This is a genomic window from Saccharomonospora glauca K62 (assembly GCF_000243395.2).
In the GTDB taxonomy this organism is placed as follows: Bacteria; Actinomycetota; Actinomycetes; order Mycobacteriales; family Pseudonocardiaceae; genus Saccharomonospora; species Saccharomonospora glauca.
The window spans coordinates 4,343,065-4,453,008 of sequence record NZ_CM001484.1; the positions used below are offsets into that span (position 1 = coordinate 4,343,065).

At 68.9% G+C, this 109,944-nt stretch carries 112 protein-coding genes, 1 tRNA gene and 1 pseudogene (2 of these 114 cut by a window edge); 53 read left to right on the forward strand and 61 right to left on the reverse strand.

Annotation, left to right across the window (positions count from 1 at the left end):
* The 5 genes from purF to SACGLDRAFT_RS20355 form a co-directional block, all read right to left on the reverse strand.
* Positions 1 to 427: the beginning of an amidophosphoribosyltransferase gene (purF, locus tag SACGLDRAFT_RS20335; RefSeq protein WP_005466891.1), read on the reverse strand. The gene continues 1,124 nt to the left of window position 1, outside the view; 427 of the gene's 1,551 nt are visible here — the first part of the coding sequence; it begins with the start codon at positions 425 to 427; the stop codon falls past the left edge of the window.
* Between the two features lie 83 nt (positions 428 to 510).
* A complete protein-coding gene (locus SACGLDRAFT_RS20340; protein WP_040919372.1) occupies positions 511 to 927 on the reverse strand; it encodes a hypothetical protein in 417 nt (138 codons plus the stop codon).
* Entirely contained in the window at positions 911 to 1,159 is a 249-nt protein-coding gene (locus SACGLDRAFT_RS20345; protein WP_005466893.1) for a DUF397 domain-containing protein, read from the reverse strand. Before SACGLDRAFT_RS20345 ends, SACGLDRAFT_RS20340 begins: the two co-directional genes overlap by 17 nt.
* A 217-nt stretch (positions 1,160 to 1,376) precedes the next feature.
* Complete coding sequence (locus SACGLDRAFT_RS20350; protein WP_005466894.1) at positions 1,377 to 2,252, reverse strand: helix-turn-helix domain-containing protein; 876 nt, start codon at positions 2,250 to 2,252, stop codon at positions 1,377 to 1,379.
* Positions 2,253 to 2,397: 145 nt separating this feature from the next.
* Positions 2,398 to 2,778 (reverse strand): sterol carrier family protein, encoded by a 381-nt coding sequence (locus SACGLDRAFT_RS20355; protein ID WP_005466895.1) that lies wholly within the window; start codon positions 2,776 to 2,778, stop codon positions 2,398 to 2,400.
* Positions 2,779 to 2,833: 55 nt separating this feature from the next.
* Between SACGLDRAFT_RS20355 and SACGLDRAFT_RS20360 the strand changes: the two genes are divergently transcribed.
* From SACGLDRAFT_RS20360 to SACGLDRAFT_RS20375, 4 genes are all read left to right on the forward strand, one after another.
* Positions 2,834 to 3,442: a type VII secretion system-associated protein gene (locus tag SACGLDRAFT_RS20360; protein WP_005466896.1), complete on the forward strand. Its 609-nt coding sequence runs from the start codon at positions 2,834 to 2,836 to the stop codon at positions 3,440 to 3,442.
* Positions 3,443 to 3,725: 283 nt separating this feature from the next.
* Complete coding sequence (locus SACGLDRAFT_RS20365; RefSeq protein WP_005466897.1) at positions 3,726 to 4,589, forward strand: lysozyme; 864 nt, start codon at positions 3,726 to 3,728, stop codon at positions 4,587 to 4,589.
* 345 nt (positions 4,590 to 4,934) lie between these two features.
* The gene (locus tag SACGLDRAFT_RS20370; protein WP_040919374.1) at positions 4,935 to 5,885 is read left to right on the forward strand and encodes a hypothetical protein; all 951 of its coding nucleotides are present in this window, start codon (positions 4,935 to 4,937) and stop codon (positions 5,883 to 5,885) included.
* 76 nt (positions 5,886 to 5,961) lie between these two features.
* A complete protein-coding gene (locus tag SACGLDRAFT_RS20375; RefSeq protein WP_083852971.1) occupies positions 5,962 to 6,945 on the forward strand; it encodes a hypothetical protein in 984 nt (327 codons plus the stop codon).
* Positions 6,946 to 7,001: 56 nt separating this feature from the next.
* On the opposite strand, the gene purL is transcribed toward SACGLDRAFT_RS20375, so the two are convergent.
* The 4 genes from purL to SACGLDRAFT_RS20395 all read right to left on the reverse strand — a co-directional run bounded on the left by purL (position 7,002) and on the right by SACGLDRAFT_RS20395 (position 11,846).
* Positions 7,002 to 9,287, reverse strand: coding sequence for a phosphoribosylformylglycinamidine synthase subunit PurL (gene purL, locus SACGLDRAFT_RS20380; protein ID WP_005466900.1), 2,286 nt, complete (start codon positions 9,285 to 9,287; stop codon positions 7,002 to 7,004).
* Positions 9,288 to 9,328: 41 nt separating this feature from the next.
* Positions 9,329 to 10,018 carry a phosphoribosylformylglycinamidine synthase subunit PurQ gene (purQ, locus tag SACGLDRAFT_RS20385; RefSeq protein ID WP_005466902.1) on the reverse strand — a complete coding sequence of 230 codons (690 nt, stop codon included), beginning with the start codon at positions 10,016 to 10,018 and terminating at the stop codon, positions 9,329 to 9,331.
* Positions 10,015 to 10,254: a phosphoribosylformylglycinamidine synthase subunit PurS gene (purS, locus tag SACGLDRAFT_RS20390; protein WP_005466903.1), complete on the reverse strand. Its 240-nt coding sequence runs from the start codon at positions 10,252 to 10,254 to the stop codon at positions 10,015 to 10,017. The genes purQ and purS overlap by 4 nt, the downstream gene beginning before the upstream one ends.
* 263 nt (positions 10,255 to 10,517) lie before the next feature.
* A complete protein-coding gene (locus SACGLDRAFT_RS20395) occupies positions 10,518 to 11,846 on the reverse strand; it encodes an MFS transporter (protein WP_005466904.1) in 1,329 nt (442 codons plus the stop codon).
* Between the two features lie 162 nt (positions 11,847 to 12,008).
* Here SACGLDRAFT_RS20395 and SACGLDRAFT_RS20400 point away from each other — a divergent pair, with 162 nt between their 5' ends.
* The 3 genes from SACGLDRAFT_RS20400 to SACGLDRAFT_RS20410 are packed head-to-tail and all read left to right on the forward strand — an operon-like array spanning position 12,009 to position 15,501.
* On the forward strand, positions 12,009 to 12,971 hold the full coding sequence (locus SACGLDRAFT_RS20400; RefSeq protein ID WP_040919377.1) for a U32 family peptidase: 963 nt from the start codon (positions 12,009 to 12,011) through the stop codon (positions 12,969 to 12,971).
* Positions 12,968 to 14,131 (forward strand): mandelate racemase/muconate lactonizing enzyme family protein, encoded by a 1,164-nt coding sequence (locus SACGLDRAFT_RS20405; RefSeq protein ID WP_005466906.1) that lies wholly within the window; start codon positions 12,968 to 12,970, stop codon positions 14,129 to 14,131. The genes SACGLDRAFT_RS20400 and SACGLDRAFT_RS20405 overlap by 4 nt, the downstream gene beginning before the upstream one ends.
* On the forward strand, positions 14,128 to 15,501 hold the full coding sequence (locus tag SACGLDRAFT_RS20410) for an aldehyde dehydrogenase (NADP(+)) (protein ID WP_005466907.1): 1,374 nt from the start codon (positions 14,128 to 14,130) through the stop codon (positions 15,499 to 15,501). Before SACGLDRAFT_RS20405 ends, SACGLDRAFT_RS20410 begins: the two co-directional genes overlap by 4 nt.
* Before the next feature lie 60 nt (positions 15,502 to 15,561).
* Here SACGLDRAFT_RS20410 and SACGLDRAFT_RS20415 read toward each other — a convergent pair whose 3' ends face one another.
* Together SACGLDRAFT_RS20415 and SACGLDRAFT_RS20420 are read right to left on the reverse strand one after the other, a co-directional pair.
* Positions 15,562 to 16,335: an IclR family transcriptional regulator gene (locus tag SACGLDRAFT_RS20415; protein ID WP_005466908.1), complete on the reverse strand. Its 774-nt coding sequence runs from the start codon at positions 16,333 to 16,335 to the stop codon at positions 15,562 to 15,564.
* A gap of 51 nt (positions 16,336 to 16,386) precedes the next feature.
* Entirely contained in the window at positions 16,387 to 17,859 is a 1,473-nt protein-coding gene (locus SACGLDRAFT_RS20420) for an aldehyde dehydrogenase family protein (protein ID WP_005466909.1), read from the reverse strand.
* A gap of 56 nt (positions 17,860 to 17,915) precedes the next feature.
* On the opposite strand from SACGLDRAFT_RS20420, the gene SACGLDRAFT_RS20425 reads away from it, so the two are divergent.
* Positions 17,916 to 18,551, forward strand: coding sequence for an MBL fold metallo-hydrolase (locus tag SACGLDRAFT_RS20425; protein ID WP_005466910.1), 636 nt, complete (start codon positions 17,916 to 17,918; stop codon positions 18,549 to 18,551).
* Between the two features lie 103 nt (positions 18,552 to 18,654).
* On the opposite strand, the gene purB is transcribed toward SACGLDRAFT_RS20425, so the two are convergent.
* From purB to SACGLDRAFT_RS20445, 4 genes are all read right to left on the reverse strand, one after another.
* Complete coding sequence (gene purB, locus SACGLDRAFT_RS20430) at positions 18,655 to 20,085, reverse strand: adenylosuccinate lyase (RefSeq protein WP_040919379.1); 1,431 nt, start codon at positions 20,083 to 20,085, stop codon at positions 18,655 to 18,657.
* 88 nt (positions 20,086 to 20,173) lie between these two features.
* Positions 20,174 to 20,770, reverse strand: a complete 597-nt coding sequence (locus SACGLDRAFT_RS20435) for a TetR/AcrR family transcriptional regulator (protein WP_040920231.1) — start codon at positions 20,768 to 20,770, stop codon at positions 20,174 to 20,176.
* Positions 20,771 to 20,864: 94 nt separating this feature from the next.
* Positions 20,865 to 21,608: a hypothetical protein gene (locus tag SACGLDRAFT_RS20440; RefSeq protein WP_005466913.1), complete on the reverse strand. Its 744-nt coding sequence runs from the start codon at positions 21,606 to 21,608 to the stop codon at positions 20,865 to 20,867.
* A complete protein-coding gene (locus tag SACGLDRAFT_RS20445) occupies positions 21,589 to 22,113 on the reverse strand; it encodes a SigE family RNA polymerase sigma factor (RefSeq protein WP_005466914.1) in 525 nt (174 codons plus the stop codon). The genes SACGLDRAFT_RS20440 and SACGLDRAFT_RS20445 overlap by 20 nt, the downstream gene beginning before the upstream one ends.
* Positions 22,114 to 22,249: 136 nt before the next feature.
* Here SACGLDRAFT_RS20445 and SACGLDRAFT_RS20450 point away from each other — a divergent pair, with 136 nt between their 5' ends.
* Positions 22,250 to 23,293, forward strand: coding sequence for a threonine aldolase family protein (locus SACGLDRAFT_RS20450; RefSeq protein ID WP_005466915.1), 1,044 nt, complete (start codon positions 22,250 to 22,252; stop codon positions 23,291 to 23,293).
* Positions 23,290 to 23,871 (forward strand): HAD family hydrolase, encoded by a 582-nt coding sequence (locus SACGLDRAFT_RS20455; RefSeq protein ID WP_005466916.1) that lies wholly within the window; start codon positions 23,290 to 23,292, stop codon positions 23,869 to 23,871. Before SACGLDRAFT_RS20450 ends, SACGLDRAFT_RS20455 begins: the two co-directional genes overlap by 4 nt.
* A 9-nt stretch (positions 23,872 to 23,880) precedes the next feature.
* Here SACGLDRAFT_RS20455 and SACGLDRAFT_RS20460 read toward each other — a convergent pair whose 3' ends face one another.
* From SACGLDRAFT_RS20460 to purD, 8 genes are all read right to left on the reverse strand, one after another.
* On the reverse strand, positions 23,881 to 24,063 hold the full coding sequence (locus SACGLDRAFT_RS20460) for a hypothetical protein (RefSeq protein WP_005466917.1): 183 nt from the start codon (positions 24,061 to 24,063) through the stop codon (positions 23,881 to 23,883).
* 108 nt (positions 24,064 to 24,171) lie between these two features.
* Positions 24,172 to 25,350: a pyridoxal phosphate-dependent aminotransferase gene (locus tag SACGLDRAFT_RS20465; RefSeq protein ID WP_005466919.1), complete on the reverse strand. Its 1,179-nt coding sequence runs from the start codon at positions 25,348 to 25,350 to the stop codon at positions 24,172 to 24,174.
* A gap of 67 nt (positions 25,351 to 25,417) precedes the next feature.
* On the reverse strand, positions 25,418 to 26,554 hold the full coding sequence (locus tag SACGLDRAFT_RS20470) for a transglycosylase SLT domain-containing protein (RefSeq protein ID WP_005466920.1): 1,137 nt from the start codon (positions 26,552 to 26,554) through the stop codon (positions 25,418 to 25,420).
* Positions 26,554 to 26,841: a hypothetical protein gene (locus tag SACGLDRAFT_RS20475; RefSeq protein WP_232284007.1), complete on the reverse strand. Its 288-nt coding sequence runs from the start codon at positions 26,839 to 26,841 to the stop codon at positions 26,554 to 26,556. The genes SACGLDRAFT_RS20470 and SACGLDRAFT_RS20475 overlap by 1 nt, the downstream gene beginning before the upstream one ends.
* A 113-nt stretch (positions 26,842 to 26,954) precedes the next feature.
* A complete protein-coding gene (locus SACGLDRAFT_RS20480) occupies positions 26,955 to 27,731 on the reverse strand; it encodes an ESX secretion-associated protein EspG (RefSeq protein WP_040919383.1) in 777 nt (258 codons plus the stop codon).
* Complete coding sequence (locus SACGLDRAFT_RS20485) at positions 27,728 to 29,335, reverse strand: PPE domain-containing protein (protein WP_005466924.1); 1,608 nt, start codon at positions 29,333 to 29,335, stop codon at positions 27,728 to 27,730. Before SACGLDRAFT_RS20485 ends, SACGLDRAFT_RS20480 begins: the two co-directional genes overlap by 4 nt.
* Positions 29,336 to 29,440: 105 nt before the next feature.
* Positions 29,441 to 29,860, reverse strand: coding sequence for a PE domain-containing protein (locus tag SACGLDRAFT_RS20490; RefSeq protein WP_005466925.1), 420 nt, complete (start codon positions 29,858 to 29,860; stop codon positions 29,441 to 29,443).
* A gap of 148 nt (positions 29,861 to 30,008) precedes the next feature.
* Complete coding sequence (gene purD / locus SACGLDRAFT_RS20495; protein ID WP_005466926.1) at positions 30,009 to 31,271, reverse strand: phosphoribosylamine--glycine ligase; 1,263 nt, start codon at positions 31,269 to 31,271, stop codon at positions 30,009 to 30,011.
* 133 nt (positions 31,272 to 31,404) lie between these two features.
* Here purD and SACGLDRAFT_RS20500 point away from each other — a divergent pair, with 133 nt between their 5' ends.
* Positions 31,405 to 32,514 (forward strand): glycerophosphodiester phosphodiesterase, encoded by a 1,110-nt coding sequence (locus SACGLDRAFT_RS20500; RefSeq protein WP_005466927.1) that lies wholly within the window; start codon positions 31,405 to 31,407, stop codon positions 32,512 to 32,514.
* Positions 32,515 to 32,623: 109 nt separating this feature from the next.
* Here the strand turns inward: SACGLDRAFT_RS20500 and SACGLDRAFT_RS20505 are convergent, their stop codons facing one another.
* The gene (locus tag SACGLDRAFT_RS20505; protein ID WP_005466928.1) at positions 32,624 to 33,910 is read right to left on the reverse strand and encodes an adenylosuccinate synthase; all 1,287 of its coding nucleotides are present in this window, start codon (positions 33,908 to 33,910) and stop codon (positions 32,624 to 32,626) included.
* A 92-nt stretch (positions 33,911 to 34,002) separates the two neighbouring features.
* Between SACGLDRAFT_RS20505 and SACGLDRAFT_RS20510 the strand changes: the two genes are divergently transcribed.
* From SACGLDRAFT_RS20510 to SACGLDRAFT_RS20520, 3 genes are all read left to right on the forward strand, one after another.
* Positions 34,003 to 34,653, forward strand: a complete 651-nt coding sequence (locus SACGLDRAFT_RS20510) for a hypothetical protein (RefSeq protein WP_005466930.1) — start codon at positions 34,003 to 34,005, stop codon at positions 34,651 to 34,653.
* 140 nt (positions 34,654 to 34,793) lie between these two features.
* Positions 34,794 to 36,044 (forward strand): lipase family protein, encoded by a 1,251-nt coding sequence (locus SACGLDRAFT_RS20515; RefSeq protein ID WP_005466931.1) that lies wholly within the window; start codon positions 34,794 to 34,796, stop codon positions 36,042 to 36,044.
* A 108-nt stretch (positions 36,045 to 36,152) separates the two neighbouring features.
* A complete protein-coding gene (locus SACGLDRAFT_RS20520) occupies positions 36,153 to 36,836 on the forward strand; it encodes an HNH endonuclease family protein (RefSeq protein WP_005466932.1) in 684 nt (227 codons plus the stop codon).
* Positions 36,837 to 36,912: 76 nt separating this feature from the next.
* On the opposite strand, the gene SACGLDRAFT_RS20525 is transcribed toward SACGLDRAFT_RS20520, so the two are convergent.
* From SACGLDRAFT_RS20525 to SACGLDRAFT_RS20535, 3 genes are all read right to left on the reverse strand, one after another.
* A complete protein-coding gene (locus tag SACGLDRAFT_RS20525; RefSeq protein ID WP_040920236.1) occupies positions 36,913 to 37,329 on the reverse strand; it encodes a DUF3151 domain-containing protein in 417 nt (138 codons plus the stop codon).
* A gap of 50 nt (positions 37,330 to 37,379) precedes the next feature.
* Positions 37,380 to 38,408, reverse strand: a complete 1,029-nt coding sequence (gene fbaA / locus SACGLDRAFT_RS20530; RefSeq protein WP_005466934.1) for a class II fructose-bisphosphate aldolase — start codon at positions 38,406 to 38,408, stop codon at positions 37,380 to 37,382.
* Between the two features lie 120 nt (positions 38,409 to 38,528).
* Positions 38,529 to 39,380 carry an LLM class F420-dependent oxidoreductase gene (locus SACGLDRAFT_RS20535; protein WP_005466935.1) on the reverse strand — a complete coding sequence of 284 codons (852 nt, stop codon included), beginning with the start codon at positions 39,378 to 39,380 and terminating at the stop codon, positions 38,529 to 38,531.
* A 118-nt stretch (positions 39,381 to 39,498) separates the two neighbouring features.
* On the opposite strand from SACGLDRAFT_RS20535, the gene SACGLDRAFT_RS20540 reads away from it, so the two are divergent.
* Together SACGLDRAFT_RS20540 and SACGLDRAFT_RS20545 are read left to right on the forward strand one after the other, a co-directional pair.
* The gene (locus tag SACGLDRAFT_RS20540; RefSeq protein ID WP_005466936.1) at positions 39,499 to 40,416 is read left to right on the forward strand and encodes an SDR family oxidoreductase; all 918 of its coding nucleotides are present in this window, start codon (positions 39,499 to 39,501) and stop codon (positions 40,414 to 40,416) included.
* 7 nt (positions 40,417 to 40,423) lie between these two features.
* Complete coding sequence (locus SACGLDRAFT_RS20545; protein WP_005466937.1) at positions 40,424 to 40,927, forward strand: pyridoxamine 5'-phosphate oxidase family protein; 504 nt, start codon at positions 40,424 to 40,426, stop codon at positions 40,925 to 40,927.
* Here the strand turns inward: SACGLDRAFT_RS20545 and SACGLDRAFT_RS20550 are convergent.
* Positions 40,921 to 41,202, reverse strand: coding sequence for a YciI family protein (locus SACGLDRAFT_RS20550; RefSeq protein ID WP_005466938.1), 282 nt, complete (start codon positions 41,200 to 41,202; stop codon positions 40,921 to 40,923). The two genes, SACGLDRAFT_RS20545 and SACGLDRAFT_RS20550, sit on opposite strands and share 7 nt — an antisense overlap.
* Positions 41,203 to 41,337: 135 nt before the next feature.
* On the opposite strand from SACGLDRAFT_RS20550, the gene SACGLDRAFT_RS20555 reads away from it, so the two are divergent.
* From SACGLDRAFT_RS20555 to SACGLDRAFT_RS20565, 3 genes are all read left to right on the forward strand, one after another.
* Positions 41,338 to 41,973: an RNA polymerase sigma factor gene (locus tag SACGLDRAFT_RS20555; RefSeq protein WP_040919386.1), complete on the forward strand. Its 636-nt coding sequence runs from the start codon at positions 41,338 to 41,340 to the stop codon at positions 41,971 to 41,973.
* 65 nt (positions 41,974 to 42,038) lie between these two features.
* Positions 42,039 to 43,208, forward strand: coding sequence for an N-acetylglucosamine-6-phosphate deacetylase (gene nagA, locus SACGLDRAFT_RS20560; RefSeq protein ID WP_005466941.1), 1,170 nt, complete (start codon positions 42,039 to 42,041; stop codon positions 43,206 to 43,208).
* A gap of 106 nt (positions 43,209 to 43,314) precedes the next feature.
* The gene (locus SACGLDRAFT_RS20565) at positions 43,315 to 43,671 is read left to right on the forward strand and encodes a hypothetical protein (RefSeq protein WP_005466943.1); all 357 of its coding nucleotides are present in this window, start codon (positions 43,315 to 43,317) and stop codon (positions 43,669 to 43,671) included.
* Positions 43,672 to 43,674: 3 nt separating this feature from the next.
* On the opposite strand, the gene SACGLDRAFT_RS20570 is transcribed toward SACGLDRAFT_RS20565, so the two are convergent.
* Positions 43,675 to 45,060, reverse strand: a complete 1,386-nt coding sequence (locus SACGLDRAFT_RS20570; protein WP_005466944.1) for an FAD-binding oxidoreductase — start codon at positions 45,058 to 45,060, stop codon at positions 43,675 to 43,677.
* 151 nt (positions 45,061 to 45,211) lie between these two features.
* Between SACGLDRAFT_RS20570 and SACGLDRAFT_RS20575 the strand changes: the two genes are divergently transcribed.
* Positions 45,212 to 45,883, forward strand: coding sequence for a DedA family protein (locus tag SACGLDRAFT_RS20575; RefSeq protein ID WP_005466945.1), 672 nt, complete (start codon positions 45,212 to 45,214; stop codon positions 45,881 to 45,883).
* A 25-nt stretch (positions 45,884 to 45,908) separates the two neighbouring features.
* Here SACGLDRAFT_RS20575 and SACGLDRAFT_RS20580 read toward each other — a convergent pair whose 3' ends face one another.
* Both SACGLDRAFT_RS20580 and SACGLDRAFT_RS20585 read right to left on the reverse strand, forming a co-directional pair.
* Positions 45,909 to 46,544, reverse strand: a complete 636-nt coding sequence (locus SACGLDRAFT_RS20580) for a nucleoside/nucleotide kinase family protein (protein WP_005466946.1) — start codon at positions 46,542 to 46,544, stop codon at positions 45,909 to 45,911.
* A complete protein-coding gene (locus SACGLDRAFT_RS20585) occupies positions 46,541 to 47,416 on the reverse strand; it encodes a PfkB family carbohydrate kinase (RefSeq protein ID WP_005466947.1) in 876 nt (291 codons plus the stop codon). The genes SACGLDRAFT_RS20580 and SACGLDRAFT_RS20585 overlap by 4 nt, the downstream gene beginning before the upstream one ends.
* 117 nt (positions 47,417 to 47,533) lie before the next feature.
* On the opposite strand from SACGLDRAFT_RS20585, the gene SACGLDRAFT_RS20590 reads away from it, so the two are divergent.
* Positions 47,534 to 48,556 (forward strand): LacI family DNA-binding transcriptional regulator, encoded by a 1,023-nt coding sequence (locus tag SACGLDRAFT_RS20590; protein WP_005466948.1) that lies wholly within the window; start codon positions 47,534 to 47,536, stop codon positions 48,554 to 48,556.
* A 235-nt stretch (positions 48,557 to 48,791) separates the two neighbouring features.
* Here the strand turns inward: SACGLDRAFT_RS20590 and SACGLDRAFT_RS20595 are convergent, their stop codons facing one another.
* The 4 genes from SACGLDRAFT_RS20595 to SACGLDRAFT_RS20610 all read right to left on the reverse strand — a co-directional run bounded on the left by SACGLDRAFT_RS20595 (position 48,792) and on the right by SACGLDRAFT_RS20610 (position 51,365).
* Positions 48,792 to 49,487 (reverse strand): TrmH family RNA methyltransferase, encoded by a 696-nt coding sequence (locus tag SACGLDRAFT_RS20595; RefSeq protein ID WP_005466949.1) that lies wholly within the window; start codon positions 49,485 to 49,487, stop codon positions 48,792 to 48,794.
* Positions 49,484 to 49,873 (reverse strand): DUF2784 domain-containing protein, encoded by a 390-nt coding sequence (locus SACGLDRAFT_RS20600; RefSeq protein ID WP_005466950.1) that lies wholly within the window; start codon positions 49,871 to 49,873, stop codon positions 49,484 to 49,486. Before SACGLDRAFT_RS20600 ends, SACGLDRAFT_RS20595 begins: the two co-directional genes overlap by 4 nt.
* 110 nt (positions 49,874 to 49,983) lie before the next feature.
* Positions 49,984 to 50,571, reverse strand: a complete 588-nt coding sequence (gene pyrE / locus SACGLDRAFT_RS20605; RefSeq protein WP_005466952.1) for an orotate phosphoribosyltransferase — start codon at positions 50,569 to 50,571, stop codon at positions 49,984 to 49,986.
* A gap of 26 nt (positions 50,572 to 50,597) precedes the next feature.
* Positions 50,598 to 51,365 (reverse strand): SDR family NAD(P)-dependent oxidoreductase, encoded by a 768-nt coding sequence (locus SACGLDRAFT_RS20610; protein WP_005466953.1) that lies wholly within the window; start codon positions 51,363 to 51,365, stop codon positions 50,598 to 50,600.
* A 99-nt stretch (positions 51,366 to 51,464) separates the two neighbouring features.
* Between SACGLDRAFT_RS20610 and SACGLDRAFT_RS20615 the strand changes: the two genes are divergently transcribed.
* Complete coding sequence (locus SACGLDRAFT_RS20615) at positions 51,465 to 51,872, forward strand: hypothetical protein (protein WP_005466954.1); 408 nt, start codon at positions 51,465 to 51,467, stop codon at positions 51,870 to 51,872.
* Between the two features lie 26 nt (positions 51,873 to 51,898).
* On the opposite strand, the gene SACGLDRAFT_RS20620 is transcribed toward SACGLDRAFT_RS20615, so the two are convergent.
* A complete protein-coding gene (locus tag SACGLDRAFT_RS20620; RefSeq protein WP_005466955.1) occupies positions 51,899 to 52,618 on the reverse strand; it encodes a type III secretion system chaperone family protein in 720 nt (239 codons plus the stop codon).
* An 80-nt stretch (positions 52,619 to 52,698) separates the two neighbouring features.
* Positions 52,699 to 55,305: an ATP-dependent chaperone ClpB gene (gene clpB / locus SACGLDRAFT_RS20625; RefSeq protein WP_005466956.1), complete on the reverse strand. Its 2,607-nt coding sequence runs from the start codon at positions 55,303 to 55,305 to the stop codon at positions 52,699 to 52,701.
* Positions 55,306 to 55,472: 167 nt separating this feature from the next.
* Between clpB and SACGLDRAFT_RS20630 the strand changes: the two genes are divergently transcribed.
* On the forward strand, positions 55,473 to 57,089 hold the full coding sequence (locus SACGLDRAFT_RS20630; RefSeq protein ID WP_005466957.1) for an alanine/glycine:cation symporter family protein: 1,617 nt from the start codon (positions 55,473 to 55,475) through the stop codon (positions 57,087 to 57,089).
* Between the two features lie 228 nt (positions 57,090 to 57,317).
* Entirely contained in the window at positions 57,318 to 58,499 is a 1,182-nt protein-coding gene (locus SACGLDRAFT_RS20635) for an FAD-binding oxidoreductase (RefSeq protein ID WP_005466958.1), read from the forward strand.
* A 10-nt stretch (positions 58,500 to 58,509) separates the two neighbouring features.
* Here the strand turns inward: SACGLDRAFT_RS20635 and SACGLDRAFT_RS20640 are convergent, their stop codons facing one another.
* Genes SACGLDRAFT_RS20640 through dnaK form a run of 4 tightly spaced genes read right to left on the reverse strand, consistent with a single transcriptional unit; the run spans position 58,510 to position 62,790 of the window.
* On the reverse strand, positions 58,510 to 58,953 hold the full coding sequence (locus SACGLDRAFT_RS20640; protein WP_005466959.1) for a heat shock protein transcriptional repressor HspR: 444 nt from the start codon (positions 58,951 to 58,953) through the stop codon (positions 58,510 to 58,512).
* A gap of 7 nt (positions 58,954 to 58,960) precedes the next feature.
* Positions 58,961 to 60,127 (reverse strand): molecular chaperone DnaJ, encoded by a 1,167-nt coding sequence (dnaJ, locus tag SACGLDRAFT_RS20645; protein ID WP_005466960.1) that lies wholly within the window; start codon positions 60,125 to 60,127, stop codon positions 58,961 to 58,963.
* 27 nt (positions 60,128 to 60,154) lie between these two features.
* On the reverse strand, positions 60,155 to 60,928 hold the full coding sequence (grpE, locus tag SACGLDRAFT_RS20650; protein WP_005466961.1) for a nucleotide exchange factor GrpE: 774 nt from the start codon (positions 60,926 to 60,928) through the stop codon (positions 60,155 to 60,157).
* Positions 60,925 to 62,790, reverse strand: coding sequence for a molecular chaperone DnaK (gene dnaK, locus SACGLDRAFT_RS20655; RefSeq protein ID WP_005466962.1), 1,866 nt, complete (start codon positions 62,788 to 62,790; stop codon positions 60,925 to 60,927). Before dnaK ends, grpE begins: the two co-directional genes overlap by 4 nt.
* A 381-nt stretch (positions 62,791 to 63,171) precedes the next feature.
* Between dnaK and SACGLDRAFT_RS20660 the strand changes: the two genes are divergently transcribed.
* The 3 genes from SACGLDRAFT_RS20660 (at position 63,172) to SACGLDRAFT_RS20670 (ending at position 65,327) form a co-directional block, all read left to right on the forward strand.
* Complete coding sequence (locus tag SACGLDRAFT_RS20660; protein ID WP_005466964.1) at positions 63,172 to 63,720, forward strand: YbhB/YbcL family Raf kinase inhibitor-like protein; 549 nt, start codon at positions 63,172 to 63,174, stop codon at positions 63,718 to 63,720.
* 104 nt (positions 63,721 to 63,824) lie between these two features.
* Complete coding sequence (locus SACGLDRAFT_RS20665; protein ID WP_005466965.1) at positions 63,825 to 64,379, forward strand: hypothetical protein; 555 nt, start codon at positions 63,825 to 63,827, stop codon at positions 64,377 to 64,379.
* Positions 64,380 to 64,520: 141 nt separating this feature from the next.
* Positions 64,521 to 65,327 (forward strand): IclR family transcriptional regulator, encoded by an 807-nt coding sequence (locus SACGLDRAFT_RS20670; RefSeq protein ID WP_005466967.1) that lies wholly within the window; start codon positions 64,521 to 64,523, stop codon positions 65,325 to 65,327.
* On the opposite strand, the gene SACGLDRAFT_RS20675 is transcribed toward SACGLDRAFT_RS20670, so the two are convergent.
* Together SACGLDRAFT_RS20675 and SACGLDRAFT_RS20680 are read right to left on the reverse strand one after the other, a co-directional pair.
* Positions 65,314 to 65,874, reverse strand: coding sequence for a TetR/AcrR family transcriptional regulator (locus SACGLDRAFT_RS20675; RefSeq protein WP_005466968.1), 561 nt, complete (start codon positions 65,872 to 65,874; stop codon positions 65,314 to 65,316). The two genes, SACGLDRAFT_RS20670 and SACGLDRAFT_RS20675, sit on opposite strands and share 14 nt — an antisense overlap.
* Positions 65,871 to 66,197: a DMT family transporter gene (locus SACGLDRAFT_RS20680; RefSeq protein ID WP_005466969.1), complete on the reverse strand. Its 327-nt coding sequence runs from the start codon at positions 66,195 to 66,197 to the stop codon at positions 65,871 to 65,873. Before SACGLDRAFT_RS20680 ends, SACGLDRAFT_RS20675 begins: the two co-directional genes overlap by 4 nt.
* 146 nt (positions 66,198 to 66,343) lie before the next feature.
* On the opposite strand from SACGLDRAFT_RS20680, the gene SACGLDRAFT_RS20685 reads away from it, so the two are divergent.
* From SACGLDRAFT_RS20685 to SACGLDRAFT_RS20700, 4 genes are all read left to right on the forward strand, one after another.
* Entirely contained in the window at positions 66,344 to 68,629 is a 2,286-nt protein-coding gene (locus tag SACGLDRAFT_RS20685; RefSeq protein WP_005466970.1) for a (Fe-S)-binding protein, read from the forward strand.
* Between the two features lie 118 nt (positions 68,630 to 68,747).
* The gene (locus SACGLDRAFT_RS20690; protein ID WP_005466971.1) at positions 68,748 to 69,296 is read left to right on the forward strand and encodes a DUF742 domain-containing protein; all 549 of its coding nucleotides are present in this window, start codon (positions 68,748 to 68,750) and stop codon (positions 69,294 to 69,296) included.
* Between the two features lie 147 nt (positions 69,297 to 69,443).
* Complete coding sequence (locus tag SACGLDRAFT_RS20695; protein WP_005466972.1) at positions 69,444 to 70,049, forward strand: TetR/AcrR family transcriptional regulator; 606 nt, start codon at positions 69,444 to 69,446, stop codon at positions 70,047 to 70,049.
* Positions 70,033 to 71,664, forward strand: coding sequence for an acyl-CoA dehydrogenase family protein (locus SACGLDRAFT_RS20700; protein ID WP_005466974.1), 1,632 nt, complete (start codon positions 70,033 to 70,035; stop codon positions 71,662 to 71,664). Before SACGLDRAFT_RS20695 ends, SACGLDRAFT_RS20700 begins: the two co-directional genes overlap by 17 nt.
* On the opposite strand, the gene SACGLDRAFT_RS20705 is transcribed toward SACGLDRAFT_RS20700, so the two are convergent.
* From SACGLDRAFT_RS20705 to SACGLDRAFT_RS20715, 3 genes are all read right to left on the reverse strand, one after another.
* Entirely contained in the window at positions 71,658 to 72,425 is a 768-nt protein-coding gene (locus SACGLDRAFT_RS20705) for a CAP domain-containing protein (protein WP_051036229.1), read from the reverse strand. The genes SACGLDRAFT_RS20700 and SACGLDRAFT_RS20705 overlap by 7 nt on opposite strands.
* A gap of 83 nt (positions 72,426 to 72,508) precedes the next feature.
* Complete coding sequence (gene dcd, locus SACGLDRAFT_RS20710; RefSeq protein WP_005466976.1) at positions 72,509 to 73,090, reverse strand: dCTP deaminase; 582 nt, start codon at positions 73,088 to 73,090, stop codon at positions 72,509 to 72,511.
* Between the two features lie 34 nt (positions 73,091 to 73,124).
* Positions 73,125 to 74,360 (reverse strand): oxygenase MpaB family protein, encoded by a 1,236-nt coding sequence (locus tag SACGLDRAFT_RS20715; protein WP_005466977.1) that lies wholly within the window; start codon positions 74,358 to 74,360, stop codon positions 73,125 to 73,127.
* Between the two features lie 457 nt (positions 74,361 to 74,817).
* Here SACGLDRAFT_RS20715 and SACGLDRAFT_RS20720 point away from each other — a divergent pair, with 457 nt between their 5' ends.
* The 4 genes from SACGLDRAFT_RS20720 to SACGLDRAFT_RS20735 all read left to right on the forward strand — a co-directional run bounded on the left by SACGLDRAFT_RS20720 (position 74,818) and on the right by SACGLDRAFT_RS20735 (position 77,051).
* Positions 74,818 to 75,309: a helix-turn-helix domain-containing protein gene (locus SACGLDRAFT_RS20720; protein ID WP_005466978.1), complete on the forward strand. Its 492-nt coding sequence runs from the start codon at positions 74,818 to 74,820 to the stop codon at positions 75,307 to 75,309.
* A gap of 87 nt (positions 75,310 to 75,396) precedes the next feature.
* Positions 75,397 to 76,011, forward strand: a complete 615-nt coding sequence (locus SACGLDRAFT_RS20725) for a PIN domain-containing protein (protein ID WP_005466982.1) — start codon at positions 75,397 to 75,399, stop codon at positions 76,009 to 76,011.
* Positions 76,012 to 76,278: 267 nt separating this feature from the next.
* Positions 76,279 to 76,349 (forward strand) — tRNA-Gly (locus tag SACGLDRAFT_RS20730).
* A 117-nt stretch (positions 76,350 to 76,466) separates the two neighbouring features.
* Positions 76,467 to 77,051 carry a TIGR03086 family metal-binding protein gene (locus SACGLDRAFT_RS20735; RefSeq protein WP_005466983.1) on the forward strand — a complete coding sequence of 195 codons (585 nt, stop codon included), beginning with the start codon at positions 76,467 to 76,469 and terminating at the stop codon, positions 77,049 to 77,051.
* A gap of 10 nt (positions 77,052 to 77,061) precedes the next feature.
* Here SACGLDRAFT_RS20735 and SACGLDRAFT_RS20740 read toward each other — a convergent pair whose 3' ends face one another.
* Positions 77,062 to 77,499: a GNAT family N-acetyltransferase gene (locus tag SACGLDRAFT_RS20740; protein WP_005466986.1), complete on the reverse strand. Its 438-nt coding sequence runs from the start codon at positions 77,497 to 77,499 to the stop codon at positions 77,062 to 77,064.
* A 226-nt stretch (positions 77,500 to 77,725) separates the two neighbouring features.
* Here SACGLDRAFT_RS20740 and SACGLDRAFT_RS20745 point away from each other — a divergent pair, with 226 nt between their 5' ends.
* Positions 77,726 to 78,469, forward strand: coding sequence for a VanZ family protein (locus SACGLDRAFT_RS20745; RefSeq protein ID WP_005466988.1), 744 nt, complete (start codon positions 77,726 to 77,728; stop codon positions 78,467 to 78,469).
* Positions 78,470 to 78,601: 132 nt separating this feature from the next.
* Here the strand turns inward: SACGLDRAFT_RS20745 and SACGLDRAFT_RS20750 are convergent, their stop codons facing one another.
* A complete protein-coding gene (locus tag SACGLDRAFT_RS20750; RefSeq protein ID WP_005466990.1) occupies positions 78,602 to 78,943 on the reverse strand; it encodes a VOC family protein in 342 nt (113 codons plus the stop codon).
* Positions 78,944 to 79,115: 172 nt separating this feature from the next.
* Here SACGLDRAFT_RS20750 and SACGLDRAFT_RS20755 point away from each other — a divergent pair, with 172 nt between their 5' ends.
* The 3 genes from SACGLDRAFT_RS20755 (at position 79,116) to SACGLDRAFT_RS20765 (ending at position 82,326) form a co-directional block, all read left to right on the forward strand.
* Positions 79,116 to 79,862, forward strand: coding sequence for a response regulator transcription factor (locus tag SACGLDRAFT_RS20755; protein ID WP_005466992.1), 747 nt, complete (start codon positions 79,116 to 79,118; stop codon positions 79,860 to 79,862).
* A gap of 203 nt (positions 79,863 to 80,065) precedes the next feature.
* Positions 80,066 to 81,910: an acyl-CoA dehydrogenase gene (locus SACGLDRAFT_RS20760; protein ID WP_005466993.1), complete on the forward strand. Its 1,845-nt coding sequence runs from the start codon at positions 80,066 to 80,068 to the stop codon at positions 81,908 to 81,910.
* A 140-nt stretch (positions 81,911 to 82,050) separates the two neighbouring features.
* Entirely contained in the window at positions 82,051 to 82,326 is a 276-nt protein-coding gene (locus SACGLDRAFT_RS20765; protein ID WP_005466995.1) for a GlsB/YeaQ/YmgE family stress response membrane protein, read from the forward strand.
* Between the two features lie 87 nt (positions 82,327 to 82,413).
* Here SACGLDRAFT_RS20765 and SACGLDRAFT_RS20770 read toward each other — a convergent pair whose 3' ends face one another.
* Genes SACGLDRAFT_RS20770 through SACGLDRAFT_RS20780 form a run of 3 tightly spaced genes read right to left on the reverse strand, consistent with a single transcriptional unit; the run spans position 82,414 to position 86,207 of the window.
* Positions 82,414 to 83,880, reverse strand: coding sequence for a peptidoglycan binding domain-containing protein (locus SACGLDRAFT_RS20770; RefSeq protein ID WP_005466997.1), 1,467 nt, complete (start codon positions 83,878 to 83,880; stop codon positions 82,414 to 82,416).
* Positions 83,881 to 83,900: 20 nt separating this feature from the next.
* Complete coding sequence (locus tag SACGLDRAFT_RS20775) at positions 83,901 to 84,254, reverse strand: GroES family chaperonin (protein WP_005466999.1); 354 nt, start codon at positions 84,252 to 84,254, stop codon at positions 83,901 to 83,903.
* 48 nt (positions 84,255 to 84,302) lie between these two features.
* Positions 84,303 to 86,207, reverse strand: coding sequence for an NHL domain-containing thioredoxin family protein (locus SACGLDRAFT_RS20780; protein WP_005467001.1), 1,905 nt, complete (start codon positions 86,205 to 86,207; stop codon positions 84,303 to 84,305).
* Positions 86,208 to 86,584: 377 nt separating this feature from the next.
* Between SACGLDRAFT_RS20780 and SACGLDRAFT_RS23150 the strand changes: the two are divergent.
* The 6 genes and pseudogenes from SACGLDRAFT_RS23150 to SACGLDRAFT_RS20805 form a co-directional block, all read left to right on the forward strand.
* Positions 86,585 to 87,097 (forward strand): annotated as a pseudogene (locus SACGLDRAFT_RS23150) (MFS transporter); the annotation flags it as partial.
* Positions 87,098 to 87,140: 43 nt separating this feature from the next.
* Positions 87,141 to 87,782, forward strand: a complete 642-nt coding sequence (locus tag SACGLDRAFT_RS21625; RefSeq protein ID WP_157608858.1) for an MFS transporter — start codon at positions 87,141 to 87,143, stop codon at positions 87,780 to 87,782.
* A gap of 229 nt (positions 87,783 to 88,011) precedes the next feature.
* Positions 88,012 to 88,677, forward strand: a complete 666-nt coding sequence (locus tag SACGLDRAFT_RS20790) for a TetR/AcrR family transcriptional regulator (protein WP_005467003.1) — start codon at positions 88,012 to 88,014, stop codon at positions 88,675 to 88,677.
* Between the two features lie 199 nt (positions 88,678 to 88,876).
* A complete protein-coding gene (locus SACGLDRAFT_RS20795; protein WP_232284008.1) occupies positions 88,877 to 89,371 on the forward strand; it encodes a hypothetical protein in 495 nt (164 codons plus the stop codon).
* Between the two features lie 344 nt (positions 89,372 to 89,715).
* On the forward strand, positions 89,716 to 90,441 hold the full coding sequence (locus SACGLDRAFT_RS20800) for a hypothetical protein (RefSeq protein WP_005467005.1): 726 nt from the start codon (positions 89,716 to 89,718) through the stop codon (positions 90,439 to 90,441).
* A 10-nt stretch (positions 90,442 to 90,451) separates the two neighbouring features.
* A complete protein-coding gene (locus SACGLDRAFT_RS20805) occupies positions 90,452 to 91,141 on the forward strand; it encodes a hypothetical protein (RefSeq protein WP_157608860.1) in 690 nt (229 codons plus the stop codon).
* 306 nt (positions 91,142 to 91,447) lie between these two features.
* On the opposite strand, the gene SACGLDRAFT_RS20810 is transcribed toward SACGLDRAFT_RS20805, so the two are convergent.
* The 5 genes from SACGLDRAFT_RS20810 to SACGLDRAFT_RS20830 form a co-directional block, all read right to left on the reverse strand.
* Positions 91,448 to 93,802 carry a hypothetical protein gene (locus SACGLDRAFT_RS20810; protein WP_005467007.1) on the reverse strand — a complete coding sequence of 785 codons (2,355 nt, stop codon included), beginning with the start codon at positions 93,800 to 93,802 and terminating at the stop codon, positions 91,448 to 91,450.
* Positions 93,803 to 93,912: 110 nt separating this feature from the next.
* Positions 93,913 to 94,668, reverse strand: coding sequence for an amino acid ABC transporter ATP-binding protein (locus SACGLDRAFT_RS20815; protein WP_005467009.1), 756 nt, complete (start codon positions 94,666 to 94,668; stop codon positions 93,913 to 93,915).
* Complete coding sequence (locus SACGLDRAFT_RS20820) at positions 94,668 to 95,477, reverse strand: amino acid ABC transporter permease (RefSeq protein WP_005467010.1); 810 nt, start codon at positions 95,475 to 95,477, stop codon at positions 94,668 to 94,670. Before SACGLDRAFT_RS20820 ends, SACGLDRAFT_RS20815 begins: the two co-directional genes overlap by 1 nt.
* Positions 95,478 to 95,579: 102 nt before the next feature.
* Positions 95,580 to 96,398, reverse strand: a complete 819-nt coding sequence (locus SACGLDRAFT_RS20825) for a transporter substrate-binding domain-containing protein (RefSeq protein WP_005467011.1) — start codon at positions 96,396 to 96,398, stop codon at positions 95,580 to 95,582.
* 107 nt (positions 96,399 to 96,505) lie between these two features.
* The gene (locus SACGLDRAFT_RS20830; RefSeq protein ID WP_005467012.1) at positions 96,506 to 97,933 is read right to left on the reverse strand and encodes a M20/M25/M40 family metallo-hydrolase; all 1,428 of its coding nucleotides are present in this window, start codon (positions 97,931 to 97,933) and stop codon (positions 96,506 to 96,508) included.
* Between the two features lie 370 nt (positions 97,934 to 98,303).
* Here SACGLDRAFT_RS20830 and pdhA point away from each other — a divergent pair, with 370 nt between their 5' ends.
* The 3 genes from pdhA to SACGLDRAFT_RS20845 are packed head-to-tail and all read left to right on the forward strand — an operon-like array spanning position 98,304 to position 101,938.
* Complete coding sequence (pdhA, locus tag SACGLDRAFT_RS20835; protein WP_005467013.1) at positions 98,304 to 99,515, forward strand: pyruvate dehydrogenase (acetyl-transferring) E1 component subunit alpha; 1,212 nt, start codon at positions 98,304 to 98,306, stop codon at positions 99,513 to 99,515.
* Complete coding sequence (locus SACGLDRAFT_RS20840; protein WP_005467014.1) at positions 99,515 to 100,555, forward strand: alpha-ketoacid dehydrogenase subunit beta; 1,041 nt, start codon at positions 99,515 to 99,517, stop codon at positions 100,553 to 100,555. The genes pdhA and SACGLDRAFT_RS20840 overlap by 1 nt, the downstream gene beginning before the upstream one ends.
* Positions 100,556 to 100,564: 9 nt before the next feature.
* A complete protein-coding gene (locus tag SACGLDRAFT_RS20845) occupies positions 100,565 to 101,938 on the forward strand; it encodes a dihydrolipoamide acetyltransferase family protein (RefSeq protein WP_005467015.1) in 1,374 nt (457 codons plus the stop codon).
* Here the strand turns inward: SACGLDRAFT_RS20845 and SACGLDRAFT_RS22415 are convergent.
* On the reverse strand, positions 101,928 to 102,065 hold the full coding sequence (locus SACGLDRAFT_RS22415) for a hypothetical protein (RefSeq protein ID WP_157608862.1): 138 nt from the start codon (positions 102,063 to 102,065) through the stop codon (positions 101,928 to 101,930). The genes SACGLDRAFT_RS20845 and SACGLDRAFT_RS22415 overlap by 11 nt on opposite strands.
* 33 nt (positions 102,066 to 102,098) lie before the next feature.
* On the reverse strand, positions 102,099 to 102,497 hold the full coding sequence (locus SACGLDRAFT_RS20850; protein WP_005467016.1) for an NUDIX hydrolase: 399 nt from the start codon (positions 102,495 to 102,497) through the stop codon (positions 102,099 to 102,101).
* Between the two features lie 58 nt (positions 102,498 to 102,555).
* Here SACGLDRAFT_RS20850 and SACGLDRAFT_RS20855 point away from each other — a divergent pair, with 58 nt between their 5' ends.
* Both SACGLDRAFT_RS20855 and SACGLDRAFT_RS20860 read left to right on the forward strand, forming a co-directional pair.
* Positions 102,556 to 103,035 carry an FxsA family protein gene (locus SACGLDRAFT_RS20855; RefSeq protein WP_005467017.1) on the forward strand — a complete coding sequence of 160 codons (480 nt, stop codon included), beginning with the start codon at positions 102,556 to 102,558 and terminating at the stop codon, positions 103,033 to 103,035.
* Positions 103,036 to 103,102: 67 nt separating this feature from the next.
* The gene (locus tag SACGLDRAFT_RS20860) at positions 103,103 to 103,768 is read left to right on the forward strand and encodes a TetR/AcrR family transcriptional regulator (RefSeq protein ID WP_005467018.1); all 666 of its coding nucleotides are present in this window, start codon (positions 103,103 to 103,105) and stop codon (positions 103,766 to 103,768) included.
* Between the two features lie 39 nt (positions 103,769 to 103,807).
* Here the strand turns inward: SACGLDRAFT_RS20860 and SACGLDRAFT_RS20865 are convergent, their stop codons facing one another.
* Together SACGLDRAFT_RS20865 and SACGLDRAFT_RS20870 are read right to left on the reverse strand one after the other, a co-directional pair.
* Positions 103,808 to 104,668: a MaoC/PaaZ C-terminal domain-containing protein gene (locus SACGLDRAFT_RS20865; protein WP_005467019.1), complete on the reverse strand. Its 861-nt coding sequence runs from the start codon at positions 104,666 to 104,668 to the stop codon at positions 103,808 to 103,810.
* 3 nt (positions 104,669 to 104,671) lie between these two features.
* Positions 104,672 to 106,015: a 3-oxoacyl-ACP reductase gene (locus SACGLDRAFT_RS20870; RefSeq protein ID WP_005467020.1), complete on the reverse strand. Its 1,344-nt coding sequence runs from the start codon at positions 106,013 to 106,015 to the stop codon at positions 104,672 to 104,674.
* Between the two features lie 103 nt (positions 106,016 to 106,118).
* Between SACGLDRAFT_RS20870 and SACGLDRAFT_RS20875 the strand changes: the two genes are divergently transcribed.
* From SACGLDRAFT_RS20875 to SACGLDRAFT_RS20885, 3 genes are all read left to right on the forward strand, one after another.
* Positions 106,119 to 107,477 (forward strand): acetyl-CoA C-acetyltransferase, encoded by a 1,359-nt coding sequence (locus tag SACGLDRAFT_RS20875; RefSeq protein ID WP_005467022.1) that lies wholly within the window; start codon positions 106,119 to 106,121, stop codon positions 107,475 to 107,477.
* A 121-nt stretch (positions 107,478 to 107,598) separates the two neighbouring features.
* Entirely contained in the window at positions 107,599 to 108,567 is a 969-nt protein-coding gene (locus SACGLDRAFT_RS20880; RefSeq protein WP_005467024.1) for a daunorubicin resistance protein DrrA family ABC transporter ATP-binding protein, read from the forward strand.
* A complete protein-coding gene (locus tag SACGLDRAFT_RS20885) occupies positions 108,564 to 109,376 on the forward strand; it encodes an ABC transporter permease (protein WP_005467025.1) in 813 nt (270 codons plus the stop codon). Before SACGLDRAFT_RS20880 ends, SACGLDRAFT_RS20885 begins: the two co-directional genes overlap by 4 nt.
* A gap of 5 nt (positions 109,377 to 109,381) precedes the next feature.
* On the opposite strand, the gene SACGLDRAFT_RS20890 is transcribed toward SACGLDRAFT_RS20885, so the two are convergent.
* On the reverse strand, positions 109,382 to 109,944 hold the 3' portion of the coding sequence (locus SACGLDRAFT_RS20890; protein ID WP_005467026.1) for a DoxX family membrane protein. The gene runs 154 nt beyond the window's last position; the window shows 563 of its 717 coding nt (coding positions 155-717); the start codon falls outside the window, past its right edge; its stop codon occupies positions 109,382 to 109,384.

A 109,944-nucleotide genomic window follows, 5' to 3' on the forward strand; every position in this document is an offset into this window, starting at 1 on the left:
CGACTCCGAGTTCCCTGGCTCGTTCGTGCAGCTCGTGCGTGTTGACCAGGTTTCCGTTGTGGCCGAGGGAGATCCCCGTGTCGGCGGTGGTGGTGCGGAAGATCGGCTGGGCGTTCTCCCACGTCCCCGAGCCGGTGGTGGAGTAGCGGCAGTGGCCGACGGCGACGTGCCCCTGCAACGACGACAGCACCTGCTCGTCGAAGACCTGGCTGACCAGGCCGAGATCCTTGAAGACGACGATCCGCTTGCCGTCGGACACCGAGATGCCCGCGGCCTCCTGACCTCGGTGCTGCAAGGCGTACAGGCCGTAGTACGCCAGCTTGGCGACATCCTCACCCGGCGCCCACACACCGAAGACGCCGCATTCCTCGCGAGGCTCCGGCTCCAGAGGTTCCGGTTCCACCTGATCCGCCCGGACCTGATCCACGAAGAGGCTCCCTACGTTGAGAACGGGCCGCCCCTAGTCTAGGCACGAAAGCCAGAGGGGCGACCCGTCCCGTGATCTGGAGCTCATGCGGTGGCACGAAGCCACTTGGCCCGGCCGCGGGGACCGCTGACCCAGCAACCCCGCCCGGTCGCACCGCGGGAAAGCGATTGCGACGCGGAGCTGTCGGGCAGTTCGAGCAGCGCGTCGACCACCTCTCGAATGTGGCCTTCCCGCCGCCACAGCAGCGTGGTGGGCGCGAGGACGTCGACCTCGTCGGCGGGCATCCGCATGGCCGTGACCTCGTCCTCGGCGTCGAGCCGGACGACGTCGACCACGGTGCCGTGCACCCGGACCCCGACGACGCTGATGATCTCGCCCTGCGCGTCGCGCGGGTGCACGAACTTGTATCCCCGCTCGATGAGCCTGCCGAGCGCGTTCTCCACCTCGGCGGCCGCCGCGTCCTCGGGCGTTCCGGCGTCGATCTCAGCGGGCGAGGTCATCGAACTCACCATCCTTGGCCCCCGCGAGGAACGCGGCGATCTCGGCCTTCGTGTAGACCAGCGCCGGGCCGTGCGGATCACGGGAATTACGGACGGCCACGTCTCCCGAGGCTAGGCGAGCGACCTCCACACAGTTGCCCATGGAGCCGCTGTGGGAGCTCTTGCGCCAGGTCACGTCCGTCAGAGAACCGGCGGAGACGGCCGCGCCCCCACTGCTGATCGCCCTGTCCATGATCCTCACCTTCCCGACTGAAAACCCTTCGGAGGATGCATCTGCACGTGCATTTGGTTGTGCACGCACGGTAACACCCTCGCCTGCAGGTGTGAATGCACGTGCAGATGCGCGAGCGGCAAGATTAATCACATAGTGACATGGATCACTTTGGGCAACCTTTCCGCAGTTCAGCACGCAAGTTGATCACCTGCGGAAATATGAACGCAAAAGTAGGTCAGCTCTCGGAGAGGACCTTGGAGATCAACTGTCGGGACCGTTCCGGGGTCTCGGCGTCCAGGGCGAGCCGATCGAGCGACCTCCCGATCAGCTCGATCTCGTCCGGCCGCTCCAGGTAGATGCCACCCGCGATGTGGTCGACGTAGCCGATGTTGGGCAGCTCCGGCTGCGCGAAACGCAGGAGGGTGAACGGGCCGTCGGCGGCGTACCCGCTGCGGTCGTACGGGACCACCTGCACCGTGATGTTCGGCAACGTGGTCGCCTCCAGCAGCCGCTTGAGCTGCTCCCGGTGCACCTTCCGACCACCAACGGGGCGGCGGAGCACCGATTCGTCGAGCACCACCCACAACCTCGGCGCGTCGGGCCGCAGCAGCAGCCGCTGGCGCCGCATCCGCAGCGCGACCCTCGACTCGGCCTCCTCGCTCGCCGCGTCGGGGACGCCGTGCGTGATCACCGCCCGCGCGTAGTCCTCGGTCTGCAACAGGCCCGGCACGAACTGCAGCTCGTAGGTCTGGATGCGCGAGGCCGCCTCCTCCAGGCCGAGGAACGGCTCGAACCACTTGGGCGTGTAGTCGTTGAACTTCTGCCACCAGCCGGGCTGGTTGGCCTCCCTGGCCATTTCGAGCAGCACGTCGCGCTCGCTCGAGTCCGTGACGCCGTACAACGTCAGTAGGTCGGCGACGTCCCGCTCCTTGAAGCCCACCCGACCCAGCTCGATTCGGCTGATCTTCGACTCGGAGGCGCGGATGTGGTAGCCCGCTTCCCCTCGGGTGAGGCCCGCCTGCTCACGCAACCGACGCAGTTGCGCACCGACGATCATTCGACGAGCGGTGGGGGTACTGGGTTCGGCCCCGGAACCGCTTCGCGCAGCCATTCTCGCTGTCGTTTCCTTCCCAAGTCTGCTCGTTCCGCAGGCACGGCCGGTGAATGGTATCCGGAAGAACGCACCTGATCATCGAAAGTACCGCGCGATTCGACACCGCCCCAACCGTCACGGCGAGGTTTCGCGCACGGCGCCACTACAGCCGGACGATCGGCAGCCAGCGCGAGATGTCGGCGCGTGTGCCGGACGCCGTGACCCTGCCGTCCTCCACCGCGTCGGTCCACTCCGAACGCCCCAGGGCGAGTTCCAACCAGGTCCGGGGGTCCGTCTCCACGACGTTCGGGGGCGTACCGCGCGTGTGGCGGAGGCCGGCCACGCACTGGACGGCCGCGAACGGAGGGACCCGCACCTCGACGCTGCGACCGGGAGCCACGGAGGCGAGCGTCCGCAAGCTCAACCGGACGGCCTTCGCCAACTCCGCCCGCGCGGGCTCGGGCTCCTCACCGTCGAGCCACGGAACCACGGCCTCGCACGCGGCACGCAACTCGCCGGGATCAATCAAGCGTGAAGACGGCATGTTCCCACAGTAAGCTGGTGATAACTGCCGGCACGGACACCACCTGGGGAAGTACATGGGCCAGCGCGACGACTCACACCGCCTCGTGCCCGAACAAGCCGCTGCCGTCCGCAAGCCCGAGATCACGGCCGAGATGCGGGCCAACGCGAAGGCGAATCCCGGCAGCTGGCTGTACGTGATCGACGAGGCGTTCGACCCGAACGGCAACGTGCCCTCGTGGGCGGTTGTCGGCGCCTATCCGGTCAACGACCGGGGCGAGATCGTGGACGACTTCCACTTCAACAACCACTACCGGCCTTCGCCGCAGGCTCTCGGCTTTCCCGCGCCCAGCAGCGAACTGGAGTACCTTCTCCAGCTCGTCTACGCACGACACCGCCCCGAGGAGGACCTCGCGCCCGCGGTGCTCGACGCCGAGCTGTACGTCTTCGCCTACACACCCTCGCAACGCACCCTGGTCGGTTTCCACGACCTGGACGGCAACGTGGTGGTCCCCGCCTACACCGCGAAGTCGCTCGCGCCCCGCGACTGGCCGCACGCCAGGAAGGTGCGCGGCGGGGACATCATCGAGCTGCTCGGCGGCTGCCCGCTCGCCCTGAACCCGGACGACGTCATCACGGCCCTGGTGACTCCGGAGGAGCTCCGGCGCGCCGCCCGCTGGCGCTGAACGCGGCAGGGCCGCCGTTTCCCGATCCCGTCCGCGACTCGTCGCGAGGGATCGCGCTCCCGTTCCGCGCGCCTTGGCGGCCCCGACGGAACGGACGCCGACGTCTTGAAAAAACCTATCCTCCTTTCGTCGGTAATTAGTCAAGAAATTTACCCACTCGGCCTAAAGTCTTCACGCCAACTAGTGACAACCTCGGCGTGCTGTGCTCACAATCAACCGCTGAACCGCCACGTTGAGTGAGCGGTTCACAGCGAGGGCACAGTTCGAGGAAAGGACAGTTCCGATGGGCATCGGACGGAGAAGATGGCGGATCGCCGCCGCCACCGTCGCCGCATCCGTCAGCGCGCTCCTGCTCGGCGCACTGACCCCCGCGGCGGCCGAGGTCGCCCCCAGCGCGAACGACCGGCCCCAGATCGACCACCCCATGGGTTCGCAGATCAGGAAGCACGAGGGCGACAACTCGAACTCGTACACGAAGCGGCGCGCTCTGGAACCGCGGGGGCTGAACTCCGACGGCATGCAGGCCTACGCCACGGTTCCGGGCATCGACGTCAGTAGTTGGCAAGGAAACGTCGACTGGGCTTACTGGTGGAATCAGGGCAAGCGATTCGCATACGTCAAGGCGACCGAGGGAACGAGTTACAAGAATCCCTATTTCGCGCAGCAGTACAACGGTTCGTACAACGTGGGCATGATCCGAGGCGCGTATCACTTCGCGCTTCCGGACGTGTCGTCCGGCGCGGCCCAGGCCAATTTCTTCGTCGACAACGGCGGCGGTTGGTCCGCTGACGGCAAGACGCTTCCGGGTGCTCTCGACATGGAGTACAACCCGTACGGCGCGACCTGCTACGGCCTGTCGAAGGCGCAGATGGCGGCGTGGATCAAGGACTTCCACGACACCTACCACGCGCGCACGGGCCGCTGGCCGGTCATCTACACGTCGACGAGCTGGTGGAGCCAGTGCGTGGGCACCTCGGGCGACTTCTCCAGCACCGCGCCGCTGTGGGTGGCGCGCTACGCCTCGTCGGTGGGTGAACTGCCGTACAACTGGGGCTACCACACGTTCTGGCAGTACACGTCGAGCCCGATCGACCAGAACTCGTTCAACGGCGCCTACGAGAGGCTTCAGGTCCTCGCCACCGGCTGAGGCTCGTTCCTTCCCCGAAAGTCACACGACGAAGCCCCGCTCTCCCGAGCGGGGCTTTCTCGTGTTCTCGCCGCTTTCGGCCTCACCACCGCCGAGGGACCACGGGGTGGCATGGCTCACCGATCGTATTCGGGAAAACGCGTCCTTCCACGTCCCGCACATGAAACCCTGGGGGGCCGGACCTACGTCTGAGAAGAGCAGACACTCACAGCCGCCCACGGACACCGACATCGGCGCGACAGCGGAGAGCGTCACTGGGGGGCACCGTCCACGGAAGGCAACACGATGACGTATCCACCGCAGCCGCCCTGGCAACCGCCCTACGGACAACAACCGGGCCAGGGCATGCCGCCGTCCGGGCAGTTTCCGAGCGGAACACCACACGGTGGGCAGCACCCTCAGTACGGTCACCCACAGCCGCCGTTCGGACAACCCGGTGGTTTCGGGCAGACTCCGAAGAAGAGCAAGACCGGCCTGGTTGTCGGAGTCGGAGTCGGTGCCCTCGCCCTCGTCGCGTTCCTCGTCACCGGACTCGTCGCCCCCGGTTTCCTCCTCGGCGACGACGAAGCCACGAGCGACGACGCCGCTGCGGCCGGTGCGCCGCCCCAGCCCGGCGGCCCGAGCTCCGCGATGGTGCCGACCCAGGCCGCGCCGGCCTCGGACACCGATCCGACGTCAGTGCTCACCAACTTCCTGGAGGCCGTGAACACTGGTGACTCCACCACGGCGATGGGGATGGTGTGCGAGGAGGTCCGGTCCGACATCCAGGCGACGGTGGACACCGTCATCGCGAGTTCGGGACAGTTCTCCCCGGCGGGAGAGTTGCTGGAACAGCCCACCCAGGACGGTACGGCCTACCTTCTCGACCTGGAGGGAACCTCGAACAACAAACCGGTGACCGGATTGCTGGCAGCCGCGCAGTTCAACGACCCACCACGCCTCTGCGTAGCCGGTTTCAGCATATTGGACCCGGAGGCCTGGGAACAAGAGGCCAAAGCGGAGAAAACACAATTCCTGGAGAAATTCCATGACGCCCTGAATTCCGGGGACTCCAACACCCTGACCGGAATGATGTGCAGCCAGCCGGACGAAGGAGCCGCGGAAGCCGTCCAGGAAGCGGTCTCTCTCGGCGGGGAATTCCGCATGGAGAACACCGAAGTCGACGCAATCAGCGGAAACACCGAGTTCGTGAACTCGAATGATGACACCCTCTGGATTTTCGTGCAGAGGGACCCGGCGGACCCGGATGCGGAAGGACTTTGCGTCCTTCGCGCCCAAATCGATTACGGCGATTGACCAAAGAAGCGAAAGCGTCCCCGAGCCCCGGAGAGCACTCTTCGTCGAAATTCCCAGCACCAGGAAGGCAACACGGATGACATACCCATCTCAACCTGGGCAGTCTCCCTACGGCGTACCGACACAGGGCGGTAACCAGTACGGCCAGTACCCCGCGTACGGTCAGCAGGGCGGATTCGGTCCTCAGGGCCCTCAGCCACCGAAGAAGAGCAAGACCGGCCTGTGGGTCGGGCTTTCCATCGCCGTCGTGGCCGTAGTCGCCTTCGTCATCACCGCCTTCGTCGCGCCCGGATTCCTTCTCAGCGACGACGATGACTCCGACAAATCCGACAACTCGGCCGGCGGCGAGAGCCAGAGTCAGACCAGCGACCCCTCCGCGATCGCCCAGCAGATCAGCCAGGCGCTCTCCTCCGGTGACACCGCCACGCTGACGGGACTGGCCTGCCCCGACGCGAGCTCGATGGTGCAACAGGCCATCCAGATGGCGGGCCAGTTCGGCCAGGTCACGATGAACGGGCAGCCGCAGGTCAGCGGAAACCAGGCGATCGCGCAGGGCACCGCCGCCGTCAACGGCAAGACCTACCCCGTCAGCGCCACGCTCGTCCGGCAGGGTGACAAGTGGTGCTGGCAGGACGCGGACATCGAGGTTCAGGGGGCCGGTGGCATGGACAACGCGCCCACGGACATGTCGTACCCCGGTGAATCGCCGGGGGTGTCTTCGGACGACACCTCGGGAACGAACGGCGACGTCGGTGCCACCGGCGGCTCCCCCGCGGACAGCGAGACGTTCGTCAACGTGATCCACACCCTCCTGAACTCGGGTGACATGGAGAGCCTGGAGAAGTTGGCATGCCCGGCGTACAGCGACTCCGTGACATCAGTTCTCGAGGAAGCCCTCTCCACGGGGGACACCTACGAACTGGACGAGGTGGAGACGATCACGACGGACGTCGGGGCTTTGGGTACCTTCGTCGGAAGCAAGGGAGAGCTCTCGGTGAGCGGGAGGCCCGAGGGCGGCTCGTTCTGCATCTATCACGCGTCCTATTTCCCGGCGTCTTGATGAGAAAGGGCCTGGGAGCGCAAGGTGCTCACAGGCCCTTTCTCGTCGTCGAAGGATCAGGCGAACAGCGCGGGCAGCGTGCCCTCCCAGGCCTCCCGCAACTCGTCGAGGCTAAAGTCGGCCACGTCCTGGATCTCCACGGCGTTTGACTCGGGGTCCACGACCCCCGTCTTACGCCACGGCAGGCCCCGTGCCGAGCACATCTCCGTGAAACGCAGTTCCTCCGTCCTCGGCACGGCCACGAGCACCCGACCGGCCGATTCCGAGAACAGCTGCACGAACGGATCGACGTCCGGGTCCAGCACGATCCGGGCGCCGCACTGGCCGATAAGGGCCATCTCGACGATGGTCTGCGCCAGTCCACCGTCGGACACGTCGTGGGCCGCGGAGATCATGCCGTCACGCGAGCCCGCCACGAGGATCTCGGCCAACAGCCGTTCCCGCTCCAGGTCGACCTTCGGGGGCAGCCCACCGAGGTGATCGTGGATCACCTGGGCCCACGCCGACCCTCCGAACTCGTCGTGGGTCTCACCGAGCAACAACAGGCTCTCGCCCGGTTCCGTGCCGATACCGGTGGGAATGCGCCGCCGGACGTCGTCAATCACCCCGAGGACCCCGACCACCGGGGTGGGCAGGATGGCCTTGTCGCCGGTCTGGTTGTAGAAGCTCACGTTGCCACCGGTGACGGGGATGCCGAGTTGCGCGCACCCGTCGGCCAACCCGTGCACGGCCCGCTCGAACTGCCACATGACACCCGGATCGCGCGGCGAGCCGAAGTTGAGGCAGTTGGTGACGGCCATCGGTGTCGCGCCGCTGGTGGCCACGTTGCGGTACGCCTCGGCCAGCGCGAGCTGGGTGCCCACGTACGGGTCGAGGTAGACGTAACGGCTGTTGCAGTCGGTGGCGACGGCGACCCCGCGCCCCGTCGACTCGTCGATCCGGATCATGCCCGAGTCGGAAGGCTGCGCCAGCACGGTGTTGCCCCGCACGTAGCGGTCGTACTGCTGCGTGACCCACTCCTTGGAGGCCAGGTTCGGCGAGGAGATCATGCGCAGCAACGTCTCCCGCAATTCCTCGGGCGTGGACGGGCGCGCGAGCTTGTCCGGCGTGTCGGCCTGGAGGTCGTCCTGCTCGGCCGGGCGCGCGTACGGGCGGTCGTACACCGGGCCCTGGTGCGCCACCGTGCGCGGCGGCACGTCGACCACGGTCTGCCCGTGCCAGTCGATGACCAGCCGGTCGCCGTCGGTGACCTCACCGATGACGGTCGCGGTGACGTCCCACTTGCGGCACACCTCCATGAAGGCGTCCACATCGGACGGCCGCACGACCGCGCACATCCGCTCCTGCGACTCGCTGGACAAAATCTCCGCCGGGGTCATCCCCTCCGCACGCAGCGGAACCCGGTCGAGGTCGATGTGCATGCCGCCGTCACCGGCCGCGGCCAGCTCCGACGTGGCGCAGGCGAGCCCGGCTCCACCGAGGTCCTGGATGCCCACCACGAGCTTCTTGGCGAATAGCTCCAGCGAGCACTCGATCAGCACCTTCTCGGTGAACGGGTCGCCCACCTGCACGCTCGGCAGCTTCTTGCGTCCCCCGGAGTTCTCGTCGCCCGAGAACGTGTCGCTGGCGAGGACGGACACGCCACCGATGCCGTCGAGCCCGGTACGGGCACCGAACAGGATGATCTTGTTACCCACTCCCGAGGCGTGGGCCAGGTGCAGGTCCTCGACGCGCATGGCCCCCACGCAGAGCGCGTTGACCAGGGGGTTTCCCGCGTAGCTGGGGTCGAACACGACCTCGCCGCCGATGTTCGGCAGACCGAGGCAGTTGCCGTACCCGGCGATACCGGCCACCACACCGGGCAGGACACGACGCGTGTCGGGAGCGTCGGCGGGCCCGAAGCGCAACGGGTCGGCCACCGCCAGCGGCCGGGCGCCCATCGCCAGGATGTCGCGCACGATGCCGCCGACCCCGGTGGCCGCCCCCTGATAAGGCTCTACATAGGACGGATGGTTGTGGCTTTCCACTTTAAACGTGACGGCCCAGCCGTCACCGATGTCCACCACGCCGGCGTTCTCGCCGATACCGGCGAGCATCTTGGAACGCATCTCCGGTGTCGTGGTCTCGCCGAAGTAGGCGAGGTGCTTCTTGGACGACTTGTACGAGCAGTGCTCGCTCCACATCACCGAGTACATGGCGAGTTCGGCGTCCGTGGGCCTACGCCCGAGGATCTCGCGGATACGCGCGTACTCATCGTCGGCCAGTCCCAGTTCCGCGTACGGCTGGACCTGGTCCGGCGTCTGCTCGGCGAGTGCGGTGGTGTCGACGGCGGGGGTGTCCACGTGAGGTGCTGCCACGAGACCAGACTAACCGCAGGCTCTCGTCAGGCCGACGTGACCAGCGGCTTCACCGCGTCGAGTGCGGAGTAGAACACACCCAGTCCGTCGTCCGACGGCCCCGTGAGCGCGTCGATGGCGTGCTCGGGGTGCGGCATGAGGCCCACGACGCGGCCATTGGCACTGCACACGCCCGCGATGTCCCGGCGGGAGCCGTTGGGGTTGCCGTCCACGTAGCGGAACACGACGCGGCCCTCGCCCTCCAGCTCGTCGAGCGTCGCCTCGTCGGCCATGTAGCTGCCCTCGCCCGACTTGAGCGGGATGAGGATCTCGGCGCCCTGCTCGTACCGCGTGGTCCAGCTCGTGGTGTTGTTCTCCACCCGAAGCCACTGGTCACGGCATACGAAGTGCAACTTGTCGTTGCGCACCAGCGCCCCCGGCAACAGCCCCGCCTCGCACAGGATCTGGAAGCCGTTGCAGATGCCGAGCACGGGCATTCCCTTGCCCGCGGCCTCGATCACCGAGCCCATCACGGGGGCGAAGCGGGCGATGGCGCCGCACCGCAGGTAGTCGCCGTAGGAGAAACCTCCGGGGACGACCACCGCGTCGACGCCCTTGAGATCCGCGTCACCATGCCACAGCGGCACGGCCTCGGCCTCCGATCGCGTCACCGCGCGGGCGGCGTCGACGTCGTCGAGCGTGCCGGGGAAGGTGATGACACCGATGCGGACGCTCATGACTCGATCCTCCGGATCGTCCACTCCTCGATCACCGGGTTGGCGAGGAAGCCCTCCGCGATCTTGGCGAGCGTCTCGTCGTCGACACTGTCGTCGACCTCCAGCTCGAAGTGCCTGCCCTGACGGACCTCGGTGACCCCGGAGAACCCGAGCCGACCGAGCGCACCGGCCACGGCCTGACCTTGGGGATCGAGAATTTCGGGCTTGGGCATGACGTCGACGACTACTCGGGCCACGACAGGCTGCTCCTAGACTCTGCGCAGGTCAATGCACGTCGAGCGTAACCCAGGGGCCGAGAAGCCCCCGACACCCCTCGGCCCCTGAGCCGCGTTCGTCACCGACGACTACACGACGAAAGACGTGTGAGTGCCCCGCGACGTTGCTCGCGGCGAGACTAATCGAGGAATGATTCGCCGGATCGGCGCAATCGCGTCGCGGTCGGGACGCTCCGTGACCGGCGATCCGCTCGTGTCGAGCCGAGCGGATCGCCGGTGGAAACTCAGGCGTTCGAGACGGTCTCCAGCCGCTCGGACGGCTGCTCGTGCTGCGAGCGGGTCAGCACCCGGCGCAGGCCGAAGGCGCCGAAGACGCCGATCACCGACACGACGATGAGGAAGATGAGCCCGGTGAGGGGAGAGCCGGTGGCGTCCACGACGGCCGCGATCCCCATCGGGCCGAACCCACCACCGAGGTTGCCGATGCCGTTGATGGCCCCGATACCGGCCGCCGCGGCGGCGCCGGTGAGAAACCTCGGTACGAGCCCCCACATCACCGGCTGCGCGGCGTAACCGCCGATCGACGCGACGCAGATGCCGATCATCTGCACCACCGGCGACGACACCAGCGCCGCGATCGTGAATCCTGCCGCCGAGAAGCCCAGCATCCACGCGAGCCAGCCGAACGGCGTGCCCCGCGTCCGCGCGAGCCTCGGCACGGCGAGCAACCCCGCCATCACGCACACGTACGGGATGGCCGACACGAGTCCGATCTCCAGGCCGGAAAGACCCCCGAAGCCCTCGACGATGGTCGGCAGCCAGAACGCGAGCCCGTACGTGGCGAGCGGGAAGCACAGGAAGAAGACCGCCATCGCCAGCACCCTGCGGTCGCCGAGGACCTTCCACGGGTTGTGCGGCTGGTCGCCCGCCTGCGCGTTCTCGGCGTCGAGCACGCTCTTCAACGTCCGACGCTCGTCCTCGTCGAGCCACTTGGCGCTGTCGGGGTCCTTCGGCAACAGCCACAGCACGACGGGGGCCGCGAGCACCGCCGGGACACCGGTCGCGACGAAGATCCACTGCCAGCCGTCGAGGCCCCACACGCCGTCGAGGTCGTTGAGCGCCCCCATCAACGGGTTGCCCACGATGAACGAGATCGGCCCCGCGAGCATGAACAGGCCGATGGCGGAGCCGCGGTGGGTCGAGGGGAACCACCGGGTGAGGTAGTAGATGACGCCGGGGAAGAACCCGGCCTCGGCGGCGCCGAGAAGGAATCGGGCGAGGTAGAACTGCCAGGTCTCGGTCACCAGGGTCGTCGCGATGGTGACGAGGCCCCACGTGATCATGATGCGGGCGATCCAGCGATGCGCCCCGAAACGGTGCAGTGCGAGGTTGCTCGGCACCTCCAGCACCGCGTAGGCCGTGAAGAAGAACACCTGGCCCAACGTGAAGACCGTGGCGGAGAGCCCGAGTTCCTCTTGAAGCGTGAGCTTCGCGAAACCGACGTTCGACCTGTCGATGTAGGCGATCACGTACAGGATCGCGAGCAGCGGTAGCAGTCGCAGCGTGATCGCGCGGATCGTGCGCGGTGAGACCCGCGAGGTGTCAGGGTGCACCGTTGTCTTCCCCGATCGCTAATGTCCGAAATATCGGACCACGTCCGTCATTACGTTTGGCGGAACCGTAAGTGCAGCCCCTTGCGCTGTCAACGGTCGACCCCTAATCTCGTTCGCAGCTACGGATAGTATCCGAAATTTCGGACAAGATTGGTGGATGCGGTGGAACGGTCGCGATCCTTCCTGCGCTCGCTCGGACTGCCCTCGACAGATCCCGGCGAGCTCCCGAGCAGCACGAAACGCTTCCCCGACGGCGCCGCCTACCGCGTCGAGATCCCCAGCGTCGAGGGGGTCGAGGCGATGGAGGCCGTCTTCGACGAGGCCGACGCCCGAGGAGTCACCGTCCATCGGGTCTCCCAGGGCAGCGGCGGCATGTTGCTCACCCAGACCGAACTGACGGCCATGGCCGCGCTCGCCGAGGCCCGAGGAGTGGAGCTCAGCCTGTTCGCCCGTCCCGTGGCGGGCTGGGACACCGGGGCCGCCTCGCTCGCCGAGGGCGGTGGACCGGTGGCGGCGCAGGCACGCGGCGTCGAACAACTCGTGCACGTGCTGGAGGACATCCGCCGCACGGCGGAAGCGGGCGTGCGCAGCGTCCTCGTCACCGACCTCGGGGTACTCTCCGTCGCCTCCCGGATGCGCGAGGCGGGCGAGCTGCCCTCCGATCTCCAGTTCAAGGTCAGCGTGCAGATGGGACTCGCCAACCCGGCGGCCATCCGCATCGCCGAGGAACACGGGGCCAACACGTACAACGTGCCCACCGACCTCTCGCTGGCGCAGCTCGCCGCGGTGCGGGCGGCCATCGACATCCCCATCGACATCTACGTGGAAGCACCCGACGACCTCGGCGGGTTCGTCCGACACTTCGAGATCGCCGAGATCGTGCGGGTCGCCGCGCCCGTGTACCTGAAGTTCGGGCTGCGTAACGCCCCGAACATCTACCCGAGCGGCACGCACCTCACCGACACCGCCGTCAGGCTCTCCCGCGAACGCGTCCGTCGCGCCGAGATCGGCCTGGAGACCCTCGCCCGCTACGCCCCCGACGCCGTGGCGTCCACGCTGCCGGCGCAGGATCTGGCCGTACCGAACACCACCGCCGTCACCGAAGCGACGAGGAGCGCGTCATGAAGATCACCAATGTCGAGACCTTCGTGATGGGCACGCCGTGGCGTGACCTGACCTTCGTCCGGGTCACCACCGACGAGGGGCTGACCGGTGTCGGCGAGACCCGCATGCTCGGGCACACCGAGGCACTGAAGGGGTATCTGTCCGAGGCCGTGCCCCGGCACGTGATCGGCGCCGACCCGTTCGACATCGAGGCACTCGTACAGCGCATGAAGCGCGGCGACTACGGCAGGCCCGGCGAGATCATGATGTCCGGGATCGCCTGTGTCGAGATGGCCTGCTGGGACATCGTGGGCAAGGCCCTCGGCCAGCCGGTGTGGCGGCTGCTGGGCGGCAAGGTGCGCGACCGCGTCAAGGCCTACGCCAACGGCTGGTACACCGTCGAGCGCACGCCGGAAGAGTTCCACGCCGCCGCCAAGCGGGTCGTCGAGCGTGGTTACCGCGCGCTGAAGTTCGACCCGTTCGGCCCCGGCCAGTGGGAGCTGGAACCTCGGGAACGCACTCGGTCGATCGAGCTCGTCGAGGCCGTGCGCGACGCCGTGGGCCCCGACGTGGAGATCCTCGTCGAGATGCACGGCCGCTTCGCCCCCGCGGAGGCGGTGCGTATCGCCCGCTCGCTCGCGAAGTTCGACCCGAGCTGGCTGGAAGAGCCCGTGCCGCCGGAGAACCTCAAGGCGCTGGCGAAGGTCGCCGCGCAGGTGGACGCCCCGGTGGCGACCGGTGAGCGCATCCACGAACGGGCGGAGTTCCGCGAGCTGTTCGAGCTCCAGGCCGCCGACGTGATCCAGCCCGACATCGGCCACCTGGGCGGCATCCTGGAGACCCGCAAGCTCGCGGCCACGGCGGAGACGCACTTCGTGCTGGTGGCACCCCACAACGTGGGTGGGCCGGTGCTGACGATGGCCAACCTGCACCTGGCGGCGTGCACCCCGAACTTCAAGATCCAGGAGCACTTCAACGACTTCGCCGACGAACACGTCAAGCGGGCCGCACCCGGCCTGCCGCCGGTGGAGGACGGTTACTTCGCACTGCCGACGGCGCCGGGGCTCGGCGTGGAGCTCGACACCGACTTCGTGGCCGAGCATCCGTTCCAGGCCGCGCGCTTCGACCTGTTCGCCGAGGACTGGCAGTTCCGGGGTACCAAGAAGGACGGTGACGCATGACCGAGGTGACCGACGCTCTGCTCGGCGCGGCGGCAAAGGCCGCCCGGCCGTGGGCGGAGCTGCCCGACGAGACGCGCGCGGCAGCGCTGGAGGCCGTCGCGGACGCCCTCGACGCGGCCGCCGACGAGCTGGTGCCGCTGGCTCGGGAGGAAAGCCACCTGCCCGAGGGCAGGCTGCGCGGCGAGCTGGTGCGCACCACGTTCCAGTTGCGCTCGTTCGCGGGCCAGGTGCGTGAAGGATTCGAGGTCATCGAGGACGACGCCGACCCCGACTGGCCCACCGGCCCTCGGCCGGCCCTGCGGAGGGTGCTGGTGCCGCTCGGCCCCGTCGTGGTGTTCGCGGCGTCGAACTTCCCGTTCGCGTTCTCCGTGGCGGGCGGCGACACGGCGTCGGCGTTGGCCGCGGGCTGCCCCGTCGTGGTGAAGGCCCATCCGGGACACCCGAAGCTCTCGGACGCCACGGCCGAGATCGTGCGTACGGCGCTGACCTCCGCCGGCGCTCCCGAAGGGACGTTCGCGCTGTTCCACGGCGAGGCCGACGGCCGCGACGCCGTGCTCGACCCGCGCACGAAGGCGGTGGCCTTCACCGGCTCGTTGCGGGGCGGCCGGGCCCTCTACGACCTCGCCGTGTCGCGGCCCGAACCGATTCCGTTCTACGGCGAGCTCGGCAGCGTGAACCCGGTGTTTGTCACCAGGGCCGCCGCCGAGGCTCGCGCCGAGGAGATCGCGACGGGGTACGTGGACTCGTTCACCCTCGGCACCGGTCAGTTCTGCACCAAGCCCGGCCTGCTGCTCGTGCCGTCCGACTCGCGGCTGCCCGAACTCGCCGCGGAGCACGCCCGCGCCAAGGGGGCCACCGCGATGCTCAACGACCGCATCGCCGAGGGCTACACGGCGGGCCTGGAAGCCCTGCGCGGACACCCCTCGGTGCGGGTGCTGGTGGAGGGCACGTTCGGCGAGGACGGCCCAACGCCGACGCTGCTCGCCACGACGGCGGCCGACCTGCTCGCCCACCCCGACGCGCTCGCCACGGAGTGCTTCGGTCCGACGTCGCTGGTGGTGACCTACGACGACGACGAGCAACTGCTCGCGGTGGCGCGCTCGCTGGAGGGCCAGCTCACCGGCACCGTGCACGGTGAGGAGTCCGACGAGATCGCCCGCCCCCTGCTGACCGAGCTGGCCGAGCGGGTGGGTCGTGTGCTGTGGAACGGCTGGCCCACGGGCGTGTCGGTCACCCCCGCCATGCACCACGGTGGGCCGTACCCCGCCACCACGTCGCCCCTGCACACGTCGGTGGGCATCACCGCCTCGGCGCGGTTCCTGCGTCCGGTCGCGTTCCAGAACGTGCCCCCGCACCTGCTGCCGCGGTGAGACTCCCGTGGTCGAAGGCCGCCTTTCCCCTCCCCTCGGGAAAGGCGGCCTTTCCCCGTCTCAGGGGGTCGCGGGACGACCACCGAGCCTGCGAGTCAGCTCGGCTGCGCCCTCCCGCACCAACTTCTCCCAGCGGGGCCACGCCTCGTCGGAGTGGCGGGAGGTGGGGATGGAGATGCTCATGGCCGCCATCCACTCGCCCGTCGCGTCCACCACGGGCGCCGCGACGCAGCCCGCGTCGGGGTTCGACTCGCTGCGTTCGTGAGCCACACCCGTCTCTCGCACCTTCGCGAGCTGCTGCCGCAACGCGGTGCGCGAGGTGATGCTGTTCTCGGTGAGCGCGACGAGGCGGTGTCCCTTCAACCGCGCCGACAACTCCTCCTCGGAAAGTCCCGCCAACAGGACCTTCCCGACCGCCGTGCAGTGCGCGGGCAGCCGCCTGCCCACCTCGGAGATGAGCCGCACGGAATGAGTTGAGTCTACTTTGGACACATAAACGACTTCGAGGCCGTCGAGCACGGCGACGTGCACGGTCTCCCGACACTCCGCGGCGACCTGACGCGCGACGGCGTCGGCCTCGGCGGTGAACTCCAGCCGTTGCTGGTAGCGCGCCCCCAGTTCGAGCAGTTTCGGCCCGAGCCGGTACGTGGTCTCCTCACCCGACCGGCGCACCAGGTAGTGCCGCTCGACGAGCGTGGTGAGCAGTTCGTGCGTCGTGGACCGAGGCAGTTCGAGCCGACTCCCGATCTCACTCGCCGACAACGTGACGTCGTCGCCGAGGAAGAGCTCCAGGATGTCGGCGGCGCGGAGAACAGCGGGCACGAGACGAGCCATTCGCCCAGCATACCAGACGGTGTCCGAAACTTCGGACAACGGTCGAGGTACTCACCGCCTGCCGTGCAACACCGTCACGAGCCGTCGCACCAACTCGTCGGTCTTCGGCGTCCTGGCGAAGGTGGTCATCACCAGCGGCATCCGATACCGCTGCCTGGTGATGGCCTTGGGACGAGCGAACTCCCGCAGCCCTTCCGGACCGTGGATGCGCCCGAACCCGGACTCGCCGACACCTCCGAAGGGCAGGGCGGCCACCCCCGCGAACGACAGGGGCGCGTTGATCGCCGTCATCCCCGTCCGCAACCGCCGGGCCAGCTCCATGCCCCGACGCCGGGAGAACACCGTGGACCCGAGCCCGTAGGTGGAGTCGTTGGCCTTCTCGACCGCTTCGTCCATATCGGACACTCGGGTCACGGTGATCGTGGGCCCGAACGTCTCCTCGCGCACGGCCGCGGAGTCCTCCGGGACGTCGACCAGCACCGTGGGCCGCACATAGCGCTCACCCACGGCGTCGGCACCACCCACGAGCGCCCGGCCACCCCTGGCGAGGGCGTCGGCGATGTGCCTGCGCACCACGTCGAGCTGCGACCGCATAGTCATGGGCCCGTAGTGCTCACCCGGCCGCACCTGCCGCGCCCGCTCGGTGAGTTTGGCGACGAACTCGTCGTACACGGCCGTGTGGACGTAGACCCGCTCGACACCGACACACGTCTGGCCCGCGTTGGAGAACGCTCCCCACACCGCGGCGTCGACCGCGGCGTCCAAATCGGCGTCGGCGTCCACGAGCAGCGGGTCCTTGCCGCCCGCCTCGATGACCACGGGCGTCAGGCGTTCCGCCGCGGCGGCCATGATCTTCTTGCCGGTGGCGGCCGAGCCGGTGAAGGCGATCTTGTCGACGTCGGAACGCACGAGCGCCGCTCCCGTGGCGCCGAACCCGGTGACGAGCTGTAGGACGGGACGCTCGGGCACAACCTCCTCGAACGCCCGTACCAGCCAGGCACCGACGCCGGGGGTGTACTCGCTGGGCTTGAACACCACCGCGTTGCCCGCGGCCAGCGCGTAGGCCACGGAGCCCAGCGGCGTGAAGACCGGGTAGTTCCACGGCCCGATGACCCCGACGACGCCGAGCGGCTGGTACTCGACGGTGGCAGCCTGGTTGGCGAGCAGCAGCCCGGACGGGCGCCGTTTCGGGCCGAGCACCTTGCGCGCGTTGCGGGCCGCCCACTCGATGTGTTCGACGGCCAGGACGACTTCGAGCTGCGCGTCACCTTTCGGCTTGCCGGTCTCGGCGCTGACCACGTCGCACAGCTCGGCCATCCGTCGCACGATCACGCCCTTCCAGCGGCGCAGTCGTTCGGCGCGGCCCGCGAACCCGAGCGAGGCCCACCACTCGGCGGCACCGCGAGCCCTGCCCACGGCGGCGGCGACGGCATCGGGACCGTGCACGGGGTAGGTCCCCACGACCTCGTCCGTCGTTGGATCGAGTGAGTCGAACGTCTCGACGGCCTGCTCGGTGCTCGTCATGCTGACAGCGTAGGGAAGCGACAGATCGTTGCCAACTCGCCAACAAGGGGACTACCGTGAAGTTCGTTCACTTCGGCCACTCCTGCGTCCTGCTGGAGACCGAACACGCCCGGCTGCTGTTCGACCCCGGCGCGTTCTCCAGCGGCTTCGAGTCCGTACGCGATCTCGACGCCGTGCTCATCACCCATCAGCACTACGACCACATCGACACGGAGAAACTCCCGGAGCTGCTCGCGGCCAATCCCTCGGCCCGACTGATCGTCGATCCCGGCACCACGAAGACCATCGACAACCTGGAGATCGAGGTCACCACCGCCCACCCCGGCGACACCTTCGACCTCGGCGGTACCCGGATCACCGTCGTCGGTGGCCAGCACGCGACCATCCACAGTGACCTGCCCGTCGTCTCCAACGTCGGTTACGTGGTGGACGACGGGGCCTTCTACCACCCCGGTGACTCGTTCTTCGTGCCGGAACAGCGCATCGACGTGCTCGCGCTCCCCACGGCCGCGCCGTGGTTGAAGGCGGGCGAGGTCGTGGACTACCTCCGTGCGGTGTCGCCGCGACTGGCGATTCCCGTCCACGAGGCCCTGCTCGCCAAGCCCGCCGTCTACATCGGCCTCTACACGAACCTCGCCCCGGACGGCACCGAGGTTCGCCCTCCGGTGCACGGCGAGGTCCTGACTCTCTAGGAGTTCACCGCGGGCGCGCGGAGCGGCTCCGGGCGTCCTCGCTGAGGAGTGCCACGCTTCTTCTCGCTTGAGCGAACAGCGGTAGCAGCCCGACCGCGAGTGGTCACAGGATCGGACCCGGCTCGTACGACGCCGCCTCGGGGAACCGACGCACGATCTCCGACACCCTCGCGACGACGGCCTCCACCTGCGCGCCCGCGGTGCCCGTGAACGAGAGCCGGTCGGCGAGCAGCGCCTTGAGGTCGTCGGCGTCCAGCGGAAGCCGGTCGTCGGCGGCGAGGCGCTCGACCAGGTCGTTGTCCTGCTGCCCTCGCTCGCGCATGTCCAGCGCGACCGCCACGGCGTGTTCCTTGATCACCTCGTGCGCGGTCTCCCGGCCCACCCCGGCGCGAACCGCTGCCATCAGCACCTTCGTGGTGGCGAGGAACGGCAGGTACCGCGCCAGCTCCCGGTCGATGACGGCGGGGAACGCGCCGAACTCGCCGAGCACGGTGGCGAACGTCTCCAGCAGCCCGTCGAGCGCAAAGAACGCGTCCGGCAGCGCGACCCTGCGCACCACCGAGTCGGACACGTCACCCTCGTTCCACTGATCACCGGCCAGTTCGCCGATCATCGACAGGTAACCGCGCAGCACCACGGCGAGTCCGCCCACGCGCTCGCAGGACCGCGTGTTCATCTTGTGCGGCATGGCCGACGAACCCACCTGGCCGGGCTTGAAGCCCTCCGTCACCAGCTCGTGCCCCGCCATGAGCCGGATCGTGGTGGCCAGGCTCGCCGGCGCAGCGGCGAGCTGCACCAGCGTCGAGAGCACGTCGAAGTCCAGCGACCTCGGATACACCTGGCCCACGCTGGTGAACACGCGCTCGAACCCGAGGTGCTCCGCCACCCGCCGTTCCAGCTCCGCGAGCCGCTCCGGCGTCCCGAGGAGGTCCAGCATGTCCTGGGCGGTGCCGACCGGGCCCTTGATGCCCCGCAACGGGTAGCGCGCGATGAGGTCGTCGAGGCGGTCGAACGCCACCAGCAGTTCGTCGGCGGCCGTCGCGAAACGCTTGCCGAGCGTGGTCGCCTGCGCGGCGACGTTGTGCGAACGCCCGGCCATCACCAGGTCGCTGTGTTGCGTGGCCAGCTCCGCCAGTCGCGCCAGCACGGCGGCCACCCGCACCCGGATGTGTTCCAGCGAACGGCGAAGCTGAAGCTGCTCCACGTTCTCGGTGAGGTCGCGCGAGGTCATGCCCTTGTGGATATGTTCGTGGCCGGCGAGGGCGTTGAACTCCTCGATCCTCGCCTTCACGTCGTGCCGGGTCACGCGCTCCCGCGCCGCGATGGACTCCAGGTCGACGCGATCGGCGACCTGCTCGTAATCGGCCACCACACCGTCGGGTACCTCGACCCCGAGCTCCCGCTGTGCCTTGAGCACGGCGAGCCACAGGTCGCGTTCGAGTCTGACCTTGTGCTCCGGGGACCACAGCCGCACCAACTCGGGCGAGGCGTAGCGGGCCGCGAGCACGTTCGGGATTCGAGGCTTGTCCGTCACACGGTCAGGCTAGCCAGGTGGTACCCCGCACACCGAGTTCAGGGTGGTCCACGACATGGTGATCCCGCTCCGTGGATGCCACGGGGGCTCAGGTGGGCTCGAACTCCTCACGCAGTGCCTCCCCCAGCACACGCGCTGCCACCGCCCTCGGATCGGGGTCGACCTCGACGAGCGCGTTGACGACGGTGCCGTCCACCAGCGCGATGAGCCGTTCGAGACGCTCGTCGTCGATCTCGAAACCCGAACGCGCGAAGCTCTCCTTGAGCAGTTCCCGCAGTTCGGCCGCCAACCGCCGCATCAAGGGACGCAGGTACGGACGCCTTCCCGTCCCCACGAGCCGCTCGTACCGCAACACGATGGCCTCGTAGTGCGGGTCCGACCCCAGCAACAGGTCCAGCACCAACTCCACCAGGACATCCACCCGGCGGTTCCCGGCGGGCAGCGTCGCCAACTTCGCCCGCCCGGCCTCCAGCTCGGCTCTCCCGTGGTGTTCCGTGGCCGCGCGGACCAATTCGTCGAGGGAGTCGAAGTAGTAGGTCGTGGACGCCAACGGCAGCCCGGCGCGCTCCGCCACGGCGCGATGCCGGATGGCGTCGAACCCGCCCTCGGCGAGTAACTCGGCCGCGGCCGCGACGAGAGCGGCGCGCCTGCGCTCGCCCTTCGGCGTACTGGCTGCTGAGGTCATGGCGGGATAGTCTGCCATCTTCTCCGAGGACGGAACGGGGAAACGACCGTCCACGGCGTCCTCGGCGCCGAGTTCGGGCCGACACGGCGTTCGGCTAGCCCAGCGCGGCGGCGACGCGTTCGGCGATGCCGGGAAGCTCCTCCCGCAACGGCACGTCCGCCTCGTCCGCGCTGTCCGCCGCGACCCCGATCACGGCGAGCTTCCCACCGCCCACGTCGACCGTGGCGACGGCACTCGCGACGTCGAGGGGCACGTCGAACGCGTGCGTGCCCTGCGGATCGAGGACCACCGCGACGGTGCCGCCCGGCACTCGGTAGGCCGCCGCGCGACCGTCCGGTTCGAAGCACGAGCGGTAGGGGATGGCTTCACCGACCGGGTCGATCGGGAGCTCGCCAGCGAGGGCGGTGGCGAGCTCCCGATCAACCGATTGGCACGCGGGGGTGCCTTCGGCCCGAGGGCCGTCTTCCTCCGACGATCCGCCGCCCTGCTTCGGCGAAGCGTCGGGGAAGCTCTCGACACCCAGTCCACGCCCCTCGTCGTCGTTCGGTTGCCCACTCTCCGGATTTTTTTTCGCGATCTCCCCCGACACCACGGTCTCGCCCGGCGCGAGCGCCGTGGAACCGCCGTCCCGCTGCCCCGCTCCGAACGCCACGAGCCCCGTCACCGCGCCCGCTCCCACCACGACGGCCGCGGCGGCGGTCACCAGCGAACGCCGCCGCGCCGTGATGCGGCGCGAAGCGTTGGTCACGTCGTCCACCGTGAACGACGGCTCGGGGGCGTCCTCCACGGCGTCCCGCAACATCCGTCGAAGTCGATGCTCATCCGGCCGCTCGTCCACGCGTGTCCACCTCCTCGCCCAGTACCGCCCGGAGGTTCGCCAGTCCCCGCGCCGTCTGACTCTTGACGTTGCCCTCGCTGCACCCGAGCGCCCGCGCCACGCTGCTCACGTCGAGCCCCTCGAAGTAGCGCAGCACCAACACCGCCCGCTGCTTCGACGGCACCTTCGCGAGTCCGGCCAGCAGGTCCTCACGTGTGCTCACCCTCTCGGCCAGTGCGTCACCCGTGTCCGTTCCCCGCGGTTCGGGCACCTCGTCGGTGTGCTGCTCGCGCCGCCAGGGCCGCCGTGACTCGTCGATCGCGGCCCGCACCAGCGTCTTCCGCAGGTAGGCGTCCACGGCCGTGCGGTCACGAATCCGTCGCCATCTGCGGTGCAACGACACGAAGGCTGTCTGCGCGAGGTCGTCGGCGCGATGCCAGTCCCCGCACAACAGGTACGCCGTTCGGCGCACGGAATCCCGCTTCGCCGCGAAGTACTCCGCGAACTCGTCGTCATGGTGGGCCACGCAGACGTCTCCGGTCGGTCGTGTTGTCGACGGTGGAGACGGAAACCCCCGACCCCACGGTTGCACGCGACGAGCAGTCTCACCCATCGGTGGGGCCCGAGGCGAGCCCTCCCCCACATGTGATGTCATCGGGCCCGTGACGGTCGACTCCACTCCTTCCGAACTAAAGCCCCTCGACTTCCGTTCCGACACGCTCACCCGCCCCGACGAGCACATGCGGTCGGTGATGGCCGCGGCCGAGGTCGGCGACAACGTCATCGACACCGACCCGACCATTCGGGCGCTGGAGGAACGCGTGGCGGACGTCCTGGACAAGCCCGCCGCGCTGTGGACCCCGAGCGGCACGATGGCCAATCTCATCGCGCTCTCGACGCACCTGCGCCGAGGCGACCGCTTCCTCGCCCCGCGCGGCGCGCACGTGCTGGTCAATGAGCTGGGCTCGGCCGCCTGGCTGGCCGGAGGCATGCCCGACCCCCTCGACCACGACGCGGGCCCCGGACGGCCGAGGCCCGAGACCGTGCGGGCGGCGGCGGGCGGTACCGGGCCGTACTACACACTGCGCACCACCCTGCTGTCGCTGGAGAACACCCACAACGCGGCCGGGGGAGTCGCCATCCCTCCCGACGAGCACGCGGCGCTCGTGGCCGCCGCCCACGACGCGGGGCTGCGCGTGCACCTCGACGGCGCACGCATCTGGAACGCCTCCGTGGCCCTCGGTGTCCCACCGGCCACGCTGGCCGCCGGGGTGGACAGCGTGTCGGCGTGCTTCAGCAAGGGACTCGGGGCTCCCGTCGGCTCGGTGGTGGCGGGAAGCACCGAATTCGTGGAGCAGGCCCGACGCATGCGGCAGATGCTCGGTGGCGGCGTCCGGCAAGGCGGTGTGCTCGCCGCGGCGTGCCTCGTCGCGCTCGACCGTGTCGACGAGCTCGCCGAGGACCACGCGAAGGCCGCCACGCTGGCCGCGGGCCTGCGCGAGTTGGGGTGGGACGTCACCGAACCGCAGACCAACATCGTCCTCGCCAAGGTCGAGGACGTGAACGCCACGCTCGACTCCCTGCGCGCCCTCGGCATCCTCACGCTGCCGATGGGAGGCAAAGTGCGGTTCGTACTCCACCGCGACGTCACCTCGGACGACGTGACCGAGGCCCTCTCCCGGATCGGCAAGGGGCTGAGCGCATGACGTGGGCCGTATTCGACTACGGCGAGGTCCTGTGCACCCGCACCGAGGCACTCCCTCGGCTCGCCGCCCGCCTCGGCGTGTCGCAGGAGCGGTTCGAATCCGCCTACTGGGCACACCGCGACGCCTACGACCGCGGCTGCTCCGACGAGGAGTACTGGAGCGCCGTCGCCGCCTCCACCGGAGCCCGCCTCGACGGCGACGCGGTGGCCGACCTCACTCGACTCGACATCGAGGGGTGGTCGTACCTCCACCCGGCCTCGGCCGCGTTGCTCGACGAACTCGCCCGCGACGGTGCCCAACTCGCCCTGCTGTCCAACGCACCGAGTTCGTTCGCCCGCTTCGCCGAACGGCAACCTTGGGCCGAGCACTTCCGAGTACGGGTGTTCTCCGGCGACGTCGGGTGCGCCAAGCCGGATGCGAAGATCTTCGAACTACTCGCGGAACGGCTCGGGGCCCGACCGAGCGACTGTGTGTTCTTCGACGACCGCGAGGTCAACGTGACCGGTGCGAGGGCGGCCGGGCTCCGGGCCCACCTCTGGCAGGGCGCCGACCACGCTCGCCGGATGCTGGCCGGCTGAAGCCCTCGGTCAAGGTTTCAGCTGCTTACGCTTGTCGCTTTTGAGCGCTCCGTAGGCCGCGGCCCCGAGGAACACGCCACCGCCGATGACGGCGATCCAGAACACCGCCTTCGCGAGGAAGCCGACGACGGCGCCGACCACCATGAAGGCCACCCACGCGAGGAGCAAACCGCCGACGATCTTCCAGAACATGATTCCTCCGCTGCCTGTACTACCGGTTGTCCGGTTTCCAGCTTGACATGATCCGGTAGTCCGGCGCCCCGGCTCGCCCGAACAATCAGGGAGATCTCCGGGTTGCCCCTACCGGCCCGCACCTCGCGACAGCCAGTCGCCGATGCGTCGGATCGCCCGCGTCAGTTCGTCCTGTGAACACGCGAACGACAACCGCACGAATCGGCCACCGTGCACGGGGTCGAAATCCACGCCCGGAGTGATCGCCACGCCCGTGTCGTCCAGCAACCTCCGGCACCACGTGAGGCTGTCGTCGGTGTGGTCGGAGACGTCGACGTAGGCGTAGAACGCGCCGTCCACGGGAGCGACCTTGCCGAGCCCGATGTCGGCGATCCCCTCCAGCACCAGGTCCCGGTTCGCGCGGTAGTTCGCCACACGCGCGTCGAGTTCGGCGTACGAGTCCTCGGTGAACGCGGCCACCGCGGCCCGCTGGGCGAGCGCGGGCGCACAGATGTTGTAGTTGCCCGTGAGCACGTCCACGGCGCGGTGCAGCCGTCGCGGCACGAGCGCCCACCCCAACCGCCAACCCGTCATTCCGAAGTACTTCGAGAACGAACCGAGTACCACGGCCTCGGTCGAGGTCTCCCAGGCGCAACCGACACGAGCCTCGTAGCTGATGCCGTGGTAGATCTCGTCGCTGATGAGCTGCACGCCCCGCTCGTCGCACCACCGCGCGATCGCCGCCAGCTCAGGGGCGGGCAGCACGGTCCCCGTCGGGTTGCTGGGGCTCGCCACGATCACGCCCCGCAGCTCGCCGAGCCCGTCGAGCAGCTCCGTCGTCGGCTGGAAGCGGGTGCTGGCGTCGGTGTCGAACTCCACGACCTCGCACCCGAGGGAAGCCAGGAGGTTGCGGTAAGCCGGATAGCCGGGCCGCGCCATCGCGACGCGGGCCCCGGCGTCGAACGCCGCGAGGAACGACAACAGGAATCCGCCGGAGGACCCCGTGGTGACGATCACGTCCTCCGGCGAGACGGACACCCCGTACCACCGCGCGTAGTGCCCCGCGATGGCCTCACGGAGTTCGGGGATGCCGAGCTGCGGCGTGTAACCGAGATCGTCGTGCAGGGCCCGCTGCGCGGCCTCCAACACCGGGCGCGGCGCGCCCGACGTCGGCTGTCCGGCACACAAGGCAATGACGTCGCCGTGTGTGCGCTGCCGCTCCTTCGCGGCCGACAGGACCTCCATGACCTGGAACGGCGCCACGTCACTCCGGCGCGACGGCCCCGGCAAACGCCCGGAATCGAACATGCCGCCACCTTAGGCGGGAACGTCGAGCGACGTTCCCGCCCCCATGGTGCGGCACCCGCGACCGCGATCAGTAACCCTGGTACGCGCCGCCCTGCGCCATCGACTTCAGACCCGGATGTCCTTCGAACCCGCCGTAGCGGTCGAAGATGTAACGCACGCCCGCGATGATGTTGTCCACCGGGTTCCAGATGTCGTCGTGGCCCGGAAGTTTGTACGCCTGGAACGTCGGGTCGATGCACTGCATCAAGCCCTTCGACGGCGTACCCCTCGCGGCGTTGGAGTCCCAGTCGTTCAACGCGTGCGGGTTGCCACCCGACTCCTTCTCGATGATCGTCCAGATCTCGTCGATGTTCTCCTCGGTGACCGGAACGCCGTTGGCCTGGAGGATCCTGATAGCCTCCCGGATCCACTGTTCGACGTTGCCCGGCGGAGGCCCGCTGCTCGGCGGAGGTCCGCTGGGACCGTAGCCGGCGAGACCGCCTCCGGTACCTCCGCCTCCGGTACCTCCGCCTCCGCCGCCGCCACCGGCACCACCACCGCCGGTGATGCCGCCCGTGGCCGTCTGCTGCGACCGCGCGGAGCCCGGCTCCGGCACGCTGGAAAAACCGTCACCGACTTCGGTCTTCATGAGCTCCTGCGCTCGTTTGATGGCGTCGTTCGACTGCCGCAGCAGGTCGTCGATCTGTTTGGCCGCGTCCGTGGCCGTCCGGCTGTTCTCTTCTCCGGCCTTGCGGATGATCTCCTCGGCCGTCGGGGACGGTGGCTGATCGCGCTCCCCGTTCTCGTACTCGCGCATCGCGGCGTTCGCCGCGTCGGCCTCTTGCTGCGCTCGCTCGTTCCGGGTGTCGATCTCCTTCTTGGCGTCTTCCTTGATGGTCTCGATCTGGCGCTTGATGTTGGCCAACGTCTCCTGCAGCGACGTCAGCTCCGCGGCGACCTCGTCGAGCTTGTCTTTAACCTTGTTGCCCGCCTCGGCGATTTTCTGCACGTAGTCGAAGAAGGCGTCGGCCGCCGGACCCGACCACACCCCGTCCCGCAGCGGTTCCGCCGCGTTGGTCAGCTCGGCCGTGTGGTCTCCCGCGTCACGTGACGCTTCCTCGAACTGCCGGGCCACCTCCTGGATCTCGCCCGGATTGACCTTGCTGACCCGTGCCGCCTTCTTCTCGACCTCGGACCACTCCGGTGGAATTCCCGCGCCGGTCATCACAGGTCCTTCGCCGTCAGATTGTCGGCAGCCACGGCGTCTGCCTCGGACATCGCGTTCACGGCGTCACGCAGTGCCGTGCTGGCGGCACTCACTCGGCTGGCGGCGGCGTCGAACTCCGAACGCATACCGTCGGTGAACTTGCCGACCGTGCCCGCGACCGGCTCGGGGTTGTCCGGCTCTTCCACCTCACCGAACGGGTTCTCCCCCTGAATTCCCTTGAGCTTCTCCATCGATGCCTTGAAATCGTCGGCGATGCGGTCGACCCGCCGCGCCGTGATGGTCATCGATTCAGCGTCGTAAACCGGCACGTTTCTGCCCTCCCCTTGGCACACCCATCCAGCGGTCAGCACCAAGCCTCCATACGACGCTGGGAGCCGCCCGCCGGTTCCCAGTTCGCTCAGACCTCGTCGAGCAACTCCCACACACGCTCCGCGAGCAGAGCGTTGTCCGCAGGTGTCACTGTGGCCCAGTCGCGCCCGTCTCCGCCGAGGGCCACTTGGAACAGATACCGGCCCGCGTCGGTGTCGTGGAACGCCACGACCCTGCCCGCCCTGCGCATGCGGCCGTCGCGGTCGAGTCGCTGCGCACCGAACTGGCCGCGCGTCTCCATGCCGAGCAACATGCCCGCCAGTTCCTGCGCCTGCCACAGTTCGACCCCGCGGTCCTCCAACGCGGGTACGAGTGCCTTGGCATCTCCCCGAGCCTCGGCGTCGGCCTCCACCAACACCTGGTGCGGCACGCTGATCGAGCGCCCCACTCCCGGAGCCAACTCGCCCGCCACCGACACCGCGGCCGAGGCCAACGCCGAGTCACGCGACGGAATCAACCACACCTCGTCACCGTCGACGACACCGAGCACGGCCTGGCTGCCGGAACTGCCCGCCAGTCCCGTGATCCGCCGGTCGGCCCAGATCCACACGTCGACGCTCGTACGCGGCCTGGCCAACAGGTGCAGCGCGTCGCCCACCTCGGGCACCACCTCGCGACCCCGCGCGAGCCCACGGTCGGCCAACGTACCCCATGCCTCGTCGACCAGACGCGCACGCTCGCTGTAGGTGGCTCCGGGGCTGGGAACGTCGAGGGCGACATGGCGGCGGGGCAGGTCCAGGTGTTCCCACAGCAGGTCGAATTCCAGCGTCGAGAGCACCACGCTGCCGCCTGCCAGCGTGTTCACAATCGGCCGTCCGAGTCGTCGTCACCGAGCACGTTGGGCGAGACCATGCGCTCGTCGGTGAACAGGTCGTCGTCCTCGACCCCGAACCGCCGCACGTGTTCGCCTTCCTCGTCCGCTCCGGGAACGGCCTTCTCCAGGAAGGTTTCCCGGCGCGTGGCCCCACCGGGGTTCAGCCGTTCGGAACTGCGCTGAACCTTCGCCTCCTCCTCGGGCAGGTCCCCGATCGCCAGCGGACGTGGGGAGATCTTGGCGCCGGGAGCACTGCGCCCCACCCCTCGGCCGGTGCGTTCGGTGCTGCTCAAGGCACCGGCCACACCACCAGCTCCGAGCGCGGCGATACCGCCGCCGAGGTCGTTCACGGACAGCCCCTCACCGACGGACGGGGGAACCTCGCCGAGGTTGCCGTCGGGCGCGGCACTCGGCGTGGCCGCGACCGATCCACTCCCCATCCCGCGCGCGAGTTGCGCGTGGGGCGCGGACTGCACGGACTTGCCGCCGAGACCACCGCTGCCGTGCGGCGTCGTTCCGGTCGTTCCCCCACCCGACGTGGTCGGCTTCGCCGAGCGACTCGTGACCTCGGAATCCCGGCCTCCGGGCGACCCCGACACAGGCTGACCCATGCCTTGCCGAGTCCGTACGGAGTCCACTCCGCCGTTCTTGCCCACGGGCCCCGCGGCGCCGCCCGCGGCCGCGGGCGGAACGGCGTTGCCCGTCGCAGGTGGGATCGTGCCCCCCTGACCACTCGCGCCGCCCTGCCCGCTCGGGGCGGCACCCCCGGAAGACGGAGCCGCCTGGTTCGTACTGCCCGTGACCTTGCCGTACGACGGCGCCTCGAACACGGGCGTCGACACGGCCGAGGGCGTGACCGCGCCGGTGGGCACGGGCGAGGGAGCCGGCGCGGACGAGGACGGCGCCGAAGTCGTGGGGCCGGGAGCCGGCGGTCCTGCCGAGGTACTCGCGGGGGACGTGGTGTCGCCCGGCCCGCCACCGGCGTTGATCGACTCGGGCACCCGCTGGGATACCTTGGCGACGAGCCGGTCGGGCGGTCCCAACTCCGGGGCCCCCAGCAGGTTCTCCCCGCTCTGCCGAGCATAGGCGTCGAGAGCCTGCACGGCCTGCTCACGGGCTTCGAGCGTCTCGTGGAGCCTGCGTACGTGGTCGCTTTCGAAACCGAGCAGGCTGAAGGCGAACTCCGCGATGCCGGGCTCGGGGACGGGGGTTCGCAGGACGGCGGGATCGGGCAACGAGTGCACCGTCCGGTTGAACGCCTCGCCCTGCGCGAAGATCCGTTCGGCCGAGGCGTTCACCTTCTCACCCGCCTCGCGGGAGAAGTCCGCCTCCCCGCGTACCGCCGAGGTCGCCTCCCGACCGCCGTCGCTCTCCCACTCGACTCCGAGTTTGGCCAGTTGGGCCCTCAGCGTGTCGTCGGTCTCCTCCAAGGCCCGAGCCACCGCGCGCAACGCGGCGACCGCCTCGGACAACCCGGTAACGCCTTGCCCCGAACGCATCAACTCGATCTCGTCGGCGAGCATGGCGTTGGTGTAGCCGGTGAACCGGTGATCGCGAATCCTCGCGGCCTGGGCCACGATGTCGACGTCGTTCATCTCGCGTCCTTGTCTGGTGGCGTCTGGGGCTCCGGGTGACGAAATGTCTTCCGTTCTCACGACGGATGCTGTCGGGCTCACCGACAGCCGGTGACCTGCACTGGGCTAGCTGCCTCCGGCGTCCCGTACCGCGGCCGCGTTGTCCTCGTCGTCGGCGAGATACCTACGTCCCGCGGCGCGAAGCTGCTCGGCCAGGTTGTGAAGTCCGTGGACATAGGCCAGGACCCGATTGCGGTAGGAGTTCTCCCCGCTGCTGATGACGGCGTTCCATGCCTCGGCTGCCGCCTGCGAGACGATGTCGTCGGCGGGAGGCGTGAAACTCAGCGCGTCGAGGTGCTCGCTGATCTTGCGTTCCAAGGCCGTGGCCTGCTCCTCGATGACGTCGGCCACCGCGACGATCTTGTCGGGGGACACCGTGATGTCCTTGACGGCGGGCACACCCGGCACTTCGGGAGCCGCTGTCGCCCCTTCCGGAACGTCCGACTCCAGGAACGCCCACGACGCCTTCGCGGATTGTCCGGACACTGCGCACCCCCTGCTACGGCCCGTAGCCATTCAACTCTGCGAGCAGGCTACCAATCCGGACCTGACCATGGACCGAGAACGCGGTGGCGAAAGGCGCCGTTCGACGTCAATTCGCGAAGGGAAATCCTCCGATGGACGACGCGAGGCCCTAACGGGTCGGAATCGACAACTCGCCCCGCGCCGCCCTGGCCGCGATGTCGGAGCGATGGTGCGAGCCCGCGAGGTGAATCCTGCCCACCCGTTCGTACGCCTGCTCGCGCGCGGCGGTGAGGTCGGGACCGACGCCCACCACGGAGAGCACCCTGCCGCCGCTGGACACCACGGCACCGTCCTCCCGACGTCGGGTCCCGGCGTGGAGGACTCCCTCGGCCTCGCTGCCCACGACGACGTCCCCGGTGCGGGGCCTGCCGGGATACCCGTCGGCGGCCACCACCACGGTCACCGCGGCACCGTCGGCCCACTCCAGCGGAGGCTGCTCGGCCAAGGTGCCCGTGGCCGTCGCGTGCAGCAACTGGGCGAGCGGCGAGCGCAGCAACGCCAGCACGGCCTGGGTCTCCGGGTCGCCGAACCGGCAGTTGAACTCGATCACCTGCGGCCCCGACGAGGTCAACGCCAGCCCCGCGTACAGCAGCCCGGTGAACGGCGTGCCGCGGCGCGCCAACTCGTCCACCACGGGCCGCACGATCGTGTCCACCACCTCGTCGACGAGGTTTGGGGGCGCCCACGGCAGCGGCGCGTACGCGCCCATGCCACCGGTGTTCGGACCCGCGTCACCGTCACCGACGCGCTTGAAGTCCTGGGCGGGCAGCAGCGGAACGACAGTGCGTCCGTCCACGAGGCAGAACAACGACGCCTCGGGACCGTCGAGGAACGACTCCAGTACCACCGGATGGCCGCCGTCCAACAGCATCAACGCATGCTTACGGGCGCGTTCGAGGTCGTCGGTGACGACCACGCCCTTGCCCGCGGCCAGGCCGTCGTCCTTGACCACCCACGTCGGCCCGAAACGCGCGAGTGCCGCGTCGAGGTGCGCGGGGTTGTCGACGACCTCGCTGCGGGCCGTCGGCACACCGGCCGCGGCCATGACCTCCTTGGCGAACGCCTTCGAGCCCTCGATGCGAGCGGCCTTCGCGCTCGGCCCGAAGCAGGGCACTCCCGCGGCACGCACCGCGTCGGCCGCACCGGCCACCAGCGGGACCTCCGGACCGATGACCACGAGGTCGGCCTTCCAGGAGACCGCCAGCTCGGCGATCGCCGCGGGATCGGTGAGATCCACCCCGAGCGTCTCCGCCACGGCGGCCGTTCCGGCGTTGCCCGGCGCGCAGGCGAGCGCCGTCACCGCCGGATCGTGGGACGCGGCGAGTACAAGAGCGTGTTCACGGGCTCCGGAGCCGATAACCAGGACGCGCACGGGCAAAGCGTAAGCGTCGCCGCTCGGCCATCGTTCACCGGTACGTCTCCTCCCGGCCCCTGGCCGGTAGTCCCGGCGTCGCGAATGGTGAGCAAAGTCAGGCGTCACCCGACAACACGAGAAAGGGCAGACAATGCGCAAGAGACTGGCGCTGCTGGTCCTGTGCGGGCTCGCGGTGCTGCTCGGCACGGTCGCTCCCGCGGGCGCCGAGCAGGCGCCGGGACGGCCCGGCCACGGTCCCGACGAGTTCGTCGTCGTCGGCCACCGAGGCGCGTCCGGTTACCGGCCCGAGCACACGCTGGCGTCCTACGAACTCGCCGCGCGGATGGGCGCCGACTACATCGAGCCCGACCTCGTCACCACCGCCGACGGCGTGCTCGTGGCCCGGCACGAGCCCGAGATCGGTGGCACGACCGACGTCGCGCAGCACCCGGAGTTCGCCGACCGCAGGACCACCAAGCTCGTGGACGGACAGCCCGTGACCGGCTGGTTCGCCGAGGACTTCACGCTCGCCGAGCTGAAGACCCTGCGCGCCGTCGAACGCATCCCGGACCTGCGACCCCACAACACCGTGTACGACGGCCGCTTCGAGATCCCGACGTTCCAGGAGGTCGTGGACCTGTCCCGACGCCTGTCCCGCGAACTGGGCCGTCCCATCGGCCTCTACATCGAGACCAAGCACCCGACGTACTTCGCCGAACAGGGCCTTCCACTCGAACCCGCGCTCGTCGAGGCGCTCGACCGCAACGGCCTGAACCACCCCGGCGCGAAGGTGTACGTGCAGTCGTTCGAGGTGTCCAACCTGAAGGAGCTGGACAAGCGGCTGCGGGTGCCGTTGGTGCAGCTCGTGGACGCCTCGGGGGCACCGTACGACTTCGTGCGCTCCGGCGACGACCGCACCTACGACGACCTGCTGACCCGGAAGGGGCTGAAGGAGGTCGCGCGGTACGCCGACGCGCTCGGCCCGGCCAAGGACCGCATCATCCCGAGGGAGGCCGACGGCAGTCTGGGTGAGCCGACGACGCTCGTGGCCGACGCCCACCGCGCGGGCCTGGACGTGCACCCGTGGACCTTCCGCGCGGAGAACGAGTTCCTGCCCACCGACCTGCGGTCGTCCGACGACCCCGCGGAGTGGGGTGACGTCTTCGCCGAGTACGAGGCGTTCCTCGCCACCGGCATCGACGGCGTGTTCGCCGACCACCCCGACATCGCGGTGGAGGCCGCTCGCGTCGCCCTGCGCTGAACGGCGCCTGCGGACACGCGTGCACAACCTGCGGACACGCGTGCACAACCTGCGGACACGCGTGCACAACCTGCGGACACGCCGCGGCGGCGGCGTGTCCGCAGGACGGCTAGGCGAATTCGTGGCGCACGATCGTCTGTTCCCGGCCGGGGCCGACACCGATGGCCGAGATCCGCGCGCCCATCAGCTCCTCCAGCCGCTCCACGTACGCCCGCGCGTTGGCGGGCAGCTCGTCGAAGGAGCGGCAGCCGCTGATGTCCTCCCGCCAACCGGGCAGCTCCTCGTAGATCGGCTTCGCGTGGTGGACACCGGTCTGAGTCATCGGCATGTCCTCGACACGTTCGCCGTCCACCTCGTAGGCCACGCACACCGGCACCCGGTCCAGCCCCGACAACACGTCGAGCTTGGTGAGGAAGTAGTCGGTGATGCCGTTGACCCGCACGGCGTAGCGGCCGATGACCGCGTCGAACCAGCCGGTGCGCCGCGACCGTCCCGTGGTGACGCCGAACTCACCACCGGCCTTGCGGAGGTTCTCCCCCGCCTCGTCGTGCAGCTCGGTGGGGAACGGTCCCGACCCGACCCTGGTCGTGTACGCCTTGAGGATTCCCAGCACCGTGGTGATGCGGCCCGGTCCGATACCCGAACCGGCGCTCGCGCCGCCCGCCGTCGGGTTGGACGAGGTGACGAACGGGTAGGTGCCGTGGTCGACGTCGAGCAGGGTGCCCTGGGAGCCCTCCAGCAGCACGGTCTCCCCGCGCTCCAGCGCCTTGTTCAGTTCGAGCCGTGTGTCGGCGATGCGGTGGGCGAACTTCTCGCCCTGCGCGAGCACGGTGTCGGCGACCTCGTTCGGGTCGAGCGCCTTACGGTTGTAGACCTTGACCAGGACCTGGTTCTTGTACTCCAGCGCGGCCTCGACCTTCTGCCGGAGGATGCTCTCGTCGAGCAGGTCCTGCACCCGCACGCCGACCCTGGCGATCTTGTCCTGGTAGCAGGGGCCGATGCCGCGACCGGTGGTGCCGATCTTCTTCTTGCCGAGGTAACGCTCGGTGACCTTGTCGATGGCCACGTGGTACGGCATGATCAGGTGCGCGTCGGCGGAGATCAACAGCTTCGACGTGTCGACCCCACGCGCTTCCAGACCGGCCAGCTCGTCCAGCAGCACCCCGGGGTCCACCACCACGCCGTTACCGATCACGTTCGTGACACCGGGGGTGAGGATGCCGGACGGAATGAGGTGTAACGCGAAGTCCTGGCCGTTCGGAAGGACCACCGTGTGGCCGGCGTTGTTGCCGCCCTGGTAGCGGACGACCCACTGAACGCGGTCGCCGAGCAGGTCGGTGGCCTTGCCCTTGCCTTCGTCACCCCACTGGGCTCCGACGAGCACGATGGCCGGCATGTAACACTCCTGGTATTCGAGGTCTGACCGTCGAGCGGGACGGATGACACGCATCAAGATGCCGGTGCATGAGCCTAACCGAGGAGCACGGCGTGAGTGGACTGGTGTTGGCTTGCGGAAACGCGGCTGATTCGCTAACGGGCGTGGGCCCGACGCGAACCGACGTCAAGATCGAGAAGCTGCCCGCACGCCCCGGCAAGCAGGACGTGGACCCGCTGCTCGGCGAGGCCGTCGTCGTGGCGGGAACGGACGCCGACCTGGCCGCGGTCGTGTTGCGGCTGCTGCGTAAGGACCTGCTTCCGGCCACCACCGTGGGGTTCGTGCCGACCGACCGGAAGTCGGCGGTGGCGGAGCTGTGGGGCCTGCCGACCGACCCGGCGAAGGCGCTCGACCTCGCGCTGAACGGCGAGGACCGCCCGGTACCGCTGGTGCGCGACGACGTGGGCGGCGTGCTCGTGGGACGCGGTGTGATCGCTCCCGTACGGGGCATCGGCTACTGCGACGACACCGTGGCGCTGCGCGGGGACGCGCGGTCGCTCGAAGTCCACGCCGGACCGGCGGGGCTGGTGGTCACCGTGACTCGAGGACGACTGCGGCGCCGCCGGACGATCTACGAGGGCCGCGCGTTCCAGCTCGGCTGCGACCCGGTGGTGCCCGTCTCGGACGGCGTGCCCCACCCACGCTCGATGGAACGCTGGACCTGGTATCGACACACGCAGGATCTGCGGCTTGTCCGTCCGTGATTTTTTGTCATGCGGTGAGCAAACCGTGGGGGCGGCTTCATAGCTGGTAACGGAATACTTCGTCCCCACATTGACAACGCCCGTTGTCCCAACAGAATCCGACCGGGGACAGTGTTGTCGAAAATTCACAGGGAGCGCCCATGCGTCCACCCGGTCGGAGTCGACGTTTCCTTGCCACGTTGGCGGCCACGGTGACGGGACTCACCGTGGCGGTCGCGGGTCACACCGCGTACGCCGATCCAGCACCCCTCGACGACTTCTACACGCCACCGTCGCCGATTCCGGGCGAGCCGGGGGACGTGCTCAAGTACGAGGAGGGCGAGTTCTACCTCGATCCGCTCAAGCTCATCAAGCCAAACGCCGACGTCTATCGGCTGATGTACCGCAGCAGTGACACCCACGGCGAGCCGAACGCCGTGACGGGCACGCTGCTGGTGCCCGAGCGCGAGTGGCGAGGCGACGGCGCCCGCCCCCTGGTCAGCTACGCGCCGGGCACCCAGGGCGTCGGCGACGACTGCGCCCCGTCGAAGAAGCTGGCGCTGGGGCTGGAGTACGAGGGCCCCTTCGTCTCGGGGCTGCTCGCGCTCGGCTACGCCGTGGTGGTGACCGACTACGAAGGCCTCGGCACCCCCGGCATGCACACCTACGTCAACCGCGCCGCCGAGGCACACGCGGTGCTGGACGCCGCGAAGGCGGCCCAGCAGGTGCCGGAGGCCGGCCTGTCCGCCGACAGCCCGGTGGTGCTCGCCGGTTACTCGCAGGGCGGTGGCGCGTCCGCCGCGGCGGCCGAACTCGTCGACGAGTACGCGCCCGAGCTCGACGTCAAGGGCGCCTACGCCGGCGCACCCCCGGCGAACCTCGCGGAGGTCGCGCCCGTGCTCGACAGCCACTACGCGGCCGGATTCCTCGGGTTCTCGCTGTTGAGCCTCGAAGCCGCCTACCCCGACAAGGTGGACCTCGACGAGGTCGTGAACGACCGGGGCAGGCAGCTGCTGGACGAGATCGCCGACGCCTGCACGGAGGACGCGATCCTCAAGTACGCGTTCATGCGGACCTCCAACCTGACCAAGGACGGCAGGGCGCTGGAGGAGTACCTCGACGAGGAGCCGTACGTCTCCGTGGTGGCGGAGCAGCGCATCGGTGAGCGCGCGCCCGACGTGCCCGTGTTCGTGCTCCACAGCAGGCTGGACGACATCGTGCCCTACGACCAGGGCCGGCAGATGGCGGTGGACTGGTGCGAACGCGGCGGGACGGTGGAGTTCACCACGTCGTACGTGCCGTCCCACATCGGCGGCATGCTGCGCGCCTACCCACAGGCGGTGGCCTGGTTGTCCGGGATGATCAACGGCAAGGCACCGAAGAACACCTGCGGCAGCCTGCTCGGCCAGTGACCCGATGATCACGTGGGGGCCTTCCGGTCGGAAGGCCCCCACTGGTCTTCTTGTGTGACGTCAACCGAACGTATTGAACTGTTCACCCATATCGGTCACAGTCGACGCGTGACTTCATCGAACACTCTCCGTGTTATTTCGATCACAGCGGGTGTCCTTCTGCTGGGTGGCTGCTCCGCGGTCCGGAGCGGTGCCGAGGCGGGCGGCGAGGCCGCCTCGACCGCCCCGAAGCAATCAACGATCAGCCAGTCCGCCTCCGCCGACGAGGAGAAGGCTCGCAAGCAGCTCGCCGAACTCGTCGTGGCCCCGGACGGCAGCATGGACGGCTACGACCGCGACCGGTTCCCGCACTGGAGCAACCAGGGGAACAGCTGCAATACCCGCGAGGTGGTGCTCCAGCGCGACGGCACCGACGTGAAGGTGGACGAGAAATGTCGCCCGATCTCGGGGTCCTGGACGAGCCCCTACGACGGTGAGACCTGGACCGACCCGGCGGACCTCGACATCGACCACGTGGTGCCACTGGCCGAGGCGTGGCGCTCCGGCGCGGCCCTTTGGACCGACGAAGAGCGCGAACAGTTCGCCAACGACCTCGACGGCGTGAACCTGCTCGCCGTCACCGACAACGTCAACCAGGCCAAAGGGGACAAAGCTCCCGAGGACTGGAAGCCGCCGCTGGAAAGCTACTGGTGCACCTACGCGATCCACTGGATCGACGTGAAACACACCTGGGAGCTGACGGTGGAGGAGGACGAGGTGGCCGCGCTGGAGGAGATGCTCGACCGCTGTTGAGCCGCGGACACGCGTACGCAGCCTGCGGACACGCGTGCATAACTTGCGGACACGCGTGCACAGGCTGCGGACACGGTTACTCGGCCAGGCCGGTGGCCTTCGCCGCTTCGGGGTCGCAGTCGGCGATGAACGTCGAGCACCGCTGCCACTCGTCGGTCTCGCCGATGCGCTTCGCAGCGCGGGCGAGAGCCGCCAGCGAACGCAGGAAGCCCTGGTTGGGACGGTGCGACCACGGCACCGGACCGGAGCCCCTCCAACCCGCCTTCCGCAACTGGTCGAGCCCGCGGTGGTAGCCGGTGCGCGCGTAGGCGTAAGCGGTGACGACCTCGCCGGCCGCCAGCGCCCGCTCCGCCAGCGCGGCCCACGCCTCGCTGAAGTCCGGGTACTCGGCTGCGACGTCGGCCGGATCGGTGGCCGAGTCGAGCGCGGCCTGCGCCTCGGGGCGCTCGGGGAGCCGGGTGGGATCGGGTTCGAGGAGGTTGCCGTGCGTCATGACGTCATTGTGCGCCATGACGCACGGCCCACCTCACGAGCGACGCGACGTCAGAGCTTGCGGCCCGCCGACTTGAGGTGCTCGGCGGCCTGCACCACACGGGCGGCCATCGACTCCTCGGCCTTCTTCAGGTAGCTGCGCGGGTCGTAGGTCTTCTTGTTGCCGACCTCGCCGTCCACCTTGAGTACACCGTCGTAGTTGGTGAACATGTGCGCGGCCACCGGTCGGGTGAAGGCGTACTGGGTGTCGGTGTCGATGTTCATCTTCACGACGCCGTACGACACGGCCTCGTGGATCTCCTCCAACAGGGAGCCCGAACCACCGTGGAAGACCAGCTCGAACGGCTTCGAACCCTCGGGCAGGCCGAGCTTCTCGGCGGCCACGGCCTGGCCCCGCTTGAGTACGTCGGGACGCAGCTTCACCGCACCGGGCTTATAGGCGCCGTGGACGTTGCCGAAGGTGGCCGCGAGCAGGTAACGCCCCTTCTCACCCGCGCCGAGCGCCTCGACGGTCTTCAGAAAGTCGCCCTCGGCGGTGTAGAGCTTCTCGTTGATCTCGTTGGAGACGCCGTCCTCCTCGCCACCGACGACGCCGATCTCGACCTCGAGGATGATCTTCGCGTCGGCGGCGCGTTCGAGCAGCTCGGCGGCGATCTTGAGGTTCTCGTCGAGGTCGATGGCCGAGCCGTCCCACATGTGCGACTGGAACAGCGGGTTCTCGCCCCGCTGGACGCGCTCCTTGGAGATCTCGATCAGCGGGTTGACGAACCCGTCGAGCTTCTCCTTGGGGCAGTGATCGGTGTGCAGGGCGACGTTCACCGGGTACTTCTCGGCGACGACGTGCGCGAACTCGGCGAGCGCGCGGGCACCGGTCACCATGTCCTTCACCTTCTGGCCCGACGCGAACTCGGCGCCGCCGGTGGAGATCTGGATGATCCCGTCGCTTTCGGCCTCGGCGAAGCCCCGCAGCGCGGCGTTGAGAGTCTCGGACGAGGTCACGTTGATCGCCGGGTACGCGAACTCGTTCGCCTTGGCCCGGTCCAGCATCTCGGCATAGACCTCGGGTGTGGCGATGGGCATCGTTGTCCTCCTCGGGAACGGGCGCTTGCGGGACGGTGGCCCGCGCACGAGCCGGTCGTGCGCGGGGCACCCTCTCGCCCGCATCCTACGAGCCACGACGCCGTCGCGCGGTGAGCCGCGTTACCCGTTCACACCCTTATCGATCAACCCCGCGGCCTCGGCGATCGCGCGGTAACCCGCCAGGAGGTCACCCTCGTGCGGGAGCACTTGGACGCACACGTGATCGGCTCCCGCGTCGAGGTGCGCGCGCACGCCCCGCACGACGGTGGCGGCGTCGCCGTGCACGGCGAGCTGGTCGACGAGCGCGTCGCTGCCGCCGTCGGCGAAGTCGGCGTCGGTCCACCCGAGCCTGCGGAGGTTGCTGACGTAGTTCCTCAGCCCGAGGTAGTGCGAGACCATCGGGCGAGCGCTCGCCCGAGCCCGCTCGGGATCGGGGTCGACCACCACCTTCTGCTCGGGTGCGAGCAGCACGCCGTAGCCGAGGATCTCGCGGGCCCGGCGGGTGTGCTCGGGCGTGGTCAGGTACGGGTGCGCCCCCGCCGTGCGCTCGGCCGCGAGCCGCAGCACCTTCGGCCCCAGCGCGGCGAGCGCGAGAGCGTGCCGCGGCACGCCTTCGGCGTCGAGGGCGTCGAGGTAGGAGACGATCTTGTCGTAGGGCTTCTCGTACTCCTGCGTGGCCTCGCGGTGGCCGACGCCCACGCCCAGCAGGAAGCGGCCGGGGTGCTTGGCCTCGATGCGGTGGTAGGAGCGAGCGACCTCCACCGGGTCGGCCTGCCACATGTTGACGATGCCGGTCGCCACGGCGATGCGCTCGGTGGCGTCGAGCAGCTCCTCGACGGCGGCCAGGTCGGCCGGGGGCGAGCCCCCGAGCCACAGCGCGCCGTAGCCCAGCTCCTCCAACTCGACCGCGAGCTTGGTGTCGAGATACGGCCGGACGTGCCAGACGCCGATCGAACCCAGGTTGACTGTCATGCTCCCGGTAACGACGCGTCCGGATGTGATCATTCCTCGGTTGCACCTACCGCGGAGTAGCCTACTTCGAGTAAGTTGCGAGGCGTTCGTGCGGAACGGCAACCCCTGGAGGCACCCGATGGCGTCGCTGCCCACCTGGTGGATCACGAGGAACGTGCGCAACAAGGTCGTGCTCATCACGGGTGCGGCCAGGGGAATCGGCGCGGGCCTCGCGGAACGACTCGCCGCCGACGGCGCGAAGGTCGCCCTCGTGGGTCTGGAGCCCGAGGAGCAGGAACGGGTGGCCGCGCGCATCGGCAGCGCCGCCCGCTCGTGGGAGGCCGACGTCACCGACTGGAAGGCACTGCAGAGCGCGGTGGACGGCGTCGTCGAGCACTTCGGCGGCATCGACGTCGTCATCGCCAACGCGGGCATCGCCACCACGGGCTTCGTCCGCTCCGTGGACCCCGAGGCGTTCGAACGGGTCTTCGAGGTCGACCTGTTGGGCGTCTGGCGGACGTTCCGGGTCACGCTCCCGCACGTCATCGAACGCAAGGGCTACCTGCTCGCGATCTCGTCGTTGGCCGCCATCACCCACGCGCCCGGCATGGCCAACTACGCGGCGGCGAAAGCCGGTGTCGAGGCGTTCTGCAACAGCCTGCGCGCGGAGGTGGCGCACCTGGGTGTCAAGGTCGGCGTCGCGCACCCGACCTGGATCAAGACCGACCTCGTCGACAGCGCCGACGCGCACCCCGTGTTCGGCAAGCTGCGCGGCTCGATGCCCGGCCCCACCGGCAAGACCTACCCGCTCGACTTCGCGCTCGACCACCTCCAGGCGGGTGTCAGGAGGCGGGCTCGCACGATCCACGTGCCGCGGTGGGTCGGTGCGGTGAAGCTGTTGCGGGCGTTCCTGCCACCTCTCATCGAACTCGGCTCGCGCTCTCGGGTCCCCCGAGCGGACAAGGCGGCCCTGGAGGACATCGCTCGCCGGGGCGCCAAGGAGGCGTCGATCACCGGGCACGGCGGCCGGGCCGCCACCGAGGCCGCCCGTAGGTAGGGCCGCGATGTCCCGGTCGCCACGTCGCGACGCGATCCGTATGGACGCCGACGCACTCGTGCGCTACGTCGTGGCCCGAGCCGCCGACACCTCGGTCGCCGTCGCGACGCTGGGCCCGAACGGCAGGCCCCACCTCGTGCCGCTGTGGTACGTCGTGCGCGACGCCGATCCCGCCGCCACCCCGCCGCTGCGGTTGGCCTCCTGGACCTACGCGCGGTCGCAGAAGGCCGTGAACCTGCGCCGCGACCCGCGTGCCACCCTTCTGGTGGAGTCGGGGCGGACCTACGACGAGCTCCGCGGCGTGTCTCTGGAGTGCGACGTCGAACTCGTCACCGACCTCGCCGAGGTCACGAGCATCGGCGTCGAACTCGCCACGGCTCGCACCCCCGGCGTGGCCGCGAGCGCCGTGCGGGAGCTCGTCGCCGCCCAGGCTCCCAAGCGCGTGGGACTCGTGTTCACGCCCACGCGGATCGTGAGCTGGGACCACACCAAGCTCGGCGGCGGCTACTGATCCTTCAGCCAGGCTCCGAGCACGGGGGTGAACTCCCGGACCGTGCGCTCCGAGATGGCGCCCTCCACGTAGTACGGGTCGGCGTCGAGGATCTTCCGCAGTTCCTCCCGGTCGTTCGCCCGGTAGATCACCAGACCGCCCGTGTCGCCGTCCACGGGACCCGCGACGGCCACCGTGCCCTCGGCCACCAGGGACGACAGGTACTCCCGGTGCCGGGGCCGCACGGCGGCGAACTTCTCCGGCACGTACGTCTGTTCCACCACGAACCAAGCCATGACCACACGCTACGGGTCACTCGCCGACGCCGGGAGTACCGACCTCCCTCCGGCTTCGCCAGTACGTTGGGCCGGGGAGTCGGCAGCCGATACGCTCTTGCGCAGGAGCAGTCGTCGAGGATGGGCAGGTTTCGGATGCACGGCAGCGCCGAGCCGACGCGCCACCGCGGTGTGGCGCGCGGGGTGGAGCGCGGTGTCGAACGCAGTGTCGAGCGCACCCTTTCCCACCTGCGCACGTTGGACGCGCCCGTACAACGGGTGCAGCCCTCGGGGCCCCTCACCCTCGAAGACCTCTACCGGCAGCATCGAATGCGGCTCGTGCGCCTGGCGATCCTCCTGGTGGACGAACCGGCCACGGCCGAGGACGTGGTGCAGGAGGCGTTCACCGGGCTGCACCGCAACTGGGGAAAGTTGCGGGACGCCGCCGCGGCGGTGTCGTACCTGCGGACCGCGGTCGTCAACGGCTCTCGCAGCGTGCTGCGCAGGCGTAAGACGGCTCGGGACTACGTTCCGCCACACGCGGTGAACGCTCGGTCGGCCGAGAGTCTCGCCATGCTGTCCACCGAGCACCAGGCGGTCGTGACCGCGCTGTCGAAGTTGCCTCCGAGGCAGCGTGAGGTTCTGGTACTGCGCTACTACGGCGGCCTGTCCGAGGCGGAGATCTCGGAAGCCGCGGGTATTTCGAGGGGAACCGTGAAATCCACGGCGAGTCGTGCGCTCGAAGCACTGCAACGCGCGATGAACGACGACCACCGTCCGAGGGGGCGCTGAAGGCGACGAACGCAAGCGGCGTCACTCCGTGGGCGATGGCCCGTTCTGGTCTGGACCAATAAGATGTGATCGTGAACGGCACCTACGACCTCGTCCTCACCGGCGGCCGCATCCACTGCCCCGACGGAACGCTCGAACCCGGCTGGCTCGCGGTCTCGGGCGAGCGGATCGGCGCGGTGGGTACCGGAACGCCTCCGGCGGGTACGCACCTCGACCTCTCCGGCGCGCACGTGGTGCCCGGATTCGTCGACATCCACTGCCACGGGGGCGGCGGGGGGTCGTTCACCAGCGCCGACGCCGACCAAGCCGCCACGGCGATCGCCACCCATCGAAGGCACGGCACCACCAGCCTCGTGGCGAGCCTCGTGTCGGCGCCCCCCGAGGAACTCACCTCCCAGCTCGCCGCGCTCACCGACCTGGTCGCCGATGGAGAACTCGTCGGCGTGCACCTGGAGGGGCCGTTCATCTCCCGAGCGCGGTGCGGAGCCCACGACCCCGCCGTGCTGCGTGAACCCGACACCGAAGTCGTCGGTGCGTTGCTGGAGGCCGGTCGGGGGACCATCCGCATGGTCACCCTCGCACCGGAACTCGCGGGCGGCATCAAGGCCATCCGCCAGCTCGCCGAGTCGGGTGTGATCGCGGCGATCGGACACACCGACGCGGTCGCCGAGCAGGTGAAGGCGGCCGTGGACGCGGGCGCGACGGTGGCCACCCACCTGTTCAACGGCATGCGTCCCCTCCACCACAGGGAACCGGGCCCGGTGGGAGCGCTGCTCGACGACGAGCGGGTCACCGTCGAACTGATTTGCGACCTCGTGCACGTCCATCCCGACGTGCTGCGGCTCGCGGCCCGGCACGCGGGGCGGGACAGGACCGTGCTGGTCACCGACGCGATGGCGGCCACCAACGTCGCCGACGGGATGTACCGGCTCGGCAATCTCGAAGTGCGGGTCACCGACGGCGTGGCGACCCTGCCCGACAGCGGCTCGCTCGCGGGCAGCACGCTCACCATGGACGCCGCGTTCCGCAACCTCGTCCACGGTGCCGGACTCGACGTCGCCGACGCCGTCGCCGCGACGGCCACGCGACCCGCGCAGCTGCTGGGCATCGACGCGGAGACGGGCTCGCTACGCCCCGGTCTGCTGGCCGACGTGGTGGTGCTCGACGAAGACCTGCGGGTCGCGGGAGTGCTCCGGCACGGCTCGTGGCTCGGACGACCGCCCACGCGGCCCTGACCAAAACGTCGGGGAAGTCGTATTCCCCCGACACCGTCACTCACCGAACGCGACAACGACGTGGGGGCCCGGTCGACACCCCGTCACGGGACTACGCTGAATAACGATGAGCGACGACCCGGAGCGCCTGCTTGCGGAGGCGTTGCGCGCGCAGGCGCGGTACGCACCGGCACCACCCACGACGCCGCCCGCCCAGCCCGCACAACCGACGCCGTCCGCGCGGTCGAGCACGCCTGCCGGGCGTCCGGCGAACGCCGTCGATCTCCCCGGCGGCTACGGGTTGCTCTCCGGGAACGAGGACGCGGCACTGGACTCGCACCCCACGAAACCCGTCATGGAGCCGCGCCCCAAGGGCAGCCACCGGCTCGAGTCCGAACCGTTGGCCGCGCCCTGGGTACTCCTTCTCGCCGCCTCGCTCGGCATGGCCGTGGGCTCGGTGATCGGTCTGCTGACGGTGCTGTGAGTGTCAGAGCGAGAACATCGATCCGGGGTTGAACAGGTTGTCCGGGTCGAGCGCCCGCTTGATGCGCCGATGGACGTCGAGGCCGACGGAACCGATCTCCTTGGCCAGCCACTCCTGCTTGAACTTGCCGACACCGTGCTCGCCGGTCACCGTGCCGCCGAGCGAGAGGCCGAGGTCGAGGATCGCGTCGAACGCGCGCTTGGCCCGGTCGAACTCGCCCTCCGCGGAGGCGTCGTAGACCACGGTGGGATGCATGTTGCCGTCGCCCGCGTGACCCACCACCGCCACGGTGAGCCCCACGTCGTCGGCGATGCGCTCGCATCCGGTGATGAGCTCGGCGATACGCGTCCTCGGCACGCACACGTCGTCGGTCATGCACGAGCCCCTGCTCTCCAACGCCGTGAGCGCCACCCTGCGGGCTCGCATGAGCAGGTCGCCCTCGACCGGGTCGTCGGTGTGGTAGGTCATCTCGGCGCCCGCGTCGCGGCAGAGGCGTTCGATCGCGGCCAGCTCGGCGGAGGCCCGCGTGCCCCCCGCGTCGGACTGGCACAGCAGCAGCGTCCCGCGGTCGGAACCGGTGCCCAGATCGGTGCGCAGGTAGTCCTGCACGGCGTCGATCGTCGCCGTGTCCATGATCTCCATCAACGACGGCACCACCCCCTCGCGCACGATCCGGCTGACGGCCGTGCCCGCGGCGGGCGCCGACGGGAACGCGGCCACCAACGTGGCGGGTGCCTCCGGCAACGGGCGCAACGAGAGCGTGGCCTCGGTGATGACCCCGAGCGTGCCCTCGCTGCCCACGAACAACCGGGTGAGGTCGTAGCCCGCGACACCCTTCACCGTGCGCCTGCCGGTGCGCAGCACCGAACCGTCGGCGAGGACGACCTCCAGCCCCAGCACGAAGTCGGCCGTGACGCCGTACTTCACGCAGCACAGGCCGCCCGCGTTGGTGGCGAGGTTGCCGCCGATCGTGCACCAGTCGTAGCTCGACGGGTCGGGCGGGTAGAACAGCCCGTGTTTCGCCACGGCGTCGCGCAGGGTCTGGTTCACCACCCCCGGTTGCACGACGGCGAGCCGGTTGTCCGGGTCGATCTCGACGATCCGGTCGAGCTTGGTGGTGACGAGCACGACGCAGCCGTCGACGGCGTTGGCGGCCCCGGACAGCCCACTGCCCGCACCCCTGGGCACCACCGGCACCCCGGCCTCGGCGCACGCGCGGACGGCGGCGCGAACTCCCTCGGTGTCCTCGGGCGACACCACGGCCAGGGGTGTGCCCGAGGGGGCGAGGGGCATCTGGTCGCGGGAGTAGGTCGCCGTGACATCGGGGTCCGTCACCACGGCGTCGCCACCGAGTTCGGCACGCAGCCGATCGAGAAGGGCGTTGCTCATGCACTAACGCTAACCCCCGACCGGTGAATATCTGACAGCCCCGACCCGGAACGTCGCCCGACGACGTCTCTGCGTGGCCGTTCGAACGCGATTCCGGTATCGATTCCGGCGGCTTTCACCGTCGTGTTCGGGCAACACGTACGCTGCCGACGTGAATGCTGTGAACGCCGAAGCCACGGCGGTCGGACTCGACTGGTTGGCGACAGCAGGCCCGCTTTTGGTGTGGGTCGTCGTCCTCAGCTTCGTGTTCATCGAGTGCGCACTGATCGTCGGGCTCTTCCTACCGGGAGATTCCCTGCTGTTCGCGGCGGGTGTGGTACTCGCCCAACACGGGGCCGAGATCCAGGCGTGGGCGCTCTCGCTTGCCGCGCTCGTCACCGCCGTCGTCGGCAACCAGATCGGTTACTACGTCGGCAGGCAGACCGGGACCCGGTTCATCGCCCGCAGAGGCGGCAGGGTGCTCAACCAGCACAACCTCGACCGCGCCAAGGCGTTCCTCGACCGCAGGGGATTCCTCGCCATCGTGGCGGCCCGGTGGATTCCCTGGGTCCGCACCCTGGCTCCGCTCGTCGCCGGCGCGGCGGGCATGAACTCGCGCCGATTCATGCTCGCCACCACGGCGGGCGCGATCCTGTGGGTGCCCACACTCGTGCTGGTCGGTTTCTACGCCGCGGGCCTGCTGGCCTCGATCCCATGGCTCAACACGGTCCTGGTGTGGGGCAGTGTCGCGTTCTTCGTCATCGGCACCGCCTACGGCGCGTGGCGCTATCGCCAGGAGATGCGCAAGCCGGTGGAGGAGCGGTCGGAGGCGGCCAGCACCTGACGGCGGGCGCCTCCGACACGGGCGTTCACACGGCGAAGTACGGCAGCTCCATGTCCTTGATCACGAGATCGGCCCGCTGCGCCGTCGGCGCGATGAGGTCGGCGTTGCGCTGGTCGGAACCACGGGCGCGCTGCTGAGCCTCCACAAGGGACCGACCGAACTTGCGGTGCCGGGTGACCAGCCTGGCGAGCCGATCGTCCTCGTCCGGTTCGAGGAACCACACCTCGTCGAGCAGCGAACGCAACTCGTTCCACGGCTCGGTGTCGAGCAGCAGGTAGTTCCCCTCGGTGATCACGAGGCGGACGTTGGGCGACACCGGCACGGCACCGGCGATGGGCTCCTCGATCTCCCTGCGGAACTCCGGCGCGTACACCTGTTCCTCGCCGGCGGCGAGCCGTCGCACGAGATGCACGTAGCCGTAGGCGTCGAACGTGTCCGGGGCGCCCTTGCGGTCGGCACGGCCGAGCCGGTTCAACTCCACCTGGGCGAGGTGGAACCCGTCCATGCCCACGACGGCGGCCTGCGCGCCCAGCGCGTCGGCCAGCCGCCACGCCAGGGTGGTCTTGCCCGAGGCCGGAGCACCCGCGATACCCAACAGCGTGCGCTTTCCCCGATTGGCCAGCGCCTGCGCGCGGTCCAGCAGTTCGTCGAACGACGTCATCTCTCTCCCATCATCGCCCGGAGCGGGCCGAGCCAGCTTCGGGGACCCACATGCCGGACCCGCTCCGAGGCCACGGCATTGGCGAACTCGATCGCCTCGTCGATGTCGGAACGCCCGACGCGGGACACGAAGGCACCGTGCCACACGTCTCCCGCCCCCAGGGTGTCCCGCGCGTCCACGGACGGCACGGCGACCTCACCGCCGCCCTCCGGACCACGCCAACGGACCGGGTCCGGACCCGCAGTGGTGATCACGACCCCGACCCGGTCGAGCATGCCCTCCGGAGCCGTGAACCGAGCCGAACACGCCACCACGTCGGCGAGGCCGAACACCTCGGCGAACACGGGCTTCCAGCTCCCCGCGTCCACCACGACGGGGAGATCCTGCGCCTTCGCCCATGATGCCGCGGCGAGGGCGAGCCGATCGTGGTGCCCGTCGACCAGGACGGCCGTGGGCCTGCGGTCTCCCAGCACGGCGTCGCAGGCGGCGGCGTCGAAACCGGCGAGCGCCTCCGGAGCCGCCGCGGCCACGGCGGCGGCGTTGTGCGAGACGACGGTGCGCTCGCCGTCGTGCTCGCGCACGGCCACCGCGCTGAGCGGCGGCGGCTGCTCCCAGTCGGGCAGCACGTCGAGCACGGTGACCCCGCATTCGGCGAGATCGGCGCGGGCGAGGTCGGCGAGGGGGTGACGGCCGAGCACCGTGAGCAGCAACGCCTCCTCGCCGAGCGCGGCGACGGTGACCGCGGCGCCGGTCGCGGGGCCACCCGCGGCGACCGAGACGCCACTGGACTGCACCTTCTCCCCTGGTGCGGGCAACCGCTCCACGCGCTGCACGAGATCGACGGTGCACAGACCCGCCAGCAGCACGCTCACCGTCGAATGACCTCCCGCTTCATGTTCTGCCACGCACGGTAAGCAAGGGTTATGCTCGCCTGCAAGCGTTTGCGCAAACGCTTGGCGGCGCAAGCCGACACCTGGGAGGAGCGAACCATGCCGCCGTCCCGAAGACCCACTCAGCGCGACATCGCCGAGCTGGCCGGTGTCTCCATCACCACGGTCTCGCACGTGGTCAACGGCACCCGACCCGTGGCCCCGGAGACCCGAGCGGCCGTGCTGGACGCCATCGCCCGCACCGGCTACACCGGTGACGTCATCGCCCGCTCCCTCGTCACGGGCGGCACGCGCTCGATCGGGGTGGCGATCTCACTGTTGGCCAACCCGTACTTCGCCACCCTCATCCAGGCCATCGAACGGGAGGCCGCGGCCGCCGGATACACCGTGTTGCTGTCCGACACCCACGACACCGTGGAGACGGAGCAGGACATCGTGCGGGCTCTGCGCGCCCGCCGGGTGGAAGGCCTGCTGCTGACTCCGGTACCGGGCGACAAGTCGGTGCTGTCCGAGCTGAGGTCCGTGGGCATCCCCACCGTGCTGGTCGACCGGCTCAGTCCCCGAAGCGACCACGACCAGGTGGGAGCGGAGAACATCCAGGCCACCTCGGCGCTCACCGAGCATCTCGCCGCGCACGGCCACCGCCGCATCGGTCTCGTCAGCGGCGCCGAGGGACTCGCGACCAGTGAGGAACGGACTCTCGGCTACCGCCTCGGTCTCGGCAGGGCCGGCCTGCCGTGGAACGCCGAACTCGTGGCCTGCGGGCATTCCGAACGCCAACGGGGCGCCGACGCGCTCGCGCGACTGCTGGACCTGGAGGACCCGGTCACGGCCGTGGTCGTGGCCAACGACGCCATGATGGTCGGCGTCCTGCACGAAGCCAGGCGTCGGAACCTGCGCATCGGCACCGACCTCGCGGTCGTCGGCTACGACGATCCCGAGTGGGCCGAACTCGTCGAGCCCCCGCTGACGACCATGGCACAGCCCGTGGCCGAGATCGGCCGGGCGGCGGTGCGGCTGCTGCTGAACCGGTTACGGGACCCCGACCGCCCGCCCGAGACCGTTCGGCTGCCGCCGACGCTGTGCCACCGCGAGTCCTGCGGCTGCAAGCTCTGGAAGTAGCGGCTCACGACGTCCGGCGCAGAGCCGCGCCGACGAGATGGCCGTAGCGGTTGACTCGGCGGTACCTCAGCTCCACCGAACCCCGGCCGACGACTCCTGAGCTCCTCGCCGGTGTCCACGGGCGCCTCCTCGCTCGCGAGGAGGCGAGTACGAGGCGGCGGACCATGTCCGAAAGCCGGACGGGACCGGTTTCCTGCCGAACCCGCCGGGCGCGCCCGTGCCCGGCGGGAAGTCTTCACCACGCCGTCGAGAGATCGGCGTGCTGCCGTACCCAGGTGTGCATGACGATGCCCGCGGCCACCCCCGCGTTGATCGAACGCGTGGTTCCGAACTGCGCGATCGACACCACCAGCGACGCGGCACGCTTTGCATCCTCGGACAGTCCCGGCCCCTCTTGCCCGAACAGCAGCACGCACTCCCTCGGCAACCGCACGGTCTCGACGGGCTCCGACCCCGGAACGTTGTCCACCGCCACGACCGTCAACCCGTGCTCGTCCGCGAACCGCACGAGTCCGGCGACGTCCGCGTGGTGCTGCAAGTGCTGGTAGCGATCGGTGACCATCGCGCCCCGGCGGTTCCACCGGCGCTTGCCCACGATGTGCACCGCCTTCGCGGCGAACGCGTTGGCCGTGCGGACCACCGTGCCGATGTTGTGGTCGTGTTGGAAGTTCTCGATCGCGACGTGGAAGGGATGCCTGCGCGCATCCATGTGCTCCACAATCGCCTCGCGCCGCCAGTAGCGGTAGAAGTCGACGACGTTGCGACGGTCACCGTGTTCCAGCAGCTCGGGGTCATAACGGTCGTCCGTGGGCCACGGTCCCTCCCACGGCCCGACGCCGACCTCGTCCCGATGGGTCCACTCCGTGGGGCCCACCGCCTCCGCGGAGCTCTCCTGCGGTGTCGTCGCTTCCTGGGTCGTCCGGCCGTTCACCCCGCCATTGTGCTCGCGTCCGACGACCGGGAGGCATCGCGGGCCCGCCAACGTACGTAGGCACCCACGTAGGAGAACACCACGAGCGCCAACGCCCCCACGCCGACCACGGGCAGCACCTCGCGGGGGAACAACGTGTCGTAGATGTAGTACTCGTTGAACCCGCCCGGCAATGGCCCCATCCCCCGTAGTCCTCGCAGGTAGTCCTCCAATTCCGTCAACGGGCACGACAGCGGCAGCACGTTCACCGCCACGCCCCACAAGGCGAAGAAGATGTGGATGAAGATCGATTTAGGCCAGTACCACGCGAGGAATCCGCCGAGACCGATGTAGAGCAGGGCCAGGAAATGGACTCCCGTCGTCAGCGTCGTCAAAAACCCCAGCATCGGCCACCTGTCCGTGTCGACTCCCCCCGATCAAGGGCAACGGTACTCCGAAACGGACAGGTGGCCCCACTACGAAGCTGAAAACGACGGGCGTTTCTTCTCAGTCTGTCTCAGCTGAGACCGAGATCGTCGAGGTCGAGCAGGTACCGATAGGGCAGGCCGCGAGCCTCGATCCTCTCCTTGGCCCCCGTGGCCCGGTCCACCACGGTGGCCACGCCGACGACGGTGGCCCCGGCCTCGTGCAGCGCGTCGACGGCCGTGAGCACGCTGCCGCCGGTGGTCGAGGTGTCCTCGACCGCGAGCACGCGCTGGCCGGCCACCTCCATGCCTTCGATGCGGCGTTGCATCCCGTGTTCCTTGAGCGATTTACGCACCACGAACGCATCGAGGACCACACCGTCGGAAGCGGCCGAGTGCAGCATGGCGGTGGCCACGGGGTCGGCCCCCAGAGTGAGACCACCCACGGCCACGTAGTCCCAGTCCGCCGTCAGCTGCCGCAGCAGCTTGCCGATCAGCGGAGCCGCCCTGTGATGCAACGTGGCACGACGCAGATCGACGTAGTAGTCGGCCTCGACCCCGGACGCCAGGGTGACCTTGCCGTGTACCACGCAGAGCTCGGTGACCAGTCGAGCCAGTTCGATCTTGGCCTCTTGGTCGAGTGAAGGGGAAGGGTTCGCCACGGGCACCAAGTCTGACACGGCCGGTTTTCCGCGCGAGACCCGCCTCAGGTGCGGTCGCGTCCGCCGAAACGCGCGCCGAGCCTGCGCACAAGTTCCCTGGGCAACAACCGACCGACGGCCACCACGACCTTGTAGCGCTTGCTCGGCACCGAGATCACCCGGCCTCGCCGCAGGTCGGCGAGAGCCTCGTCCACCACCCGCTCGGGCGACAGCCAGAACGCCCTCGGCCCGCTCTTCTCCAACCCCGCGCGCTCGTGAAACTCGGTGTGGGTGAAACCGGGGCAGACCGCCAGCACGCGCACCCCGGAGCCGTGCAGCGCCGAGGCGAGACCGTCGGAGAACGAGGTCACCCACGCCTTGCTCGCCGTGTAGGTGGAGCCCCGGCCGGAGAAGAACCCGGCCACGCTGGAGATGTTGACGATCGCGCCCGAACCCCGCTCCCGCATCGCGGGCAGCGCCGCCCTCGTGAGCCGGAGGACGGCCGTCACGTTGACGTCGAGCTGATGTTGCAACTGCTCCATCGAGGCGGTCCAGAGCTCCCCCGCAAGCCCGAGCCCGGCGTTGTTGACGAGCATGTGCACGCCGGGGTCACTCAGCCGCCGCTCCACCACGGCCATCCCGTCGCGCGTCGACAGGTCGGCGGGCAGGACCTCCACCTCGACGCCGTGAGCGTCGCGGAGGCTCCGTGCCCGTTCGGCCAGCCTGCGTTCGTCACGCGCGACCAGCACGAGGTCGTACCCTTGCGAGGCGAGTTTGCTCGCGAACGCCGCCCCGATTCCGGCGGTCGCTCCCGTGATCAATGCGACTGGCATGAGCCGAAAGTACCGCCCTGGAGATCATGCCGGGGACGGCAGGCAGTATCTTTCGACCGAAGTGACCGCGGGGCTGGCCCGGTAGAGGAATGAAGCCACATGGGCAACGGTGACATCGACTACCTGTCGTTCGTTCGCGGCTTCACAGCGGCTCTGGACGCCGCCGACACCAGTGATCCGGGAAGGCCGCCGAGCCCCGACCTCGACGAACACTCCTACGCCGAGGGTTTCGCCGCGGGCTCCCAGCCCGTGGAGCACACCCTGATCTACCGGGAACTCTCGATCCAGGACGGGGGTCGTTTCACCGGCACGCTGGACCTGTCCGGGACGGACCTCGACCCCGGCCTCACCGCGCACGACGGCTCGTGGCACGAGCCCATCGACCAGTCCCGCACGGAGGAACCGCCCACGGCGATCGAGCCGCTACCGCGACCACAGGCCGACGGCGGCCCCGAACCGCCGTTCGACGACCGCGTCCACCTCTCCGGCACGCTCGAACTCGGCTGAAGGACACCAAGCCCCGGTCGCCGCGCTTAGTCCCCCAGACCTTCCTCGGCCGAGGCGTCGGTGGCCGAGCCCTTCGACACCCCGCTCGCCAGGGGTGGTCGCACCACCTCGTCGTCGAACGGGTCCACGATGTCGGCGATCTCGCCGAGGTCCCGCAGCAGGCGCTCCAACCGCGACGGACCCACGTTCGGCGCGACGCTGGCGAGCACCCACTCGCCCTCCAGCCACGCCACGCCGACGTCTCCGCCCAACGCGTCCGCGGCGTCCACGAGGTCCTGGCTGATCAGCGCGCGTGCCGCGGTGAGGTCGTCGGCGAACGCGTACCGCTGACCCACCGGCCCCAGCAACTCCGGCATCTCCGCCCGCTGGAACGGCACGCTCGCCAGCCACAGCTCCAGCAGCACCGGATGCACCCGGTTGCAGCGCACGGCCACGATGACAGCGGGAATGACGTTGTCGGCCTCGATGTCGAACACGAACACCGGACGACGGCCGTCGGAGGTGAACGTGGAACCCGCGACGACGTTCACGGCGCTCTCCGCGCCGAAGTAGCCGATCGCGCCACCCGTCCACTGGCGAGGCAGGCGCTCGTCCTCCTCGACGTACTGCCAGCCCCGCAGCTCCGCCCAGCGTGCGCGCTCGCGGTTACGTGAACTCTCCCGTGCCCGGTCGGCGGTCAACAGGGCGAGCCCGGCCACCGCGGCGACGGCGGCGATGACAAACCAGATCCACGCTGGAATACCCACGGCGATACAGGGTAGCCGTCACGGCCCGCCGACCAAGATCAGCGGGCCGTGTCGGACTTACTCGTTCGGAGCATTTTCGATCATTCGACGCGGGAGACGAGCAACACGTCGTCGGCGGTTTCGAGCGCAGGCGTGTCGACCCGCACCCGGTCGCCGTCGTGGATCTCCCCCGCCAGCAGTTTCTTCGCCAGTTGGTCGCCGATCGCCGACTGCACCAGCCTGCGCAGCGGCCGGGCGCCGTAGATCGGGTCGTACCCGTTGATCGCCAGCCACTCCCGCGCGGCGGGCGTGACCTCAAGCGTGAGCCTCCGCTGCGACAACCGCTTGGCGAGCCGCTCCACCTGGATGTCCACGATCGCGCCGAGCTGCTCGGTGTCGAGCGCGCCGAACACGACGATGTCGTCGAGCCGGTTGAGGAACTCCGGCTTGAAGTGCTGCTGTACCACGGCCATGACCGAGTCCTTGCGCTGGGACTCCGACAGCGTCGGGTCGGCGATGGCCTGCGAACCGAGGTTCGAGGTCAGCACCAGGATGGTGTTGCGGAAGTCCACCGTGCGGCCCTGGCCGTCGGTGAGCCTGCCGTCGTCGAGCACCTGCAACAACACGTCGAACACGTCCGGGTGGGCTTTTTCGACCTCGTCGAGCAGCACCACCGAGTACGGGCGCCGCCGAACCGACTCGGTGAGCTGTCCACCCTGGTCGTAGCCCACGTAACCGGGGGGCGCGCCCACGAGCCGAGCCACCGAGTGCTTCTCGCTGTACTCGCTCATGTCGATGCGCAGGATGGCCCGCTCGTCGTCGAAGAGGAATTCCGCGAGCGCCTTCGCCAGCTCGGTCTTGCCGACGCCCGTCGGGCCGAGGAACAAGAACGACCCCGTGGGCCGGTCCGGGTCGGCCACTCCCGCGCGGGCACGCCGCACCGCGTCGGACACCACCCGCACGGCGTCGGGTTGACCGACCACGCGCCGGGTGAGCTCCTCCTCCATCCGCAGCAGCTTGCCGCTTTCGCCCTCCAGGAGCCGACCGGCGGGGATTCCGGTCCAGGCGCTCACCACGTCGGCCACGTCGTCGGCACCGACCTCCTCCTTGAGCATCACGTCGGCGGCCTTCTCCTCGGTGGCGCGAGTGGCCTGCTCCAGTTCCTTCTCCAGCGCCGGGATCCGGCCGTACCGCAGCTCGGCGGCCCGACCGAGGTCGGCGTCGCGTTCGGCCCGGTCGGCCTCCCCGCGAAGTTGCTCCAGCTGCTCCTTCAGCTCGCGGACGCGTTCGATGGAGCCCTTCTCGTTCTGCCACCGCGCGGTCAGCGCGTTCAACTCCTCACGCCGTTCGGCCAACTCGGCGCGCAACGCCTCCAGGCGTTCCCGCGAGGCGGGGTCGTCCTCCTTGGACAGCGCCATCTCCTCGATCTCCATGCGCCGCACCGCGCGTTCGACCTCGTCGATCTCCACGGGGCGCGAGTCGATCTCCATGCGCAGGCGGGAGGCCGCCTCGTCGATGAGGTCGATGGCCTTGTCGGGCAGGAACCGGGCCGTGATGTAGCGGTCGGACAGGGTGGCCGCCGCCACCAGTGCCGCGTCGGTGATGCGAACACCGTGGTGGACCTCGTACCGCTCCTTGAGGCCCCGCAGGATTCCCACGGCGTCCTCCACGGACGGCTCACCCACGAACACCTGCTGGAAGCGCCGTTCCAGCGCGGCGTCCTTCTCGATGTGCTGGCGGTACTCGTCGAGCGTCGTGGCACCGACCATGCGCAGTTCACCGCGCGCCAGCATCGGTTTGATCATGTTGCCCGCGTCGAGCGAGGAGTCGCCGCCTCCGGCCGCGCCCGCACCGACGATCGTGTGCAGCTCGTCGATGAAGGTGACGACCTGGCCGTCCGACTCCTTGATCTCCTTGAGAACCGCCTTCAACCGTTCCTCGAACTCACCGCGGTACTTGGCACCCGCCACCATCGAGCCGATGTCCAGGGACACCACGCGCTTGCCCCGCAGTGACTCGGGCACGTCGCCCGCGACGATGCGCTGGGCCAGCCCCTCCACGATCGCGGTCTTGCCGACGCCGGGCTCCCCGATGAGCACGGGGTTGTTCTTGGTCCGCCGCGACAGCACCTGCACGACCCGACGGATCTCGGCGTCCCTGCCGATCACGGGGTCCAGCTCGCCGGCCCTGGCACGCTCGGTGAGGTCGACGCCGTACTTTTCCAGCGCCTTGTAGGTGCCCTCGGGCTCGGGGGTCGTCACCCGCGCCGAACCGCGGACCTTGGTGAACGCCTCTCGCAGTGCCTCCGGCGTGGCTCCGTGCCGTTTCAGCAGACTCGCCACGGGACCGCCCTCGGCGGCCAGACCGACGAGCACGTGTTCGGTGGAGACGTACTCGTCACCCAACTCGGTGGCGAGCTTCTGGGCGTGGGTCAACGACTTCACGGCGTAGGTGTCGAGCTGCGGCGACGAGACGGTGGCCCCCGTCGCCGAGGGCAGCTTGGCCGTGATCGGCTCCAACTCCTTACGGACGACGCTCGCATCCGCCCCCACGGCCGCGAGCAGGGGGGAGGCCAGACCGTCACTTTGGGACAACAGCGCACCCAACAGGTGAGCGGGGGAGATCTCCGGGTTGCCCGCCATCGTGGCGGCCTGCGCCGCGGACGAGATCGCCTGCTGCGTCTTGGTGGTCGGGTTGAAAGCGTCCATCCCTCACCTCTGATGTCTATGAACACCCTCTTCGACATCATTAACGTCAGGAAAGTTGAGTCTGTTCCACTCAAGTAGCCCTGATCGTGCAGTTTGGCGGTAACAACGGGTAACAGATTCCTTGTTACCCTTGTCACAGACCACTCTTTCGGGGTCAACTACCGGCCATGTCTGTGACTATCAGCGCCGTCGCCTCGTTGAGCCCACAGGCCAACGAAGGGCTTCCGGTTCTCGCGGCCGAAGGGGGGACCCTCGGCTCCATCGAGGAATCGATCAACAACATCTTCGACCCGCTCACCGAAGCACTGTCGGGCTTCGTCTTCGGAGAGATCACGGTCGGGAGCATCTCGTTCCCGTGGATCGTGGCCTGGCTGATCCTCGCCGCGACCGTCTTCACGATCTACTTCGGCTTCATCCAGTTCCGTAAATTCAAACTCGCCATCGACATCGTGCGTGGCAAGTACACCGACAAGTCCGACCCCGGCGAGATCAACCACTTCCAGGCCCTCGCCTCCGCCCTGTCGGGCACCGTGGGCCTCGGCAACATCGCCGGTGTCGCCGTCGCGGTCACCATCGGTGGCGCGGGCGCCACCTTCTGGATGATCGTCGCGGGCCTGCTCGGCATGTGCACGAAGTTCGTCGAGTGCACCCTGGGTGTGAAGTACCGCGAGGTGCACGAGGACGGCACAGTCTCCGGCGGCCCGATGTACTACCTGCGCAAGGGCCTCGCCGAACGCCTCGGCGGCTTCGGCGCCGGTCTGGGCAAGGTGCTCGCGGTGCTGGCCGCCCTCGGGCTGCTGTTCTTCGCCCTCTCGGGCGGCAATATGTTCCAGGCCAACCAGACGTTCGCGCAGCTCCGCAACGTCACCGGCGGCGAGGACGGCTTCCTCGGTGGTCCGGGAGCGGCGCTGATCTTCGGCATCGTCCTCGCGATCGTGGTCGGGCTGGTGATCATCGGCGGCATCAAGTCGATCGGCGCGGTCACGAGTCGACTCGTGCCCGCGATGGCGATCGTCTACATAGCCGCCTGCCTCCTCGTCATCTTCGTCAACATCGACCAGGTGCCCGCCGCCTTCGGGGAGATCATCGGCGGCGCGTTCGCGCCCGAGGGCGTCGTCGGCGGCGCCATCGGCGCGCTGATCGTCGGTTTCCAGCGCTCGGCGTTCTCCAACGAAGCCGGCCTGGGCTCCGCGCCCATCGCGCACTCCGCGGTCAAGACCAAGAACCCCATCACCGAGGGCTACGTCGCGCTGCTGGAGCCGTTCATCGACACGGTGGTCGTCTGCACCATGACGGCGTTGACCATCGTCATCGCCTCGCCGCAGATGTGGCTCGACACCAAGGCGACCGTGTTCGCCGGTGGCCAGCCGCCGACCAACGAACAGGGCGTCACGATCACCTCCGAGGCGTTCGCGACGGTGCTGCCCTGGTTCCCGTACGTGCTGACGCTGGCGGTGGCGCTGTTCGCCCTGTCGACGCTGATCACCTGGGGCTACTACGGGCAGAAGGCGTGGTCGTTCCTGTTCGGCAAGTCGCGCCTCAGCGAGCGCGTCTACCAGGTGATCTTCTGTCTGTTCGTGGTCGCGGGCTCGGTGCTCTCGCTGGGCAGCGTGCTCGACTTCGCCGACGCCGTGCTGTTCCTGCTGGCCCTGTTCAACATCATCGGCCTGTACCTGCTGGTGCCGGTGGTGCGCAACGAGGTCAAGGACTTCGCCGCGAAACTGCGTTCGGGCGAGGTGAGGAGGCTGGACAAGGAGCCGGCAGCGGAGAAGGTCGAGAGCTGACGGTCTCCGCTACCAGCTTGACGAGATCGGCCCCCGAAGGTGTCACCGGCTCACCGGCCACGACACCCGAGGGGGTCGACCCGTGCCGGGTCTTCCGTCCACCGACTGTCACGGGACTTCCGGCAGACTTACTGTTGTCGGCAACTCGTCGTGTGCGACAGAAGGAGCAGTGTGTTGCGTGGCAGTGCGTACCACTCGCGCTCGGCGCGGACGCTGTGAGGCGGACTGATGACAGACGACCGGATCAGTCCCATTCCACAACTGGCCCTTCCTCGGGAAGCGCCCCCCGCCGTGACCACCCTCGTCGAGAACATCGAGCGCAGCTGGCAACTGGTCCGGCCCTACCGCGCGGAGGTGGAACAGGAGTTCTACCGGCTCCTGTTCCACCTCTCACCGTCCGCGAGGGACTTCTTTCCCGTGAGCATGCAGGCCGAGGACGGGCGAGTGGTGCGAGCCCTGCTTCGCCTGCTACGGCTCGTGCACCGACCCGACGACCTGGTGCCCGTCCTACGCCAGCTCGGCAGGGACCACCGCAAGTTCGGGCTGGCGCCCGCGCACTACGAGGCCGCGGGCACCGCGTTGCTCGGCGCGCTCAAGCACTGCCTGGGTCCGGCCTGGACCACGGAGGTGGAGCGGGCCTGGGCAGAGGCCTACACGCTCGTGGCGAGGGCCATGCAGGAAGCGGCGGCCGAGGCCGAGGGCGTCGAACCGCCGTACTGGGTGGGAACCGTGGCCGAACACCACCGGCTCAGTTGGGACCTCGCGCTGGTACGGGTCGAGTTGGAAGAGCCCCTTCCGTACCGCGCGGGACAGTACGTCAGCGTCGAGATTCCGCAACGGCCCCGCCTGTGGCGAGCGCTCTCGCCCGCCAACGCCCCGAGGGCGGACGGCTCGTTGGAGTTCCACGTGCGTGCCGTCGAGGGCGGCTGGGTCTCACGCGCCATCGTGGGACACACCCAGCCCGGTGACGTGTGGACGTTCGGCGCCCCGATGGGCCGCATGAGTGTCGATCGCGAGTCGGGACGGCCGGTGCTCATGGTCGCGGGCGGAACGGGCATCGCACCGCTCCAGGCGATCCTCGACGACCTGGGGCGCTGGGTCGAGAACCCCCGGACCACACTGCTCTACGGCGCCCGGCACTGGGACGACCTCTACGCGCTGGACCAGCTCTACTCGTTCTCCACCAGCAACCCCTGGCTGACCGTGTGGCCGGTGGTGGAGGACGCCTCCTCCGCCCCGGACGTCGAGCAGGGCACCTTGGCCGAGGCCGTGAGCCGCTGGGGGCCGTGGGAGGACCACGACATCCTGGTGTCCGGCCCGCCCGCCATGATCGAGGCCACCGTGACCGCGCTCCTGCGGGCGGGCACACACCCGAGTCAGATCTGCTACGACCCGTTCCTCACCGGGTGAGCGGACGTCCTCACGGCTGCTGTCCGGGACGCCACACCACCAGCGCGTTCTGCCTGCGGGCGGGAACGAGTTCCCTCCGGTAGGAGGCGTGCACGGCGGCGGCGGCCTGTTCCGCCGCCGCGTAGGCAGCGGCGAGCTCCTCGGTCAGCTCGGCGACCCGCTGCCGCAACTCGCCGACCTCGTTCTCCAGCTCGATGATGCGCTTGATCCCGGCGAGGTTGACGCCCTCCTCCTGCGACAGTCGCTGCACCTCTCGGAGTTGGGCGATGTCGCGCAGGGAGTAACGACGTCCGCCTCCGGCCGCCCGGCCCGGACTGACCAGCCCCAGCCTGTCGTACGACCGAAGCGTCTGGGCGTGCAGCCCCGACAACTGCGCCGCCACCGAGATGACGAAGACCGGCGTGTCCTCGTCAGCCCCGTGCGGCAACCCGATGGATGGACCGGAACCGAACATCGGAGCCTCACTCCCTGTCTCGCAACAGTGCGGTGATCTCCGGCCGCGGGTCGTGCTTCGCGACCGCCTCGGCATAGTCTCGCAGGGCCCGCGCCGCCTGGTCATCCAGTTTGGAGGGCACCACGACCTGCAAGGTGACGAGAAGGTCGCCTTGCGTGCCGTCCCGTTTGGTGATGCCCTTGCCTCGCACCCGCAACACTCGGCCGCTGGCGGTGCCGGGCGGAATCCTCACCGTGACCTTCGAGTCCAACGTCGGCACGGTGACGGTCGCTCCCAACGCGAGTTCGGAGAAATCCACCGGCAACGTGATGGTCAAGTCGTTGCCCGAGCGCCCGAACAGCGGGTGCGGGTTGACGTGCACGCGCACGTACAGGTCCCCAGCCGGGGCTCCCCCACGACCCGGCTCACCCTGGCCCGCCAGTCGGATGCGTTGGTTGTCGTCCACGCCGGCGGGCACGCGCACCGTCAGCGTTCGAGTACGGGTGCTGACTCCCTCGCCCCCGCACTCGGGGCACGGGTCGTCGATCACCGTGCCCCGACCGCGGCACTCACGGCACGGCTCGGAGAACGCGAAGGCGCCCTGGCTGCGGTTCACCAGCCCGACGCCACCGCAGACCGGACACGTCCTCGGCTGCGTACCCGGCCGTGCGCCGTTGCCGCCGCACGTCCCGCACTTCGCGGGACTGGACAACCGCAACGGCAGTGTGGCGCCCCGTACCGCCTCGACGAAGTCGATACGGACGTCGGTCTCAACATCGGCCCCGCGCTGCCCTCGGCTCGCCGTCGCGGTACCGCCTCGACGGCCGAACAGGTTGCCGAGCATGTCGCCGAGACCGCCGAAGCCTCCCGCGGCCGAACCGAAGATGTCGCCGAGGTTGACTCCACCGGCGCCACCGGCGCCGCCGCCGGGGAAGCCGAAACCGCCGGCCCCACCGGAGCCGAACAGCCTACGGGCCTCGTCGTACTCCTTGCGCTTCTCCGGGTCCGACAGCACACCGTAGGCCTCGGAGACGGCCTTGAACTTCTTCTCCGCCTCGGCGTTTCCGGGGTTGGCGTCCGGGTGGTTCTCCCTGGCGAGCTTGCGGTACGCCTTCTTGATCTCGTCGGCCGAGGCATCGGGGGAGACGCCCAATTCGCGGTAGAAGTCCTTACCGAGCCACTCCCTGGCGCTCATCAGGCGTCCCCTCCCTTCGCCGTCGTGTCAGCGCGCGTTCTCATCAGAGTTGTCGGCCGTCGCCTCGCCGCCCTCCGACGCGTCGGCCTTGTCCTCGTCACCCGACTTCTCACCCTCGGTCTCGCCCGTGGTGTTCGCAGGCGCGGGTTCGTGGTCGGTGACACCCACGAGAGCCGCTCGCAGCACGCGGTCACCGAACCGGTAACCGCGCCGCAGGACGGTGGTCACCGTGGGACCGTCCACATCGGGCGAGGTGTCGTGCTGAACGGCCTCGTGGATCATCGGGTCGAACTCGTCGCCCTCCTTGGCGAAGGGTTCGAGTCCGGCCTTCTCCAGCACACCGACCAACTTGTCCGCCACGGCCTTGAACGCACCCGTGAGATCACCGTGGGCCTCGGCACGCTCCAGGTCGTCGAGCAGCGGGAGCAGGTCGCTTGCCAGAGCGGCCTTGCCGCTCTCCGCCAGACCGTCGCGCTCGCGCTCGACGCGCCTGCGGTAGTTGGCGTACTCCGCCTGCACACGCTGCAGGTCGGCGGTGCGCTCCTCCAGCTGCTTCTCCAGCTCCCGCTGCGCTTCGGACGCCTCGGTGCCGGTGGCCTCGTCGTCGGAGGCGGCGGTGGGCTCGGGGGTGTCCGCCCGCGCGGCTTCCGCGGCGGGCACCTCCTGAGCCTCCTCCGTAACAGCCTCGGCACCGGCCCGGGCACGCGGCTCACCGGTCTCGGGATCGATTTTTCGACGGTCCCGCACGATCACCGGCTCCTGTTCCCGTTCGTCGGCTCGTTCGGACTGGCGCTCGGTCACTTCTTGTCCTTGTCGTCCTCGTCCACGATCTCGGCGTCAACGACGTCGTCGGCCTTGGCCGAGGAGCTGTCGGACGACGTGCCACCGGCGGCACCGTCACCCGCGCTGCCCGCCTGGGCGCCCGTGTTGGCGTACAGAGCGGTGGCCAGTTCCTGGGAAGCGGAGTTCAGCTTCTCCACGGCCTCCTTGATCTTGGCCGTGTCGGTGCCCTTCAGGGCCTCGTTGGCCTCGTCGATCGCCGACTTGACCTTGCCCTTGAGGTCCTCGGGCAGCTTCTCGTCGTTGTCCTTGATGAACTTCTCGGTCTGGTAGACCAGCGTCTCCGCCTGGTTGCGGGTCTCGGCCTCCTCACGCCGCCTGCGGTCCTCCTCGGCGTGGGCCTCGGCATCCTTGATCATCCGCTCGATGTCCTCCTGAGGCAGGGCGGAGCCACCGGTGATCTTGATGCTCTGCTCCTTGCCCGTGCCGAGGTCCTTGGCGGTCACGTGCACGATGCCGTTGGCGTCGATGTCGAAGGTGACCTCGATCTGCGGCACGCCACGCGGTGCGGGCGGGATGCCGGTCAGCTCGAAGCTGCCGAGCTTCTTGTTGTGAGCCGCGATCTCACGCTCACCCTGGAAGACCTGGATCTGCACCGACGGCTGGTTGTCATCGGCCGTGGAGAAGATCTCCGAGCGCTTGGTCGGGATGGTGGTGTTGCGCTCGATGAGCTTGGTGAACACACCACCCTTGGTCTCGATACCCAGGGACAACGGCGTGACGTCGAGCAGCAGGACGTCCTTCACCTCGCCCTTGAGCACACCGGCCTGCAGCGAGGCGCCGAGAGCGACGACCTCGTCCGGGTTCACGCCCTTGTTGGGCTCCTTGCCGCCGGTCAGCTCCTTGACGAGCTCGGAGACGGCAGGCATACGCGTGGAGCCACCCACCAGCACGACGTGGTCGATGTCGGCCACGGAGATGCCGGCGTCACGCACCACGCTGTGGAACGGAGCCTTGGTGCGCTCCAGCAGGTCGGCCGTGATGCGCTGGAACTCGGCCCGCGTCAGGGTCTCGTCGAGGAACAGCGGGTTCTTGTCCGCGTCCACCGTGATGTACGGCAGGTTGATGTTGGCCGTGGTGGAGCTGGACAGCTCGATCTTGGCCTTCTCGGCGGCTTCCTTGATGCGCTGGAGCGCCATCCGGTCCTTGGTCAGGTCGATGCCGTGCGCGGCCTTGAACTTGTCGACCAACCAGTCCACGATGCGCTGGTCCCAGTCGTCACCACCGAGGTGGTTGTCACCGCTGGTGGCCCGCACCTCGACGACGCCCTCGGCGATCTCCAGCAGGGACACGTCGAACGTACCGCCACCGAGGTCGAAGACCAGGATGGTCTGCTCCTTGTCGCCCTTGTCGAGACCATAGGCGAGCGCGGCGGCCGTGGGCTCGTTGACGATCCGCAGCACGTTGAGACCCGCGATCTGGCCGGCCTCCTTGGTGGCCTGGCGCTGCGCGTCCTCGAAGTACGCGGGAACGGTGATGACGGCGTCGGTGACCTCCTCACCCAGGTACGCCTCCGCGTCCCGCTTCAACTTCATCAGCACGCGCGCGCTGATCTCCTGCGGCGTGTAGTGCTTGCCGTCGATCTCGATCTTCCAGTCGGTGCCCATGTGCCGCTTCACCGAGCGGATGGTGCGGTCGACGTTGGTGACGGCCTGGTTCTTGGCGGGTTGGCCCGTGAGTACCTCGCCGTTCTTGGCGAAGGCCACGATGGACGGGGTGGTGCGAGCGCCCTCGGAGTTGGCGATGACCGTCGGCTCACCACCCTCGAGGACCGCGACGACCGAGTTGGTCGTACCCAGGTCGATGCCGACCGTGCGCGCCATGGTGTCTTTCCCTCCTGCTTAATGCTGCCTGGGGCTGCATGAGCAAGCTGCTCATCAGCAAACTTGAGTGGGGCTCACTCAAGTTTTATCCGGACGAGGTCTGCGTAGTCAATCCGGAGTTGAGTGCCCCGCACTCAAGGTTCCTGCCTGTCCCAACGACAGACCCGTGCTCGATGTTCCCGCACCCGGAAATTCCGACGCCTCGCGTGGTCGGGCCGCCGCCGGAAGGATCGACAGTGCCGGAACCCGGCCCGACTTCGACGGTAGGCGCGACGACGCCCGGAAACATCGGGGGAAAACCCCGGCCTTACCCCGGAATGCCCCTACCACGAGTCACTAGCCTGGTCCCAGCCCATATCGCTTCGAGAACTGGAGGACCGTATGACCCGAGCCGGCTCGGCTCCGAACCCGTACGACGCCTTACCACCCGTCCCCTCGTTCACCCTGCGCAGCGACGACGTGGCCGACGGCGAGACCCTGCCCGTGCCGCACCGCAGCGGCAAGATGGGCGCGGGCGGTGAGGACCGTTCGCCCCACCTGGCATGGGAAGGCTTCCCCGAGGGCACGAAGAGCTTCGCGGTGACCTGCTTCGACCCCGACGCGCCCACGGGAAGCGGGTTCTGGCACTGGGCGGTCTTCAACATCCCCGCGACGGTCACCGAACTCAAGTCCGGTGCCGGTGACGAGCAGGGCTCCGGCCTGCCCGCGGGAGCCCGCACGCTGAAGGGCGACAGCGGCGCCCGCCAGTACGTCGGAGCGGCTCCGCCTCCGGGACACGGCCCCCACCGCTACATCTTCGCGGTGCACGCGCTCGACGTGGAGTCGCTGGACGTGCCCGAGGACGCCACTCCGGCGTTCCTCGGCTTCAACATGTTCGGGCACACCCTCGCCCGCGCCACGCTCACCCCGATCTACGAAAACGAGGGCTGAGCGGTCGAGGACCGGTTTTCCCCGCCGACGCCGACGCGCGGCGCTCGGCGGGGAAAACCTCGAAAGACACTCACTTCGGCTCCGCTCGTTGGCATAGTCGGCGCATGCGCATCGGGATACCGCGTCTCACGTCGGCCGTCTGCGTGATCTGCGCGGCTACGGCGCTGTTCGGCTGCGGCGCTGGAGAACGGGCCACCGACCTCGGGGACCGGGACGGTCCCGGCCTCACTTCGTCCGCGGCCCCGTCGGCCCCGCCCAGTGGAACGGCACGGGAAGTCGCTCCCGAAGGCGCACCGCGGCAAGCGGAGAATCGGGGCTGGCGGCAACGCGCGGAACTGTCCCCCGCCGACCGAGCCGCCGCCGAGGAGGCCGCCGAGCGAATCCGGGGCGCGCTCGCGCCGCTGCGCGGGAAAGGTGAGTTCGCCCCCGAGAAGGTCGCCTCGGCGATCGAGAACGCGGGTTTTCCCCCCGAGTCGATCACCACGGAAGCGCTGCGCGCGCCGCTGGCCGACACCGCCGACCCCCCGAAAGGTGCCGTGTTCGGCGTACACGTCGGCGACGCGACATGTGTGGTCGGCACGATCCGGCCCGATCGTCTGGAAGCCGAACCGAAAGGCGCCGCGGCCGAGTACGGCTGCCTGGAGCCCGCCACGCACTGAGCGCGGCACGGTCCACGACCGCTCTCGGCCCCCTACCTGGCGCCGGAGAAGCGTATTCGTGATCAATTCGTCCGATCCTCGCCTCCGGAGTCCGTATGCTGAACGCCCGAGCGAGCGCCCTTCCCAGCCGGAGGTGAGTCGGTGAGCAGCTCTGCGCCGCGTGGGCTGATCGGCTCGGCCAGGCGCGCCCTGCGCGTCCTGGAGATCGTCGCCTCCGAGGGCGACGGTGTCTCGGCCAAGGCCGTCGCCCGTAGAGCGGGCTTCACCCTCTCGACGACGTACCACCTGCTCAACACCCTCGTCCACGACGGTTACCTGGTACGCCTCGGCCACGGCCGCGGATTCGGTCTCGGGTACCAGGTGGGCACGCTGTACCAGCGGCTGTGCGGGGAGCTGGGCGTCGACGACGTGGTGCGGGAGGAGCTGTCCCTGCTGCACAAGCGGGCGCGGGCCGCCGCCTACTACACGGTGTTGCGCGACACCGACGTGGTCGTGGCCGCGGTCGCCGACTCCGCCCGCTATCCCCGAGCCCGCCCGCTGGACTTCGGTTTCCACGAGGCTGCCCATGCCACGGCGTTCGGCAAGGTACTGCTGTCGACGCTGACCCCGAAACAGCGCCGCGACTATCTCGCGGGGGCCGGCATGCCCAGGCTCACCGAGCGCACACGGGTGCGACTCGACGAGTTGAGCCTCGAACTCGACGAGGTCAAAAGGTCGGGCCTGGCCAGGGACGTCGAGGAGTTCCAACCCGAGCTCGCCTGTGTGTCCGCCCCGGTCCGGGGTCCCGACGACCGCGTCAGGGGCGCGGTGGCCTTCTCCGTGCCGCTTCGCGAGTACGCGGCCCGGAAGAGCCAGTTGGAGCACTTCGTCGCCGACGGCGCCGCGCGCATCGCCCGAGCCCTCGCCCGTTCCGCCGACGAGGCCCCGCCGAGCGTCAACGCGGTTTGAGCAGATAGTCGACCACGGGCCGCAGCTCCTCGGCCGTGGGCGGCTCGTCGTCGATCAGTCCCTGGATCAGCAGCCCGTCGATACCGGCGAGGAACACCCGGAACGCCACCTCGTCGTCGTGGCGGACCATCGAGGTCAGCACGTCGAGCCACCGGCGCGCGGCGGGCCGCAGCTCCGGGCGCCGGGCCGCCAGCAGATAGAGCTCGTACTCGGCCATCGTGCGCCCCCTCCGGGGTCCCAGGGCCTCGGCGAGCAGGTTGGCGACCTCCTCGGCGCCCCGACTGCCCCGCGAGCGCGCTCGGTCGATCATCCAGTAGACCTCGGTGGCCATGTCCCTGGCGCAGCTGATCAGCGTGGCGATCAGCAGATCGTCGAGCGACGCGAAGTGGTAGGTCGTCGACGTGGTGGGCACCCCCGCCTCCTTGGCCACCGTGCGGTGGGTGACGCCCGCGACCCCGTCGCGCTCGATCACGCGAAGCGTCGCCTCGATGATCTCCTTGCGACGCTTCTCGCCACGGGCCTTGCGACCGTCGACGCGTTGTCTCACTCGCCACCTCCCAGCTCCAGCAACACGACGCCCCCGATGACGAGCACGAGCCCGAAGATCATCGTGAGATTCAGCCGTTCCCCGAGGAACAGGGCTCCGATCAGCGCCACGAGGGCAACCCCGACGGCCGACCAGATGGCGTAGACGACGCCGACCGGCATTCCCGCCTTGAGGACCCGAGCCAGCAGATAGAACGCCGTCCCGTAGGCGACGACGACCACGGTGGAGGGCACCAACTTCGTGAAGCCGTCGGCGTACTTCAACGAGATCGTGCCGGTGACCTCCGCGGCGATGGCCGCTGCCAACAGGACATAGGGACTCATGACTGTTAAAATACCTGAACGAACGTCCCAATATATTGCGAGTTGTGCGCCACATCAGCGGGACTGAGTGAAGGGCGATAGGTTACTCATCAGTACAACGCATCTTCCCGACCCACCGCGAAGCTTCGAACCGAAAGGCCCCGAACATGGGTGCACTGCAGATCACGATGGGCGTGATCGGCGTTCTCGTCAGCGTCGTCGCCTGGTCAGTGTTCGTCTCCGGCGTGCTACGCCAGATCCGCATCATCCGACTCGGCCAGCCGGACTCCACCCGCAACGGCCCGTTCGGCCCGCGCATGCGCAACCTGATCAAGGAGTTCGCGGCTCACACCCGCATGAACAAGTTCCGCCACGTCGGCCCGTGGCACTGGCTCGTCATGTGGGGCTTCCTGCTGGGCTCACTGGCCCTGTTCGAGGCCTACGGCGAGGTCTTCGTCCCGCACTTCGCCTGGCCGATCATCGGCCACTGGGGCCCGTGGCAGCTGCTGCTCGAAGTACTGGGTCTCGGCACCGTGCTCGGCGGTATCGCGCTGGCGATCATCCGCCAGCTCAACCACCCTCGCCGCGCCGACCGACAGTCACGCTTCGCCGGGTCGAACTTCAAGCAGGCGTACTTCGTCGAGGCCGTGGTGATCATCGAGGGTCTCGGCATCCTCGGCGTCAAGGCCTTCAAGATCGCCAGCGGCATCGAGGACCCGGCCCTGTGGACGAGCTTCGTCACCAAGCCGTTCGCCGAGCTGCTGCCCACCAGCACCGCGGCCGTGTCCGTGATGGCCCTGATCAAGCTGCTGTCGGGCATGATCTGGCTGCTGGTCGTCGGTCGCACCCTCACGATGGGCGTGGCCTGGCACCGCTTCAGCGCCTTCTTCAACATCTACTTCAAGCGCGAGGCCGACGGCGGGGTCGCGCTCGGCGCGCTGAAGCCGATGATGAGCGACGGCAAGCCGCTCGACTTCGAGGAGGCCGACCCCGAGAAGGACGTCTTCGGCGCGGGTCGGATCGAGGACTTCACGTGGAAGGGCTGGCTGGACTTCTCCACCTGCACCGAGTGCGGTCGTTGCCAGTCGCAGTGCCCGGCCTGGAACACCGGTAAGCCGCTGTCGCCGAAGCTGGTCATCACGCAGCTGCGCGACCACGCCTACGCCAAGGCCCCGTACCTGCTGGCTGGCGGCAAGAAGGACGTCACGGGCGAGGAGATCGGCCTCACCGGGGCCAACCCGTACGAGGGCATCGACGTGCTGGCGCTGGCCGAGGCCGAGCGCCCGCTCGTGGGCACCGGCGACGACGGTGGCGTGATCGACCCCGACGTGTTGTGGTCCTGCACCACCTGCGGTGCGTGCGTCGAGCAGTGCCCCGTGGACATCGAGCACGTCGACCACATCGTCGACATGCGCCGCTACCAGGTGATGATCGAGTCGAACTTCCCGAGCGAGTTGAACGGGATGTTCAAGAACCTGGAGAACAAGGGCAACCCGTGGGGCCAGAACGCCCGCGACCGCCTGGCCTGGACCGAGGACCTCGACTTCGAGGTGCCCGTCTTCGACGGCGAGCTGGGCGACGCCGAATACCTGTTCTGGGTCGGCTGCGCCGGCGCTTTCGAGGACCGCGCCAAGAAGACGACGCGTGCCGTGGCCGAACTGCTGCACATCGCGGGTGTCAAGTACACGGTGCTCGGCCCCGAGGAGACCTGCACCGGTGACCCGGCCCGCCGGGCGGGTAACGAGTTCGTGTTCCAGATGCTCGCCCAGCAGAACGTCGAGGTGCTGAACTCGGTGTTCGAAGGCGTCGAGCCGAGTAAGCGCAAGATCGTCGTCACCTGCGCGCACTGCTTCAACACGCTCGCCAACGAGTACCCCGAGCTGGGCGGCACCTACGAGGTCGTGCACCACACCCAGCTGCTGAACCGCCTCGTGCGCGAAAAGCGGCTCGTCCCGGTGGCCCCGGTCGCGCAGGACGTCACCTACCACGACCCGTGCTACCTGGGCAGGCACAACAAGGTGTACGAGGCGCCGCGTGAACTCGTCGGCGCGTCGGGTGCGTCGCTGCGCGAGATGCCGAGGCACGCCGACCGGTCCATGTGCTGCGGCGCCGGGGGTGCCCGCATGTGGATGGAGGAGCGCATCGGCAAGCGCATCAACGTCGAGCGGGTCGACGAGGCCCTGGGCACGGCGCCGTCGAAGATCGCCACCGGCTGCCCGTTCTGCCGCGTGATGCTCACCGACGGCGTGACCGCGCGCCAGAACGAGGGCAAGGCCGCCGAGAGCGTCGAGGTGGTCGACGTCGCGCAGCTGCTGCTGTCCGCCGTCAAGCGCGGTCAGCCGGTCCCGGCGGGTGTCTCCGCGTCGGGCGGCGAGGCCGAGGCCGACGGCCGGGCCGACCTGCCCACGGACGAGGTGGGCACCGGCACGGTGCAGCCGGACGAGGACAAGTGACCCGGCGGGGTCGTGAAAAAATCTCCGATTATTCTTTCACGACCCCGCTTCCGGCCCCCAAGTCGCGCTAGCATGGCCACCTCGCGCATAAGTAACGAAGCGAGGTCAAGGCAGCAACATGCAAGGCGAGGATCGTGCGGGTAGGCCGGAGTACGAACGAGTCCCGGACTTCGACGACGTCGCCGACGTCGACTTCGGTGCCGATCTCCCGGCCGGGAACGACTCCACAACCGCGTGGCGACCACCCACCGGACTACGACGCCCACGCCCGGAGCGTGTGGTGATGTCGACGCGGGACGCGTTCACCGAGGAGGACACCCCCTCGGACGGCGGGCTCCGAGCCCGGCCGTACGTGCTCACCAAGGGCCGTACCAGGGCACGCTCGGACCTCGCCGTGGAGACTCTCGTCTCGTCCGAGCCGAACGCCCAGTGGCATCGGCACAGACCGGGCTCGGAGTACCGCAAACTCGGGCAGCTGTGCACCACGCCGGTGTCGGTGGCGGAGATCGCCGCGAACCTCTCGGTGCCCCTCGGAGTCGCCCGCGTGCTGATCACCGACCTCGCCGACACGGGGTTCCTCAGAGTGCACACCGCACCGGCGAATCCGGGCGGCAGGCCCGACCGCGCTCTTTTGGACCGGGTCCTGGCCGGCCTGCAGCGCCTCTGACGCCGGATCGCTCCCGACACGGTCCGGACCATCTCCGCTCGACGAGCGACACCGGTTCGCCGACCCGCGCTCTCGCGGTCGTCCCGAGCGGAGTCGAGCCGATTCCGTCCCTTGCCTGAAGAACGGAATCAGTGGTTCACTTCTTCCGTGGTGTACCGACGCACCCCCGCCGTGCAGGCAAGGCTCGACGCGACTCGCCGTGTGATCGTCGATGCCGCCGTGGAGCTGCTGTCCGAACGCGGCTACGCCGGATGCTCGATGGCGGCGGTGGCCGAGCGGGCGGGTGTCGGTACCGGCACCGTCTATCGCCATTTCCCCGGCAAGGCCGAGCTCGTGGCGGAGCTGTTCACCCACGTCGTCACCCGCGAGGTCCGAGCCGTCGAACGAGCCGCCGAATCGCGGGACGGCGCGGCCGACCGCGTACTGGCCGTCGTACGGACCTTCGCCCACCGCGCGTTGCGGGTTCCCCGCCTGGCCTACGCCCTGCTGGCCGAACCCGTCGACGCTCTCGTGGAGCAGCGCCGTCTGGTGTTCCGGCAGGCGTTTCGCGACGTCATCGCACGTTGTGTCGACGACGGTGTCGATTCGGGGGAGCTTCCCCCGCAGGACGCGTCCGAAACGGCCGCCGCGCTGGTCGGCGCCACGGCCGAAGTGCTCATCGGCCCCCTCACCTCCGGCGACGCCGAGGCCGTCGAGCACTTGTGCACCTTCACCCTCCGCGCGTTAGGAGCCCGCGATGCCACCCACCCATGAGGTCACCAACCAGGTCCCTGCGCTGGTCGACTACGACGTGTCCGACGACCCCGCCCTGCTGGAGGGCCTGCGCCGGGAAGGCGCGGACTGGGCCGAGCGGGAGGTCCGGGAGCTCGGCGCTCTCGCCGGTACCGAGCGAGCACAGGAATGGGGCAGGCTCGCCAACGAGTACCCGCCCGTACTCCGCACGCACGACCGGGTGGGCAGGCGGATCGACGAGGTGGAGTTCCACCCCCACTGGCACGACCTCATGACCGTCGCGGTGGAGCACGGGCTGCACGCGGCTCCCTGGCGGCAGGACCGCCCCGGAGCACACGTCGCGCGCACCGCGAAGTTCTACGTCTGGAGCCAGGTCGAGCCCGGACACACGTGCCCCATCTCGATGACGTACTCGGCCGTGCCCGCCCTGCGCCACAACGCCGAGCTGGCCGCCGAGTACGAGCCGCTGCTGGCCGCGCCGCACTACGACTTCGGGCTCCGGGTCCCCACCACCAAGCGCGGGTTGATCGCGGGCATGTCCATGACCGAGAAGCAAGGTGGCTCGGACGTCCGATCCAACACCACCCGCGCCGTGCCCAACGGGGACGGCAGCTACGTCGTCACGGGGCACAAGTGGTTCACCTCGGCCCCCATGTCCGACGTGTTCCTCACCCTTGCGCAAGCACCGGGCGGACTGTCTTGCTTCCTACTGCCCCGTGTGCTGCCCGACGGCACCCGCAACGCCATCCACCTGCAACGGCTCAAGGACAAGTTGGGCAACCGCTCGAACGCATCGGCCGAGATCGAGTACAACGGCGCCGTGGGCTGGCTCGTCGGCGAGGAGGGCCGGGGAGTCCGCACGATCATCGAGATGGTCAACAACACGCGGCTGGACTGCGTCACCGGGAGCGCCGCGGCCATGCGCTACGGCACCGTGCGGGCAGTGCACCACGCCCGGCACCGGTCGGCCTTCGGCGCCCCGCTCGCCCGACAGCCGCTGATGACCAACGTGCTCGCCGATCTGGCCGTGGAGGCCGAGGCGGCCACCACGCTGGCCCTGCGCCTGGCCGGAGCGAACGATCGCGCCCTCGCCGGCGACGAGCGGGAAGCCGCGTTCCGCAGGCTGGCGCTGCCGGTGTCGAAGTACTGGGTGTGCAAGCGCTGCCCCACGCACGCGGCCGAGGCGCTCGAATGTCTCGGCGGCAACGGCTACGTCGAGGAATCCGGTATGCCGAGGTTGTTCCGGGAGTCGCCGCTGTCGTCCATCTGGGAGGGCTCCGGCAACGTCGCCGCGCTCGACACCCTCCGCGCGATGACCAGGCAACCCGAGTCCGTGGAGGCGTTCCTCGCCGAGGTCGACCTGGCCAAGGGAGCGGACTCCCGCCTGGACGCGGCGATCACGGCGGTGCGCCGCGACCTCGGCGAGCAGGACGAGGCCGAGTTCCGCGCGCGACGCCTGGTGGAACGTCTCACGCTCGTGTTGCAGGGCTCGCTGCTGGTCCGACACGGCGACAAAGCCGTCGCGGACGCGTTCTGCGCTTCCCGCCTCGGTGGCGACTGGGGAGTGGCGTTCGGGACGCTGCCCCGTGGAGTCGACGTCGCGGCGATCGTGGAGCGCGCCGGGGTCGGTCAGTAACCGAAGTTCTGGGTCCAGTACCAACCGTCGGAGTTCACGCCCACGCCGATAGCGGTGATGTCGCAGTTCAGAATGTTGCGTCGATGGCCCTCGGAGTCCATCCACGCCTGCATCACGGCGTCCGCTGTGGACATTCCCATGGCGATGTTCTCGGCGGCCGGAGCCGGGTAACCGGCGTCCTCGATCCGCTGGTCGAACGACCTGCCGTCCCGCGAGGTGTGAGACAGGTAGCGGCCGGCCGCCATGTCGTCGCTGTGCGACTGTGCCGAGGCGACCAAACGATCGTCGACACGCACGGGCGCGCAGCCCGCCTCGGCGCGTTCGGCGTTGACCAGCTCGACGACCTGCTGCTGCGGGTCGCCGGAGTCTTGCGTGCCGTCGCGGGACACCATGGGCGTCGCGTCCTCGGGACCCGAGTCCGTCGTGGTCGTGGCGACGGACTCGGAGGACGACGACGTGGGTCGAGCCGACTCCGGCTCCTCCTCGGTCTCGGAGGTGGAGGCCGTCGTCTCGGTGGTGGTCGTGAGTGCGGACGCCTCGGTCGACGAGACGCCGGTGGTGGTCGAGTCGGAAGTGGAGGGCGCCACGTCCGCCGCCTTGACCTCTCGGGCCGGGGAGGGCCCGCGGTCGAGAGCCAACGAAGTGTTCTCGGAATCACCCGGCTCTAACCAGAGCAGGTGAACACCGGCGGCAACAGCCACCCCAACGAGCACACTGGCTGTCACCAATAGCGACCGGATTCGCGAGGTTGGCGCAGACACGGGGCGAGAAGTTACCACTAACGAGCGATTTATCAAACCGTGATTTATTCGTCATCCGCCCCGCGCGGCCCCGCCGTGCAGCCTCAGCGGCGAGTGTCGACCCGGTCGAAGTTCAGGTACGCGCGACTGGGCGTGGGACCGCGTTGGCCCTGGTACCGGGACCCGGCCTCCGGCGAACCGTAGGGGTGTTCGGCCGCGCTCGTGAGCTGGAACAAGCACAACTGCCCGATCTTCATCCCCGGCCACAACGTGATGGGCAGGTTGGCGACGTTCGACAGCTCCAGCGTGATGTGACCGCTGAACCCGGGGTCGATGAACCCGGCCGTCGAGTGGGTCAGCAGCCCCAGCCGCCCCAACGACGACTTGCCCTCCAGCCGTCCCGCGAGGTCGTCGGGCAACGTGAACAGCTCGAACGTCGAGGCCAGCACGAACTCGCCGGGGTGCAGCACGAACGGGTCGTCGCCGTCCTTCTCCACCAACGACGTCAGCTCGTCCTGACGCAGCTTCGGGTCGATGTGGGTGTACTTGCTGTTGTCGAAGACTCGGAAGAAACGGTCGAGCCGCACGTCGATACTCGACGGCTGCACCATCGCCGGGTCGAACGGGTCGACCCCGAGCCGTCCCGACTCCAGCGCCTTGCGAAGCTCACGGTCACTCAACAGCACCGCTTCACCCTAACCGGGAGGCGAGCCGGAGGCGTCAGGCGGCGGGTTCGACGGAGGTCCGCATGTGCCTGGCGTAGGTGCGATCGTGATCGAGGAGCCGCGCGAGCCGTTCGGCGTACCGCTCCCGCACCAACGCTCCGAGACGTTCCTGCACCAACGTCGCCCCCGGCACGCACCGCCGCACGGTCTCGGCGGCGAAGTTGCCCGCCGCGGCCAGCAGCACGCCCGCCTGCGCCAGCGGGTCGTCCGGAAGCCCGAGGAAGTCGGAATTGGTCTTGCCCAACACGAGCCGACTGATGGAGCCGTGGAGCCGGACGGCCAACTCACCCCACACCTTGCCCAGCGGCCCCCGTCCACCGATCTCGGCGTAGGAACGCAACAACGCCGCCGCGAGCCGCCGCGAGTCCTCGTCGGGCCCGAACTCCGTGACCATCAGCAGCCACCACAACCGCCAGGCGTCGTCCTCGGTGGCGGGAAGCAGCTCGTCGTCGACTCCCATCAACCATCCGACGTAGCGCCAGAGGTGGATGATGTCGGCGCGCTCCGACTCGGAATAACGCACCCCGAGCGCCTGCATGCCCACGACGTACACCAGCGAGAAGAGCAGCAGCGTGCCCGCCGTCTGCACCTGGTTGATCGGCCGGTCCCACGAGGAGTAGTCCCAGTCCTCCCGGCGGTTCATCGCCGCCCGGACGTACGCGTGCACGAGCCGGACTCGCAGTGCGGAGGCATACCCCACGCCGCCGATTCGCAGCGCGCCGGGCGTGGTGACGTCGAGCCACCAACGGGTCGTCTCGATCAGCCTGCGGCTGGCGGCGTGCTCGATCTCGCCCGTGCCGACGAGCGGCTTCGTGGCGCGCGAGGCCAGGTAGCCGCCCATCAACGCCATGTCACCCAACGGGAAGAGGCTCAGCACCCCGGTGCGCACGATGGCGCGAGCGCCCCGTTCGAGTCTGCGCTGGTCGACCCAGTACGGCGTGGCCTCGACACGACGGAAGAAGTCGACGAGCTCACGTGGTGGGTCGTCGAGGCTGTCGATGCCCCGCTCGGCCGCCTCGTCGAACAGCGCGCGCCCACGGCCCCGTGGCATCGCCCGCGTCATCTCGACCACCGCGTCGGCGAGCGGGTCTTCCCGCTGGGCGAATTCGCGCAGCCGGCGCCGTTGCCGTTCGGTGCTTCGGATGTCGCCGCGTGCGAACAACCGGGCGGCGATGCGGAAACCGCCCTCACGCAACAGCTCCGGCTCCGGCAGCCGCTCGTCGGCCTTCATGACAACGAGTGTTGTCACTTTGCGTTCGAAAGGTCAAGGGCGATCAAACCATCCCCAACCACTACGAGGCGTTGATCTGCGGAAGCAGATCAACGACCGACACGTGCCGTTCCAGCCAACGACCGCGAGCTGCAGCGCCACGGACACCCGCTCGGGGCTCGCACACCGCTCCTCTGGCCACCTGACTGGGGCAGCTGGCGCCCACCGCAACGGGTGATTTGCGACTCACCCCACCTCCGGCGCAACCCCAGGCGAGCCAGCAAACCCAACATGTAGATATAAAATCCTCGCAGGGCACTACATGTTGCGATGATGCACCAGTGTCTCGCTACGGTCACAAGTTCTGACAAATGCAGCATGTTTCGGATATTTCGATTAGCCTAATGAAGTGGTGCCGGAACAGACGACACCACACAGCCGCTGCGGCGGACACCTACGTCTCCCGGGGGAGAAGGCCATGTCCACCACTCTTGATCAGCGCACCGTCTTACCACCAGATGAGTCCGAGCTTCGCGAGGAGCTGGAGCGCCTGGCTGATGTGCTGCACGCGCGGACAGTCGACCGACCCCTGACTCGCGTTGCCCGGCTGGTCGGGCCCGACGGCGGGCAAGTGGAGCTACCGGAAGAGCTTTATCAGCTTCTTCTCCAGGTGGTCGATGACCTGAACAACGGCCTCGCAGTAGTGATCCAGCCGTCGAACGCAGTATTGACCACCCAGGAAGCCGCCGACCTTCTTCACATCTCGCGTCCCACCCTGGTCAAGCTGCTCGAGCGTGGCGAGATCGAGTATCACAAGGTGGGTCGCCATCGGCGCATCTACCTGCGCGACGTACTCGAATACGACGAGCGGGTGCGCCACGAACGCGAGGCTGCTCTCGATGAGATGGCCCGCGAGTCAGCCCACGACGGTACATCCGACCGGATGACTGGGTTCATATCGACCAGATAACAAAATGTGAGACGGGCGAGCGTCCCAACTCGCTCACCTCGCATTATGCAGCTCCCCCGAAACAGTGCGTAGTGCACACTGCAAGGCGTGGCTTTTCCGGCGATCCTTGATGCTTGCGTATTAGTTCCCTACGACATAGCAGACCTGTTGCTTCGGCTCGCGCACGAGAAAACCTACAGGCCCCTGTGGTCCTCAGACATCCTGAAGGAAACCGAGCGAACGCTAGTGACGAAGCTGGGCATGCCACCCGAGAAGGTCCACCGGCGCCTTCAGCGCATGCGTCAGCACTTTCTCGACGCCGAGGTGGAGGGCTACGAGGACCTTATTGAGGCTATGACCTGCGACGAGAAGGACCGGCACGTGCTCGCGGCAGCTGTGCGCGCGAATGCCTCAGTTATCGTGACCGCGAATGTCAAAGACTTCCCCGCCTCATCGGTGGAGCCTTACGACATCAATGTGCTCAGCCCAGACGAGTTCCTGCTGGACCAGCTCGATCTCTACCCAAGCCGGACCATAAAGGTCCTGGAAAGACTCACCGCCGGGCGCCGCAACCCTCCGGAAACGCCTGCCATCTTCCTCGACAAGCTGCAGCCGTACGTGCCGGGTTTCGCAGGGGAGGCACGAAAATATCTTAGGGGGCCACGAATCCATCGCTTGCGCCCCTCGAAAGGAATGCTCCCGCCGCAGCGCCTGCCGCGCTGAGCCACGCCCGCATGGTCAAAGTGTAGCCAATTCAAGAATTTCGGAACAGCGTTTTCAGGGTGCGCAATACTTCACGCGCGTGGCGGACGGTAACGCGACCAATCAGAATTAGGACCATGAGATCGTCATGCCCCGCACATCCCCGAACCACGGGGCGCAAGCTGCCCCCTAATCAGGGCAAGTCCCGGCTTGCCTCCAAGCGACACACCGTCAGGGGGACACCCGCATGCCGTCGAGTGATCGGCATCGTGTATGATGTGAACTGCTGCGGATGTAGTTCAATGGTAGAACATCAGCTTCCCAAGCTGAGAACGCGGGTTCGATTCCCGTCATCCGCTCTCGGAACGAAGCCCTCGGCCGGAAGGCTCGGGGGCTTCGTCATTGTGGGCGGTGTTCGCGGCTCTCCGGCCGTCGAACGACCGCGATTGTCGGCCCTTCGGGGCAGGCTTACGGGTATGACGCTCGACTTCGTTCCCGCCACCCGCGCGGTAGCGGATCTGCTGCCCCGAATCACCGATCTCGCCGCCCCGACCCCCTGCGAGCACTACACCGTGGCCGATCTCCTCGACCACCTCGACGGCCTCGCGTTCGCGTTCACCCTCGCCGCGCGTAAAGAGCCCGGGCCGGTGACCGACCAGCCGCCCGCGCCGAACGGCGCGAACCTGTCCGACGACTGGCGCACGCGGCTCCCCGAGCGGCTGGAGGAACTCGCCCGTGCCTGGCGCGAGCCCGCGGCGTGGGAGGGAACGACGAAGGCCGGCGGCATAGAACTGTCCGGCGAGCAGGCGGGCCTCGTGGCCTTGACGGAGGTCGTGGTCCACGGCTGGGACCTGGCTCGCGCCACCGGCCAGTCCTACGACCCCGATCCTCGGGCCCTGACGCCCGTCCACGAACACACGAACGCGATCGCCGCCGCCGGGCCGGTGGAGGGCCTGTTCGGACCGGCCGTCGAGGTCCCCGCCGACGCGCCGCTGTTGGATCGCGTCATCGGCCTCACGGGGCGGGACCCGAAGTGGCGACCTCGCACGTCGACTCCGTGACGTCGGCCTCTCAGCCGCCCACGAGATCCCGCACGTACACCGGTTCGTCGTGCTTCGTTTTGCCCGTGTCGCGGAAACCGCAGCGACGCCAGAACCCCTCCGCGCTGTCGTCCCCCGGCACGAAGGTGGTCTCGACCGACGTCCAGCCGCGCTCGCGCAGTTCCTCGACGAGCCGCTCCACGGCCTGTCGGCCGATACCCCTGCCCTGGTACGACGCGTCGATCATGAACCGTACGAGGTACGGCACCCCGGTCTCGACCTCCACCAGGAGCACGCCCACCACGACGTCGTCGAGGTGGATCGCACGCAGAATGGCGTCCGGTTCGTAGTTCCCCTCGGCCACGGTGTAGGCGGCGGGGGCCACCAGCCGTTCCTGCCCCTCGGCCAACCTCAGCTCGCACACCGCCCGCACGGTGTCCCGAGTCACCGGCCGCAACGACACAGCCATGCGGGGAACCGTAGCCGTCTCGGGGCCGTTGTCACCACGAAATTCCGGAGGCCGACGTACCCGAGGTGCGAACACGCGTACGCAGACTGCGGACACGCGTTCGTAAAGTGCGGACACGCGCGGAAGAGGTTCGACGAACGGCCATCGGCCGGATGGCCGACGCGACGCGGCGAGACGGTCCGCTCGGCCGAGGTCGCCCGCCCCTCACCGGCCATAGCGTCAGGGCATGACTTCGGCACAGGAGACAGCCCTGACGTACGGATTCGGCGCGTTCATGGTCGTGTGGGCGGTACTACTGATTCCCCAACTCATCAGCCACCATGCGAGGTTCGGGCGCGTCGACGTCCGGCGCGTGGTGGTGACCGGCGTCGTCACGCTGTACACCTGTCTCGCCGTGGCCGTGGTGTTGCTGCCCCTGCCCGAACCGGGGGACCCACGCCTGACGCAGACCGTGCAGCTCGTGCCGTTCCAATGGATCGCCGACGTGGGCACCGAACTCGACAAGTACGGACTGCCGGACTCCCACGCGCTGTTCACCCAGACGTTCCAGCAACTGGCGATGAACGTGCTGCTGTTCGTGCCGCTGGGCATGTTCACCGTGCTGCTGTGGAGGCGCGGGCCGGGGTTCGCGCTGCTGACGGGATTCGGGGTCTCGCTGGCGGTGGAGATCACGCAGCTCACCGCCAATTTCGGCACCGCGCCGTATCCCTACCGCATCTTCGACGTGGACGACCTGATGGCCAACACGGCGGGTGCCGTACTCGGCTGGGTGGCCGCCGCCCTGTTCAGGTACCTACGACGGGTCACGAAGGAGGACGCCGCAGTCCGTGCCCCGGAAACCGCTCGGACCATGCCGCTCGCGGTGCCGCCTCGATCTCACCGAGCCGGATCAACCGCTCCCGCCTTTGCCGCTCGCGTCGGCGCGACTCCCTCTGATCCTCGTACACAACCGTTATCGCAGCTGCGATGAGCAGCAGCACCACGCCGAGAAAGACCAGAGCCAGTTGCACGCCATCTCCCTTGATGCCGTTGTGTGTGGCTCGTCACAGTCTAGGGACTTCGTAACCGCCCCACCACCCCGTGAATTCGAGAACGAGGCCGGTCAGCGCGGGGGCAGCACGCAGAACTCGTTGCCCTCGGGGTCGGCGAGCACGACCCACGGATGACGCTCGGCCTCGTCCACGACCTTCGCGCCCAGCCTCACCAACCGCCTCACCTCGTCGTCCCGGCTCCCCGACTCGGGAGCGACGTCGAGGTGCAGGCGGTTCTTCACGGACTTGCGCTCCGGCACGGGCTGGAACACCAATGTCGGTCGCCCGTCGAGCTGGACGTAGGTCAGGCCGTCGGCATCCCGCCACCGCCGCGGGGGTGGCGTTCCGAGAGCTTCTCGCCAGAAGCTCGCGAGCGCGTCGGCGTCCTGGCAGTCGATCGCCACTGCTATCACGTGTGCGGCCACATCTCGGTGCTACCCGGACGAGACGGTGCACACTCAACGCCCCCGTGTCGCACTACCCGGTGTAACTCTTGTGGTTCGGTGTAACCACTTCGGTCCAGCGGGAATACCCCATCCAGGGGAGCGGCACGCCGGGGGGACGGGCGTGCGGAGGGAGGACGGGATGGCACACGGCACACACGCCGCGCGCGGCGCATACGGCTTGAACAGGGCGACCCGTACGCTCACCGTGGCCGCCGTGGACTCGGTGCCCATCTTCCGGGACGGCCTCAGCGCCGTCATCAGTCGGACGCCCGGCCTACGCTGGGGAGGCCATGCGGGCAACCATCACGCCGGCATCCAGATGTGCGAGCAGCTCCGCCCCGACGTGTTGCTGATCGACTCGGCGCTCGACCCGCACGGTCACCTCTCCCGGCTGCTGGCCGAGGGGCATCCGATGTTGGTGATCATGATATTGGTCGACCCGGCGCACCGCACCAGCGCCTATCTCGACATGATCATGAGTACGGGCGTGCACGGCGCTCTGCCCCGGTCGGTGGAACCCCGACAGCTCACCGAGGGCATTCGGCGTGCCTACGTCGAGCGCCACTACACCGATCCGGCACTGGCTCCCCTGGTACCCACGCAACGGTCCGGGGAGGCCGGGGCCGCCCGGCGACCGCACATGCCGCTGTCCCGCCGCGAGTACCAGGTGTTGCAACTGATCGCCGAGGGCATGGAGAACTCCGCGGTGGCCGACACGCTCTTCCTCTCCGTGGAGACGGTCCGCACCCACGTCAAGAGCATCCTGCGCAAGTTGTCGGCACGCGATCGCACCCATGCCGTCACCAAGGCGTTCCGTTCCGGCCTGCTCGTCGTCACTCCCGAAAACGGCGGTCGCCCCGACGAGAGGACCCCCTCCCGCCCCTGAAAACCGAAGGCCGGAACGGGCCGTGTCGGCCCGGCTACCAGCACATTGCGACATCCGCGTCACAGCCCCGCCGGGACTCTCGCCTTCCATTACCGCCTAGTAGTATCCTTATGTTACCGGCCAGTAGGGCAGTGCTACCGCGTGTCCTGTCCGCGACAGGAGTGCCCAGCCGGAGTGCCGAACGACCCGTACGGAGTGACGACATGGGCCACTACAAGAGCAATGTCCGAGACCTGGAGTTCAATCTCTTCGAGGTCCTCGGCGTGCAGGACCGCCTCGGTAAGGGAGTGCTCGCGGAATCCGACGAGGAGACCGCCCGCGGTGTGCTGTCCGAGCTGAACAACCTCGCCGTCGGTCCACTCGCCGAGTCCTTCGCCGACGCCGACCGCAACCCGCCGGTCTACGACCCCAAGACCTTCTCCGCCACGCTGCCGGAGTCCTTCAAGAAGAGCTACCGCGCGCTCTGGGACGGCGAGTGGTGGCGGCTCGGCCTCACTAACAACCTCGGCGGCTTCGGCCTGCCCCCCACGGTGCAGTGGGCCGCCGCCGAACTGATCCTCGGTGCTAACCCGGCGCTCTACATGTACATGGCCGGCCCGAACTTCGCGATGATCCTCGACCGCAACGGTACCGAGGAGCAGAAGCGCTGGGCGCGGATCATGATCGAGCGCGGCTGGGGCGCCACGATGGTGCTCACCGAGCCCGACGCCGGTTCGGACGTGGGCGCGGGCCGCACCAAGGCCATCAAGCAGGAGGACGGCTCCTGGCATCTTGAGGGCGTCAAGCGGTTCATCACCTCGGGCGACCAGGACATGACCGAGAACATCATGCACCTGGTGCTGGCCCGGCCCGAGGGCCCCGGCATCGAGCCGAAGCCCGGCACCAAGGGCCTGTCGCTGTTCCTGGTGCCGAAGTTCCACTTCGACACCAACACCGGCGAGCTCGGCGAACGTAACGGCGTGTTCGTCACCAACGTCGAGCACAAGATGGGCCTCAAGGTGTCCACCACCTGCGAGCTCACCTTCGGCCAGCACGGCACCCCCGCCAAGGGCTGGCTGCTCGGCGAGGTGCACGACGGCATCGCGCAGATGTTCCAGGTCATCGAGTACGCCCGCATGATGGTGGGCACGAAGGCCATCGCGACGCTGTCCACCGGCTACCTGAACGCGTTGGAGTACGCGAAGGAACGCGTGCAGGGCCCGGACCTCACTCGGCAGACCGACAAGACCGCCCCGCGCGTCACCATCATGCACCACCCGGACGTGCGCCGGTCGCTCATGCTCCAGAAGGCCTACGCCGAGGGGCTGCGCGCGGTGTACCTCTACACCGCGTCGTTCCAGGACCAGGTGTGGACGCAGGAGGGCGACGCCGAGTCGCTCGACCTCGCGGAGCGCGTGAACGACCTGTTGCTGCCCATCGTCAAGGGCGTCGGCTCCGAGCGGGCCAGCGAGCAGCTCATCCAGTCGCTGCAGACCCTCGGTGGTTCCGGCTTCCTGCAGGACTACCCCATCGAGCAGTACATCCGCGACTCGAAGATCGACTCGCTGTACGAGGGCACCACCGCCATCCAGTCGATGGACTTCTTCTTCCGGAAGATCGTCCGCGACAAGGGCAAGGCCCTCGGCTACATCGCGGGCGAGATCGTCAAGTTCATCGAGTCCGAGGCGGGCAACGGCCGGCTCAAGAAGGAGCGCGAGCTGTTGAAGCAGGCGCTGGACGACGTCCAGGGCATGCTCGGCACGATGATCGGCTACCTGACCTCCTCGCAGGAGGACGTCACCAACATCTACAAGGTCGGCCAGAACACGGTGCGACTGCTGATGTCGGCCGGTGACCTGCTGGTGGGCTGGCAGCTGCTCAAGCAGGCCGAGATCGCCCAGGCCAAGCTGGACGCGGGCGCCTCCGAGAAGGACGTGCCGTTCTACAAGGGCAAGCTCGCCGTGGCGTCGTTCTTCGCCAAGACGGTGCTGCCGGAGCTGTCGGCCCGCCGGGCCGTCGTCGAGGCCACCGACAACGACCTCATGGAGGTCGACGAAGCGGCGTTCTGAGGCGCCGTCGACCCGACTCAGGACGACGAGGGGCCACCTCCCCGTGCGGGAGGTGGCCCCTCGTGCACGTGTGGGTTGGCGATCGACAAAGGTGGGTACCTCACTCGGGTCACTGACCCGGTGTTGAAGGAGCAGCCACCATGGCGATTTCGGGAATCATCTCCGCGATAGTGGTGGGTCTGGTGCTCGGGGCGCTCGCCAGATTGATTCTTCCCGGCAAGCAGAACATCCCCATCTGGCTCACCATCCTCGTCGGAATCGTCGCCGCGTTCCTCGGCACGGCCATAGCGCGCGGCCTGGGCTACGCCGACACGGACGGCTGGGACTGGCTGGAGTTCATCACGCAACTCGTGGTCGCCGCGATCGGTGTCTCGATCACCGCGAGCGTGTACCCGCGCAAGCACATCCGAACCTGAAAGGTCACGGGCGACGCGGCAAGAACACTCCCGCCGCGTCGCCTGCGTGGCGACCCGATCGGTGGTTCCACAGCCGGCCGTCCGGCATCAGGAGTGGCTGCCCCAGAGGGTGACCCGCACCGTCGACGACAGGGACCGGACGTCCACGGCGACGGCCGTCTTGGTGTCGTTGGTGAGGATTCCTCCCTCGCCCACCGACAGGCCGGCCTGCTCACCCGCTTCCTCCAACGCCGCCGCCAACGGCGGTGGAGCGCCGTACGCCCGCGGGTCCAACGTCTCGCCCGGTCGCACCACCACACCGCTCAGCTGCCCGGCCGCGACGTCCGCACCGGCGAGGTCGGCGGGCGCGTGCCCGCTCGCCGTTGTGGTGGCGACGATCTCCTCGATTCCCAGCCCACGGATGTCCTCGGTGGTGACGGCAGGTTCCACGGCGTCGTAGAGCACCATGATCTCCCGCTGATCCGGCGGTGCCGTCGCAAGCGTTTGCGTCATCCCGGCGAAGGTGCGTTCCCAGTCGATGCGCGTACCTCGCACCGACGGCACCACCACGGGCGCCCCGTTGCGGAACACGAGCGCGGCGTCCCGCGCGGGACGCTCGGTGGGCCCCAACTCGCCCCGAACGGCGCTGCTCAGCACCGCGTGGTCCAGGGTCACGGCCAGGCTCGCGCTCCCCCCGTCGTCACGGATCTCGAACCCGAGCGCCTTGTGGATGTCCTCGGGCAGCAACACGGATTCGGCCCCGTCACCGCGCACCAGTACGGGACCGTCCAGCAACGGCCGCACGGTGTCCTCCAACACGGCGTGCACGGCCTCCGACGTCAGCCGCGGCCGCAACACCTCCACGGGAAGCTCGATACGGCTCAACGACGGCCAGTGGGCCCGAACGGCGGCGACGGCGGCGTCCAGGTCCGTCATCCGCGTACCGGCCTTCGGCTCGATCACCCTGGCGGACACCCCGCCGTCGTCGTGCTCCCCCTCGACGGGTCGCAGCACGATCCCGCCGTCGAGAGCGGGGCGGTTGACACGCTCCCGCGCCACGCGGTCCAACGCGGCCTTCAGCGCCTTCTCCTCGACGGTGGTCACCAACGGCACCTCGCGACCACCGAACAGCGCGGCGAGTCGGTCCCACGGCAACCACGGCTGTCCGCCCGCCTGTTCGACGGTGGCTGTCCAGTCCACCCCGAGGCCGGCCTCCACCGGGTCGAGCGAGACGTCGATCCCCGCGGCGCGCAGCTCCACGGGGCGCGTCACGCGCGGGCCGAGTTCCCGGCGCAGTTCGGCCTCCGCCTCCTGTTTGTCGAGTCCGCCGATGTCCACGCCGGCGACGGTGACGCCACGAGGCACGTCACCGATACCGGCCACCAGATCGACCACGTACACCACGGCGAGAAGCCCGATGATGACGCCGAACGCCATCAGGGCGTTGCCGACACCGCGACGCCAGCGAATTCCGGGAGAAGCCCGACCCCAGTCACGAGTCCCCTCCTCGGGGAGGAACTCGTCGATCACATCGGTCTCGGAGGTGGTTCCCTCGCCGTCGTCAGGACCACCCATGAGCGCCTCCCGGATGCCACCTACAGGTAGAGGCCCGTTCCGTGCTCCGTCCGCTCACTGGCGACCGCGTGAATGTCGCGTTCCCGCATCACGAGGTACGCATTGCCTTGGATCTCGACCTCGAGTTGGTCCTCGGCGTTGAACAACACGCGGTCGCCGACCTTGACGTTGCGTACGTTGTTGCCCACTCCCAGCACGTTGCCCCAGGAGAGCCGCCGTGCCACCTGGGCGGTCGCCGGGATCACGATGCCACCGGTGCTGCGCCGTTCACCGTCCTCCGGCGGCATGCGCACGAGCACCCGGTCGTGCAGCATCTGGATTTCGAGCTTGGCGTCCGAGGCGAGTGGACCGTTGCTTTCTGACACGTCATTCATGCTACGTCGCGGTAAGGAAACGAAACGGGTCCCGGTACCGACCTCTGCTTACTCGGCCGGAGTTCCCGCCATGACGAGAGGCAATCCCTCGGCCCCTTGCGATTCGATCCGTACGGGGACTCCCCAGTCCTGGCGAGTGATCCGGCACACCGGGTGCTCCGCGTCGGTGGCACAGCTCGCGGCCTGTGCCACCACCTGGAGTACTCCACCCTCCACGTCGGAGGCGAGCGTGACGGTGCGTTCGAGATCGGTGCCGACGCCTCCACCGTCGACCAGCAACTCCGGCGGCGAGGCACTGACTTCGAGGCGGGTGGAAGGACCGTACCGGTCGTCGAGCTTCTCCCCCGGCGGCGGCACGAACGTCACCGTCAGCCGGACCTGCCCCGGCGCGAGCACCGTGGGCGGGCGCCGCACGGCCAGCTCGGCGCCGTCGACGACCTCTCCCTCCGAGTCGTCCTCACCGCTGTCCAGGGGACGCAGTCGATGCGCCGCCGACTCCACGACGAACACCCCGCTGTCGGTGACGACGAGGTCGGAGGGCTCCGCCAGGTCACGCAGCAACGTGGTGACCTCGCCGGTGTCGGGGTCGAACCGCCGCACCGCGCCGTTGTACGTGTCGGCCACGCCGATCGCACCGTCGGGCAGCACGGTGATTCCCAAGGGGTGTTGGAACAGCGCCGAGTCGGCGGCTCCGTCGCGGTGGCCGAAGGTGAATAGGTCGTGCCCCACGGCGGTGCCCACGACGAACCCGTCCCCGGTGTCGTCGCGCTCCACGTACCGCAGGGCCGAGGTCTCGGCGTCCACCAGCCACAACCGGTCGCCGGCCACGGCCAGCCCAGAGGTCTGGGCGAAGAACGCCTCGGCGGCGGGGGCGTCCCGGAGGCCCTCCACGGTGGTGCCCGCGAACCGCGAGATCGTGCCCTCGATCGGGTCGAACAGTCCGAGGGTGTGGTTGCCCGCCATCGCCACCACGACTCCGCCCGCGACGTCCCACCAGCGCACGTCCCACGGGCTCGTCAAGTCGACGTCGAGGGCGGGGCCGGAGTCGTCGCCGTCGCGCCACTGCCGCCCGGTGCCCGCGACGGTCCGCACCGCGCCCGTGCGCAGGTCGACACCCCGGAGCAGGTGGTTGGCGGTGTCGGCGATGAGCAGGTGGTAACCGACCCGGTCGGCGACATGCGTGGGGAGCAGGGTCAGCCCCGACGGCTCCGCGAAACGCGCGACGTCGAACGCGCCGTCCACCGAACCCCTTCGACCGTCGCCGAAACGACGCAGCAAGGTCTCGACGTCGGAGGCGAACTCCGCGATCGAGTGGTTGGCCGTGTCCGCGACCAGCACCCGACCCTCGGCCGTCACCACGGCCTTCGACGGGAACCGCAGGCCGTCGAGCCACCCACCGCGGTTGTCGGCCGCGGCCCGCGCCGCCTCGCTCGGGTCGAACGCGCCCCGGCGCAGGGTGCCCTTCTCCTCGTGGAGGGCGACGAGGTCGCCGATCACCCGGCGCAAGGCGTCACCGTGTCCCTCACCCGCGGCGACGTGCGCCACGTAGCCCTCGGGGTCGACGACCACGAGCGTCGGCCACGCCTTCACGGCGTACTGCTGCCACAGGCTCATGTCCGGGTCGCTCACCACCGGGTGGTCCACGCCGAGCCGCCCCACGGCGGCGGCCACGGAGTCCCGACCACCCTCGTGGGCGAACTTCGGGGAGTGCACGCCCACGGTGACGAGCACGTCGGCGAACTCCTCCTCCAGGGGCCGCAGCTCGTCGAGGACGTGCAGACAGTTCACACACCCCGAGGTCCAGAAATCGAGGAGGACGATCTTGCCTCGCAGCCCGGCGAGCGTCAGCGGTTCGCCACCGGTGTTCCACCAGGCGTCGCCGGTCAACTCGGGCGCCCGCACTCGGGCACGGGGCTTCGACTGCTCAACACTCACGACGGGAGTCAACAACACCCGGCCCCCCCAGTGTTCCGTGGGGTGACCCGTCCGAGTCGGTCGTCACGCCCCGGCCGGCTCGAACCCGCCCGACGCGGTGACGACGCGGTGTCACCCGCTCCGGTCCACACTCCGTTGTGGACCGATTCGGGTGGCTTCGCGGACCTTCTGACTCAGGGAGTCGGTGTCGGGCGGAGGGAAACCCTGGTGCCCACGACCTGAGCCGTGGTAGTTTTTTTACGCATAAGAAAATATGACTTCGCCACGGCGGCCACCGGGCCGCGTCGATCCGCGACGGGAGTGGTCATGAGCACCAACACCCCGAAAGCCACTGACAAAAAAAGCCGATCTTGCTGGTCTGCCTGGCCGTGTTCGGCCTGATGGTGGGCCAGCAGATGGTCACACCGATCCTCGCCCCGCTCGCGCGCGAGCTCGGTTTCAGCGAGCTCGCCATGGGCGTCGTGATGGCCGTCAGCGCCTCGGGCGTGGTGGTCGTCAGCTCGTTCTGGGGCCGCCGCGCGGCCGCGTGGGGACACCGGCCGGTGCTCCTGATCTCGGTCGTGGGTGCCATGCTCGGACTGCTGACGTCCGCGGTCGTGGCCCAGGTCGGACTCACCGCCACGCTCGCCCTGCCGGCGCTGTTCGCGCTGTTCCTGCTCACCAGAGGCTTGGTGTTCGGACTCTTCTGGGGAGCGACCCCCGTCACCGCGCAGTCCTATGTGGCTGACGTGACCGACGGCGAGGGCGAGCGGGTCCGCGGTATGTCCATGGTCGGCGCGGCGCAGGGACTCGCCTTCGCGGTCGGCCCCGCGCTCGGCGGGCTGTTGAGCGGCTCGGGACTTCTCGCCCCGATGTACGCGGCTCCGGCCCTGCTGGTGGTGATCGCTCTCGTCCTGTGGCGGGTCCTGCCCAAACCCCCCGGCACGCCGGGAACGCCCCGTCACCGTGAAGGTGAGCCCCTTCGACCGCCGCATGTGGCCGTTCCTGATCACCGGGTTCGGCATGTACCTCGGCCTCACCGTCGCCCTGATGACGGTGGGATTCCTCCTGCAGGACCGGATGCACCTCACCGTGGGGGAGACCGGACGAGCCAGCGGACTGGTGCTGCTGGCCGCCGCGGGCATGGTCGTGATCGTCCAAGCCGTGGTGGTGCCACGGCTGGGCTGGCCGCCGGCCCGCTTCATGCGGCTCGGCACGGCGCTGATGACCCTCGGCGCACTCGTCACGGCGATCGCGCCGAACCAGCCCTTGCTCGCCGTGGGCTTCGCCGTGCTCGGCACGGGGTTGGGCTTCGGCCTTCCCGGTGTGATGGCCGCACCGACCCTGCTGGCCACCCGCGAAGAGCAAGGCGCGGTGGCCGGACTCGTCAGTGCCGGCACCGCGCTGACCTTCGTCGTGGGTCCGATCGTCGGCAGCGGCCTGTACGAGATCGCCCCCACCCTCCCCTACGCCCTGGTCACCGTTCTCCTGAGCGCGCTGACGATCTTCACCTTCGTACATCCCGCGGTGCGTCAGACCTCTGCCGTGGCGGCCAACGGCGCACCCGACCCTGGGACGGTCGAGGAACCGCGACCGGCCAACACCCCGACGTGAGCTCCGGCGACCGCGCTGAGAACACGAAACGCGGTCGCCCATGCTCGTCCGCACGGCTCCGGGGCGGAGTCACGACAGCGGGCGACGTCGTCAACCTCCGCTGCCCTGCGCGGCGAACTCGGCCGACTGTCGAGGACAATCGCGCAGGGCCCGGACGTGCAGCCGGTGTCTCGGACGCGGCCTCGCGTCGGCCCGCCGTCCCGAGAGAAGTGCAGTGGAGGTTGCGACGATGCCCGCAGACAGGTCCCGTGGGAAGAACGTCGGGAGACCCCCACGGCTGTCCGTGGACGCGATCATCGCCGCGGCGGACCGCATCCTGCGGGCCGAAGGCGCGGAGAAGCTGTCGATGCGACGCCTGGCCGCCGAGCTCGACAGCACCCCGATGGCGTTGTACTACCACGTGCGCGACAAGGACGAGTTGCTGCTGCTCGTGATCGAGTCGCACGCCCGGCGCCTGCCTCGACCGCACTTCCCCGAAGACCCCAAGGAGCGACTCCTCGCCGCGGCGCTCACGCTGTACGAGCTGCTCTCCGAACGACTGTGGATCGTCGAGGTGCTCACCAGCGACGGCCTCGCCGCCCCGTCCGCGATGTGGATGGTCGAGGCGATGCTGCAGGCCTCCGTGGACTACGGACACACCCCGGACCACTCCGTCTACGTCTACCGCACGATCTGGAACTACATCGTCGGGAACCTGATGCTCCGGCTGAATCGGGAACGACGTCGGGCCCACACCGACTCCCCGGTCCACTGCGACCGGATCATCGCCGACCTGCCTCCCGACACGCACCCGCGACTGGCCGCGGCCTCGCCCCGATGGGCCGAACTCACCAGCCGTGACACCCACCGCGAGGCGTTGGCGGCCATCGTGGACGCCCTGCTTCCCGACCGGTGATCACGCCCGAAGCGCTCCCCTCCACCTCGGCACGCACACTGCTCCCCGAGCCACCGACGCAGCCACGTGTTACTCGGAGACCTCCTCCGCGACCTCACTCGGAAGCCACCGCTCCGACCGTTCCGAGCCGGTGATCTTCGGACCCGGAACCGGGGCACCTGATAGGAATTTGCGCATGGTCTCCGCTGCCGATGGCGCCATGACGCGGAAGAAGCCACCGCGCGTGTTGCGCTGGGTCCTCCTGCTCCTGCTGGTATGGGTGATCACCCTCGGCTACTTCCTCGTCTCCAGCGAGTTCCTCATCTGGTCCCGTGTCTTCGGCAAGGACGAGGTCACGGCCGACCCGGTCGCGCGGGTGGAGCTGGAGCAGGGCCAGCCCTTCGGCCTGGCCGCGAGGAACGACGAGCACGTGGAATGTCAGGTGGTCCCGGACTCCGGCGAGGTGCGGGAGTTCGTTCCCGACCGCCCGACCTACAGCCGCCGCAGCTCCCGCCTTCCGGCCCCGGAACCGGCGTGGTTCTCCGGCTCGGCGGAGGTCCGCTGCACCGGCCCCACCACGGTCCTGCTCCCGGAGCGCTACGACAGGACCAACCTGTACGTCCTGGGAGGGCTGCTGGGCGCGTCCGGCCTGCTGATCGTCGTGGTCGTGGTGCAGATCACCCGGCGGGTGCGGTTCGCCAACCGGCCCCGCTAGGGGCGGTCGAACCGTTTACTCACGGGAACGAAGGCCGAAAGATCGGGATTCGCCGTCGCCGGTCGGCTAGCCTCGTCGCATCACCTTCGAGTCCAAAGGGGAGTCGGTGAACACTTCCGTCTCGGGCGGTCGGACGACATCGGGCCGGGCTTCGGTCGGTGAGGGCTTCGACGAGCGCGATTCACGAGATCGCACCGACGGCTCGGCCCTCGGTGCCGAGCGTCCCCGCCCCGGTCGCCGCCGGGACGATCCGCTTGAACCTCCGGTGATCGAACACGTCCCCGGTATGGGCCGAGCTGTCGAGGAAGACCGCGTGACGGTCGCGATGAGTACGGAGTGATGTGGTGAGCAAGCGAGTCGGTGGAGTCCTGGCAGCTCGGCACGGGTGGTGCGGACCCGACGAGGTGATCCGCTTCGCGGTGCCGTGCACGCCGTCCGGCATCCGCTTCGACGTCGACGGCCTGTCGTGGGACGGCCGCTCCGGCTCGGCGGGCAAGGGCATCGAACGCGCCTTCAGCGCGGTGGAGGGGCTGGTGAACGCCTCGTCCGACTACGACGACCGCCTTCCCCCGCCGAAGGTCGTCTGCTTCGGGCCGGGCCCGCAGTCGCAGGTCATGGGGTTCCGCCCGGTCACCGAGGACGCCGACGTGCGCTTCACCTGGGTGTTGACGTCGCACCGCCTCGCCCTGCTGGCTGAGGTGCCCGAGCCTCCCGAGCCCGAGCAGGAGAAGGAGGAGTCCTCGGGGTCGTTCTGGCAGAAGGCCCGCAAGTTCGGCGCCGGGGTCAGGGACTTCTCCCGCGACGTGGCGGACATCCTGCAGGACAAGAAACTCGGCGCGTACCCGGCGAACGAACCGGTCCCGGTCGCACCGGTCACCTCCCTCGGGGAGGTGACCGTGCAGCAGGTACGAGCCATCGGCCGGGCGACCCGGAAGCTGCCCCGTTCGTACGCTTCGCGCAAGGTTTTCGCGCTGCGCGTCGAACTCGCCGACGGATCCGGTCTCGACGTGATCTCGGCGGCGGAGGAAAACATCGTCCGTCTCGAAGCGATGGCGTTCGGCCGGCAGTAAGGGGTTTGTGGTGCTCAAGGACCCGTTGAAACTGGAGAAGCTCGCGGCTCAGACGTGGTGCGAGCGGGGCGAGACCCTGCTGATGCGGATCGGGCCGAGGTGGGGGCACGTGGCGTTCGACGTCGCCGGTCGCCGCGGGGCACCGCACGAGGACGGCGGGCGGATCTCCCCACGGAGCGTCGGCGTCCCGGAGTGGCCGTTGCCGACCGAGGCGGTCGCCGCCGGGAACTACCACGGTGACGAGTGGGTGCACGACCCGTCGATCTGGGCGTGGGTCCACGCGCCGAACCCCACCGCCACGGCGGTCGGCTGCGCGGACGGGCTCGCCGCCGGAGGGGCCGACGCGTGGCTGGTGTTGTCGAACCGCCGGCTCGCGGTGGTGATGGCGGCCTCCGCCGCGCGAGAGACGGAGCCGGAGGACGAGCAGCAGTCCTCCGGCGGGTGGTTGTCACGAGCCAAGTCGATCGCCAAGGGCGCGCAGTCCCTGGTGCGCTCCGAGGAGGAGTCCCTGCTGACGCTGTGGGAAGCGCCCAGCACGGTGATCCACCACTTCGGCGCGTTGCCGATGGGACGTGACGTCGAACCCGCCTGGTTCGGGCAGGTCGCCTTCCGGGACACCTCGACCCTGCTGATCCGGATGGACAACAAGGTGGCGGCGGAGTCCGTCGTGTCCGCCGGAAGTGCCCTCACCTCGGCATGACGAGCACTGCCCTCCCCCGGGCGACGCGGTGACCTCTGCGAGACGCCTCACCGAGTCCGGGTGGGACCACCCGCGGGCTCGGTGAGCGTCACGGTCGGGGTCTGCGACGACGATCGTGAATCGGACGAGCTCGGCTGCCCGGCCGCCCTGCCCGAGCAGGCGGTGGCGCAAACGACCACAAGAGCGGCGGCGACCAACGGCGTGGCGACACGACTGGCTGCACGGGATTCACGGAAGCAGGGTCTGGACACGTGGCGTCATCGCCGTTGCGTCGTACGACGTTACGGCTTCTCAGCCGGGATTAACTCAGTTGGGGCTGGTGCGCCGCAACGTCCGGGTGACGCCCGCCGCCACCGTGGTGACGAGCACCCAACCCATCGCGATGAACCCCGTGGAGACCCACTTGTCCAAACCCCCCATGTGCCAACGCCCCTTGTTACCGAAGTCGGCGAGAGGCACCAGCAGATCGACGGTGTAGAGCACGGGGTCCCATTCGAGTCCCGTGTCGTCGGCGTTGACGGCACATCGCTCGCCGAGGACGACGAACCGGTCGGGGTCCAGGGTGCAGTCGTCGCTGCCGAGCCCGAACCACAGGCTGCCCAGCACGAGCAGCGCGAGCAACCACGCCAGCGCCCTCACGGGCCGGTAGCCGTAGCCGACCATCCACCGCTGCAACCAGCTCCACACCCGAACCCCGAGTCCGAAGAACTGGCCGTAACCGGTGGCGAGTGACTCGTAGCGGTACTGCTGCTTACGCATCAGGACGGCATCGGCGTGTTCCTCGTTGCCGCAGGCCCGAAGCATCGTGGCGAGCTGGTCGTACGGGCCGGGGCGGTACCCGCGCATGGCGTGCCGCAGCCACGTCAGCCGCAACTCGACCTGTTGATCGCCCTTGAGCGGGATGGGGTTGTGGAGGGCTTCGTAGCGAAAGTCCTCCAGTTCGATCCCGCCCGAGGCATACCAGAGTCGTTCGTTGTCGTGCAGCGTCCCGCATTGCGCTCCGCGCAGCGAGATCCTGCCGTCGGGCACCGTGGCCGGGGTGAGCTCGAACTCCTCGGCGATGGTGTCGCCCGCGTCGAGCGCGAGCCCGTTCCTGCCCGCGGAGAGCACCGCGCCCGCGATGCAGAACTTGCGCTTGATCACCGCACCGTCGAGCGTCACCCCACCTTCGCTTCGGAACGTGCCGTCGTCCCGACTGTGCATCAAAACGCTGCGAGAGACCTGCACCGAACGCAGATCCACGGCCCATTGGGCGGAGTCGTCCCGCTCCGGCTCGGTCACGGTGGTGTTCTGCAGGTCGATGCTGCCGCCGACCGTCATGCCCTGCAGCCGGACGGTTCCCCTCATGGTGCACGTACTGAGCATGAGGTTGCCCGACACCCGGCTGCGCCGAGCGGAGAACACGTCGCGGAACGGGTGCGACAGGTCGCCGTCGCGGACGAACACGTTGCCGCGCACCGTCACGTCGGCCAGCCGGAACTGTCCCTCGGTGCGCAGTTTGCTGCCTTCGAGGTCACCGTTGATCTCGCTGCCGTCGAGGTGGATGGCGCGGTCCTTGTACGGCGGCTCGACGTTGCGGGGCACGGTGACCTTCGCCCCGGCCAGGCGCAGCGACCCTCCGATTCGGGTGTTCACCATGCGCAGGGTCCCCGTCGCGCGCAGCCCGTCACCCATCTCGACGTTGCCTTCGACGTGCATACGGTCGGCGATGAACGCCGGGTGCGGATCGACGTACCAGTCGCCGGTCTTCCACGCGTCCACCACGATCTCGCCGTCGGGGTCGACCTCCAGTCGCGCGCCCCGGAACACGAGGTCGCCCGCGACCCGCATGCTCGGTACGTACACCATGCCGGTGGCCGAGAAGGGCCGGGGGGAGTTGGGCCGGTAGTGGTCCATTTCGCACAGCAGGCTTCCCCTGACGGTGATGCCGTTGCCGTTCAGCGCGAAGCCCTTCGGGTTCCGAAGCCGAGCACCCGAGAAGTTGACGTTACCGTGCGCCGTCATCCCCGGAACGCGAACCTCGCCATCGGTGGTGAGCCGGTAGGCGAGGAAGGCGCCGACGACGTTGAGCCGGTCGGCCTGCAAGGCCTTGCCGCTCGGATGGTGGATTCGCGTGCCGGTGAGGATCACCGTGCCGTCCACCGTGGCGTCGGTGAGGTTGACCGCCGCGTTCGGAACGCCTCGGTCGGTGCGGGTGGCGAGAACGTCGGTGCCGCGTTCCTCGCTGTCGTCGTCCACCTCGACCCGGCACCGAATCAGCCGGACGTCGTTGCGGCTGCGGAAGTTACGGGCCTTCAGCCCCGGCAACCAGCACCGGTAGAACGACAGCCCCAGCAGCGTCGCCTCGCGCACGTCGGGCGGGTACTCGAACCGGCAGTTCTCGAAGCGGAGCAACACCGCGAGCTCCGCAGCCCGCAGATCGAGCCGACCCCGCACGAAACGGTTCTCGACCTGAAGGATCGGGGCGTTCGTCGCCTGCCGACGCCAGCGCAGCAGTCCCCGGCTGTCCTGCTCGCGCAACGGCTTGAGCAGTTCCTCGGCCTCGATCACCGCTTCTGCGGGCGGATCGGGGTCGAACGGGTCGAAATTGACAGGCGCCTGGTTATCTCCTTCGGGGACGTCCGAACCACTCCCCGAAGGGCGCCACCGTATCGCCGGCACCGTTCACCTCCTCATGGCTCCCAGTGCGGCGGGACGGACCCAGCCGCCTTCCATGAGACGAAGGCCGTGCGTGTTCAGTTCCGTGCGGCGCGTGTACGGAAAACGGGGGACTACTCGTCGGCGTGGACGGGGTTGAGCACACGGGCCAGGAACGTCTGGGTCCGTTCCTGCTGCGGGTTACCGATCACCTGCCGCGGCGGACCCTGCTCGACGACCACACCGCCGTCCATGAACAACACCGTGTCGGCGACCTCACGGGCGAACTGCATCTCGTGGGTGACGACGAGCATGGTCATGCCCTCGTCGGCGAGCTGCCGCATCACCTTGAGCACGTCGCCCACGAGTTCCGGGTCGAGCGCCGACGTCGGCTCGTCGAACAGCATCACCGCCGGGTTCATCGACAACGCCCGCGCGATGGCCACGCGCTGTTGCTGACCACCGGAGAGCTGCGCGGGCATCGAGCCGGCCTTCTCAGCGAGCCCCACCTTGGTGAGGTTCTCCATCGCGATGCGCTCGGCCTCGGCCTTGTCGCGCTTCAGGACCTTGCGCTGCGCCACGGTCAGGTTGTCCAGAACGGACAGATGACCGAACAGGTTGAAGTTCTGGAAGACCATGCCGACGGTGCGGCGAGCCCGGTCGATGTCGCAGTCGGGGTCGGTCAGCTCGAACCCGTTCACCACGACCTTGCCCGAGTTGGGCTCCTCCAGCAGGTTCACGCACCGCAACAGGGTCGACTTGCCCGAACCGGACGGGCCGATGATGCAGACGACCTCGCCGCGCCGCACCTCCAGGTCGATGCCCTTGAGCACCTCGAGACGGCCGAAGGACTTGTGCAGGTCCGAGACCTCGACGATCACGTCACTCATCAGGCCGTCACCTTCAACCCTTGCTCCTCCTTACGGCCACTGCGGCGCTCCAGGTAACGCGACAGGTATCCCAGCGGCACCGTGATGATGAGGTAACACAGACCCGCGAGCAGGATCGGGGTCAGCGACCCGGTGGCGTTCAAGCCCTCCCTGCCGAACTTCGCCAGCTCGTACTCGTCACGCGCGAGCCCCAGCAGGTAGATCAGCGACGAGTCCTTGGTCAGCAGGATCAGCTCGTTGGTCAGCGGCGGCAGGATGATCCGGAAGGCCTGCGGAATGACCACCGTGACCGTGGTCCTCGCCTGCGACATCCCCAACGAGCGCGCCGCCTCGATCTGACCGTGCGGCACGGCCTGGATGCCCGCACGGAGGGTCTCGGCGATGTAGGCGGACCCGACCAGCCCCAACGCGATGGCCGCGGTGGAGTAGATGTCGAACCGGATCCCGAACGCGAGCGGGACCCCGTAGCCGAGCGCGATGAAGACCAGCAGCGCCGGGATGCCGCGGAAGAACTCGATGTACAACGTCGCCAGCCAGCGGTACGGACCGACCGACGACAACTTCATCAACGCGAGCACCATGCCGATGCCGAGGCCCAGGGCGAAGCCCAACGCCGTGTACACGACGGTGTTGAGCAGCGCGTCGGTGAAGATCTCGGGGAACTGGGTAGCCGCCGCGTCGACGTTGAAGAAGGCGTTCTTGACCGTCTCCCAGTCCGCCAGGAATCCCAGCAGGACCACGATCAGGACGAGGACGGCGTACTGGACACCGCGGACCAACCGTGCGCGTTTACGCCGCGACATCGCCATGACGAAAAACTCCTCGTTCGAAGCGCGGTGAGGGCCTGAAACGGTAACCCATTCCCCTCAGGCCCTCACCGGCGCCCTGTGCTCTCGAAGTGGTTCGTTCCCTTACTTGCTCTCCGGCTTCTTACCGAACCACTTCTCGTAGATCTCGTCGTAGCGGCCGTCCTGCTTCGCGGCGTCCAGCACCTCGTTGATCTTGGCGACCAGCGCACCGTTGCCCTTGCGGACGGCGATGCCGTACTTCTCGCCCGTCTCGAACTCGGTGGTGACCTCCACGTCGGAGTTGTCCTTGACGAAGTCGTAGAGCACGGAGTTGTCGTTGATGCCCGCGGCGATCTGGCCCGTCTTCACCGCGGTCTCCAACAGCGCCAGGTCCTCGAACTGGCGGGTGGTGTAGCCGAACTCCTCCTTGTGCTCCTCGGCGTACGCCTCACCGGTCGTGCCGAGCTGCACCCCGAGCACCTTCCCCTTGAGGTCGGAGAGGTCGGAGATGCCGGAGCCCTTCTTCACCAGCAACGCCTGGTTGGCGTCGTAGTAGCCCTCCGAGAAGTCCATGACCCGCTGGCGCTTCTCGTTGATGGTGATGGCCGCCGCGGCGAGGTCGCACTGACCGGTGTCCAGCGCGGCACCGGACTCGATGCTCTCGAAGGAGGTGTCGAAGATCTCCTGCTTGACACCGAGCTCCTCGGCGACCAGGTCCACGAGGTCGACATCGAAGCCCACCGTCTTGCCGCCCTCGGTGAACTGGAACGGCTTGTAGGGCAGGTGCGTGCACGTCGTCAACGTGCCCTCTTTGATCAGGCTGATCTCACCACCGGCCTCGGTGTCTCCACCCGTGTTGACTTCCTCGGCACAGCTCGCCGCGGTGGCGGCGAGAGCGAGGGCGGGCAGCAGGGTCAGCGCCCTGGTGAGTCGACGCGCCACGATGTCACTCCTCGTAGTCCCATACCGGCCAGTTCAAGCATCCTGCCACCTGGATGCGCTAATGCGCAGCATCAGCTTCGTTACAGCCTCGTTGCACAAGCCGTCACTCAGCTTCGCGCGTGCGCATCGATCACCGTGGCGATCGTCTCGGTGACGCGCTGCGCATAGTCGAGGTGCAGCCACTCGTCGGGCACGTGGGCGTTCGAGTCGGGACCGAGCGCTCCGGTGACCACGAACTGGGCCTCCGGGTACTTCTCGCCGAGCAACCCCATGAACGGGATCGACCCGCCGAGCCCGACCGTGCCCCACGGTTTGCCGAAGATCTCGTCACTGGCCTTCGCCAACGCCTCGGCGAGCCACGGTGCCAGCTCGGGCGCGTTCCAGCCGTCCGCGGCCTCCATGCCCGACAGCTCTACGGTAGCGCCGTACGGAACGTCCGAGGTCAGCGCCTTCGTGATCGCGTCGAGCGCGGCCTTCGAGTCGGCCGTCGGCGGAAGCCGGAAGCTCAGCGCGAGCGTGGTGGCCGTGCGCAGCACGTTGCCCGCCTCGGCCGGGTCGGGCATCCCCGACGCCCCGATGACCGACAGCGTGGGCCGCCAACTGTTGTTGAGCACCAGCTCCAGCTCGTCCTCGACCACCGGCCGGGTGGCACCGTGCAGAGGCATCGAACCAATGATCGAGCCCGGAGCGGCCTCGACGGTGGCCCTGGCCTCGGCGACGCGATTGGCCGGGATCTCGACGTTGCACTCGGCGAGCTTGACGGCGCCGGTCTCGGAATCCTCCAACCGGTCGAGCAGGGTGCGCAGCACGCGGAAGGAGCTGGGCACGATGCCGCTGGCCATACCCGAGTGCTGGGCCGTTTCGAGGACCCGCACGGTGACGTGCACCTGCGCCAGCCCACGCAAGCTCGTGGTCAGCCACAGCCGCTCGTAGTCGTTGCCCCCGGAGTCGAGGCAGACCACGAGCGTCACCCGCCCGAGTCGCTCGGAGAGATGGTCGAGGTAGGCGGGCAGGTCGGGGCTTCCGGACTCCTCGCCGGTCTCCAGCAACACGACGATCCGTGCGTGAGAACCGCCCGCCTCGCGCACGGCCGTCAGGGCGGCGGTGGCCGCGTACCCGGCGTAGCCGTCGTCCGCCGCGCCCCGACCGTAGAGCCGCCCGTCCCGCACCACGGGTGTCCACGGCCCGAGACCGTCGGACCAGCCCCCGACAGGAGGCTGCTTGTCCAGGTGCCCGTACATGAGGACCGTGCCCTTGTCCTCGGCGCCCTCGGTGGCGGGCACGTCGAGCAGCAGCACGGGGCTACGGCCGGGCAGCCGCACCACGTCGATCGAAGCGCCGGGCAGGTCGCGTTCGGCGAGCCATCCCTTGACGTGCTCCACCGCGGCATCGAGGTGGCCGGTCTCGGCCCACCGGGGGTCGAAGACGGGCGAGAGTGCCGGGATCGAGACGAGTGTCGACAGGCTGGGCAGGATGTCGTCCGCCCACGTCCGCCGGACCGAGTTCTTCACGCTTTCCAGTTCCACGCGCCCCATCGTGCCACCCACCCCGCACGGTGACAGGAGTCACAGTCGCCCACCGAGTTACGACAACCGGCTCGAAACGCCGGTGCCGATTTTCACAGGGAAGACGGCGACGGCACTGGTCCGCTCGTTGCTCGTGGGTACGACTTTCGGCGGTCGCACGGTTTGTCTTCCAAGCGTTTACGCAGCTCAACAACGGATTGGAGGGAACAAATCGGCTGTCAAGACTCTCCAAAACGCCGGTTTCCATGCCAGGATGAGCGCGTGAACCGTCACCGCCGACGGACACCAGGGCGCTGCGGACCCAGTTGCGCATCCGGTGGCCGGCGGCGCGTCGCGGGCCGCCACAAGCGGCTGTGCGACACGACACCAAGGAGATGCGATGTCGTCCCCAGAACAGTGGACGCGCCCGCAGTCCGGCGCCGGATCAGCCGCGACAGCGGCACGACCGTCCCCGGAACAGGTGATAGCGGGTTTGCGAGCGACCAGCGAAGGCGGAGCTGAACTCACCCAGCTCCTCACTCCCGAAGGCGAACGCCTGTCGTCGGAGCAGTTCGATCCCTACATCGCCGACATCGACGCCGAGGCGCTGCGCGGTCTCTACCGCGACATGGTCATCGTCCGGCGAGCCGACCGCGAGTCCAACGCCATGCAGCGGCAGGGCCAGCTCGGCATCTGGGTCCCGTTGCTCGGCCAGGAGGCCGCCCAGGTCGGCTCGGGGCGAGCCCTGAAGCCGCAGGACATGGCGTTTCCCAGCTATCGCGAACACGGCGTCGCCTACACCCGCGGGGTCGATTTCAAGGAGCTGCTCGGCATCTTCCGCTGCACCGACCACAGCAGCTGGGACTTCCGCAAGCACCGGTTCCACCCGTACACCATCGTGATCGGCAACCAGGTGCTGAACGCCGCCGGCTACGCGATGGGGCAGAAGTTCGAGGGCAAGGTCGGCGACGACCCCGACGCCGAGGCCACCATCGTCTACTTCGGTGACGGCGCCACCAGCCAGGGCGACGTCCACGAGGGCTTCGTGTGGGCCGCCGTGTACGACGCGCCGCTGGTGTTCTTCTGCCAGAACAACCAGTGGGCCATCTCCGAACCCACCGAACGTCAGTCGCGCCTGCCGCTCTACCAGCGGGCTCGCGGCTACGGCTTCCCCGGCATCCGGGTCGACGGCAACGACGTGCTCGCCTGTCTGGCGGTCACCCGCTGGGCGCTAGACGAATGCCGCAGGGGCAACGGACCGGTGCTCATCGAGGCGTTCACCTACCGGATGGACGCCCACACCACCACCGACGACCCGACCCGCTACCGGCTGTCGGACGAACTGGAGGCGTGGAAGCTCAAGGACCCGATCGAGCGCGTGCGGGTGCACCTGTCCCGCACCGGAGGCGCCGACGCGGCGTTCTTCGAGGAAGTACAGGCCGAGGCCGACCGGTTCGCCGCCGAACTCCGCGACTACTGCTTCAACATGCCCGACCCGCCGCCCGAGCGGGTCTTCTCCGCCGTCTACGCGGAACCGTCACCGTTGCTGGAGGCCCAGCGCGAGGAATACCTCTCCTATCTCTCCGGCTTCGTCGATGGAGGTGAGCGTTGATGGCGGCGCCCGTGAACGCCAAGCCCGCGACCCCGACCACCCAGGCGGCCACGAACGTGCAGAACCTCACCATCGGCAAGGCCCTCAACGCGGGTCTTCGGGCCGCGATGGAAGCCGACGAGAAGGTCATCGTGATGGGCGAGGACGTCGGCAAGCTCGGCGGTGTCTTCCGCATCACCGACGGTCTCCGGAAGGACTTCGGCGAACACCGTGTGCTCGACACGCCGCTGGCGGAGTCGGGCATCGTCGGCACCGCGGTCGGGCTCGCCGTCCGCGGGTTCCGGCCGGTGTGCGAGATCCAGTTCGAGGGGTTCATCTTCCCCGCCTTCGACCAGATCTCCAGCCAGCTCGCGAAACTGCACTACCGCACCCAGGGCGCCATCAAGGTGCCCGTGGTGATCCGGGTGCCGTTCGGTGGCGGCATCGGCGCGGTGGAGCACCACTCCGAGTCTCCGGAGTCGCTGTTCGCGCACATCCCCGGCCTGAAGGTCGTGTCGTGCTCCAACCCGGTCGACGCCTACTGGATGATCCAGCAGGCCATCCAGTGCGACGACCCGGTGCTGTTTTTCGAGCCGAAGAAGCTCTACCACTCGGGCGCGCTCAAGGCGCCGGTGGACCCGTCGGCCACTCCCGACCCGCTGTTCGCGTCGCGCGTCCTGCGGCAGGGCACAGCGGCCACGCTGGTGGCGTACGGCCCCTCGGTGCAGGTGTGTCTCGCCGCGGCCGACGCGGCCGCGGAGGAGGGCACCGAGCTTGAGGTCATCGACCTGCGCACGCTGTCGCCGCTGGACCTGGAGCCGGTGTTCGAGTCGGTGCGCCGCACCGGGCGTCTGATCGCCGTCAGCGAGGCGTCCTCGGAGGCGTCGCTGACCTCCGAGATCGCCGCTCGTGTGCAGCAGGAGTGCTTCTACTCGCTGGAGGCACCCGTGCTGCGGGTGACCGGCTTCGACACGCCGTACCCGCCGTCCAAGTTGGAGGAGCACTTCCTGCCGGACCTCGACCGAGTGCTCCACGCCGTCGACCGCGCTCTGGAGTGGTGAGGGGGAGACATGCCCGAGTACAAGCAGTTTCCTCTCGCCGACACCGCCGAAGGACTGACCGAGGCCGAGATCGTCGAGTGGAAGGTCAAGCCCGGCGACGAGGTGACCGTCAACCAGATCGTCGTGGAGATCGAGACGGCGAAGGCCGCCGTCGAACTGCCGATCCCGTGGGCCGGAGTGGTCACGGAACTCCTGGTGGAGCCGGGCCAGACCGTGGAGGTGGGCACGCCCATCCTGACGGTGGACGTCGACCCGCACGGCACGGCGAGCCCGTCGACGAACGGGTCGTCCCCCTCCTCCGCCGCACCGAGCGAGGCGGCGGACGAGGAGATGAAGCCGCTCGTCGGATACGGGTCGAAGGCGACGTCCAGCAAGCGCAGGCCACGCAAGCGGCCCGGAGGAGCACCGCAACCGACGGCCACCGGTACGAAACCGACCTCGGTCCAGATGGTCAAGCCGAGGCAGGCTCCCGACGACATGTCGAGCCCGGCACCGTCCGCGTACGTGCCGCTGGCGAAACCGCCGGTACGCAAGTTCGCGAAAGACCTCGGGGTCGACCTGCGCACGGTGACGGGCTCGGCCTCCGGCGGTGTCATCACCCGCGAGGACGTGCTCCGTGCCGCGGAGGGCGCCACCACCGAACCCACCGCGACGGCTCCGACCGGGTCGTCGTACGACCCCGCCACCCGCGAGCGGCGCGTCCCCATCCGTGGGGTCCGCAAGGCCACCGCCCAGGCGATGGTGCACAGCGCCTACACCGCGCCGCACGTCACGGAGTTCCTCACCGTCGACGTGACCCCGATGATGGAGCTGCGCGACAAGCTCCGGCGTACTCCCGAGTTCGCCGACGTCAAGTTGACCCCGCTGGCCTTCGCGGCCAAGGCCGTGTGCCTGGCGGTCAAGCGCACTCCGGACGTCAACGCGGTGTGGGACGAGGACGCCGGCGAGATCGTCTACAAGGACTACGTGCACCTCGGTATCGCGGCGGCCACTCCGCGCGGTCTCGTGGTGCCCAAGGTCCGCGACGCCGACGCCAAGTCGCTGGTGGAGCTCGCGCGTGACATCGGTGAGCTGACCACCACGGCCCGAGAGGGCAAGACGCCGCCGGAGGACATGCTGAACGGCACGTTCACCATCACCAACGTCGGCGTGTTCGGGGTCGACACCGGAACCCCGATCATCAACCCCGGCGAGTCGGCCATCCTGGCGCTCGGAGCGATCAGGGACATGCCGTGGGTGGTGGACGGTGAGCTCGCGGTGCGCAAGGTCATGCAGCTTTCGCTGAGCTTCGACCACCGCGTGATCGACGGACAGCAGGGCTCGCAGTTCCTCGCCGACGTGGGAGCGCTCCTGGCCGACCCGGCCATGGCGATCACGTACTGACGGCGTCGTTCCGGCTCGCCGGGGCATCGGCCCCGGCGGGCCGGGACCCGATGACGAGTTCGTCGGGGAACACCGTGCCCACCAGCTTCACGGTCGGGTGAGCGGCGCCGGACCGAGCCAGCTCCACGCACCGTGAGAGTAACGACTCGTGGGTGACCGTTCAGTCGATCAGGGACTTCGCCGCCAGGTGGTCGAGCACCGAACGGCTCACGGCCGACACGAGGGAGCGGTCGGCGTGGCCGAGCCAGCGCAGCTCCTCGATCTCGCTGTTCGGCGCGAGCGTGCCCTCGTAGTCGGCGGTGTAGCACGTCATGCGCACCACGACGTCGGGGTCCCGACCGTGCGCGGGCGCCTCGAAGGTCCCCACCAGGGACTCCGTGCCACGCACGACGGTGACGGAGAGCTCCTCCGTGACCTCGCGGACGAGCGTGTCGATGTCGGACTCCCCCGGCTCCCGCTTGCCACCGGGCAGGTAGAAGGTGTCCTTGCCTCGGGAGCGGGCGGCGAGGACCCGACCGTCCTCGACCCTGACCCACGCCACCTTGTCGATGTTGCGCATGCGAAAAGGCTAGAGCCGGATCGGGAGCAAATCGTCCGTCCCACACGTTGAACGGGACATGGCCGCCATATTCCTGCTCTGGGTGATCGCCGAGATCGCCGCGATCTGGGCCGTCGCGTCGCTCATCGGTTTCCTCGCCACGCTGGGCCTGCTGGTCGCCGGCGCCCTCGTCGGCTCCTGGCTCGCCAGGCGGGAGGGCGGCAAGGCCATGCGCGCGGTGTTGGACACGGCGCGCGCGGGCCGGTCCCCGTTGGGGGAGGTCACCGACGGCATGTTGATCGGCCTCGGTGGCCTGCTGATCTTCGTTCCCGGTTTCGTGAGCGACGTCGCGGGTCTGTTGTTGCTGCTTCCGCCCACCCGAGCCGTCGCACGCCGCCTGTGGCTGAGGCGGTTGGAACGGCGGGGCCCGATGACCCCCCACGGGTTCGGGAGCTTCTCCCGGAGCGGGCGCGTGATCGTCGTGGACAGCGAGGTCGTCGACACCTCCCACGACGACCGGCGCGAGCCTCCCCAGCGCCCCGTCATCGAATCGGAGTGATCGCACCCCGGATCGCCCCGGCCGACGTCCCGCTCGGGTAGGTTTGGCCGGACGACAGGAGGTGCTGGTGGCGCAGGACGTGCAGCGCTCGCCCGAGCGGGCTAAGCGGCTTCCCCGTGCGGTCCGAGAGAAGCAGATTCTCGACGCCGCCGTGAAGGTGTTCTCCCAGTACGGCTACCACCTCGCGTCGATGGACGAGATCTCGGACGTCGCGGGCGTGTCCAAGCCGATGATCTACAGCTACCTCGGTGCGAAGGAGGAGCTGTTCGGCCACTGCGTACGCAGGGAGGCGAACCGGATACTCACCGCCGTACGCGAGGGCATTCGGGTCGACGTACCCCCGGACATGCAGCTCTGGCACGGTCTGCGTTCGTTCTACGGCTTCGTGGCCGACTACCGGGAGTCGTGGCTCGTGTTGCACCGCCACGCCCTCACCGCGGGCGGCCCGTTCGCCGAGGAGGTCGTGGCCCTGCGCAGCCGCGCCATCCGACTGGTCAGGGATCTCGTGGTGTCGGCGGGCACGGAACGGGGACTCGCCTCGCAGGCGGAGTTCTCCGGGGAAGGCATGGCCGCCGCGCTGGTCGGAGCGGCCGAGTCGCTGGCGGACTGGTGGCTCGATCACTCCGACGTGCCCGCCGGGGTGCTGGCGTCGTGGCTGATGAACCTCACGTGGCTGGGCTTCAACGACCTGGTGGAGGGCGACGTGTGGCGCCCCACCGAGCAGCCGGAGTGACCGCCCGGCGGGGCTTGCCGCACGAGGTCGGAGCTCGGGTCACGCGGTGATCGTGCCCCGCAGGTGCGGTTTCGGCTTGCGGGCGTGCCACAGTTCGAACGACCAGCCGTTCTCACCCGTGCGCCACGTCGTGAACGCCACCTTCGCGGGCAGGAACACCGGCAGTTGGAACCGCACGTCGACGGTGTAGGCGTCCGGCAACCTGCCCTCGAACGCGGCGAGGCACCGGGCCTTCGTCCACATGCCGTGCGCGATGGCCGACCGGAACCCGAAGGCTCGCGCGGTCAGTTTGTGCAGGTGGATGGGGTTGCGGTCGCCCGAGACCTCGGCGTAACGCCGACCGATGTTCCCCGGAACCGGCCACACGGCGCTCGGCGCCGGCGGCGCGAGTTCCGTCTTCTTCGCCGACGAGCCGCCCGAGCCGGGGCCCCGGTGCAGGTATGTGCTCACGTCCGTCCACACCGGAGTACCCGTGGCGTCGAGTTCCGGCGCGAGCTCGCTGATCACGTCGAACTGCGTGCCCTTGTCGTGCGGCCGCAGGTTCTCGGCCCGCACCCGCAACGTGAACTTCTCGTCGAGGCGCACCGGCCGGTGCTGGGTGATGCGGTTGGCGATGTGCACCATGCCGAGCAGCGGGAACGGGAAGTCCGGCTGCGTCATCAACGCCATCTGGAGCGGGAAGGCGAGGACGTGCGGATACGTGGCGGGCAGGTCGTCGGTGAGCCGGAACCCGCACACGCGGTTGTAGGCGGCGAGGTGCGCCGGGTCGACGGTGACGCCTCCCCGCACGTACTCGGTGTCCGGGAGCGTGTCACCCGCGGCCTTGCGCAGTCCCCCGAGCACCGCCTTCGGGTACAGCGTCGCGAGGCTGGGCGAGCTGGTCAGTTCCTTCACCGTCATGTGTCATGCCCCCAGGAAGCCCTGGCCGCACACGCGGACGACGTTGCCGTTGACGGCGGCCGACGCGGGGTTGGCGTACCAGGCGATGGTCTCGGCGACGTCCACGGGCAGACCGCCTTGCGCGAGGCTGGACAGGCGGCGACCGAACTCCCGGATCATGAGCGGCACCTTGGCGGTCATCTGGGTCTCGATGAAGCCCGGCGCCACGGCGTTGATCGTGCCGCCGCGTTCGGCCATGCGCGGGGCCGCCTCGTTGACCATGCCGATGACACCGGCCTTGCTGGTGGCGTAGTTCGACTGCCCCACGTTGCCCGCGATGCCCGCGATGGAGGACACGCCGATGATCCGGCCGCCCTCCCTGAGCACGCCGTCGGCGAGCAGCTTGTCGTTGACGGCGAGCTGGGCGGCGAGGTTCACGGTGATCACCGCGTCCCAGGCCGACTCCGACATCTTCGCCAGCGTCTTGTCGCGGGTGATGCCCGCGTTGTGGACGACGATGTCGACCCCGCCGTGCCGCTGGGTGAGGTGGTCGGCGAGCCGCTGCGGGGCGTCGTCGGCCGTGATGTCGAGCTGCAGCGCCGAGCCGTGCACGCGGTTGGCCACGGCCGACAGTTCGCCGCCTTGCGCCGGGATGTCGAGCGCCACGACGTGGGCGCCGTCGCGGGCCAGCACCTCCGCGATGGCCGCGCCGATGCCTCGCGACGCACCCGTGACCAGCGCGACCTTGCCGTCGAGGGGCTTGGCCCAGTCAGCCGGCGCCTGCGCGGTCTTCGTACCCACGGTGCCGACCCGGATCACCTGGCCGTCGACGAACGCCGACTTCGCCGAGAGCAGGAACCGCGTGGTCGACTCCGACGCCTCCTCCGCGCCGGCGGCGACGTAGACGAGCTGGGAGGTGGCGCCGCGCTTGAGTTCCTTGCCCACCGTGCGGGTGAAGCCTTCGAGCGCGCGCTGCGCGATGCGTTCCCGCCCCTCCACGAGTTCGGGGGGAGTGCCGAGGACGACCACCCGACCGGACGGCCCAATGTCGCGGATAACCGGGTGGAAGAACGAGTACAGCTCGCGAAGCTGTGTCGGGTCGGTGATGCCGGTGGCGTCGAACACGAGCGCGCCGTAGCGGGTGCCCTCGGACGGGGCACGCACGATCTCGATACCCGCCGAGTCGAGCTGGGCGGCGAGCGTCTTCTCCAGCCTGCCACCCGGCGCCGCGCCCAGAAGTGCGGGACCATCGAGTGGTGGCTGGCCGGGTCGGTAGCGCCGCAGCACGGGCGGTTTGGGCAGCCCCAGCTTCGACGTGGCGAACTTGCCGAGGGGTGTCCTGGTGAACTGCTGGTACTTGTCAGCCATCGGTTGCCTCCCGTGCCCAGTGTGCAGCGCCAGCCTAACCTACCGGCGAGTAGGTTACACTGTCGACGGGTTCCGAGAACGCTGACCAGGGAAGGCGAGAGCCATGAGCCAAGCGCAGAAGTCCGGCGGTGGCCGGGCGCGATCGAGCCGGAACAAGGCAGTGCCCGCGGCGAAGTCCGAGGTGAACGCTCCGACGGTCCGCAAGGTCGCGATCGTGGGCGCCAACCGCATCCCGTTCGCCCGGTCGAACGGCCCTTACGCCGACGCCTCAAACCAGGACATGCTCACTGCCGCTCTCGACGGCTTGGTCAGCCGGTTCTCCCTGCAGAACGAGCGGATCGGCGAGTTCTCCGCCGGAGCGGTGTTGAAGCACTCGCGGGACTTCAACCTCGCCCGCGAGGTGGTGCTGGGCAGCGCGCTCTCCCCGACCACGCCCGCGTCCGACGTGCAGATGGCGTGCGGCACGGGCCTTCAGGCCATCGTGAACGTCGCCAACAAGATCGCGCTGGGACAGATCGACTCCGCCATCGCGGGTGGCGTGGACACCACGAGTGACGCTCCTCTGGCGGTGAACGACCGGCTGCGCAGGCTGCTCGTGAAGGTCAACGCCGCGAAGACGGTCGGCGAGCGGGTCAAGCTCCTGGCCAAGATCCGCCCCGGACACATCGTCCCGGAGATCCCCCGCAACGCCGAGCCGCGCACCGGGCTGTCGATGGGAGAGCACGCCGCGCTGACCGCCAAGGCGTGGGGCGTCACGCGCGCCGAGCAGGACGAGTTGACGGCCACGAGCCACCGGCGCCTCGCCGCCGCGTACGAACGCGGTTTCTTCGACGACCTGCTCACCCCGTACCTGGGGCTGACCCGTGACCAGAACCTCCGCCCCGACTCGACGCCGGAGAAGCTGGCCAAGCTGAAGCCCGTCTTCGGTGGCCCCGACGGCACGATGACGGCCGGGAACTCCACGCCGCTGTCCGACGGCGCGTCCGTGGTACTGCTCGCCACGGAGGAGTGGGCCAAGGAGCGCAACCTGCCGGTGCTGGCGTACCTGACGCTCGCGGAGACCGCGGCCGTGGACTACGTACACGGCGACGAGGGCCTGCTCATGGCCCCCGCGTACGCGGTGCCACGCCTGCTCGACAAGGCCGGGCTCACGCTGGCCGACTTCGACTTCTACGAGATCCACGAGGCGTTCGCCTCACAGGTGCTCGCCACGCTCAAGGCCTGGGAGGACCCGCAGTTCGCGAAGGAACGCCTGGGCCGGGACGAGCCGGTCGGCAGCATCGACCGCGCGAAACTCAACGTCAACGGCTCCTCGCTCGCGGCGGGGCACCCCTTCGCGGCCACCGGCGGCCGCATCGTCGGCACGCTCGCGAAGCTGCTGGCGGAGAAGGGCTCGGGCCGCGGCCTGATCTCCATCTGCGCCGCGGGTGGTCAGGGCATCACCGCGATCCTGGAACGCTGACACGCCACGTGAGGGCCGTCCTCGTCCGGTCGACGAGGGCGGCCCTCGCTCGTCGTCCACCACGTCCCCCGCGCCGATCACAAAACCGGCGACTGTCGGCCGTCGCTCCTAGTCTGGCCGTATGCCCCCCACGGACGGCACCGTCGCTGTCCGCGCTCGTGGCCTGACGAAGACCTACGGCACCACACGGGCGTTGAACGGCGTCGACCTCGACATACCCACCGGGCAAGTGCTCGGGCTGCTCGGCCCCAACGGTGCGGGCAAGACCACCGTGGTCCGTATCCTGACCACCCTGCTTCGGCCCGACGAGGGAGAGGCGACGGTCGCGGGCCACGACGTGCTCACCGAACCGGACGCCGTGCGACAGGCCATCGGGGTGTCCGGCCAGTACGCGGCCGTCGACGAGAACCTCACCGGGTTCGAGAACCTCTACATGATCGGCAGGCTGTACGGGCTGTCGAAGCACCGGGCCAAGGAACGCTCCCGCGAACTGCTCGACCGCTTTCAGCTCTCCGCCGACGCCGACCGAGCCGCCAAGGGCTACTCGGGCGGCATGCGGAGGCGGCTCGACCTCGCCGGCGCGCTCGTGGCCGAGCCCAGCGTCGTGGTGCTCGACGAGCCCACCACCGGCCTCGACCCCCGAGGCAGGCTCGGCATGTGGGAGGTCATCGAACAGCTCGTCGCCACCGGCGCGACGGTGCTCCTCACCACGCAGTACCTGGAGGAGGCCGATCGCCTCGCCGACTCCATCGTGGTCATCGACCGGGGCAGGGTGATCGCACGCGGCACCGCCGACGAACTCAAAGGACAGATCGGCGGGGAACGTCTCGAACTCGTCGTGGCCGACCACCAGGGCCTCGAATCGGCAGTACGCGTGTTGAAGGAGGTCGGCACGAGCGAACCCGTGGTGGATGAGCACGCGGGCAGCGTGTCGGTGTTCGTCGACACCGGAGCCGCCTCCCTGGTGGAGGCGCTGCGACGGCTCGACTCGCTGGGCGTCGCCATCGGTGACGTCGCACTCCAACGCCCCACCCTGGACGACGTCTTCCTGTCCCTCACCGGGCACGCCACCGAGGAGGAGGGCACATGAACACCACGAAGATCGTCTCCGACTCGGCGGTCATCACCTGGCGCAACGTGATGAACGTGCGGCGCAACCCCGACTGGCTGCTCGGGGCCACCGCGTTTCCGATCATGTTCGTGCTGCTGTTCGCCTACGTCTTCGGCGACGCCATCGGTGGCCCCGGTGGGGGCGGTGCGGAATACCGGGAGTTCCTGATCGCCGGGATCTTCGCGCAGACGGTCGCGTTCAACTCGTCCTACACCGTCATCGGATTCGCCAACGACCTGCAGAAGGGCATCATCGACCGGTTCCGCTCGCTGCCCATGTCACGGCTCGCCGTCCTGGTGGGCCGCACCACCGCCGACCAGGTGCTCAGCGTGGTGGTGCTCGTCGTCATGACGGTGTGCGGGCTGCTCATCGGCTGGCGCATCCGAAGCGGGCTGTTCGACGCCGCGCTCGGCTACCTCATGATCCTGCTGTTCGCGTTCGCCATGTCGTGGATCGGCGCCTACATCGGGCTGGTGGCCCGCAGCGTCGAGGTGGCCAACAGTGCGGGCCTGATCTGGATGTTCCCCCTCACGTTCATCTCGTCGGCGTTCGTTCCGCAGGAGAGCCTTCCCGGCGTGCTGGGCACCATCGCGGACTGGAATCCCTTCACCGCCGCCGTCAACGCCACCCGGCAGTTGTTCGGCAACACCAGCCCCGCGGGCTGGCCGGAGGCCTCCGGCTGGCCCGCCGAGAACGCCGCCCTCTACGCGATCCTCAGTTGCATCGCCATCGTCGCGATCTTCGCGCCGTTGGCCACCGCGAGGTACAGCCGGGTCTCCTCCACCTGACCCGGTCAGTGGGTCATCGCCGGCATGCGGCCGTGCTTGTGCTTGCCGCTCTTCGCCGCCTTGGCCGCCTTCTTCACGGGCAGGGCCACGCCCTTCACGGCCTTGCCTTTGCCTTTCGCGACTCCCACGACCACGCCCGCCTTGCTGCCCGCCTTGGCGGCCTTGGTCGCGGCCTTGTCGGCGACCATGCTCGTCCTCGCCGCGGCCATACCGGCCCTGCGCTGCACCTTTCCGGCCGCGCCCTGCACGTGGTGGCTCGCTTCCTCGGCGGCGTGCCGCGCCCGCCACCCGAGCGAGGGCTTACCGCCCGTGTCGGCGACCGCCAGCAGCAGGCCACCCGCGAGTCCCGCGTTCTTAAGGAAGTCGACGAGCTGCTGCTGCCGCTTCTCCGGGTCCTTCTCCTCCCAGAACGCGTGAGTGGCGAGTGTCGTGGGCGTCAGGCTGGCCAGCAGCAATGCCGCCGCGACCCGAGGCAGGATGCCGAGCGACAGCATGGTGCCTCCGACGATCTTCGCGATCGCGTCCACCTGGACCATCGTCACCGGATCACCCGGCAGGGATTCCGTGG

Bases quoted from the DNA above. Each gene is read 5' to 3' on its own strand.
- SACGLDRAFT_RS20590 (WP_005466948.1), top strand. From the start codon at position 47,534: ATGCCGCCGTCCCGAAGACCCACTCAGCGCGACATCGCCGAGCTGGCC.
- fbaA (WP_005466934.1), bottom strand. From the start codon at position 38,408: ATGCCCATCGCCACACCCGAGGTCTATGCCGAGATGCTGGACCGGGCC.
- SACGLDRAFT_RS20840 (WP_005467014.1), top strand. From the start codon at position 99,515: ATGGCGGCGCCCGTGAACGCCAAGCCCGCGACCCCGACCACCCAGGCG.
- SACGLDRAFT_RS20610 (WP_005466953.1), bottom strand. From the start codon at position 51,365: ATGCCAGTCGCATTGATCACGGGAGCGACCGCCGGAATCGGGGCGGCG.
- SACGLDRAFT_RS20455 (WP_005466916.1), top strand. From the start codon at position 23,290: ATGACGTGGGCCGTATTCGACTACGGCGAGGTCCTGTGCACCCGCACC.
- SACGLDRAFT_RS20460 (WP_005466917.1), bottom strand. From the start codon at position 24,063: ATGTTCTGGAAGATCGTCGGCGGTTTGCTCCTCGCGTGGGTGGCCTTC.
- SACGLDRAFT_RS20690 (WP_005466971.1), top strand. From the start codon at position 68,748: ATGCAAGGCGAGGATCGTGCGGGTAGGCCGGAGTACGAACGAGTCCCG.
- SACGLDRAFT_RS20540 (WP_005466936.1), top strand. From the start codon at position 39,499: ATGGCGTCGCTGCCCACCTGGTGGATCACGAGGAACGTGCGCAACAAG.
- SACGLDRAFT_RS20475 (WP_232284007.1), bottom strand. From the start codon at position 26,841: ATGACCATCACGGCGCGGCGGGTCGACCGCATCGCCGACGATTTCAAG.
- SACGLDRAFT_RS20795 (WP_232284008.1), top strand. From the start codon at position 88,877: ATGACGCGGAAGAAGCCACCGCGCGTGTTGCGCTGGGTCCTCCTGCTC.
- SACGLDRAFT_RS20830 (WP_005467012.1), bottom strand. From the start codon at position 97,933: ATGGGGCGCGTGGAACTGGAAAGCGTGAAGAACTCGGTCCGGCGGACG.
- SACGLDRAFT_RS20755 (WP_005466992.1), top strand. From the start codon at position 79,116: ATGGCACACGGCACACACGCCGCGCGCGGCGCATACGGCTTGAACAGG.
- SACGLDRAFT_RS20370 (WP_040919374.1), top strand. From the start codon at position 4,935: ATGCCGCCGTCCGGGCAGTTTCCGAGCGGAACACCACACGGTGGGCAG.
- SACGLDRAFT_RS20485 (WP_005466924.1), bottom strand. From the start codon at position 29,335: ATGAACGACGTCGACATCGTGGCCCAGGCCGCGAGGATTCGCGATCAC.
- SACGLDRAFT_RS20420 (WP_005466909.1), bottom strand. From the start codon at position 17,859: ATGACGAGCACCGAGCAGGCCGTCGAGACGTTCGACTCACTCGATCCA.
- SACGLDRAFT_RS20660 (WP_005466964.1), top strand. From the start codon at position 63,172: ATGACCCGAGCCGGCTCGGCTCCGAACCCGTACGACGCCTTACCACCC.
- SACGLDRAFT_RS20410 (WP_005466907.1), top strand. From the start codon at position 14,128: ATGACCGAGGTGACCGACGCTCTGCTCGGCGCGGCGGCAAAGGCCGCC.
- SACGLDRAFT_RS20630 (WP_005466957.1), top strand. From the start codon at position 55,473: ATGTCTGTGACTATCAGCGCCGTCGCCTCGTTGAGCCCACAGGCCAAC.
- SACGLDRAFT_RS20345 (WP_005466893.1), bottom strand. From the start codon at position 1,159: ATGGACAGGGCGATCAGCAGTGGGGGCGCGGCCGTCTCCGCCGGTTCT.
- SACGLDRAFT_RS20765 (WP_005466995.1), top strand. From the start codon at position 82,051: ATGGCGATTTCGGGAATCATCTCCGCGATAGTGGTGGGTCTGGTGCTC.
- SACGLDRAFT_RS20740 (WP_005466986.1), bottom strand. From the start codon at position 77,499: ATGGCTGTGTCGTTGCGGCCGGTGACTCGGGACACCGTGCGGGCGGTG.
- SACGLDRAFT_RS20640 (WP_005466959.1), bottom strand. From the start codon at position 58,953: ATGTTCGGTTCCGGTCCATCCATCGGGTTGCCGCACGGGGCTGACGAG.
- SACGLDRAFT_RS20545 (WP_005466937.1), top strand. From the start codon at position 40,424: ATGTCCCGGTCGCCACGTCGCGACGCGATCCGTATGGACGCCGACGCA.
- SACGLDRAFT_RS20340 (WP_040919372.1), bottom strand. From the start codon at position 927: ATGACCTCGCCCGCTGAGATCGACGCCGGAACGCCCGAGGACGCGGCG.
- SACGLDRAFT_RS20775 (WP_005466999.1), bottom strand. From the start codon at position 84,254: ATGAATGACGTGTCAGAAAGCAACGGTCCACTCGCCTCGGACGCCAAG.
- SACGLDRAFT_RS20600 (WP_005466950.1), bottom strand. From the start codon at position 49,873: ATGCTGGGGTTTTTGACGACGCTGACGACGGGAGTCCATTTCCTGGCC.
- SACGLDRAFT_RS20820 (WP_005467010.1), bottom strand. From the start codon at position 95,477: ATGGCGATGTCGCGGCGTAAACGCGCACGGTTGGTCCGCGGTGTCCAG.
- SACGLDRAFT_RS20405 (WP_005466906.1), top strand. From the start codon at position 12,968: ATGAAGATCACCAATGTCGAGACCTTCGTGATGGGCACGCCGTGGCGT.
- SACGLDRAFT_RS20885 (WP_005467025.1), top strand. From the start codon at position 108,564: ATGAACACCACGAAGATCGTCTCCGACTCGGCGGTCATCACCTGGCGC.
- SACGLDRAFT_RS20350 (WP_005466894.1), bottom strand. From the start codon at position 2,252: ATGGCTGCGCGAAGCGGTTCCGGGGCCGAACCCAGTACCCCCACCGCT.
- SACGLDRAFT_RS20865 (WP_005467019.1), bottom strand. From the start codon at position 104,668: ATGACGGTGAAGGAACTGACCAGCTCGCCCAGCCTCGCGACGCTGTAC.
- SACGLDRAFT_RS20580 (WP_005466946.1), bottom strand. From the start codon at position 46,544: ATGACGTCGTTCGACGAACTGCTGGACCGCGCGCAGGCGCTGGCCAAT.
- SACGLDRAFT_RS20615 (WP_005466954.1), top strand. From the start codon at position 51,465: ATGGGCAACGGTGACATCGACTACCTGTCGTTCGTTCGCGGCTTCACA.
- SACGLDRAFT_RS20680 (WP_005466969.1), bottom strand. From the start codon at position 66,197: ATGAGTCCCTATGTCCTGTTGGCAGCGGCCATCGCCGCGGAGGTCACC.
- SACGLDRAFT_RS20465 (WP_005466919.1), bottom strand. From the start codon at position 25,350: ATGTTCGATTCCGGGCGTTTGCCGGGGCCGTCGCGCCGGAGTGACGTG.
- SACGLDRAFT_RS20515 (WP_005466931.1), top strand. From the start codon at position 34,794: ATGCGTCCACCCGGTCGGAGTCGACGTTTCCTTGCCACGTTGGCGGCC.
- SACGLDRAFT_RS20535 (WP_005466935.1), bottom strand. From the start codon at position 39,380: ATGACAGTCAACCTGGGTTCGATCGGCGTCTGGCACGTCCGGCCGTAT.
- SACGLDRAFT_RS20875 (WP_005467022.1), top strand. From the start codon at position 106,119: ATGAGCCAAGCGCAGAAGTCCGGCGGTGGCCGGGCGCGATCGAGCCGG.
- SACGLDRAFT_RS20415 (WP_005466908.1), bottom strand. From the start codon at position 16,335: ATGGCTCGTCTCGTGCCCGCTGTTCTCCGCGCCGCCGACATCCTGGAG.
- SACGLDRAFT_RS20870 (WP_005467020.1), bottom strand. From the start codon at position 106,015: ATGGCTGACAAGTACCAGCAGTTCACCAGGACACCCCTCGGCAAGTTC.
- SACGLDRAFT_RS20635 (WP_005466958.1), top strand. From the start codon at position 57,318: ATGACAGACGACCGGATCAGTCCCATTCCACAACTGGCCCTTCCTCGG.
- dnaK (WP_005466962.1), bottom strand. From the start codon at position 62,790: ATGGCGCGCACGGTCGGCATCGACCTGGGTACGACCAACTCGGTCGTC.
- SACGLDRAFT_RS20790 (WP_005467003.1), top strand. From the start codon at position 88,012: ATGCCCGCAGACAGGTCCCGTGGGAAGAACGTCGGGAGACCCCCACGG.
- SACGLDRAFT_RS20855 (WP_005467017.1), top strand. From the start codon at position 102,556: ATGGCCGCCATATTCCTGCTCTGGGTGATCGCCGAGATCGCCGCGATC.
- SACGLDRAFT_RS20435 (WP_040920231.1), bottom strand. From the start codon at position 20,770: ATGACCTCAGCAGCCAGTACGCCGAAGGGCGAGCGCAGGCGCGCCGCT.
- SACGLDRAFT_RS20470 (WP_005466920.1), bottom strand. From the start codon at position 26,554: ATGACCGGCGCGGGAATTCCACCGGAGTGGTCCGAGGTCGAGAAGAAG.
- SACGLDRAFT_RS20355 (WP_005466895.1), bottom strand. From the start codon at position 2,778: ATGCCGTCTTCACGCTTGATTGATCCCGGCGAGTTGCGTGCCGCGTGC.
- dnaJ (WP_005466960.1), bottom strand. From the start codon at position 60,127: ATGAGCGCCAGGGAGTGGCTCGGTAAGGACTTCTACCGCGAATTGGGC.
- SACGLDRAFT_RS20525 (WP_040920236.1), bottom strand. From the start codon at position 37,329: ATGACGCACGGCAACCTCCTCGAACCCGATCCCACCCGGCTCCCCGAG.
- SACGLDRAFT_RS20715 (WP_005466977.1), bottom strand. From the start codon at position 74,360: ATGAAGGCCGACGAGCGGCTGCCGGAGCCGGAGCTGTTGCGTGAGGGC.
- SACGLDRAFT_RS20550 (WP_005466938.1), bottom strand. From the start codon at position 41,202: ATGGCTTGGTTCGTGGTGGAACAGACGTACGTGCCGGAGAAGTTCGCC.
- SACGLDRAFT_RS20770 (WP_005466997.1), bottom strand. From the start codon at position 83,880: ATGGGTGGTCCTGACGACGGCGAGGGAACCACCTCCGAGACCGATGTG.
- SACGLDRAFT_RS20665 (WP_005466965.1), top strand. From the start codon at position 63,825: ATGCGCATCGGGATACCGCGTCTCACGTCGGCCGTCTGCGTGATCTGC.
- pdhA (WP_005467013.1), top strand. From the start codon at position 98,304: ATGTCGTCCCCAGAACAGTGGACGCGCCCGCAGTCCGGCGCCGGATCA.
- SACGLDRAFT_RS20500 (WP_005466927.1), top strand. From the start codon at position 31,405: ATGCGCAAGAGACTGGCGCTGCTGGTCCTGTGCGGGCTCGCGGTGCTG.
- SACGLDRAFT_RS20505 (WP_005466928.1), bottom strand. From the start codon at position 33,910: ATGCCGGCCATCGTGCTCGTCGGAGCCCAGTGGGGTGACGAAGGCAAG.
- SACGLDRAFT_RS20685 (WP_005466970.1), top strand. From the start codon at position 66,344: ATGGGTGCACTGCAGATCACGATGGGCGTGATCGGCGTTCTCGTCAGC.
- SACGLDRAFT_RS20700 (WP_005466974.1), top strand. From the start codon at position 70,033: ATGCCACCCACCCATGAGGTCACCAACCAGGTCCCTGCGCTGGTCGAC.
- SACGLDRAFT_RS20565 (WP_005466943.1), top strand. From the start codon at position 43,315: ATGAGCGACGACCCGGAGCGCCTGCTTGCGGAGGCGTTGCGCGCGCAG.
- purQ (WP_005466902.1), bottom strand. From the start codon at position 10,018: ATGAGCGTCCGCATCGGTGTCATCACCTTCCCCGGCACGCTCGACGAC.
- SACGLDRAFT_RS20375 (WP_083852971.1), top strand. From the start codon at position 5,962: ATGACATACCCATCTCAACCTGGGCAGTCTCCCTACGGCGTACCGACA.
- SACGLDRAFT_RS20360 (WP_005466896.1), top strand. From the start codon at position 2,834: ATGGGCCAGCGCGACGACTCACACCGCCTCGTGCCCGAACAAGCCGCT.
- clpB (WP_005466956.1), bottom strand. From the start codon at position 55,305: ATGGACGCTTTCAACCCGACCACCAAGACGCAGCAGGCGATCTCGTCC.
- SACGLDRAFT_RS20845 (WP_005467015.1), top strand. From the start codon at position 100,565: ATGCCCGAGTACAAGCAGTTTCCTCTCGCCGACACCGCCGAAGGACTG.
- SACGLDRAFT_RS20880 (WP_005467024.1), top strand. From the start codon at position 107,599: ATGCCCCCCACGGACGGCACCGTCGCTGTCCGCGCTCGTGGCCTGACG.
- SACGLDRAFT_RS20735 (WP_005466983.1), top strand. From the start codon at position 76,467: ATGACGCTCGACTTCGTTCCCGCCACCCGCGCGGTAGCGGATCTGCTG.
- SACGLDRAFT_RS20365 (WP_005466897.1), top strand. From the start codon at position 3,726: ATGGGCATCGGACGGAGAAGATGGCGGATCGCCGCCGCCACCGTCGCC.
- SACGLDRAFT_RS20760 (WP_005466993.1), top strand. From the start codon at position 80,066: ATGGGCCACTACAAGAGCAATGTCCGAGACCTGGAGTTCAATCTCTTC.
- SACGLDRAFT_RS20850 (WP_005467016.1), bottom strand. From the start codon at position 102,497: ATGCGCAACATCGACAAGGTGGCGTGGGTCAGGGTCGAGGACGGTCGG.
- SACGLDRAFT_RS20815 (WP_005467009.1), bottom strand. From the start codon at position 94,668: ATGAGTGACGTGATCGTCGAGGTCTCGGACCTGCACAAGTCCTTCGGC.
- SACGLDRAFT_RS20720 (WP_005466978.1), top strand. From the start codon at position 74,818: ATGTCCACCACTCTTGATCAGCGCACCGTCTTACCACCAGATGAGTCC.
- SACGLDRAFT_RS20555 (WP_040919386.1), top strand. From the start codon at position 41,338: ATGCACGGCAGCGCCGAGCCGACGCGCCACCGCGGTGTGGCGCGCGGG.
- SACGLDRAFT_RS20570 (WP_005466944.1), bottom strand. From the start codon at position 45,060: ATGAGCAACGCCCTTCTCGATCGGCTGCGTGCCGAACTCGGTGGCGAC.
- SACGLDRAFT_RS20745 (WP_005466988.1), top strand. From the start codon at position 77,726: ATGACTTCGGCACAGGAGACAGCCCTGACGTACGGATTCGGCGCGTTC.